This is a genomic window from Aestuariibaculum sp. M13, from assembly GCF_024723255.1.
In the GTDB taxonomy this organism is placed as follows: domain Bacteria; phylum Bacteroidota; class Bacteroidia; order Flavobacteriales; family Flavobacteriaceae; genus Aestuariibaculum; species Aestuariibaculum lutulentum.
In genome coordinates this window covers 403701-519043 of the sequence record NZ_JANIAC010000003.1, presented here as the reverse complement: position 1 = coordinate 519043, position 115343 = coordinate 403701, and the positions used below count along the sequence as shown (strand labels likewise).

Below are 115343 nucleotides of genomic sequence, written 5' to 3'. Positions count from 1 at the left end.
AAAAGTTTTGGAACAGATTTTATTTTATGGTTTTCTGAATCATGATAATACCATCCCGGTCGTATTGACACATCAGTTTCCGAAGGGAACCAACGAATTCCATTTTCATGACCTGTATTCAACTGGTATTGTACTGGCATATCTTCTACATAACTATCAGCGTAATGCATTGTACTCCAATGTGTTTTAGCAGCATAGCCTTCCTCATTACCAACCCATCTTACATCTGCAATTTTTCCTCCATGTATTATACAATTTGGTTGTAATGTTTTAACAATTTCTTCAAATTCATCCCAATTATAGTAATCTTTATCTATTGTTCTGGTATGTAACTTATCTGTACCATAAAACCCACGTCCACCGTTGGCTCCGTCAAACCATATTTCAAATACTTCTCCGTAATTAGTTAATAATTCCTTTAACTGTTTTTTAAAGTATTCATTATATTTAGGATTTCCATAATCTGGATGATTACAATCCCATGGAGATAAATATAAGCCCATTTTCATATCATATTCTTTACATGCATCTGCAAACTCTCTTATAACATCCCCTTTACCTTTTTTCCAAGGAGAATTTTTTACGCTATACTCTGTGTATTTTGAAGGCCATAAACAAAACCCATCATGATGTTTAGCAGTTAAAATAATACCTTTCATTCCAGCTTCTTTACAAATTTTAACCCACTGACGACAATCCAAATTAGTTGGATTAAAAAGTTTTGGAGATTCGTTACCATATCCCCATTCCATATCGGTAAATGTATTAATACTAAAATGCACAAAAGCAATAGTTTCCATTTTTTGCCATATTAATTGTTTTTCCGTAGGCTTTGCAAAATATTTTTTATCAGAAGTTTGACCTAAAATTGAACTACCATTTGAAACAAATAATATACAAGTGAATAACAGATGTTTGATACGATTTAATTTATTTTTTTTAATCATGAAAATTTTAATTTATTAGTTTCACATTGAAAAAGAATATCCAATAACACTACTATATCCAATAATCTATTTTACTTTATTCATTTTTTCTATGAGATATATTTATACTTATAATTTATAAATTATATCTTGGAAATATTTAAACTAAATATGTCTATAATTCATAAATTCTTTTAATAAAAATTCAACCGTGTATTTTAAAACTAATGAATTAAAAACAACAAAGTCAAAATTTATATATAAATTACTAATTAGGTTAAATACATTAACAATAACCCTAGTTATGTCAATAATTAGTTTTTGATATTAAATTGATAATCCCGAATAGTTATAATGCTATTCGAGATTATATAATTTATATTATAATTATTTAATTACGTTTAATTTAATAATCCCATCCTGGATTTTGAATAACGTTATTATTACTTAAAACTATTTGTTCTGTTGGTATAGGTGCCAAATAATCTCGACCAATATTGAATCCGAATCCATTTGGCATTGAATTCATATAAGGATCTATGTAACCTTCATCATTTACCAAAATAGTTGTATATAATTCCTCCTCAAATTCTGTTTCCATATCGCCACTACCTATAATTTTAAAACCTTCAAATCGCTTACCTACAATAAGTTCATCTGCAGCGGCCCAACGCATTAAATCATCAAAACGTTTACCTTCTAAAGCTAATTCTACGCGACGCTCTCTTCGTACCTCATTAAGTAAATCACTTAAACCAGGAAAAGCCTTATTAGGATCGGAAACTGGAGTCGTAGTTAAATATGGCATATTCACACGTTCTCTTAATACATTGATAGATTTATCTAAATCGGCTTGTGATAAGATTCCTAATTCTGCTTTAGCTTCTGCGAAATTTAAAAGAACTTCGGCATATCTAAAGATAATAGCTCCGGTCCAACTATCTACTCTTTGAGCAAGATCTGTCGTTCCTCCTTTATAAATTTGAAAACCTGTAGTACATGTAATTTCGTTATTCCCTCTAAAAACAGGATATTCAAATATTTCATTTGGGATTCCCGAGTTTACTGTTAACAAATCACCTGGTGTGCAAATCGTTTGTGCCAACCTAGGGTCTCTATCCGCAACTATATCAGTTAAACTAGTTTCCTTACTAGAATCATATAATGGACTCACTGAAATAGGTTGACCGTCACTAGCCAAATAAGAATCTACAAGAGACTTAGTAACACCTGTTCCTGAACCACTGTGTGGCAAATAATGTCCAACATGATGGGTAATACCATCAGAAAGACTATACTTTTTCCAAAATATCACCTCTGGATTCCCTGTATAATCCACTTGATTGAACAGATCCCAGTAAGTTGTTGAGGTTCCATTATTAAACAAACTGTAATTACTTTCATCAATCAAACGTTCCGATGATTCGACGGACCACTGTAAAAACTTGTTACTTTCATTAGTTTCTGCACCAAACGGCGTACCATCATGATACTTTTCCCAAGTACCTTCATAAAGACATACCGAAGATTTTAATGCTAATGCCATGCCTTGATGTACTCTAAATGATTCTGCCACCTCCTTTGTTTGCAAATTATTGATAGCACGATCTAAATCCTCCACTATTTTGGTTGCCAATTCATTTCTAGATATCCTAGGAGAGTACAACTCAGGAGAATCAGTATTCAAAGTTTTATCGATATAGGGAACTCCTCCAAAACGCTTAAGTAAATTGAAATAAAACATCGCTCTAAAAAAATAAGCCTCTCCGTTGTAATGTTTTATTAAGATTTCATCACCTTCAGCTGTGTCTTTATTCTCAAGATAAAAGTTCACAGCTCGAATATTACCGTAACTCCAAGAACCATCAGAAGTTGGTGCCATTGTTGTATTACCTTCAAGCCTTCCGTTTACAAAAATATCTGCAAGATTATCGCTATTGTTATCAAACTCAAAGATACCACCATTCCAACCATCATGAACTGAAAATGAAGTGTAAAATTGATTAAGAAAAAGTGCTAAATCATTTGGTGTTTTCCAATATTGTTCTGGTGAAATCTCATCTTCTGGCAATCTATCAAGTGTATCATTTGAACAGTTGAAAAGAGTTACGATTCCTAAAATTATGATTATAAATTTCAAATATTTCATTGTCTTAAATTATTAAAATTGAACGTTTAAACCTACTGAGTAAGATTTTTGAAGCGGGTAAATTTTACCATTACCCCAGCGCCCTCCTGTAGCCTCTGGATCAAATACTCCAGATATATCTGAAATCGTTAATAGATTTTCCCCAGAAATAAAAATCCTAAGTTTTTTTAGATATAGTTTTTCTATCAAAGACTCAGAGAAATTATATCCTATACTTAGATTTTTAAGTCTTAAATAAGCAGCATTTTGCAAATATCTAGTTTGAGGCTCTTGATTTCTCCAAGTACTTCTAAAAGTAGGACGTGGAAAAAACGCATCTGTGTTATCCTCAGACCAATAATCTGCATGCTCTTTCAACGCAGCAGACTGCCATTGGTTACCTACAGCACCAAAAGTATATGGTCCACCAGCCCAAACGTCTCTTTTTGCAACTCCTTGCCAGAACATTGAGAAATCAAAACCTTTGTAATCAAAACCTGCATTGATTGCGTATTGGTATCTAGGAGTAGAATTTCCTATTATTCTTCTGTCACCTGGATTATCTGAAGTAGAATCTCCCCAATCTATCTGACCATCTCCATTTAGGTCATTATATTTAACATCTCCAGAAAACCAAACTCCTCCGTACATAGTAGACTGATCAAATCCGTTATCAATTTCCTCTTGATTTTGATAAAGCCCCAACGTTTCGAAGCCCCAAATCTCTCCTAGTTTCTGCCCCTCACGATAAGTATTTAATAAGTTATTTGGATTACGATATTTAGTTACAGTAGTAACAGCATCTGATAATACGAACCCAAGATTATAGTTAAAATCACCAATATTGTCTTTCCATCTTACACTTAAATCAAACCCCTTGGTCTCTAATGAAGCGTTATTAGCTTGTGGCGCAGAAGTACCTAATAGTTCTGGATATCTTTCTGCTGGTCCAAACATATCATCAGTAGCTCGGACAAAATATTCAAAAGTGGTTTCAAAACGATTATTGAACGCTGCAATATCTAAACCGTAGTTATCCGTACTTACTGTTTCCCATGTAATGTCTGGACTAATTAAACTAGGTGTTTGTGTATAATTAGGTCGTCCACCACTACCTAACCACCAAAGGTTTGTTCTAACAGGCATACGAGACACATAAAGATAATTAGCAACATTTTGGTTACCAATAGCTCCGGTTGAATAACGTAACTTTAACATGTTTACTTTATCAATATTCCAGAATTCTTCTTTAGCTATATTATAACCTAGTGAAATAGAAGGAAAGAAGTCCCAACGACTATTAGGAGCAAACCTTGATGAGGCATCATAACGTCCATTAACTTCTAATAAATATTTTTCTTTATAATTATAAGTAAACCTACCAAAATACCCCTGGGTAGCAAATGCTCCAACGGAATCGTCAACATTATCTTCTCCTACCGCCGTCGATATAGATGGTACACCGTCAGTAATCAAATCATTTCGGGAAGCACTGACCGAACTAAAAGTGGTTTCCTCTTGTTGGAAACCGGCTAATGCGTAAAAGTTATGAGTATCATTAATTGATTTCTGATAAGACACAACTAAATTTGGTGATACATAGGAACTTTCCGAAGCAGAACGATAAAAACTATTATTACTTCTAATTAGTCTTTCTTGCCCATTTGGTTCAATAACTCCAACTTTAGCTGTATGGCTTGAATAGTTATTATTTGCATTTCTATAATATAAACTAGCTTTTACCTTCAAATCAGTTAAAGGTTCAAATATTAAATCTAAACCAATATTGGAATTTACGTCTTTAATTTTAGTTCGACCTCCGTCTAATATGAAAGGTATTTCTGAGCCATCACTATAACTACCATTAGGCATGATTACACCATTAGTAGGCCACCTTCGTGCTATATTATGTAAGTACAAACCCATATCATAACTTGGTCTATCTATATCCGACCTAGACATTCTTATGTTAGCATTAACCGTAAACCAATCGGTCATCTTACTAGATATTTTTGAGTTCAGCGTATACCTTTCATAACTATCGTCTCCAAAGTTCATTATACCAGGACCATCAAAGAAAGATCCAGAAATATTATAATTTAATTTCTTTTCATTTCCTGAAAAACTTAAATTGTGCTGCTGACGAACCACAACATCTTTATACATAACATCAAACCAATCCGTATTAGCGTTAGATCCAGTATATTGATTCCATCTTGTTCCAGCATCATTTGCTACTGTTACTGGGGTATTAATTGGATCTGCTAAATAAGCCTTTATTCTATCAAGAACCTCATCACTAAAAATAGGAGCTCCACCTCCGTTTGTAGCTGCTAAATTAAAATAGTTAGCAAAATCCAATGAATTCATCATATCTGGACGATTTAGTGGTGATGAATAAATAAAGTTATTTGAATATGTTATTTCGTGCCCAGGTATACCTTCTCCACTTTTTGTTTTTACAATAATAACTCCAAAAGCAGCTCGAGAACCATAAATAGCCGATGATGCAGCGTCCTTTAATACAGAAATACTTTCAATATCATCTGGATTTATATCATTAAGTCCAGAAGGATCACTTAATGGGATATCGTCAACTACCACCAATGGAGCTCCTGTACCCTGTAAATTTCCAATCCCTCGAATACTAATATTCATATTAGCTCCTGGCTCACCTCCTGTATTACCAACACTTAAGGTTAAACCTGGAGCAGCTCCTTGTAATGCTTGCATAGTGTTGGTTACTGGACGGTTTTCTAATACTTCAGCATCAATAGTACTCACGGCACCTGTCAGGTTTCCCTTTTTCTGCGTACCATAACCCACAACTACCACTTCTTCCAATGAAGAGGTATCTTCTTTCATAATAATTTTCACATCTGCACTACCACTTATTGGATAGTCTATGGATTTATAACCTAAGAAAGAAATTACTAAAATTGAATTTTCATTAGTTACATTTATTCTAAAATTTCCATCAAAATCAGTAGACGTTCCATTAAGGGTTCCCTTTTCTATAATGCTGGCTCCTATTAATGGCATTCCCGACTCATCTGTAATTACACCTGAAACACCAAATTTTTGTTGTCCTAAATCTAATTTTAATCTTTCTTTTATAGAAATTTCATTTTTATTCTTTAGATTAATTTCAAAGTCTAAATTAGACAAACTCAATTTTAATAATTCGTTTATTAAAATTGTCCCCTTTTTTAATTGTACTTTACTTTCATTATCAAACAATCCGATTTCATAAAAAAACCTGTAATCAGTCTGATTCATAATTAAATCAAAAACCTCATCGACAGTATATTTCTTTTCTTCTTCAATTTTGATTTTAAAATTTTGAGAAAAAAGGTCTTTTGGGGTAAAGGAAAATAGAACAGTACACCACATAAAAATGAATGCTCTCATAATAATCATAGTAATCCGCTTTCTAAATAGAAAACAGCCATTAGTAAATTTAATTTTCATAAATTTGTTAGTTGTTAGTTAAACATTTTAATTAATAATAATTCTATAAAGGATATTGTTTTATACTTTGACCGGTTAAACTTTATCCTTTTTTTTCAAGTTGTGTTCATATTTACATTTTAAAACTTAATATTAATTTCTTCACTAAAATTTTAATATATAATATTATTCAAGGTACACTGTTCTATCCATTATTGAGTAATCATTAATTGAAGTAGATTTCATAATGGATAAAATATTTTGAATACTTTGATTTTTATCTAAAGACCCCTTAAACATAACAGTTTCTAGTTCACTATTTACAAAAACTACATCTACATCATACCACCTTGAAATCACCCTCATAATGTCTTTTAATGAATTGTTTGTAAAACTAAATATTCCATCTTTCCAAGAAATTACACGTTTTACATCAACCTTATAAGATAAAACCTCTTTAGTTTGAATGTCTAATTTTGCTTGTTGATTTGGTTTTAAAGTATGTGTTTCCCCTTCATAATTAATTAAAACTTTACCCTCTACTAAAGTCGTGTATACATCTGATTCATCAGGATAGGCTTTTATGTTAAATTCGGTACCCAATACCTCGACTTCTTGATATTGATTTTTAACTAAGAATTTACCTATATTATTCCCCCGACTTGATATTACATCAAAGTAGGCTTCCCCATAAATTAATTCAACCTCCCTATTTTTTCCTTTATTAAAAGAAACTGGGTACTTTAATTTACTTTCAGAATTCAACCAAACCTTTGTACCGTCAGAAAGTACAAGTTGAAATTGCCCTCCTCTTGGTATAGTTAAATAATTATACTTTACTTTTTTTAAAGATTCAGATGAACTATAAACAATTTGCTTACCATCACTACTGGCATTAACTGTATTTATTGATGTTCCCTTTTCTAATACCATTTGGGTTCCATTTTCTAAAGTCAAAATTGCCTTGTTTGATCCTTGTTCAATCAAAACCTGACTATCTCTATTATTTAAAATTTGTCTGTTTGACTGACTTTCATATTTAAAAAAGAGAACTACTCCAAAAAGCAATATAATTGATGCCGCTACAAAGTATTTGAAATTATTAATTTGAAATACTTTATTTTTTTTCTTACCTATTTGTTTTAAAAATAATTCTACTGTTCTTTCTGTCTTTGGAGAGGTCATACTAGGAATAATAGCAACATGTACATCTACAATTTTTCTAAAAAGAAGCATATTTTTAGGATTTTCTAACCAATCTGACACAAGTTTCAATTCAGCTTGGGTAGCCGTTTTATTTAAAAATTTTACAACTAATTTTTCAATTTTCTCTTCCATTTTTAAGAGCTTTTATTAAATAGCAAAGTCAATTTAAAATACCCTTGCTTTTTTTTTTTTTTTGTTCAATAATTTACCTGATATTTGACTTTACAAGGTTATAGCAATATTATGTCTTTAGATTTTAGTGATCCTCTCTTTTTATTAAATCATCTTAAAAACGGAAATGAAGATGCTTTCAGCTACCTCATAAAAAAATATCACAAAAAATTACTGCACTACACAATTAGTCTAACAAGAGATTATAATCTAGCTCAAGATATTGTTCAAGAAGTATACCTTGATCTATGGAATGAAAGAAGAAAATTAAAGGACACTTCATTAATTAACAATTACATGTATAAAATAGCCTATCATAAGTTCATAAACAATTATCACAAGAACAAAGCTATATCTGCGCTTGAAAAAAAATATATGAATGAACTTGAACGAATATTTGAAGATAAAAATGACAAATTGCTTAAAGAAAAAGTTTTACTAATTGAAAAAGGCATCCACAAACTTCCAAAAAAATGCAAAGAAACATTTATACTTAGCAAAAAGGAAGGACTTACTAATCAAGAAATAGCAGAATATCTAAATATATCCCTAAAAACAGTTGAAGGACATCTTACAAAAGCCTATAACATTTTAAGAAAGTGTACTGGTGACAAAATAAAACAACTCTTATTTTTACTTTTCAAAAACAAAATAAAACTTGAAATCTAATTCTTTAAAAATATTTTAACTTATAATTGGAATAAAAAATCTAAAAATCAGAAACATGTATTTTTCTTACTCAAAAAAAGTTAGATAAATAGTTTTACAATTATGAATTGATTTTTATTAAATTCCATGATAGTTTATTTTAAGTTTCTTTCATATAAATATTATGTTTTAAGGTTAAATACGATTGTAATGAAAATGAACTAAAATTTAAACACAGCAAAAAACTTAATTTATTTTAGATATTATTAAACTAAACAAATACCCAAAACCAAAACAAGATACTACACCAACAAACGAATACATTAAAAAATTTGTGTCTGTATATGCACTAACGTACCAAGTTAATACAGCACTAACAAATAATCCTAACAACGTACCTATGGCATTAGCTTTCTTGGTAAGCATGCCTAAGAGAAACATTCCTCCTAAACCTCCGGTAAACAATCCTAAAAAGCGATAAAATTGGTCCCAAAGAGATTTGATATTAGAGTTAGCCATCCATAAAGCGAATAACACACCAAAAATCCCTGTTAAAACCGTTGCTATTCTTGCTATTTTTAGCAACTGTTTATCTGTTATAAAAGGTCTAAAATGTAAATGAAAATCATTACAATACGCTGTGGACACCGAATTTAAGCTACTACTTATACTTGACATTGCAGCTGAAAATATTCCGGCAATCAAAAGTCCTGATATTCCTAATGGTAGTTCCTTCACAATATACCATGGGAATATAGAGTCATTGTTAGAGATAGTTGGAGATAATTTGTTCGGCATTTCGGTATAAAATATAAATAATAAAGTACCTATTCCAAAGAAAATAATTGTGGCTGGTAATGTTAAAACAGCGTTGGTATAAAGGGTTTTTCTAGAATCTTTAATACTCGAACTTGTTAAATAACGTTGAACTATGGTTTGGTCTGTCCCTTGAGTCACCATAGCAGAAGCTAACCCTCCAATAAGAACTACCCAAAATGTTGAATCGGAAAAATTAAATTCTAAATTCAACATATTAAATTTATCTTCGTCTGATGCATATGATATCATTTCACCAAAAGGGGTTTCTGTATGAACCAATATCCAAATAATAGCCAAAACACTTCCTCCCATTAAAACGAATACCTGCATAACGTCTGTCCAAATAACAGCTTCTATTCCACCAAAAGTAGTGTAAAACACACATAATAATCCCATAATCAAAATACAACTTTCGACTGGAATACCTGTTACAATTGAAATTGCCAACGATGGAAGCAACAAGACTATTCCTATCCTACCCAATTGAAAAATTATAAAAGACAAACTTCCAAATGCACGTGCTACGTAATTAAATCGATCTTCGAGATACTCATAAGCAGTTTTTATTTTTAGTTTATTAAAAAAAGGAATAAAGACATAGGCTATTACTGGAGTTATAATAATTGCAGCTATGTTTAAAAAGAAAAAGGACCAATCAGTTACAAAGGCCTTAGCAGGAATAGCCATAAAAGTTATTGCACTTAATAAAGTTCCGAAAACACTTAAGCCTGAAGCCCACCAAGGTATACGACCGCCTCCCGAAAAATAATCTGTTGTAGATTTTTGTTTTCGCGAAAAATAAGCTCCAATTAATACAGATATTAAAAGGTATAAAATAAGAACACTATAATTTAAAATACCAAAACCATGTTCTTGATCATCTATTCGAAATCTTTTAACTTCGGGTGTTCTTATTCCAGGCGACACTTCCCCGGAAACAATTACAAAATCTTCATCATCTTTAAAACTTAATGCCGTAACAGGAAGTTTACTCATTGACTCATTATATACAAACCATTGCTTCGTTATTGTATTAAAAGATAAAATTTCTTTCGAAAAACCAGGATGATTATTTAAGAGTGAATCACGTCTTTCTGTAAGCGAATCTAAAATAGAATCGTTTTCTGTATTGTTTATTTCTAAGGCTATATTCTCTAATTTATCGAAGATTAATTCATCACAACCTCCATAAATTAATATATGCATAGATCCCATTGATACAGCCGACGCCCCCATTAATACCCGACTATTTCCATCTATTTCAACATCGCCTTCTTCTGTCCAAACATTATTATTCAAATCATAAGATAAATAACTACTTAAAGCCTCCGATTTTTTACCTGAAACTTCATTTCTACCTCCAAAAACAAATATTTTTTTACTATGAGATGTTTCTTGGACTGCAATAGTATGAAGTGCTCTTGGTGCTCCAGGAAAATCTTTTAATTTTTCCCATTGTTTTTTTTCATTTAGATTTAACCTGTAAAAAGCATTGGTTGTAAAATCTTTATTCTTTCCCCCTACAACATACACATAATTATCCTCAACTATCGCTGTTGAAAAAGCTAGAGGTTCTGGTAGATTTGGATAATTGGTAATCCTAACAGTTTTAGAATCGGCTTCGTATGCCATATGTAGTACCCTATTGCTAACAGATTCCTTATTATTTCCCCCGATGCATAAAACACCATCTTTTAGAGAGACTGAAGCCGAATAAGCAATTGGCTGAGGAAGACGTTCTGAAACCTTTACCCAAGTATTATTTTTAAAAATGTAAATCTCATCGCTCCAAACTTTTTCCCCTCCCTCCCAGGGTAAGCCATTCGGAAAATTTGCACCTCCAGCTGCAATAATAACATCTTCATAATTTCCACCTAACATACCAGCAAAACCGAGTGAAGTCATGTTTTGCTGGGTTGGTGGTAAATTCTGTAAATTAGACACAGTAATTTTAGATTCTTCCTGCGCACTAATTATAAAACTGTTTATAAAAACAAAAAGAAGTACGAATAAGCTATTATTTTTTCTCATTACTTAAATTAAGAATTATCTCTTAAACCATTTAAATAGCCTTTTAAGCAAATTTAACTTTATTAAGGTGATTAAACCGCTAATATAATTAATTTTACACAAAATGTATTATGTTACACATATTAAATATTTTAATCTTTAAATAAAAAGTAGCCCCTAAAATGTTAGGGGCTACTTTTTTCAATATTGTATAAAATGAATTTAATCTATTTTAAAGGCATCATCCAATATGAATAAGAATAATCTTTATACGGCAGTAAATACTAGTCCATTGGTAATGTGCGACAGCTATTTATACTTCCTAATCCTTGCTGAAACCCATCAATATTTACATAAACCTCTGGTCTCGCATTTAACTCACCAGCATGTTTTTGCCCTTTCTCATCTCCCGAATCTAAATCCTTCTGACTGTAGTTTAATACGGAAAAACTAAATGATGAAGAACTTAAAAAATCTCTAAATAAACTTCTATTTTATTAAAATCTCATCAACGAACAGCCAAGTATCTCCTCCTGATTCATTTTCTTTTAAATTCTCGGCTACAATCTTAACATATCTGCAAGGTTGCTCATTAAAACTTACCTTAAATTCTTTAAGTTCAGATTTAGGATTTTTAGCAAATGCTCTCGTAACCTTTCCAACTTCTCTATAACTTTTACCATCTTCTGACAAATAAACTATCACTGCTGTTGGAAAATAAATACCCGGACCTTGATTTTCTAAAGTCCCAACAATAACTTCATGCACATTATTAGATTCATCCAAATCTATAATAGCTTCCATATCCTCAACCAGCCATGCCTGCCAATGTCCATCGTGAAAATTCTTGGTACCTCTTAGGCTATTTACTAAACCAAACTCTCCTTCTCCAGTATAGTTTTGATGGTATGCTTTCTTAAATGTAATTGGCTTGCCGACAGCTTTATGGAATTCAATATTAGTGTCAAACATTTTACCTACAGGCGTATCGTCTTTAAATAATGATGCCTGAATTCTTTTCGTCTCTTTAAGTTTAATAGGCTTTGTATATTTTACAAATTCTTGGTCGCTATTCTCTTCGGAAAGCTTATAACGAATATCTGCATTAGTAAATTCATTATTCAAAGACACCAAAACCTCTTTTGATTGAATATCTACTTCTGCATCATGCATGACTAAATAAGAACTTTTTGAATAGTTAATCCCCAAGTAATCCAAACGTGTAAACATCGTTTCCATTCTTGATGAAAAATCTTCCCAATTACGAGTTGATTTAGGAGACCAAAGCGTTTCTGATAATGCCAATAGTCTTGGAAAAATCATATATTCAGAATGCGATTCGGTTTTAATTTGTTCAGACCACAAATTCGCCTGCCCTCCTAATACATGTTTAGCTTCATCCTCTGTCATAGTCTCTACCACAGGATCGAAAGTATAGACTTTGCTTACCGGTGTATAGCCTCCCCACGCCAACGGCTCTTCGTTTTGAGGTCCTTGATAATGATCGAAATAACAATGTGTACCCGGAGTCATAATAACATCGTGTCCTTGTTCAGCAGCTTCAACTCCTCCTTTTACACCCCTCCAACTCATTACCGTAGCTTCTGGAGCAATGCCTCCTTCTAAAATTTCATCCCAACCAATTAGCCTTTTTCCATTAGCATTTATAAATCGCTCCATACGCTTTATAAAATAACTCTGAAGTTCTTCAACACTCTTAAGACCTTCCGCATTCATTCTTTCTTTACAATGTGAACATTTTGCCCAATTGGTTTTGGTAGCCTCATCCCCTCCTACATGGATATATTTTGAAGGAAAAATAGCCATGACCTCGGTTAAAACATTCTCTAAAAACGTAAATGTATCGTCTTTTCCAGCGCAATAAATATCTGTAATTGGCCAAACACCTCCTGAAGGCACTCCTGTTTTCTGATTAAAACAGGCTAATTCGGGGTAAGAAGCTATAGCGGAAGATACATGTGCCGGCATTTCTATTTCAGGAATAATTTCCACGTTTTTTGTTTCAGCATAGGCCACCAAGTCCTGTAATTGCTCTTGCGTGTAATGCCCGCCGTAAGTTCCTTTTTCTCCATGTAAAGTAGCTCTTCTACCGTCCCAATGTTTATCTTCCTGATCTACTCTCCAGGCTCCAACATTAGTTAATTCGGGATATTTTTTTATTTCTATTCGCCACCCTTGATCATCAACCAAATGCAAGTGCAAAACATTCATTTTTAGCATGGCCAACCGATCTATGGTTTTCTTTAAATAATCTATTTCAAAAAAATGGCGAGATACATCTAACATTAAGCCCCTGTACTGAAACCTTGGTTTATCTTCTATAGTAAGACAAGGCACAATCCAGTCTATGTCTGGTTTCAAATTATCACTTTCAATACTTTCTGGTAATAATTGTCTTAAGGTTTCAATTCCATATAAAAATCCTGCATTACTACTTGCAGATATTTCAATATGATTTGAATCGATCTTCAATTGATACCCTTCTTTTTCAATACTTTCATCAATTAATAATTCTACCACATTCTTCCCATGTGACTTGTCGCTCACATTTAGATCCCATCCAGCGGCATGTTTAAATTGACTAGTTAACAACGTTGCTATTTCTTCTTGTGAAGAAGAACTTATTACAAATTGAGTATTTTCATTAAACACAAAAACACCTTCATTTATTTGTGTATGATGTGGCTTAGGTATAATTTGTACGACTGGTTGTGTATATGTTTTATCATTTACACATGAGCCTAAAACGATTGCTGCAGCAATCCATAAAACATTCGATAAGAATTTCATATTTAATTTAGTTTTTCCAAATTTATTCATAAAAATTATTTAAATCGGCATTATGGAGTTCTACAAAAAACGAAGCTATTGCTTGTGTTGTAGCTACAAAGAAACGTTCTCCTTTTTCTTTGTTTGACTCCTTAGGATTTCCTACACCAGTATCACATGTAACTGATGTCCATCTTCGTTGTGCCGTTACCCAACCGTCTTTTAATCCTTTTATTTTAAATTGTTTTGCCTCGCCATTGCCTGCTTCCTGAATAGGTAGTACCAACTCCGGTGTTAAATGCATTACAACTGAGGTTTCAAGTTCCCCTGCATGGTCACCAGGTTCATTAAAATAATCAGAGCCATTTTCAGCCTGCCACCAATTTAGGGCACAAACAAATACCCCAGGAAATTGGATGGATAACTCACGAATAATTTGTTTAAAATTATTTCCTCCATGTCCATTTACGATTACCAATTTATTCACCTTGTTAACATCTAGCACCTTTACAATATCCTGAATAACTTTTAATTGGGTACTGGGATTCATATTTATGCAAAAAGGCACATCGAACTGGCCTGTATTTACACCAAAGGGAACAGTTGGTAAAACAATCACTTTTGCATTTTTATTCCAGGCTAATCGAGCAGCTTCAATAGCTACACCCTCAGATAAAATATTATCAGTGCCATAAGGTAAATGATAATTATGTGCTTCCGTTGCTCCCCAAGGCAACACAGCAACCGTATAATCTTCGTTTTCAATTGCCATATAGTTTGTCTCTGCTAAAACATATGGTCTTGCTTTATTTTCCATAAACCTTACTTTACATATTTTTTAATGACTTGTTTCCACCTGGCATAACCTTTTTCGGTTAAATGCAAACCATCATGAGTATATTCTGTTTTTAAGTACCTTTCTTTATTTCTCATAGCTTTATGAAGATCTATATACTCAATATTTAACGTTTTTGCTAAATCTTCTAGTAGCTTGTTGGCTTCCATTATCTTTTGATGATTAGCTTTATGACCAGCAAAGCGCTCTCCAATATAAGGGTTTACTGGCAGTATACTTTGAATATAAATTTCCGTGTTTTTAGATTTTTCATTTATCGCCTCAACAATATCCTGAATCCCCTTTAAAACGTAATCTACACTTCGACCATGAGCCATGTCATTAGTTCCTGCAAGCAAAAACACTTTTGATGGTTGAGATGCCGCAACCTCATCAATTCTATTTAAAATACCATCTGTGACATCGCCACTAATACCGCGATTAATAACATTATATTTAGGAAACAAAGTTTTCCAATTGCCTCCTTCGGTTATACTGTTTCCTAAAAAGATTATTTCATGCTCTGTATCAGGTTCCTTATTAAACAATTCAAACCGCTCATAGTAATGTTTAGAATAAGATTTAACTGGCTCCAATGGAGCAAAGGTGAACATCCAATTCTGATAATCTATTTTACCTGGCACTTTAAATACAATTGTATTTACGCCTCTTTGAAGCTTTATAGAAACAGGTTCGCGAGTCCAATACAATTCTTCCTTTGCCCAGGGGATTTCTTGATCTTCTTTCGATCCCCAGCCTTCTATCTTTGACGGTTTCCATCCCGGATTTTTCCATTTTGGTGCCGTAAGTTCCTTTCCATTAACCCAAATAGTCCCTCCATTGGCATCCCATCTGCCTTGTTCTGGAATACCAGAATAGACCCTGTTTGCTCTTAAAGGGGTTTCAAAACCTATCCAAACTTTAATAGTTTGATCATGATCTACTTTAATTTGTCTCTGCGCAAAAACAGTATTTCCATTATTTGCTTCGGGATAATATCCCCCTTGCTTAAAGCGATCTTTAACAATTATGGTATTTCCTGTTGCTGGTTTCCAGTTTTCAGTATTTAACGATTTTCCTGAACTAACCTGCTCCTCTATTATAAACGCATCTTCTTTTGATAAAGGCTCAGATAATAACCAATCACTATTAGTTTGTTTTACATACTGAAAGGGTTTGTTTTTTAAATATTGGTTTTTATGATGCAATAAATAGTATTCAAAAGTCTCTAAATATTTAAAGGCTTCTGTACCTCGTTCAGGTAACATGGTAAGATATCTATCTGAAGTTTTTGTAACATCGCCTGTCCATGTTGTCCAGGCATACGTTAACAAACAAGGATATAGAGGGTTCTGGCTTATAAAATCGGTTTCATTTTCTAAATTAACATCGGGCCATAAACTTAAAATTCCACCAATAATATTGTTTTTAGATTTATATCCGATTGGTTTGAATAAAATCTTAGGTACAGACGTCATAGGCTCGCTGTTGTTTATATAGCTGTTCCATGAGTCAATTTCTTTATAGCCTTTGGCTTCTAAATTCTTAGGTTGCCAGGTTTGCCTAATAACATCTTCCTCTATTTTTAAACCTGGGTTCCAAACGATAACCTCTCTATTATTTTCCTTGCATACCCTAATCATTCTGGTCATAAATTCATCTGGATTTTCTATATGAACTTCATCTGATCCTAAATGAATAGTAGGACATAAATCTTCAGGAATTTCCATAAAAAATTCATTAAGAATGACTTCTAAAGCATCCATTCCTTGCTTCGATTCCATTTTAAAACCCATAGATGTCACAAAAGAATCGCTATGGCCTGGCATATCTATTTCTGGGATAATTGTTATGTGCCTTTCTTTGGCATAAGCTATTAATTCGCGAATTTCATCATAGGTATAATATTTTCCGGGATCTCTTGTTGGTCTGTGGTTTTCTGCCAGATTAAGTTTCGGATAAGCTTTACTTTCTATACGCCATGCAGGTCTATCGGTTAAATGCCACTGAAAAACATTTAACTTATATTTAGCCATAATATCTAGCTGTTCTTTCAAAATATCTAAGCTTATAAAATTACGGCCCACATCCAATAAAAAACCGCGCACTGAATGTTTTGGTTCATCTACAATTTCGCAAAAAGGAATTTGAATCTTCCCTTGCTTTACTATTGCAAGTTGAGCTAATGTCTGCAAGGCATAAAATCGTCCTGATTCATCTTTGAACTGTATTTCTATTTCATTTTCTGAAACCTTTAAAGTATAGCCTTCAGAATTGATTCTCTGATTTTTTACCAACTTAAAAACAGCTACTGAAGCATCGGTTACAAACGCATCATTATGTACAATACTTTCTATAATTTCTATTGAAATTTGGTCTAAATCAATATCACTTTCAATTTTAAGGTTGTTAAAACTTAAATGCCCAGTGTTCCAAGTAACTTCTTTTGGGTAAGGAATTAATTTTCTAGGGACATTTTTTAATGTCTCGGTAGAAATTAGAGATTCGAATGTATTGCTAAAATCTTGAGCGAAAACATGTGAAATTAGACACATGAATAATACAGGCACTAATTTTGTTTTACAAATTGTAAATTTCATTTTAATAAATTACTTTTATTTAAATCTTTTATTCTTGCTATTTTTATAGCATTTATAGTACTTTTTTTAACCTATAAACCACCACGTCGCGAGAAGGAATTTCAATTGTAAATTTTGATTCTGTAGTACCTATATTTTGATTATTCCATAAATCTATTACACTATATTTTCCTATGAAGTTTTTGATTGGTATACTTTCCCAGTCAATGTTATATCTTTTACGATTAAACTCTCTGTTAAAAAGGCATATGGCAATGTCTCCTTTGGAAAGTTCTTTTTGCCAGATTTCAAAATTTCCAAAATCTTCAATTTTAAAACCTTGTTTCCCTAATTTATCCTGATTTATAGAAATTAAAGCTTTATTTGTTAAAATATTTTTATCGTTTACCGACATGGATCTCAAATCATTGCCAGCCATTAAAGGCGCTGCCAACATGCACCACATTGTAAAATGAGCTCTAGCCTCATTCGTGGTCATATTCGAATTTCCAACAGCCAGCATATCAGGGTCATTCCAGTGACCTGGACCAGCGTATTTTTCAAGTCCCACTTGCTTATCAAGAATTTTTGTCCACCCCAATTGGTTTCCCCAAATATCCCCATCAAATCGACCTTTCATATCAATATCATAGGTCGTTCTGTAAAGGTGCGAAACATCCTCAGCCCATTCCCAAGGTTTGTTTTCACCCCATTCGCACATGCTAAAAACAATTGGCCTTCCTGCTTTAAAAAGTGCATCTCGCATAATAGTATAGTATTGTTTTGCATCTTGCCCTTGGGTATTACACCAGTCGTATTTTAAATAGTCAACACCCCATTTAGCATATGTTTCTGCATCTTTAACTTCAAAACCTTTACTTCCCGGACGACCAGCACAAGTAGCAGTTCCTGCATCTGAATAAATGCCGAATTTTAATCCTTTTGAATGAATATAATCTGCCAAAGCTTTCATTCCTGAGGGGAATTTTTCCTTATCAACTATAATGTATCCATTATTATCTCGGCCCACCTGCCAGCAGTCATCAATAACAATATATTGATAACCCACATCTTTTAAACCATTAAGAACCATAGCATCTGCCATTTCTTTTATTACTGTTTCATTGACACCATCGCATTCAAAACGATTCCAGGAGTTCCATCCCATAGGTGGTGTTAAAGCTAGATTTTGAAATTTTTGAGCATTTGCCAGAATCGATAAAAATAAAATCGTAAAAAAAGTGTAAAAAGCTTTCATATGTTTAGTTTGTAATATTTGAAAATGTTGATGTTGGTAATCCGGAAGCGTTAGTTAAATTTCCTTCTGAAAAAGAAGTATAGCCATATCTTACATATCTTGGGTCTTTAATCTCTGTACTCCAAAGGATTAATAAATTCTTCTCTATTTTAGATTGAGCTTTTACAAATAATTTATCTTCGCCTGCTATTTCTAAATCTTTCACCGGAAATCCATCGATAGTTTTTAGGACAGACGAATATTTAAAAGCAACCTTTAGTTTATCATCTAAAACATTTACATAATCAAACAAAGGTCCTGAAAAACTAATGCTCTTTTTATATGTTTTAGCCAAAGCTACGTTTGCTAAACGGGTCCCTACAACCCATTTTTTTTTAGGGTGCACATCGGTTTTATCACCTACATCCAATGAAACTACCATTCCTGTATTAGGAATGGATAATAACTTACGCTGTTCATCTCTAAAGTCCCCCCAATTGGGTCTATTTATACTACTTAACTGAACATAATAAAATGGCAAATCGGACTTGTTAAAATGGGTGCGCCAATCGGTTACTAACATTCTAAATAATCTGGAATGTAAGGCTATATGATTGGTATTTGATTCTCCCTGATACCAAATAACCCCTTTAAAATTATAGCTTGACAGAGGTAAAATACCTGAATCGAATAAAAACGTTGCATCGTAAGGATGTCTGGTTTTTAGAAATTTATCGCCTCGAAAATTTTGAGATTTCCGTTCGGAAACCCAAGTATCTACCAAAGGATTAAACCATGTATCATTTAACAAACTAATTGTTTCATGAGTTTGTTCCATACTTTTCCGGCTTATCCATGATTGAGTCGTCGAGCCTCCAACCGCGTTGCAAACAACCCCTACGGGAACATTTAGTTTCTTTTGTAAGTTACAGGCATAAGCATAGGCTACTGCCGAAAACTTTTTCAGTATATCTCCATCTGAATTGGTCCATCCTGAATATTCAAAATAGTTGTTAGCACGGCATAATGCTAATTCTTCTCTGGTAAACGCTGTCGATTTTAAAACCTTCGGATCCATTGAAAACACAAATACATTCGGATTTATGGAATCTTTTAATACAGTTTCGGAAAATTGCATCTGACTCACCTGAAAATCCATATTTGATTGCCCTGAAGCCAACCAAACTTCACCTATATAAACCTTACTAATTTCAATGTTATCATATAACTTCGACTCGATTTTAAGTCTGTAAGGACCTCCAGCTTCCATGGCTTGAAATATTGCTTTCCAAATTCCATTTTCATCTGGTTTTGTAACTAATTTCGTTGTATTTAAAACCACAGTAATTTCGTCGTCTGGATTCGAAACTCCCGTGACGACAACAGGTTCATTTCGTTGAAAAACCATATTTTCACCATACAAATTAGAAACCTTTAATCCTCCATAATCTTTTGCAATAGCTTGATAAACTTTCTGAGCCAATATTGTTGCCCCTTCTTTTGTGGGATGCAAATTATCTGGAAAGTATTCAGGATACCTGTATAAAGGTTCGTGTAAATCTATTAATGAAACATTTGCAATTTTGGCTACATTTTCAATTTTGGATTGAATTTCTTTAAAACTTTCACGCATACCTTCTTCAAACCAATGATGACCCGAAAAAGTTGGAGACATTCTACAAATAAACACCTTCGGGTTTGTTGGCAGATTTTGATATGTCGAAATCATATCCAGATAATCATCAATAAATTCACCTTTATGGTCTGGCCAATTGTTATTTCCCTGATCGTTTAAACCTAAATGAATAACAACAATATTTGGTAAAAATTCTTTTGACTCGGTAAATTCCTTTTTATCCCAATAAGGTTTATGTCCATTTTTAAGCAATGTAGCTCCTGAATGCCCAAAATTGCCAACTTCATATTGATGTCCTAATAGATTTTGAAGTTGACTTGGATAACAATTTTCTTCCCGATTTTCTATGTTATAGCCATAAGTTACACTATTTCCAACACAGGCAACCTTTATTTTTTGGGAATGAATAATGAAAGTTTGTAGAATGAGTATTAAGCAAATAAACTTTGAAAACATGGGCCTTGATTATGGATGTGTAAAGGCGTCTTTACCATCAGTTAACCACTCTAAAGTAAATCTGGCAAAATCGTTTTTCACATAATCATCCTTTTCAAAAAAGACTCCTATATCTCCATTTTCTAATATTGTTAAGGAGGAATAAGCTGATGATCCTGCATAAATGGTTTTTCCTTTGCTCCAGGTTTTTCCTTCATCATAACTAATCCTAACAGTTAAATTAATTCTATCCTTTTCTGATTTAGCATTTGAAAAAAGTAACCTGTTTTTATCAAATCCATCCTTTTTAGACGTATAGCGAATGATACTAGCATTACAACCCGGATCAATTAAACTTGAAGCCGTTTTGGTTTCCCAGGTTTGTCCTTCATTTTTCGAGATATGAACATAGCGCATTCCTGTTTTATTAACTCTTGCGTTAATCATTAAAGTGCCATCTACTAATTCTACAATCTTAGACTCATCCGCTGGCATAATAGGCGTATCTATAAAGTACCAGCTTTTACCATGATTGTCACTTCCAAAAACATGCAATCCTTTGTTTAAATTTACCATGGTATGCAGCAATTTACCCGAACTGGTTTGAATACCTCTTCCAGAAGTGATAAATTTAAAATCGTTATGCCATTCAGGTTTCGCGATCTGAGATGTTATATCTTCCGGTTTAGACCAGGTTTTACCATTATCGGAACTTTTTACCACATGCATATAATAGACATCCTTTTCGGTTTCCAAATCCATGTAATTGTAAAACATAAATATATCGCCAGTTTCTTTATCAACTATCATTGAGGGATCTGATGCAGAGTACCCGTCTGGAAAATCTACAACGGTTTGAATATTTGACCAGGTTTTCCCATTATCGGGACTTCTTCTTATTATAATATTTATATCTCTGCTCCATTTTAAATCTCCGCATGACGGCACTCTTTGATCTATTGCAGCAATTAAATCTCCATTAGGAGCTGTTACAATTGAAGGTATCCTGTAACATAATACACCTTCCTCCATTCCTTTCTCAAATAAGGTAACAAATTCCGGTACCTGGTTTCCTAAAGAAGTACTAACTTCCTTTACTTTCGTTCCACAGGAACTTAACAATACTAAACCTAGTATTAAAATACTTTTATTAATCATTTAATTTATTTTTTAAAATTATTGGCTTCTATCTTTTCGAAAGATTTCCAGCACTGAAACATAGCTCGAGGCACATGAAAACATCCTTTCCATTTTCCGCCCTTTAAATTTAATAATACTTCTCCTTGTCTGTTTAAATATCCAAACCACTCTCCTTTTTCAGGATCTGAAAAGTGGCTCCAAGAATAGTTATGTACTTTTTGGTACCAATTAAAAACCTCATCTTTCTGAGTATGCTCGTAGGCTTTAGCTAAAGCCACTAGGGTTTCTAAATGAACCCACCATAGTTTTTGATCCCATTCTAATTGCTGTAAAGGATACCCTTTTGCATCCATGAAGTAAAAAATACCACCATACTCTTCATCCCAACTATGTTCCAAAATCTTCAAAATAGTATCAGTTGCTTTGTTTATTAATTCAGAATCTCGTTTTCTAACCCCAATATCAATCATAAACCACATAGCCTCTATCCCGTGTCCTGGATTTAATAATCGTCCATTAAAACTATCATCGTGGCTTCCATCGGGTAGCACATTTTCAAAAATTAAACCAGTTTTCTTATCCAAAAAGATTTCCATCACCTGATTAATACTATAATCAATAGTTTTATTAACTTCTTCTGAAGATAAAACACCCTCAAGTTCTAAAACTAAATTTGATAGAATCATAGGTAAGGAAAAACCAACTAAAGGTCTCGTCAAAGTGTTCTTTTCGTAATTCCCTTTTGGATTATCGATGCGTTGTAAAATATTGAAATAAGTGGTTTTGGCAAGTTCTTTTATTTCTTCATCATTTGTTGCAATAGCATACTGACTAAAAGCCATAGCTGCAAAACAATCTGAAAAAATATTATATGGCTGTACTAATGGCTCTCCTTTCTGAGTTACTGAAAAATAAAAGTTCCCCTCTTTATCACTTCCATACTTTCGTAAAAAATCAATTCCGTTTTTTGCTATCTCAAGCCATTTGGGATTTTTCTCAACCTTATTATATAACATAGAGAATGTCCAGGCTTGTCTTCCCTGAAGCCATATAAATTTATCTGTATCGTAAACCTTACCATTTCTATCTAAACACGTAAAATAACCGCCATACTGTGTGTCAATGGAGTACCTTTCCCAAAAAGGTAAAATATCATTTAATAATGTATCTTTATAAAGTATGCTATAATTCATTTTAAAATATTTATTATATATTAATGAAAATGCTTACATTTGCTTATGTATAACATAATGCAAATTTAATAAATTAAAAATTATAATTTACATTTGCCGTAAATTAATTCCTGATGAAAAAAGATTTAAATATTACACCTTTAAACACACTTAGCTTAGTTGATAAAGTTGAAATGCGTATAAACGAGTACATAAAAAACAACAATCTTGAAGTTGGAGACTCAATACCTAAGGAACTGCAATTTGCAGAAGCGCTTGGTGTAAGTAGGACAGTCATAAGAGAGGCCCTTTCCAGACTTCGTACCATTGGTATTATTGAATCTAAAAAACATAAAGGTATGGTACTTTCTCATCCGGATTTTATTCAAAATTTCGAAAAGGTTATTGACTCTAATTTACTTGGTGATAAAACATTAAAAGATATTTTTGAACTTCGTTTAATTTTAGAGATGGGGATGGTTGACATCTTATTTGCAAGAAAAACAGAAGATGACATAAAGGAATTGGAAGAAATTGTGGACCGTATGGAATCAAACAACTCTGAATCTACAGTTTTTAAATTAGAAAATGAAGTTGCTTTTCACGGTAAACTTTATGAAATGTCAGGAAATAGCACTTTACAAAGGTTTCAAAATATACTATTGCCTGTTTTTCAATATGTACACGAACATAAATTACCAAACGCTGAACCTTATAAGTACTCTAAAAAATTCACTACCCACAGAGAATTATTAAACTTTTTAAAAGAAGATAATATTAAAGGGTTTAGAAAAGGATTAGCTAACCACTTAGAACCTCATTTAGATCGCGTTTTGGAAAAAGTTAAATCTTAACTTTTACAATTACCTTTTTTAAATCTGATACTTTTTTCATGGCAATTTCAGGTAAATGAGTGTCATCTGGAAAAAAAATAGCAAACATTCCTTTTTCCAAAGTTAATACATTGTATGATGTTTTATAGAGAGCATAATCGTCTTTTAGATTGTATTCTTTTACAGGTAACTGTTTATTTAAAATAGCAACACCTATATGCTCGCTTCCTTCAATCACATAATGTATATCTATAAATTTTTTATGAGCTTCTAACACATTTTTATGCTGAATGGCAGTTTTGGTTTTACACAATTTAATAATAGCATATACATCATCACCTTGGATGTTATATTTACCAGCCTCTATGCCTGAATAATCTGCTTTTTTCAAGTATTCTAATGCAATATCCAGGTTTTTATGAGTTCCTTGATACAAGCTTATATTTTCAATTTTGTCTAAAATCATTTTTCTTATTCTTAATAAAAAACCCAAGCAATCAATGTTAATTACTTGGGTTTTTAAATACTAACAATCAACTATTTGCCCAAAAACTCAGATAAGCCAATCTTTTCAAGCTCATTTTTAATATCATCATAAACTTCATTCGAAATATTAGAATGTGGAAATCTACTTGGTCCACAATCTATTCCATACGTTTTCATAAAACCTTTAGCAACTCCATTAAATCCTCCTTTACTATCCAAAATTTCAACAAATCGAATTGCTTTAGTTTGTAACTGAGCTGCTTCCTGCATTTGTCCTGCTTCAAACAACTCTTTTATTTTATAGTATAATGATGGAATATGATTGTAGGTACTACCTACCCATCCTTTAGCCCCCAAAGGAAGACTTGAAAGAAAGATTTCATCGAAACCAAATAATACATTATACTTTCCGTCTTCAAAGTTTTTGGAATGTAAATAATCGATTAAATTATTGTTCGTAAATTTTATTCCTGCAAAAGTTGGTATTTCCTTAGGAGCAATTTTTAGAAACTCATTCATATTTAAGTTAGCTCCACTTAAAACTGGTATATGGTAATAATAAAAAGGTAAATTTGGAGCACAAGCTGCAACTTCCTTACAGTATTGCACCAATTTATCTATACTACTCAACCTGAAATAATAAGGTGCTAATACAGCTATAGCATCGACCTTATCTGAAGCAAAAGTTGCTAATTCCTTCGAAACTTTTAAACTAGGATCTCCTACATGATCTATTAAATACAAATCCGACGACTTATTTTGAGACCAAGCTAAGGTTAACGCTTTTCGCTCTTCCGTGGATAATGAGACAAAATCACCTGTAGACCCATTCATGAACACCCCCGAAACCTTATTATTTATTAAAAATTGAGCATAATCTTTTATGACTCCTGTATTCAATGAACCATCCTGATGCATTGGGGCATATGTAGCCGCTATTAAATTCTCTATCTTCATTTTTTATACCTATTAATGCTATTCTTATAATCAAAACAGTAAATTAAAGAGGGTTCAGGCGAAACCTTTACCCTCTTCTTGGTCACTAACTCAATTACAATTAACCAAACTAAACTTAATCTATATATCCTGTTGTTTGTTCCAACAATGGATTTCTACCAATCATGTCATTTGTGATTGGCAGTACTAACTTATACTCATCACCAGAACTTAAAAAACTAATATTATCTATTACAAAACTATTCCCTGCTCTACGCAAATCCCACCAACGCTTTCCTTCGCCGATAAATTCTTTATAACGTTCATTTAAAATGGCATTAGTATTATTCACTTTAGTACTATTTGTATAGGCGTGAATTAATGGATTATAATTATCGCCATAGGCTCTTTCACGAATTTGATTTATCTCGGATGATGGATCTTCTCCCAGTAAGTTTTTGGCCTCTGCCAGAAGTAAAACTACATCGGCGTAACGATAAAGAGGGACATCATTTTCAAAAATGCGTTCTGATCCTTTAACAACACCAAGAAACTTGTTAAATATTGACCCAAAGTATTTTGATTCGTCGTAAGAAGAATACCCTAGTCCACCATTATCATCTGTATATAACCTTATAAAGGTCGCATCCTTTCTACCATCATCATTATCATCCAGGAGTAAAATTGTTTTTTCAGACTGTCCATATCTATTGGCTCCAGCAATAACAAAATCACTCATTGAGGCTCCCATATCATTATACTGAACATTAATCTCTGTACTTCTTCCTGTAAGACTGTTATAAATATTAGAAGCTTCGTCTTGCTTATACTGAATGGCAAAAATAAATTCATTATTAGCTTCGTTTTCAACACCCCATAATTCGGAAATACTTGGCACTAATTCTATGCCTAAGGTTCCTATTTCTTGTAATGCGGCTTTAGCTTCTGTAAAATCGGCATTACCACCTCCTAAAAGGTTACCTGACCAGATATACACATCGCCTTTAAGTGCTAAAGTTGCCGCCTTAGACCAATATATTCTCTCCCCTGCAAAAAAACTGTTATCCGATCCGAAAGCAGCTAATGATTCAGCTATATCCGATTTTATTTGCGCCATGACTTCACTTTGAGACGATCTTGCTCTACTTAACCCATCCAAACTAATACCTTCGGGATAAGACTCCAATAAAATAGGCACATCGCCCCAAGTTTTTAAAAGCGTATAATAATATAATGCTCTTAGTCCATAGGCTTGACCTAACAAATGGTTTTTATCGGATTCTTTTGCAAATGGGGTTATAGGTACATTTGCTAAAAAATCATTTATTCTATAAATATTTGTATATAATCCTGCCCAACCTCCAAAAGGTGCTGTTGAAATGGTTATATTCGATTCAATTAACGCTTCATTTGCAGGAGATTCATAAGTTCTGCCTCCCCAAATATCACTTCTCATCTCTCCTAATAACCACAAATCATTAAAAGAACCTCGCAAATTTGCATATAAACCAGTTTGTGCTGAACGAGCCACATCCTCTGTTCCCCAAAATTGATCCACTGGTATTTCACTTGGGCTATTTAAATCTAATTCACTTTCACATGAAGTAAAAGCTAATGCTGTCATGAATATATATATATACTTTTTCATCGTTTAAAAATTAAAATGTTACATTAAGACCTAACGTAAATGTTCTAGGCACAGGGAACTCTCCATATTGCACACCACCAACTTCAGGGGTATCTCCACTCATGCTCTTGAAATAATGCAAATTAGAACCAGTAGCGTAAATACTCAGCCTTTTTATTACATCTTTGAAATAAGTAGTTGGCACATTATAGCTTAAGGTAATTTCTCTTAAAGCTAGGTAATCTCCCTTTTCCCAGAATTTATTATTCGCTTCTGTTTGTAGGCTTCCTACACTTTCATTACCTCTCCATACATTTTTTGATCCATTAACAAATACAAAACGAGGCCAATCGGTATCTGTATTATCTGGTGTCCAAGAATTTAAAACCTCAATAGGTTGTTCTAAATTTCCTTGAGTTTGACCATAGCCTTTTGCTCTAATATGATTCCATACCAAATGGCCTGTAGCAAAATCAGTTTTTACAAATAAATTGAAATTTTTATAAGCCAAACTTGTTGTAATACCACCTACAAAATCGGGTGTGGTACGACCAATAACTTTTCTATCCAGGTTATTTATTATGCCGTCACCATTTTGGTCAACCCACTTTACATCACCAGCCCAACGTTTGTTTCTACTTGCTCCAGGCATATATTCGTCTGTAATAGCATTATCAGCATCGGCTTCGGCCTGAGTAGCATAAATTTTTTCTTGCTCAAAGGCTACTACTAAATCGCCTCCATAGCGTTGTCCTTCCTGTAGTCCTCCTACCCATTCTTCCTGTTGTGTATTTGGATTCCAAATCAATGTTCCCCCTTGTCTATTAAGTTCGTTATCGTTTTCAGGAAGTTTAATTACATAATTTCTGTTGGAAGTAAAGGTAGCACCAACATTCCAGGTTAATTTATCATTTCTAATGATATCAGCATTCAATTGTAACTCAATACCTTTGTTTCTGTAAGTACCATTATTGGTTCTTATAGACCCAAAACCTGTATAATATGGCAATGTTAAATTAGCTATTTTGTCTTTAACATCTCTAGTATACACATCTGTGATAAAATTTAATCGGCTATCAAAAAACGATATATCTAAACCAGTATTAAATGTTGTAGAACGCTCCCAAACTAAATCTAAAGTAGGTAGTCCTGAATTAGCAAATCCAGTTTGTCCATTGTATACACCTTGACCACTATATGTTCCAAAAACAGAATAATTACCAACATAATCACTTGATCCTGGAGGAGTTATAGAACTCACATTACCATTTACCCCATAACTTAATCTTGGTTTTAAACTGGAAATTACCTTGCTAATTGAAGTGTTTTGAAAAAATTCTTCGTTATGCGCATTCCAACCTAAAGACACTCCTGGAAAGAATCCAAACTTTTCATTCCCTAATCGTGAAGCTCCATCATTTCTAAACGTAAAACCTACTAAATACTTACTATCATAGTCATACACCAACCTTCCAAAAGTTGATACTATAACCTGCTCAGATTCAAAACTACTTGGCACACCATCAGCTTCTGCTCCGGCATTTAAGGTTCCAATTAAGTCTGTTGGCGAATTTCTTGTTCCTGCTGAAGAAAGGAAGATGTTATCTTTATAATACTCTGCTCCTAATAAGGCATTAATGTTATGGTTTCCAAAACTTTTGATATAGTTTAAAGTTCCAGTTAACTGGTTTCTAAGGGTTCTCTCTAAAGAAACACCAGCATTTCTTGTTGTAATAAAAGGACCTGTAGTACTACCTGTTCTGTATGCTCTATTAAAACTTTCATTATGATTATTTATAGTGAAATGACTTCCATTAACCGATAATGTTAACTCATCAATAACTTTCCAATCTATCCCCACCGATGCCGATAAACGCTGTTCTAAATTTTTTCTAACAAACTTATCTTGATAATACAACGGATTACCAAAGCCTTGATTAGTACCTACAGCATATTGATCTGACCATGTACCGTCTGGATTACTATCAAAAGTTCTTGATGTTGAAGCCTGCCCTTGAAATCTTCTAAAAACGGTATCTTCTCCTCCTAAAGGACTTCTATTCAAATTAGAATGAGAGTATAAAATATTAGAATTCACCTTTATACTTTCATTGATATTATACGATCCACTAAACTTACCTGAATATCTTTTAAATCCAGAACCTAAAATTAAACCATCGTTATCTAAAAGCCCTAAACCTAAATAATACGTTCCGTTTTCGTTACCACCATCAAAAGACAAATAATGATCCTTTGTTTCACTATTTTGATAAATACGGTCACCTACATTTTTGTTATCATAAAATAAAATGCTTCGTGAAGGATTTAATATATCTGGAATTGAACTCCATCCTGGTTGATTTAGTAAATATTCATTACTAGAAGTTAGAAACTGTGTTGTATAAGGATCGTTAGTTGTATTATTTCCTGTTGCTGCTCCATTTTTACCATCTAAAAATGCGCCAAATGCACCAGCATTGTTAGCGACTTCTCTATACCATGCAATACCTTGCCTGTTATAATTTATATGATCGGCTGCTCCAATATATTTTTGATCATCTCTTTCATGATTGGTACTATACTTGTACTTATAATTTATGGAAGACTTACCTACTTTTCCTGTTTTGGTGGTTACTAAAATTACACCATTTGCAGCCCTTGCTCCATAAATAGCTGTTGCAGCAGCATCTTTTAACACTTCAATAGACTCAATATCATCTGAGTTTAAAGCATAAAATGAACTAGGAATTCCATCCACTAAAATTAAAGGTGAATCATTACCGCTAAAATTGGTTCCTCCACGTAAAACAATAGAAGGTGTCGCACCTGGTTGTCCTGTAGTATTGGTTACACGTAAACCAGCAATAGTTCCTTGCAATGCAGTTGCAGCATTAGATCTTGTCGATGTTTCAAGTATTTCTGTATCTAATTTAGACACCGAGGTTGTTAAAGTTGTTCTGGTTTGTTGGCCATAACCAGTAATTACAACCTCGTTAAGCATTGCGACATCTGCCTTTAAGACAACATTAATTACTGCCGTAGAAGCAACAGTAATCTCGCTAGCTGTAAAACCAACATAAGTAACAACTAATACATCTCCCGCTTTAGCTTCAATAGAATAATTTCCATCAAAATCGGTAGTTGCACCTCTTTGTGTTCCCTTTACAATAACAGTCGCTCCTGGCAAAGGAATATTATCTCCCTCAGAAACAACTTGTCCTGTAATTACTTTTTCTTGTCCAAAACTTAAAATTGGAAAATTTAAAAGCAATAAAAATATCATACAAATGATATTAAAGTCTCTTTTTTTCATACTTCGTAATTTGATTAGTTAAACATACTACATTAGCATTATGTAATACTTAATACAATTTTAAAACAAAAATTCTATTAAACAATAAGGATTTCAAAAAAAATTGTTAAAAAGCTATTATTTGTAAAAAAATTAAAAATAAGAAGAGGTGAAAACCACCAAAAAAAATGTAAAAAGATATTTAGAACCTTATTAATTAGCACATTATAAAAGTTCACTTTTCATGAGATAATACATTCATATTATTAGGAAATAAAAAATATCTTTACAGCCACAGCCTAGTTATAACATTAACTATGAAACATCCATGGCGGATATCTTGATTCAGTCTAATTCTTGACATAAAGTATTATTAAATTAGGGGTTACTTAAAATTCAGCTATATTCATTTTCTTTCGCGGTCTATAGTTCTCTATTTCTGCTATTTACAATTTTAGCATAACTTTAAAAATCACACTCAATTTTACCGCCATAACAGTAGTTTATTTTATTTTGACTCTCCTTTAATTAAAACGAACATCATTTTAAATTAATTTTACCGCTATAACGGTAAATAAACAAAGTCTATCCAATAACAATTCTTTCATATATAATAATTAACTATTTTTACTGTTTAAGCGGTAAAAAATGAATGATTTAGATTTAGGTGCTTTAATAAAAGCTAATCGAAAAAAAGCGGGGCTCACACAACTAGAATTAGCTAACCTAGCAGGGATAGGTAAAACAACAGTATTTGATATTGAAAAAAATAAAAAAACTATTCGTTGGAGTAACTTATTAGCCGTGCTAGAAGTCTTAAACATCAAAATAGAATTTAAGAGTCCACTGAATAGGACGGAAACCATGAACCATCCACAACGGATATAATGAACAAGTCTAATTTTTAATTTGAAGTATTATTAAATAAGGGGTTACCCAAAATTCAGCTATGCTCAATTTTTTCCGCCACAAGTGGTTCTTTATTTCCGTTTTTTGCAGTATATTATCCAATTTATTTTGTTTTGAGCCGATTAAACAATTTACTCGGCTTAAAACAGGATTTTTAATAGTTTTTACTTAGACAAAACCTCTTTAAGTTTCCCCATATCTTCACTCACTTTTTGATCTAAAACTCTAGCATAAATTTGGGTAGTCGCAATTTTGGTATGCCCCAATAATTTAGACACTGTTTCAATAGGTACGCCATTACTTAATGTAATCGTCGTTGCAAACGTATGCCGAGCAATATGAAAAGTTAAATTCTTATTGATTTTACACAAATCAGCTATTTCCTTTAAGTAACTATTCACCTTTTGATTCGATATCTTCGGAAATACTCCTCCAGAACAGACCACTCTTGGGTGTTCTTTATATTTTTCTACCAATGCTTTCGCTTTTGGCAATAAAGGAACCCTAATAGATGTACTGGTCTTTTGACGCTCACTTATCACCCAATCATTACCATCAATGCCTAACATAATTTGCTCTGGTGTTAAATCATGAATATCAATAAACGAAATTCCGGTGTAGCAACTAAACAAGAAAAGATCTCGAACAAGATTAAGCCGATCTACTTTTGAGTTAAACTTCTCTAAGCTCATCAATTCCGTTTCTGAAAGATATTCCCTTCTCCTATTCTCAAAAGAGGTTTTAAACCTAACAAACGGATCTTTATCTATCCATTCCATATGATAGGCCATGGTAACCATTTTTCTAAGTCGCTGAAGATGTTTCATAGCTGTATTATGACTCATCTTTCTTTGATGGTCTTCTGGCTGATAGGATTTAATGAAGTATTCAAAATCTACAATAAAACCGTAACTTAATTCTCCAAGCTTCACATCTGTCGTAGCCAGTTTAATATCAAGGTACTTCTTCAAATACCCTTGAGTCACTTTATAATGCCTCAAGGTATGACTGGTTAATTGTTCTTTGGAAATTTCATTATGGCATTCAAATAATTCCAAAAGCGTTTTAAAATTCCTGTCCTCTCCTAAGAAGCGGGATTTTATCAGTTGAGCAGTAATTAATTTATCTTCACTTATTAAATCTTCATAAGATTGATAAATTTTAGCTCTTACCTGATCTAAATATTTATTCAAGGCTTTAGCTTCTTGCTTACTTCCCTTAGCCTTTCCTTTGTTAGAATCCCAATTTGAGAGTGGAATTCGTTGTTGCAAGCTAATATTAGCTCGTTTACCATCAACGGTGATTCTCGCATAAAGCGACACTTCTTTGTTTTTAATTCGTGAAGTATTAACCCAAAACAAAAGGTTAAACGTAGAGCGTGTACTCATAATAATCGTCTTTTAGTTAAACATTTTTTTAAGACGAAAATCAAATCAACATTCTAAAAATAAGCATTTTAAGTCGTAATTCGGTCAACACTTTTTGTGTTTTTTAAACTGTTGACCGCGGTGTTGACATTAAATTTATTATCATTTCAATCAAATTAGAAGGTCTTAGAAAGATAAAACCCTGTAAATCATAAGGTTTACAGGGTTTTGAAAGTTTTTGTTTTACAACAAAGTGATCGCGACAGGATTTAAACCCATGTTCTTAGCCCTCTATTTAACAGCTTTTCCAAAAAATAATAAAACTCTTGTTGACCAAATTGTTGTTTATCTTAGTAATTACAATACCTTAAAGAATAATTTACTGCATCAAAACACATCATTTCAATTCAAATATCAGGAAAAATCACAAGACAGGATTCGAACCTTTTAAAATAAAAAATCCCTTTAGGAATAACTTAAAGGGATTACACTAATAAATAAAAAGATCTATTATTTCTTAGATGCCTCTAATGACACCTTACGGAAGTCTTTCATCAATTTAGTCATTTCCAAAGTAGCTTTACGAGCTCTGGTTCCAGCAGCTTTATTTCCACTTTCTAACTGAGCACTAGCATCTTTAGCAAATGCTTCGAATTGTGCATTGATTTGTTCTACAAGTTCTTTCATAAATTCAAGGTTATTTTAATTAATCATGGTAAAATTAAAAATAAAAAGCAATCTAAGCATTTAACTAAAATTATTATTAATATTCGATATAATAAATGAGTCCGTTTACCAAAAAACACAATATAAAACAGAAACAATCAAACAAACTATGAAAGCTCCGATATTAAACAGCGGTGATGTTTTAAATAATTCTCTAGAAATAGGTATTCCTTTGACATCGTCTTTACCTTTACCATCCATGTAACTAATTATTACTATAACAAGCATGGTTAATAATGCTGTTAATCCCATTTGATGCATCCATGGCTCTAAACTTTCATTCTTTACAAATTTTAAAATCAAGGCAATAGGAATAGAAACTAAGGCACCTATTATAGCCGCATTATTTGTTGTTTTCTTCCAAAACAAACCTAATATGAATACAGCCAAAATGCCTGGGCTGACTATACCCGTCCATTCTTGAATAAACTGAAACGCCTGATCAATTCCTCCCAATAGTGGAGCCATAATCACTGCTATAAGTAATGCTACTGCAGCTGAAATACGCCCAACATTTACAGTCACTCTATCACTAGCCTCGGGATTTACATATTGTTTAAATATATCCATGGTGAAAATAGTTGAAGTTGAATTTAACATAGAAGCTAATGAAGAAACTATCGCTGCTGCTAAAGCTGCAAATGCCACACCTTTTAAACCTACTGGTAAAAACTGTAACAACCATGGGTAAGCCTTATCCGCCTGACCAGCTGAAGGCAAACTCATTTGACCTGCCTCACCTAAACCTGCCATTACTGATGGATCGCTAACAATTACATAAGCTGCAATACCTGGAACTACTACTATTATAGGAATGATTATCTTTAAAAAAGCCGCCAATAAAATTCCTTTCTGGGACTCTCTTAAGGATTTTGCCGCTAATGTTCTTTGAATGATATACTGATTGAATCCCCAATAATATAGATTGGCTACCCATAGACCACCTAACAATACCCATATCCCCGGCAAATCCAAATAATTAGTATTCTTACTGCCATCTGTATTAAACTCATCTAATATCATATGAAATTTTTCCGGAGCAGCATCTAAAACCTTATGAAATCCTACCAGTACCCCCTGTCCTTCTGACACAGTATTCAAAGCCAAATAAGTCGTTGCTAGCCCCCCTAATACCAAAAACACAACCTGAATCACATCGGTCCATGCTACAGCCGATAATCCACCATATAACGAATAGGCCGCAGCAAATAATGCCAGACATATAATGGCATACATCATATCAATACCCATAATGGTTTCAATAGCCAAACCTCCTAAATACAAGACTGAAGCAAGGTTCACAAAAACATAAAGCGCTATCCAAAATACAGCTAAAATTGTTTTTAAATTGGTCGAAAATCGCTTTTCAACAAATTCAGGAATCGTATAAAGTCCCTTTTCAATAAAAATGGGTAAAAAATACTTCCCAACGATTATTAAAGTTATCGCTGCCATCCATTCATAAGATGCTATTGCTAAACCTAAAGCAAATCCAGAACCTGACATTCCGATAAATTGTTCTGCAGAAATATTAGCTGCAATAAGCGAAGTTCCTATTGCCCACCACGGCAACGATTTACTTGCTAAAAAATAGTCCTCTGCATTCTTTTCATGTCCAGATTTATCTCTCGACATCCATAATCCTACACCTAAAATTAGTATGGCATATGCTATAAACACAGCATAATCCCAAAAGTGAAATCCATTTGTCATAATCTTATTTAGTTAATTGTTTTTTCATAAGTTAAATTTTCAAAAATAAAATTAAATGTAAAAAATACAATTAATTTTATTATAAAAAGCATAATATAAAAATGGGAAATTTAATTATTCAGAATCCTCCTTTGAGCGATTACTCTTCTCAAATTCAGAAGGCGTCATTCCAAAATTTTTCAAAAAACTTCTGCCGAAACTAGTTTGTGATTTAAACCCAACTTTATCCGCAACTTCATATAATTTGAAATTAGTAGTTTTTATAAGGTGAGCAGCTCTTTTGAGTCTACTTACATTTATTAGTTCATTTGGTGATAGATCAGACATTTCACTAATACTTCTATATAATGTTGAACGACTCATATTCATGTATTTCGACAATTTATCAACATTCAAAGATGGGTCTTCCAAGTTTTCCTCGATAATTTTATCTAGTTTATTTATGAAAGCCTTATCAATATTTGAATTATTGAGAGACTTTAAATGCGCAAGTGGAGAATTTGAATAATGTTCCAAAATAATTCTTCTATTCTTGATTAAATTCGATATTTGAACCAATAAATGCTGAATCGAAAATGGTTTTGTAATATAAGCATCGGCTCCTGAATCCAACCCTTCAATTTTTGCATTTAAAGCACTTTTGGCTGTCAATAAAATAAAAGGAATATGTCTTGTCTCCTCCGTTTGTTTCACTAACTCACAGAGTTCAATTCCATTTTTAATAGGCATCATGACATCACTAATAATCAAACTTACCTGATGCTTTTGTAGTAATCTCCAGGCTTCATTACCATTCCTAACAACTATTACATTATAATTTTCAGATAATTCATCAAATAGAAAACTAGAAACATCCCTATTATCTTCTGCCAGAAGTATTAATGGAGCATGTTTATCAATTTTAATTGTTATTTCTCCGTTGGAAGTATTTGTTGCATCTTGAAATGCATTAATTTCTTTAAATTCCTCATTTTGGTGCAACGGCAATTGGAGAGAAAATGAATTTAATAAGTTATCATTATGATCCAACCATAATTTACCATTATGTAATTCTACTAATGAGTGAGCTAAAGACAATCCTATACCCGTTCCTAAATGAGAATTATTTGAAGGCAAACGATAAAAAGGCTCAAAAATTTGATTTTTGAATTCTTTAGGAATTAATGGTCCATCATTACTAACGGTAATCTGAAAATTTTCTTCATTAGTAGTCAAAACCACCTGTACATAATGTTTAGAGTACTTTATCGCGTTATTAAATAAATTACTCAAAACTTTACTGAATGCTTCTTCATCAGCATAAGCAAAGACATCTTCACTTTGAGTTTTAAGCTCAAACTCTATTTTTTTATCTTGAATTAACTGACTAAATCTAACATACGTATCATATAAAACCTCATTAATATTTAGTTTAACAAAACTAAGCTTCACATGCTTCATCTCAGTTTTCCTAAAATCAAGTAATTCATTAATTAGTTTTAACAATCTCATGGTATTTTTCTCCATAATACCCAAATTTTTAGGTATTTCTGGAGATTTATACTTCTGCTTTAAAAGCTTTTCCAAAGGTCCCTTAATTAAGGTAAGTGGAGTTCTAATCTCATGAGCTACATTAGTAAAAAACTCAATTTTAGCCTGATAAATTTCCTTCTCTTTTCTATTTTCCAATAAACGAATCTGGCGATTATTTTTATCACGTTGATATCTATGATAATATCTCAACAACAAGTATCCCATAACCATAATGAAAAGGGTATAAACAGCATACGCTATTTTACTACTATAAAAGGGCGGAAGAATTGTTATCAATAATTTAGTATCAGACTCACTCCACACTTCATAATTATTTAAAGCCTTGACCTTAAACTCATAATCACCAGGAGGTAATTGCATAAAATTTACTTTTTGATTTTTACCTAGATCGACCCATTCTTCATTTAACCCTTCTAATTTATACCAATACTGGGTCATTTCAGGTGAAGTAAAACTTAATGAAGCAATCTCTAAAGTAAAGCTAGATTGATCATTATTTAACGTAATCTGATTTGAAAAAAGAATTGACTTTTTCAAAGGTGAATTTTTCTTTCCAACAGGGACAACCTCATTATTAATATAAATATCTGTTACAAAAATGGGGGGATGAAACTTGTTTTGAGTAAATTCGGAAGGATTAAAACTTATAAGTCCCTTTACACTTCCAAAATACATTTCTCCGCTTTCATCTCTATATGAAGAAGAATAATTAAATTGATCACTTAACAATCCATTAGATTTAGTAAAAACATTAAATGCATTATTTTCAGGACTAAATTTCATTAACCCATTTGAGGAACTAATCCATAGTTGATTTTTATCATCCTCTAATATTTCATAGGTTACATTGCTAGATAATCCTTTAGTCTTATTATATCTTTTAAAGTCATTAGTTTGCGACTGATAAAGGTTTAATCCATTTTCGGTGGTTATCCACAACCTATGGCTACTATCTTCAAAAATTCCGTTTATTACATTAGAACTTATACTATTTAAGTTATTATTTTCATATTTAAAAACCCCCTTTTGTTTAGTCTTAGGATTATAATAATACAACCCGTCCCAATAAGTTCCAGCCCAAAACACCCCATTACTATCTTCCAAAAAATAAGTGTAGTGGAACGCCTCAGGAAAACCATCCAATACTATGAAACTATCATTTTCAGGTTCATATTTATGAATACCAGAAGAGGTTAGAACTATAATTTCTTCAGCCTCAGTTTCATAAACATACAGTATAAAATCACTTCGCAAGCCTCCATTTTCCATTCCAGTTCCATAATGTTTAATTATTTCACCAGAAGGTATATCCATCACATCTAATCCATGTTCAAAGGTTCCTATCCACAATTCATTACCTTTTGAATGTAAGCCATGAATATTATAATGCGATAAGTCGCCTCCATTTCGTTTAGAGGTATAGCTGGTGAAATATCCTCTAGATAAATTAAATTTATTCAATCCCCCGTCTTCTGTACCTATCCATAAATTTCCGTAATCATCTTTTTCAATTTCTCGAACGGCATTTCCACTTATTGAATTTTCTCCAACTCGCGGGAAATACCTTTTAAATGGGGTGTACGGTTTTGGATAATAGTTTACACCTCCAAAATAACTTCCTACCCAAATCCCTTCTTCCTTATCTTTTAGCATAGTATAAATAGCGTTATCTGATAAAGCATAAGGGTTCCCATAATTCTTTTTTAAGTTGATATACTTACCTGTATTCACTTGATAAACAAATATTCCTGATTCACTCGCTATCCACAACTCTTGATCATTTACATTTAAAAAGTCTCGTACAAATAATGGATTTTCAGCTTTCGATAAAATAGTTTTAGTGAGCTGTTCATTTAAATCGTATACAAAAGCCCCATTATTTTTGGTTCCTATATAAACTTTATCAGTATTTAAAGTTTTAAGAGCTGTTATTCTAATATTATCCTGTATATTAAAATCCAAGGCTTGTTTTTGAAAGGAATTGTTATCAGGTTCATATTTATATAATTCATCTTGTGAAGTAATAAAAATTTCATCATTTAAATTTGAAGCCAAAAAGTTAGAGTAAAATTGATCGTATTTTTCGAGACTATCATTTTGCAAATTCATTTTAAAAAGACTACCGCCAGCAATAAACCATAACTCTCCTCGATTATTACATTCTATATCAAGTATTGGAATACCCTTTGTGGCTTCTATTAATGAAAACGATTCCATTCTTTCGTCATATTTGAACAAACCTGTGTCAGTACCAACCCATAAAATATCTCCAGACTCTATTAAACATCTGATAAAATTACTTCCTATACTCGTTACATCATTTGGATTATGTTGGTAAATTTTAAAGTTATAACCATCATACCGGTTTAAACCATCCTTTGTACCAAACCATAAAAAACCTCTTTTATCCTGAAGCATACATATTACTGAATTATGAGACAATCCATCTTCAACCTGCAAATGTTTAAATGAATAATCCTGTGCGTACAATACAGCTCCAAACCAGTATAACAAACAAATAAAATATCTCATTTTCATACTTCACAAATTAATGAAACATAATGATTTTCAGCCTATTCATTTTGTGTCATTATTCAACAATTTGTCTCAATAACTATTGAAATTTTATTTTTTTTCATTGTTGACATGATTTGAATAAAAAATGAAACAAAACTTTACCGATACTTTAAATTAAAATAATCTTCTTTGAAAAACGAAATAGTTGATAAATTTATATCAGTTAAAATTCAGTTTCGATAAAAATACACCACATAAACTAAGTAATTAATAAAAACTAAGTTTTCATTTTTTATTTAAAAATTGAATTAAAACCAACAAACACACAATTATTTCGTCATATTGTTTCACCAAACTATTAACTATTTAAAACATCCAATTATTAAGATGAAATTAATTAAAACTATGAGACATTTATTCAACAAACCTAAGGTCTTACTGTGTTTTATATTGTTTTGCTCACTATTCTCCTTTGCACAAAACGATATTTTAATTACAGGAACTATTACTTCTGCCGATGGGCAACCCATTTCTTTTTCCAATGTAATTGTTAAAGGAACAACTACAGGTACCGTTGCAGATATTGATGGAAAATACTCTTTAACCGCATCAGGTAATGCTACACTTGTGTTTAGCTACGTCGGTTTTAAAACACAGGAAACCTCAATTAATCAAAGAACTAATATCAACATTACACTAGAGGAAGATGTAGCCATGCTAAATGAAGTTATTGTAGTAGGTTATGGTACGCAAAAAAAGAAAGACTTAACAAGTGCTATATCTGTAGTACAGTCTGAACAAATTGCAAAAAGACAAACTACCACAGTTGCTGAAAGCTTACAAGGTTTAGCTACAGGTGTTAATGTAAGAGGTGGTGGCCGCCCAGGTCAGGAGGCTAAAATTGAAATTAGAGGTTTAAAAAACCTACAAAGCACAAATCCTTTATATGTTATTGATGGTATTATTACGACAGCTAACAGAGATTTCAACCCTAATGACATTGAATCTATTCAAATTTTAAAAGATGCTGCAGCTGCTGCTATTTACGGTTCACGTGCTGCAAATGGTGTAATTATTATTACTACTAAAAAAGGTAAAGCTGGGCCAATGAAAATTCAGGTCAGTTCTAAAATGAGTGTAACCAATATGCCACGTTATGATTTAGCAAGCAGAGACGAGTTTGTTACATTAAATAATATGGCATATGATAATGCTGGTTTAGAAAGACAAAACTTAAATCTGGATGTAAATACAGACTGGCAAGATGTTGTATATCAAACAGGTTTAATACAAGATCATAACGTAAGTTTCTCAGGTGGTGGAGAAAATGCTAGCTACTTTGTATCAGGTAATTATTTTGGAAACAAAGGAACTATTACATCAACAGATTTTAATCGTATCTCTCTTAGGGTAAATACTAGCGGAACTAAAGGTATATTTACAATAGGAGAAAACCTTGCCATCAGTAATGCTCAAACAGACGAAATGTCTGGTAACCCTATTATTGATGTTTATCGTTTATTACCAACTATACCTGTTTATGATACTGATAACCCAGGTGGATATGGGTATGGTAAATCTGGTGTCGCAAACACATTTGCCACAAATCCATTAGCAATTGCAGATTTATCTGATACTCAAAACCAAAATTTTAGAATTAGAGGTAATGTTTTTGCAGAAATAAAGCCTTTATCTTTCCTTAAATATAGACTTAATATAGGTTACGAAACAAGCTTTGACAACCACAAATATTTAAGAAAAGAAGGTAACTGGACACTTAATCAAGCATATCAACAGTCATTTGCCAATGAAAATAGAGCCCAATTTCAAAACCAACTTATTGAAAACACTTTAACTTTTGATAAAGATTTTGGTAAACATTCTGTAACGTTAGTTGCAGGTACTACATATCAAAAAGAAATATATGAACAAATTTGGGGCACTAAGTTCAACTTACTTGTAAATCCTTCTTCAGGCGATTATTTCACTGTATTAGATAGTGGAGACCAACCACAAACAGGTGGATTTAAAAACGTTGCTACTTTAATGTCATATTTAGGACGTTTAGAATATAATTATGATGACCGCTATTTATTAAATGCGGTAGTACGAAGAGATGGTTCCTCTCGCTTTAGTCAAGCTAATAAATGGGGAAGTTTCCCTTCGTTATCTGTTGGTTGGAGAATAAGTAAAGAATCCTTCTTCAATGTAGATGCCATAAGTAATTTAAAATTAAGAGCTAGCTATGGTGAATTAGGTAGTGGTAACATCGGTTATTATGAATATCAAGGGTTTATAAATACTTTTGGAGCAGCTGTATTTGGTACAGACCAAAATTTATCTCCTTCAGCTACTCAAGTTCAATTAGCCAACAATGATTTAAGATGGGAAACATTAAAACAAACCAATATTGGTTTTGACCTTGGTTTACTTGATGACAGATTACAAATAACTTCTGACTATTTTGTGGCTAAAACTGAAGATGTTTTATTTGGTTTCCCAATACTTGACACCACAGGTAATGATGGTGGTAATCCTATCTCTAATGCTGCTACAGTACAAAATAAAGGTTTTGAGTTTAATATAAGCTATAGCGAAAGTTTAAGCGACGATTTCAGCTTTAATACCTCTTTAAACTTTACTACACTTAAAAATGAATTAGTAGAATTAGGTAACGGTCAGAATGAAAGTATTCAAGGCAACACAATTACTAGTAAGGGAGAAGCTGTTGGCATGTGGTACGTCCTTAAAACTGACGGATTATTCCAAAGTCAAGAAGAAATAAATAACTATACCAATTCTACAGGACAAATAATTATGCCTAATGCTCAACCTGGAGATATTAGATATTTAGATGTTAATGATGATGGGCAAATTACCAGTGATGATAGAACTGTAGTAGGTAGTCCATGGCCTGATTTTGAAATGGGTTTTAACGCTAGCGCTAACTATAAGAACTTTGATTTTTCAATGAACTGGATTGGTTCTTTTGGAGCAACAGTTTATAACGGATTCAGAAGTACGGTTGATCGATTCGATGACGATAGTAACTATAGAGCAGGTATACAACCATGGACACCTGAAAATCCAAATACCAACTTCCCAAGAGTAGAAAGAGGTAATGGTATAAACTCAAGAGGTGATACGGACAGATGGTTAGAAGACGGTAGTTTTGTTCGCCTTAAGTACATTGGTCTAGGATATTCTATACCTAAAAATGTCTTAGATAAAATTGGATTCTCTACTGCTAGAATCAGTATTTCTGCACAAAACATTATAACATTCACTAAATATGGAGGATTAGATCCAGAATTTAATAACTCTAACATATTTCAAAGAGGTGTTGACATAGGTTCATTCCCTAATTTAAAAACCTATTCTGTTGGCCTTAATTTTGGATTCTAAAAAAAATACTCACATGAAAAAATTAAAAATAATATTCACTTGTTTAAGCTTATTTTATTTAATAAGTGCTTGTAGTAAGGATGAACTGGATCTTGCAAGTCCCAATGCCCTTACTATAGAACAATACTGGAAAACACCAGATGATGCTGAAAAGGGAGTAAACTCTATCTATGCTATGTTTTATAAAGATGGTTTATGGGCAAGATGGATTTACTTTAGATTAGACCTAACATCTGATGAAGGTTTCAGTCAAAGTCCATGGACAGAATTAGCTGACTGGGCTAGATTTAAATATGTTAATTATGCCTTCTGGGAAGGAAATAGAGTTACTTGGAGAGATACTTATAAGGCAGTATTTAGAGCCAACCAAGTTTTAGCATATGTACCTGATATCGAATTTGCAGACAATACCAGAAAACAACAAATATTGGCTGAAGCTAAATTTTTAAGAGCTTTACATTACTATTATGCAGCAATACTTTGGGAAAACATTCCAATTGTTTTAGAGCCTTCTTCACCTGAAGATTTACCGCAACAAAAATCATTAGAAGAAGTATTTGCTCAAATTGAAACAGACTTAAATGAGGCGTTTGCAGATTTACCTGCTCAATGGGATAATGCAAATGTTGGTAGACCAACAAAAGGTGCTGCTAAGGCCATGCTTGCAAAAATGTATATGCAACAACATAAATGGCAAGAAGCTAAATCTGCTTTAGAATACTTAATTTCTGGTCCTGGAGCTATCTATAGCTTGGTAGATAATTTTGAAGACAACTTTAGAGCTGAAAATGAAAACAATTCAGAATCAGTTTTCGAAATTCAATTCGGTGACCAACGTTTAGGAGGTACGGGTGAAGGTGCTAATGCAGCAGTATCATCTAACAGAGCACAATTCTTTGCTCCAAGAGGTATTGGATGGTCTGACGGACAAGCTAGATACTGGCTAGTAAATTTATTTAAGGAAGAACCTAACATGAATGGTGGCATAGATGAAAGATTAAAATATTCATTATTCTACCCTGATTCACAGGCCGACTTTGGTACTCTAACTTATGGTAGAACATGGGAATGGGGAGCTCAAGAAGCTTGGTTTAAAAAAGGCTCTAGAGATTATTATAGAACTAACGAAGATTATTATTCTCAAGTTAACTTGAGAATGGTACGCTACGCCGATATTCTTTTACGCTACGCTGAAGTTCTAAATGAACTAGATATGACAGCTGATGCATACCAATATGTAGACATGGTAAGAGCAAGATCGAATATGGATCTATTGGCTACTGCACATCCTGAAATAGGCAATGATCATGACCTATTTTTAGAGAGATTAAAAATGGAACGCGTGCTTGAACTTTGCGGTGAAAGTGTAAGATGGGAAGATTTAAAACGCTGGGGGGATCTTGACAATCAAACCTCTGTAAACAAGTTAATTGAAAGAGACCCTGATTTCGTAAACTTTGTGATAGGAAAGCACGACAAGTTACCTATACCAAACCCTGATGCTTCAAACAATCCAAATTTAGATCAAAACCCTAACTACTAATTAAAATTACCATCCTGAGACAGATTAAAAAAACCTGTCTCAGGATTTTATACTAAGTAAAAAAGCACGAAATGAAAAGAATTAGCACTACTACCTTAAACAAGATTTTAGTAGCAGTTTTATTAGCTTCAAGTCTAATATCATGTAAGAACAAGGAAAAAAACAATACTGAAGTGAAAACAGAAACAGCTGTTCTAGAAAAAAGAGAAATTTGGACTAAAGAAAAAGCAAACGAATGGTATAGCCACCAACCTTGGTATATCGGTGCAAATTTCAATCCTAGTACTTCCATTAATCAATTAGAAATGTGGCAAAAGGATACTTTTGATCCTGAAACAATTGACAAAGAATTAGGCTGGGCCGAAAATATTGGAATGAATTCTATGAGAGTTTATCTTCATGATTTACTATTTAAAGATGACCCAGAAGGTTTATTCAATCGTATGGAAAAATATCTTACTATAGCCAATAAACATAACATAAAAACATTATTTGTGTTATTTGATTCTTGCTGGGATCCTTTTCCTGAATTAGGTGTACAACGTGCACCTAACCCTCATGTACATAATTCAGGATGGGTACAAAGTCCCGGGCAAAAAGTATTGCAAGACACCACTCAATATAGCAGACTTGAAAATTATGTAAAACGAACTATTGAGCATTTCAAAGACGATAAAAGAATATTGGGATGGGATGTATGGAATGAACCTGATAATATGACTGGCCCTTCATACGAGGCCATTGAAATACCAAATAAAGTTGAATTAGTTTTTAATTTACTAGATGATGTTTTTATCTGGGCAAGATCTGTAAATCCAAGCCAACCCCTAACCTCTGGTGTTTGGATTGGAGATTGGAGTGAGCATGCTAAAATGAAACCAATTCACAAATTACAGATGGAACAGTCTGACATTATTACTTTTCATAATTATGATACACCTGAAGAGTTCGAATCACGTGTAAAGCAATTACAACGCTATGAAAAACCAATGATATGCACAGAGTACATGGCTAGACCAAACGGAAGTACTTTTCAAGGGTTTCTGCCTATTGCTAAAAAATATAATGTAGGCATGATTAACTGGGGATTAGTAGATGGTAAATCTCAAACAAAATATCCTTGGGATAGTTGGACAAAAACATACACTGCAGAGCCTCCAGTATGGTTTCATGAAGTTTTTAATACAGACGGAACACCTTATCTGCCAGAAGAGACATTATTTATAAAAAAAATAAGTTCGGAAGTGAATAATAAATAAATTCCCTATGACTTTTAAAATTCATATAGTTAGTTTAGTTTTTATTTTGTTGCTAATAACCCCTCTAGGGGTTATTGGGCAACAACCAAACCCTCCTGGTCAGGTTAAAAATGGGGAAAAAACTATAAATGAAGCCTATTTATTCGCTCATATGTATCATAATGATTATGGGAGACTATATTATTCTGTTAGTTTAGATGGTTTACACTGGAATAAATTAAATAGCGGTAAAAGAGTTTTTGAAGATTACAAAGGTCACCCCGACATAGTTAAAGGTCCTGATAACAAATATTATATTACCGGAAACACCAGCGATGCCTCTCCAGATATTAATATTTGGGTCTCTGACGACCTAATTAGTTGGAAACAGCATGCTGTTTACACCCCTAATCTTAAAGACACAAAAGGCTATACCAATGCCTTACAACGTATTGGTGCCCCTAAATTATTTTACGATAGGGATTCTGAGCATTTTGTCCTAACATGGCATACACCTCATGAAGAAGGCTCTAAAAGTGATCCAGAAAGATACTGGGCAAGTCAACGCACTTTATATGTTTTATCTAAAGATCTAAAAACCTTTAATGAATCTCCAAATCTGCTTTTCAGTTGGAATTTTGGAACCATTGATGCTTTTATTCGTAAAGTAGACGATACATACTATGCCATTTTAAAAGACGAGACTTACCCTACTCTATTTTGGCCTACTGGCAAAACAGTACGCATTGCAAGGTCTAAATCATTATTAGGTCCCTACTCATTGCCTAGTGATCCTATAAGTCCAAATTTTAGAGAAGCTCCTACCTTAATTCCTTCCCCTAATGGAAAAGTTTGGTATTTGTATTACGAACAATATCCAGGTGTTTCTTATGGACTCTCAATCGCCGATAATTTAAATGGCCCCTGGTTTCAAGCTTCGGGATATACAAAGTTTAGTGATTGGGATAAATATAGGCTACCTGAAGCTGCCAGGCATGGCTGTATGATAACCATCTCCAAAAACGAGTACGATAATCTGATTAAAAAATTTGGTATCTCTAAGGAAGAACCAAAAAAATAAGCGCGTTTATTATGCTAATTCAAAAAAAAATAATTTTATTATTATCAACATTTGTTCTGTGGAATTGTGGTAAAGACAGTGATAATCTAAACGATGAAACTTTGCAGGATCCAATAGAAAATTTAGAATCTGCCGATGCCATTTTTGGAAATAGAATCGCTTGGGATTTTACAACTAAAAAAATAATTTCAGACCCTGAAGATTCTGGGTATAACGGTTATCCTCGTTTAATTGAATTACAAGATGGATCTCTTCTGGCAACTTACGAATCTCAAGGCAACGTTATAATAAAAAAAAGTTCCGATAAGGGAGAAAACTGGGCAGCACCAATACTAGTAGCATCATTTAACGCTGGTGTTAATATGGCTACTCCAGATGTTATTCAATTACAAAACGGCACAATACTTTTAGCTTACAACCCTCGTCCAGGAGCTTCAGCTGCACCAAACGAAAAATTTTTAATTAAAACCATTTTAAGTAATGATGGTGGTCTCAATTGGCTAAACGACCAAGTTGTTTATGAAGGTGATACTGTTTTTGAAAATGGTGTTTGGGAGCCTTCAGTTATTCAACTTCCAAATGGGGAAATACAGTTATTCTTCTCCAACGAAAACGTATATAGAAATTCAAACGAACAAAATATATCTCTTATTCGCTCTCTAGATAATGGAGTAACTTGGACTACAGATCCTGAAATTGCTAGTTTTAGAGCTGGTAGCCGTGACGGCATGCCTTCTCCCCTTCTTTTAAATGATCACAATACGATTGTTTACTCAATAGAAGATAATGGAATTAACAACCAATTTAAGCCGTATATAATCAGGAATACCCTCACGGAAAATTGGAAACAAACCGTAAACGGTAATAGCACAAATAGAAATTATTCGTTGCAAGAACCTCTAGATAATTCAGAATATGCGGGTGCTCCTTATTTGGCAAAATTTTCGACAGGAGAAATATTACTTTCATACCAAGGTACAGAAAACCGTAATGGCAATGATTTAAACAATGCCGATATGAAAGTTGCGATTGGCAGTATAACAGCAACTGATTTTAACAGAACATCTGTCCCTTTTATTATTCCTGAAGGCAAATCTGCTTTATGGAACAGTATTTCTGTCTTGAGTGACGATACCGTTGTAGCACTGACTACAACTAATGCATATTCTAACAACAATGCGCCTCAAGTTTGGATGATAAAAGGCCATTTAATACCTGAAAAACCAATCAACTATGGCACTTTAAACATTGATGGAGAAACCGCAGAAAACTATTGGACAGAAAGCTTGCCTATTTTTATAGGTCAAAAAAGTAATACGCAATTACATGCCAATATTATTTCAGACAATGAAAATCTATACATTCTAACAAAAGTTAATGATGCTTTCATTTCCAAGACTTCAACAAGTATTCAAAATAATGATGGTACTGTACTCTATTTAGACCCTATGAAAAAAAATTACGTAGTACCAGGTTCTGGAGTCTTTAAAATAATAATATCAGTCTCCAATCAGATTCAGGTATTTGAAGGTTATAATTCAAACTGGCAGGAAGTTGAATTACCAGAAATAGAAACGATTGTTAATGAAAATATTGATGGTTATATTCAGGAAACAAAAATTCCATGGAACTCAATAGGTGGTAAACCTAATAAAAACTCACACATAGGTATGACCATGGAACTGATTGAGAGAGGGAACTCTTTATATACGGAAACATTGTCGGGAACTAAAAATGATAAGCCAAACACTTGGCTTAATTTAAAAATTACTCAATAAACAAATGAAACTCATAAAAAATAAATTACTCTATACATTACTTATATGTTCATTATTATCTTGTTCAAAAGATGAAAAAGCACCTGTGATCCACAGTAACCCTACAACTAATATTTTTTTAGCAGATCCCACAATATTTAAAAACAATGGAACTTATTATTTATACGGAACATCTCAGGGTTCATTAATAAACAAAGGAAATGGTTTTCTTGTGTACTCCTCTACCGACATGCAAAACTGGGAAGGTCCTATTGGCAACATGAACGGATTTGCGTTAAAAGATTCGGAAGCTTTTGGTAACACTGGTTTTTGGGCTCCTCAGGTATTTGAACACAATAACCAATTTTATATGGCCTATACAGCTAATGAGAAAATAGCAATAGCTTCTAGCATCAGTCCTTTGGGACCATTTACAAACGATGGTAACCCTATTTCTAAAACCAGCCAAATTGATCCGTTTATTTTTATGGATGATAATGGAAAAAGTTATTTATTTCATGTAAGACTCTCCAACGGGAACCGAATTTTTGTTGCCGAATTGAACACGGACTTACTTTCAATTAAAGAAGAAACATTAACAGAGATTATAACAGCAACAGATCCTTGGGAGAACACTAATAATGCTAATTGGTCTGTAGCCGAAGGGCCTACTGTAATTAAAGAAAACGATACGTATTATCTTTTTTACTCAACAAACGATTTTAGAAATCCTGATTATGCGGTAGGTTACGCTACAGCCCCTAGCCCAATGGGACCGTGGACTAAATCTACAAACAATCCCATTATTCACGGCTCAATGATTGGTGAAAATGGAGCTGGACATGGCGATATATTTTATGACGAACAAGGTAAGATGCAATATGTGCTTCATACTCATTTTTCAGAAGCAGTTGTACATCCAAGAAAAACTGGTACTATTCAATTAACAAAAAGCGATAACAATATCACTTCATTAAATGAAACATTTAAATTTTTAAATCAAACAACAAACTAATTACTTAAAAAATGAATAAAAAGTTAATAATGGCAGTATCATTAATATTGATAACCTGTTTAGGCTTTTCCCAGACCAAAACTTTTCAAAACCCAATACTTCCAAGTGGTGCAGATCCTTACAGTACCTACCATAATGGATATTACTATTATACACACACTCTTGGCAATCGCTTAATGCTTTGGAAAACAAAAAATTTGGCAGATCTTAAAAATGCTGAAAGTAAATTGATTTGGACTCCACCAACAGGCACCATGTATTCCAAGGAAATTTGGGCTCCCGAATTTCACATTATCAACAACAAATGGTATGTATATTTCGCCGCCGATGATGGTGACAATAACAACCATAGAATGTTTGTGTTAGAAAACAAATCTTCAGACCCATTTAAAGGTACTTGGGAGTTCAAAGGTAAAATAGACACACACCCAGACCGTTGGGCTATAGATGCCAATGTATACAACTACAACAACCAATTGTATATGATTTGGTCTGGTTGGGAAGGCAAAATCAACGGCCAACAAAACATTTACATAGCAAAAATGAAAAACCCTTGGACATTAGAAGGTAATAGAATTTTAATTTCTGAACCTACATACAATTGGGAAAAACAAGGAGATTTAGATGATGATATTAATCCGCCTCATGTTAGCGTTAACGAAGGCCCACAGTTTTTAGCACACAACAACAAGCTATTTATTGTGATTTCGGCAAACGGATGTTGGACAGATTTTTACAATTTAGGTTTACTAGAACTTAAAGGAGATAATCCCTTAGACCCTCAGAGCTGGGTAAAACATAGTCAGCCTATCTTCACCAAAAACGAAGAAAATGGGGTATATGCTCCTGGGCATAATTCTTTTTTTACATCTCCAGACGGAACAGAAGATTGGATTCTTTTCCACGCTAACGACAACCCAGGTGAAGGCTGCGGAACAAAACGTTCGCCACGCATGCAAAAAATAGAATGGAATGAAGATGGTACTCCAAACCTTGGTATTCCGGTATCTAACAAAACTATATTAGAAATTCCTTCAGAATAAAACCAAATACAACATACAGCATGAAAAAAATACTAACACTTATTGCGTGTATTGCTTGCATTACCGCTATAGCTCAAGGGCAAAAATGGAGTAAAGAAAAAGCAGACCAATGGTATGCAAAACACAAATGGATAACAGGTGCAAACTTTATACCTAGCAATGCCATTAACCAATTAGAAATGTGGCAAGAAGCTACTTTTGATGCCGAAACTATAGACCGTGAATTAGGCTATGCCGAAGGAATTGGTTTTAACACCATGCGTGTATACTTGCACAGTTTGGCATACAAAGCAAATAAAAAAGCCTTTAAAAAACGCATAGACGAATATTTAAAAATTGCCAACAAACACCATATACAAACCATTTTTGTAATTTTTGATGACTGTTGGAACAAAGACCCAAAAATTGGTGTGCAACCAGAACCAAAAACAGGTATCCATAATAGCGGTTGGGCTCAAGACCCTGGGTATCCTGCATCAAAAGACAGAGCGGACGATAAAGAACTTGAGGCATACGTAAAAGATGTATTAACCACTTTTGGCAAAGACGAGCGTATTTTGTTGTGGGATTTATACAACGAACCAGGTAACAACGGTAAAGGCAACGAAACATTACCATTACTTAAAAATGTATTTAAATGGGCTCGCGAAGCAAACCCACAGCAACCAATTTCTGCTGGTTTATGGAAGTGGGATTACCAAGAACTAAATACATTTCAAGCGCAAAACTCAGATATTTTAACATACCACTGTTATGATACTCCAGAGGCTCACCAAAGAATTATAAATTTTTTAAAAACGCACAACTTGCCAATGATATGTACAGAGTATATGGCAAGAACGCGTAATAATAACTTTGCCAACACCTTACCAATGTTGAAAAAAGAACACATAGGTGCAATAAACTGGGGCTTAGTAAATGGTAAAACCAACACAATTTTTGCTTGGGACACCCCAATAGATTCTGGTGAAGAACCAAATGTATGGTTTCACGATGTGTTTAGAAAAGACGGTACGCCTTACCGTAAAGACGAAACCGATTTAATTAAAAAATTAAACACAGAAAAGTAATGAAAGGAATCAAACATATAGCGGTAGCAACCATGTTACCGCTTGCTTTCTTTGCCTGTAACGATGCCAAAAAAACGGCAGAAACAGTACAAGAAGAAAGCAAAACTATGGTAGATACACATCTTAAAAAAGAAGATTTCGAAGCCACTATAAACGGTAAAAATACCAGCTTATATTTTATTGAAGACAACAACATTATGGTAGCTTTTACCAATTACGGTGCGCGTATTGTTGGACTTTGGGTACCAGATAAGGATGGTAACATGACAGATGTTGTGGTTGGTTTAAACAGTGTTAAAGGCTTTCAAAACTCAACTGAACCATATTTTGGCGGTACCATTGGTCGTGTAGGTAACAGAATAGCAAAAGGCACTTTTTCTTTAGAGGGTGAAACATACCATATACCACTAAACAACGGAGAAAACAGCTTACATGGTGGTACAAAAGGCTTTCAAGACATTGTTTGGGATGTAGCACAACCCAATAATAAAACCTTAGTTTTTACCTATCATTCTCCAGATGGTGAAGAAGGTTTCCCAGGTAACTTAGATGTAGAAGTAACCTATAGTATTACAACAAACAATACATTGCAAATGCAATACAAAGCTGTAACAGATAAGGCTACACCTGTAAACCTTACCAATCATGCATTTTTTAATTTGAATGGTGAAGGTAGTGGTACTATTTTAAACCACAACGTATTGATTAATGCTGATGCGTTTACACCGGTAGACGAAGGCTTAATACCTTTTGGTACATTAAAAGAAGTAACCAATACACCTTTCGATTTTACTACGTTTCATACTATTGGCGAACGCATTAAAACCGAAAATGACCAGCTGAAAAACGGTGTTGGGTATGACCATAACTTTGCATTAAATACAACAACAAAAGATATGATTCATGCTGCAACTGTAGTAGGAGACAAATCTGGTATTGAGATGAAAGTATACACCGAAGAACCTGGATTGCAGTTTTATAGTGGTAACTTTATGCATGGTAAAAACACCTTTAAATCTGGTGCAAAAGATGAGTTTAGAACTGCTTTTGCTATGGAAACACAACATTTTCCAGATGCAGTAAATCAACCTGCTTTTGAAACTATTATTCTACAACCAGGCGAAACTTATTTTACAACCTCAACCTATCAATTTAGCATAGCAAAATAACTTATGAAGCATTTCATTTACATCATTTTACTATCGTTTACCCTAACTGGTTTTGCACAACATACCAATTTGTTTCTGGCAGACCCTACCATTTTTGAACATGATGGTACGTACTATGCTTACGGTACCAAAGAAAACGATAAAATTAAAGGCGAAGGCTTTTTGGTATACACCTCAACAGATTTAAAACATTGGGAAGGCCCAAAAGGAGCTACAGATGGTTTTGCGTTTAAAAAAGGTGACGGATATGGTACTTGGGGGTTTTGGGCTCCTCAAATATTTGAATATAACGGTAAATTTCACATGGCTTACACAGCCAATGAACATATTGCTATTGCAACTTCAGATAGTCCTTTAGGTCCATTTAAAAATGATGGCTCTAAAATAGATTCTGAAGTAAAACAAATTGATCCCTTCATATTTTTTGATAATGGAAAAGTTTATTTATACCACGTAAGATTAGAAAATGGTAACAGAATTTTTGTTGCTGAAATGACGAAGGATTTAAAATCAATAAAACCTAATACCTTGCAGGAATGTATTCACGCTACCCAACTTTGGGAAGATACAGTTAAAGCGGAGTGGACTGTTACAGAAGGACCTACTGTTATAAAAAGAAAAAACACTTACTTTTTAATTTACTCTGCTAACGATTTTAGAAATAAAGATTATGCAGTGGGATATGCTATTTCCAACAATCCTTCTGGTCCATGGAAAAAAAAGGAGAACAGTCCTATTATTTCCAGAAAGCTATTAAACTATCCAGGAACGGGTCATGGTGACGTTTTTTATGATACAAAAGGAAAATTAAATTACGTGTTTCATACACATAATTCCGAACTTGAAGTTGGCCCTAGAAAAACAGCATCAGTCACCCTAAATCTTAGAGGAAAAAAATTAACTATTTCTAAAAATAAAACTATAAATTGGTTAGAAATATAGTTGTTTACTTTCAAAAAACAATTATTATATAATAAAACCTACTTATCCAATTTAAAATGAATTCCAAATTTATAAAAACCAATATTGCCTGTTTTATTATCTTTCTACTCTCTGGATATATTTTTTCTCAAAATGTACCTGATGAATTAACTTTAAAAGCTTCTGCCAATTACGGAAAATCTGTAGCTGTTTTTGGCGGATCTGTTTCAGTAATTCCAGAAAGCGAGAGCGCAAAACATCTTTGGAAAAAAAAATTAGGCATGTCCATTACGAATTACGGAGTTCCTGGTGCTGGGTTTTCTTCTCTACAAGGAAAGTCTCTTCAAAAACAAGTAAATGAATCAGATGTATTTGACATTTATATTCTTTGGGCTTCTACAAATGATTATACCAATAAAAGAGAAATTGGGGCATACACTGATTATACCATATTTGATAATTATGATGAGAAAAAACTAACTACTCAGGCTGGGGGCATTAACTATTGTATTAGAAAAATTTATGAAATAAACCCAAAAGCAAAAATCTACTTCTTCACGTCAAGTAAAGCTTTTAACGACAGAGGTGCATTTGATCCTTTTTATGAAAATGGGATAGCTGAATATGTAAAAATCCAAAAGATGATTTGCGAGCTCCACGGCATACCATATCTCGATCAGTTTAGCTTGGGTGGATATAACATTTATAATAAAGATTTGTATTATAACGACCCAATCCATATGAATACATTAGGGTATCAGAAATTAGGAAAATTGCAAGTATCTTTTCTTGCTTTTCATTAGCTGTCTGTTTAATTTCATTAAAAAGATAAATTTTACTAACCATAAGTTTGTTAGGCTTGAGACTAAAGTCCCTCTCTTTTTACTCTAATATAAAATTAGAATAAATAAAAATCTAGCAATTGCTCACATTTTACCGCCATAACAGTAATTTATACTATTTTTACTCGCCTTTAATTAAAACCAACATCAATCCATGTTAATTTTACCGCTTTAGCGGTAAATAAATACATTTTTTTTAATAATAATTCTTTCACATATAATAATTAATTATATTTACTGTTTAAGCGGTAAAATATGAATAATTTAGATTTAGGTGCTTTAATAAAAGACCATCGGAAAAAAGCGGGGCTTACACAACTAGAATTGGCTAACCTTGCAGGGATAGGTAAAACAACAGTATTTGATATTGAAAAAAATAAAGAAACTGTACGTTGGAGTAACCTTTTAGCGGTCCTCGAAGTATTAAACATTAAAATAGAATTTAAGAGTCCCCTAACTAAATAATACATCTATGAGAAAAGCAGTTGTAATGGTACATGGAAATAGAGCTGGATTACTAACCGAGAACTCTCCTAATAATTATCATTTTGAATATGATGATAATTATGATGGAGAGCCTGTTTCACTAACCATGCCTATCGACCACAAAAAATATAGCTATACTTCATTCCCTCCTTTTTTTGAAGGGTTATTACCCGAAGGTATCATGCTAGAAGGCTTATTAAAGATTGCCAAAATAGATAAAAAAGACTATTTCTCTCAGTTAATTACAACTGGAAATGATTTAGTAGGAGCTGTAACAGTCAAACCGATGGAGAATGAATAGATGCCCTATTACATACGAATTATGTGAAAATAATAAATACAGTGAAAAAGGACTTCGAAAGATAGCTCCTAAATTAACGTATTTGAATGATTTACCATTTACAGCAGCCGAGCTCAGGCAAGAAGCTGCTAATAGAGCTAAGAAATTATCTATTCAAGGAGTACAGCCTAAACTAAGTGCATCAATTTCAGTAGTCGACCAAAAATTTAAAATCGTAGATCAACTTGGAACATACATTATAAAACCCCAAAATGATTTATTCCCCCAGCTACCTGAAAATGAAGATTTAACTATGCGAATGGCTAAGACTTTTGGCTTAGAAGTTCCTTTTCATGGTATGGTTTACGGTAAAGATGGAAGCCTATCCTACTTTATAAAACGTTTTGATCGTTACGGTAAGGGTAAAAAATATGCAACCGAGGATTTTGCTCAATTAACGGGTAATACAAGAGACACAAAGTATCGCTTTTCAATGGAAAAGTTAATACCTGTTATTGACGAATTTTGCTCCTTTCCCGCAATAGAGAAAGCTGATTTTTTCAAGCGAACCCTTTTTTGTTTTGTTACTGGAAATGAAGATATGCACTTGAAAAATTTTTCATTAATAACAAAAAATGGCAAAACAACATTAGCGCCTATATATGACTTTTTAAATTCAAGCATAGCCATTAAAAATCCAGAGGAAGAAATTGCTTTAACACTAAAAGGCAAAAAAAGTAATTTAAAGGCCGAAGATTTTATTGATTATTACGCAAAAGAACGTTTGCTATTAAATGAAAAAACAATCGCAATAACACTCAAGGAAATGCAAAATACAGTTCCTAAATGGAAAAACTTAATTGACATTTCCTTTCTTTCCTATGAAATGAAAGAGAAGTATTTTAAAATATTGGACAATAGACTAAATTTGTTTAATCTTTAGACTCCTTTCCTCAATTGCAACATTCTAAAAGTAAGCACTTTAAGCCGTAATTCGATCAACACTTTTTGTGTTTTCAAATTGTTGATTTTAAACCTATTATCATTTCAATCAAATTAGAAGGTCTTATAAATATAATTTACTTCTTCATTATCTATTAAAATTAATTTTCTAACCTCTTTTCTTCATAATGAATCTGGTTAACTTATTATCGGTTGGATATTTTCTAAACGTAGTTATATTATTAAAAACCAAAGCAACAATAAATAATATTAATACTCCTGACAAAACAGGCGAAAACACATAATAATACCCTAAAGATTTTATTTTTTCTGTTCCAATTATTGCTATCAATGCGGTTGCCCCTCCTGGCGGGTGCAATGTTTTAGTAACTTGCATTAAAACTATTGAAAATGAAACTGCTAAAGGAGCAGTAATCCATATAATCTCTGGAAGCAATTTATAAATTGAAACTCCTATTATAGCAGAAATTAAGTGACCTCCAATTAAATTTCTGGGTTGAGATAAAGGGCTTTGAATTGCACCAAAAATCAAAACACTTGTCGCACCAAACGAACCAATTAAAAAGACATTCTCTTCCTTTGATAAATAAAAAGACTGAAAAAAAGCAATAATACCTATCCCTATAAAAGCCCCTAAAAAAGACCAAAAATTTTCAGTATAATCAACAAGCGTTTCTCTGTATAAAATATATTTAGAAACTCTAATACCTCTTTTTATTTTCTTCTTCATAAAATTTAATATCGGCTTTTCACATAATTTTTAAATCGTGCAAAAGTACAAATCTTAACTTCTTTAAAGTTTAGTTTTTTAAGAATCTTAATCAAATTTTACAAACACCATTAAATAGGATAATTTTATCCTATTTATGATAATTATCATATTTTAAAGCTTTTGTATATTATAGTTTTGAAAAACAAAAATCAATTAAAATGAAAGATCAACTAAACTATTTGCTATTATTTATTCCGTTGTTATTAATAAGTTGTTTCAATAATCAGGAAAAAAATTACGAAAACACTTCTGAAATCCCTGTAAGTAGAGAAATGACAGCAGAGTTAACATCGCCTCCTAATGTTCCCACCCCTGTTGGAAGAAGAAAAGCTAAAAAACTAATTGTAGAGATGGAAATCCTTGAAAAAGAAGGAGAAATGACCGATGGTGTAAGGTACGTGTATTGGACCTTTGGAGGCACTGTGCCAGGAAGTTTTATAAGAACACGTGTTGGAGATGAAGTCGAATTTCATTTACAAAACCACCCCGATAACAAATTACCTCATAATATCGACCTACATGCTGTGACTGGTCCTGGAGGCGGCGCTGAATCTTCATTTGTTGCTCCAGGTCATGAAAAAGTATTTTCTTTTAAAACTTTAAACCCGGGATTATATGTTTACCACTGCGCCACAGCTCCAGTTGGTATGCATATTGCCAACGGTATGTATGGGTTAATTTTAGTTGAACCAGAAGGTGGTTTACCTCTTGTTGATAAAGAATATTACATTATGCAAGGTGACTTTTACACTAAAGGTGCCAACGGTGAACGCGGATTACAACCCTTCGATATGCAAAAAGCTGTCGATGAAAAAGCCGATTATGTAGTGTTTAATGGTAAAGTTGGCTCCCTAACAGGCGACAATGCTATAACCGCGAAAGTTGGTGAAACAGTTAGACTCTTCGTTGGTAATGGAGGCCCTGGTTTAGTATCATCTTTTCATGTTATTGGTGAAATTTTTGACAAAGTTCATATTGAAGGTGGCAATAAAATAAATGAAAATGTACAAACCACTCTTATTCCGGCTGGAGGTGCAGCAATTGTTGAATTTAAAGTTGATGTTCCTGGAACTTTTATTTTGGTCGACCACTCCATTTTTAGAGCCTTTAATAAAGGTGCTTTAGGTATGCTAAAAGTGGAAGGTGAAGAAGATAAAAAAATATACTCAGGAGAAATTCGTGATGATATTTATTTACCTGAAGGTCCAGGTTTACAAGAAATGCCTACTACAGACGAAATTGTAGAATCAAAAATTCCTGCTAAAAACTTAGATGAACAAATGAAATTTGGAAAACAAGTTTATATGCAAACCTGTTTTGCTTGTCATCAGTCTGAAGGGCAAGGTGTTCCTAATGCCTTTCCTCCGCTGGCAAAATCGGATTATTTAAACGCCGATGTTAACCGTGCTATTGGTGTTGTTTTACATGGCTTAACAGGAGAAATTACTGTTAATGGCGAAAAATATAACAGTGTAATGACCCGACAAATGTTATCCTCTGAAGAAATTGCAAATGTGTTAACTTATGTTTACAATAGCTGGGGAAATTCAAAAAAAGTGGTAACAACATCTATGGTTGAAAATGTAAAAAACAAAAAATAACATAGTCATGAAAGGTCATGTTTTTAGATACTTAACATTTATAATCTTAACTCAAACAATAGTGTTTGGGCAGTCTAAAAACATGGCTTACATTCAAGGTAGTAGATATATACCTCTTTATGGTCGAGATTCAACCGTTGTAGAAGTGAAAGATTTTGAAATGGATATTTTTCCTGTTACTAATGCCCAATTTATAGAATTTGTTAAACAATATCCTAAATGGCAAAAATCTAAGGCCTTAAAATTATTTTCAGATAAAAGCTATTTATATAACTGGAAAAACGATTCAGAACTTAAGGATTCTGAAAAACTTAATAGTCCTGTAACTTATGTTTCATGGTTTGCTGCTAAAGATTATTGCGAATGCCAAGGCAAGCGATTACCTACTGTTGATGAATGGGAATATGCCGCTATGGCAGACCAAACCTCGCGTGATGCCAGACTTAAACCTGACTATAACAAACAAATTTTAGCTTGGTACGAAACTCCTAAGACCAATGAAAATCTTATAGGCAAAAATCCAAAAAACGTTTGGGGCGTATATGATTTACACGGTTTAGTTTGGGAATGGACACTTGATTTTAATTCCGTACTTATTACTGGTGAATCGAGAAAAGATGTCGATAAGGACAGTAACCTCTTCTGCGGAAGTGCTGCCATTAACGCTACCGATTTGATGAACTACGCTGCCTTTATGCGATATGCCATTCGAGGTAGTTTAAAAGCGAAGTACGCCATGAAAAACTTAGGATTTCGATGCGTTAAAGATATAAACAAATAATTATGAAATATTTAAAACCGATTATAATATTAGTAGTTTTGGCGATTTCTTTTAGTTCTTGTAATTCTAAAAAATCGAATCCCGAAACAGGTTACTACCAATGCCCTATGCAGTGCGAAGGCGATAAAACTTATACAAAACCCGAAACTTGTCCTGTTTGTAAAATGGATTTACAGCTATTAGAAACAAAAATTGAAAACACAAATAGTATTTCTGACGAATCTATTTTCAATTTAACATCTACCTGGAATACCGAAGAAAACCAACAAATTGAATTAAAAGATTTGAAAGGAAAAACCTTAGTAATGGTTATGATATATACCTCCTGTAAAGCGGCATGTCCTCGTTTGGTAGCCGATATGCGAAATATTGAGGCTAAAATTCCTGACGACAAAATAGATCAGCTCAATTTTGTGTTAATTAGTATAGATCCAAAAACAGATACACCCGAACGTTTAAAATCCTTTGCCATTGAAAATTATATGGATGACCCGCATTGGACATTTCTTCAAGGTACTGAAACCGGAGTTCGGGAATTCGCAAATGTATTAGCCGTTAAATACAAACAAATATCTCCGATAGACTTTTCGCATTCTAATATTATAAGTGTTTTTAATTCGCAAGGAGAACTCATACATCAACAGGAAGGTTTGGGCGTAGATAATAAAGAAACCGTAGACTCCATTTTAAACCAATTAAAATAACATCCCAATAATTATTTCCAAAATTCATCACTCAGATTATCTTCAAAAGCGTCTGACTGATGAATTTTTTCTATTTGTAACAACTGACTTTCGGTAGCGACTTCTTGAATTTTAGGAAACAAAACCCGTTCTTCAAATCTAATGTGGTTATCTAAAGTTTCAGCTATATCACTTAGAGTTTTACTATCTACATCGATGTTTTCAAATAGATTTCTTATTACTTCATGATCGTTTAATGCTTGCTTAATCAATTCATTTTTCTCTTCCAGAATGGTAAAAACATATAATTCTTCCATTTTAAAATGAGATATTAAGTGTGTCTTGTAAAACCAATTGGCATATTGGTAAATTCGTTTTGGCTCGATATTCTTTTTAAAGCCAATTCTTATTTTCCAAGCTAATAACAAACCATGATGATGCTCTCTGCTGAGTGGCTGTAAGGCTTTATGTCTTTTTAATGGTTTCATAGATTTATATTTTTTTGATTTACAAAACTTAATAAGATAAATAAAATACCTAAAGGAAATAACACACTAAACAAAAACAAGATTAAATAATAGTTTGAAATTAAACCTACACCAAAATAAAATCTAATGCCTTGAACTAATAAAATCACTTCTGTAAGTACAAATCCTAAAAGAAAACTATACAGACCTAATTTTAATGACACTGTGGGTTTCTGATCCCTGTATAGAAACGCAAAAAGAAAACCTGTAATCACTCCTAGCATTACTAAATGAATAAAACCGATAACTAAGTTACGATGCATAAAAACTGCTTCGGAAAATTCAGGAATTAAAGTTACACCTTGTAAAAGTATTTTCAGAATAAAACAAAAGACACTAAAATAATACAAGGTAACTATGAGTTTAAATTGTGTTTTTAAGGATTTTTTCAACTCAAATCTTATAAGTTTAAAAAACAAATACAGGGTTAGTAATTGCAGTATAACCCCTAATACATTTATATAAATTAAGATTGAATGCGGCGCAAACCATTGCACAGATAAGGCAAAAGTAAATATAGTTGATGTAATTAATAATTTGAAAAAATACCGAAACAACCTAGAATCTTCAATCTTTAAAATATGGAATAACAGAGCAAGAACAGCTATTAAAAACCACCCGTTAAATTGAAAGTGCAAAAAGAACTGTATGGCGATCTGGTAAAATGCTGAAGCCTGACCTAATAAACCTACCGCTGGCCCCAAACACCACACACCTATAGTTGATATCAGCATAAATAATAACGAGGTTTTTAACATTAAACCAACAGCTTTAGAAGTTGTTTTATGATGCTTCCATACCAAATACACAAAGTAATATGAACAAAAAATATGTAGTGTTGAAAACGTAATGGAAATAGCGGCATATCCCTGAAATGGAAAACTAAACATCATTCCTACAACTGCAATTTCGGTCACCCAAAATAATTTATTAAAAATTGGCTTTTTATCGGGGATGAAATAATGAACAATGAAGACATAAAGCATTAAATACACCCAGCCCAACATGGCCACATGAGAATGGGCGTGAGTTAAAAACCGATAATTTAATCCGATGGATTCTAAAAAAGAAAAACGAAGTGCCAACCCCATTAAGGCAGCTATTAAAAAATTTATCAGACAAACAACAATTAGTTTTTTGGGCATAAGAAAATATAAAGTTCTTAAAATTAAGAAATCCTATGTTGTTTGTCATGAAACAATATAGGATTTCTGTAGAATCCATTAGTTAAAGAACAATACTAACAAAATCTGCTTTCCAGTTTTTCGGCCTCTGGAAATAAGATGTTATTCTCTAAATGGATATGTAAATGCAAATCTTCTTCAAACTCTTGAAGCATCGCAAATGTTACTCGGTAGGTGTTGCAAGCATCGGCTGGAGGCGTGTAATTATCTGTAATTTCAGCAATTTTTCTAAATCTAACCCCTTCATTGTCGTGTTCTTGCATCATCATGGCTATTGGGTTTTTAACGGTCCCAAATCCAGGAGCTTCCACCTCGGTATTCGACAACTCTGCCTTTACCAATTTTTTAACAAAGGGAAACAATACCAACTCTTCCTTTTTCATATGCTGTGCTAATTCTCCTGCCGAAGCTGTAAACAACTCGTTTACTTCAAAAAGTTCAGGATGTCTTTCACCGTGCACTCGACATAGCTTATCTAAAAACTGTTTTAAAATGGGTATTTTTTCTTCTACGAATCGGTGATGTTTTTTTTCAATATAATCTACAAGTAAATCTAAAGGCCATGATTTATAATCGATAGTTTGATTGCCCTGTGTGTTTAAAACCTGCTCCAAACGATGCACCAATTCACTGGTTTCAATTCCATTTTTTTTACATACATCTTCCAGTGTTCTATGTCCTCTACAGCAAAAATCGATGCCGTATTGCGTAAAAACTGCTGCTGTTCTAAAATCTTCTGCAACAAATTCTCCTACTTGTTTTTGTGTTATCGTACTCATAATAATTATTCTTAATTGTTCTTTGTTATTTTATTTTTTAAAGTTAAATCGAATACAAACCAACAGGTTGTAACGATACCCACTGCGAAAATGACATCGCCAATGGTTCTTAACCATTTTAATTTAATCATGGTCGGGTCTTGCATTAATTCTGATGAACGTGCATACCACATACCGTGTTCGATACTTTCAACAGCCTGCCAAATGCCCATAGGTAGTAAGCTTAATAAAGCCATTCCTAATAGTCCTAAGTTTAATGACCAAAATGTGATTTTTAATAACTTGTTATTCCAGTTTACATTCCTGTACAAACTTCGTAATACAAAAAGCATTAAACCGATGCCAAGCATACCGTAAACTCCAAATAAAGCTGTATGGCCATGCAAAGGTGTTGTGTTTAAACCTTGAACATAATACAGTGCAATTGGCGGATTAATGATAAATCCGAAAATACCAGCTCCTAAAAAGTTCCAGAAGGCAACGGCAATCATGAAATAAATTGGCCATTTGTAATCTTCCAGCCATTTTGTAGCTTTTGATAATTTATAATTATGGTAAGCTTCATAGCCAATTAAGGTTAACGGAACCACTTCTAAAGCACTAAATGTAGCGCCTAAAGCCATGACAGCTTTTGGAGTTCCGGTGAAATACAAATGGTGAAACGTTCCTAAAATACCGCCAGACATAAAAATAATGGTAGCCAACAATACATTTAATGTTGCTGTCTTGGTTTTTAGTAATCCTAAGCGAACAAACAAAAAGGCGATAACAACGGTTGCAAATACTTCGAAGAAGCCTTCAACCCATAGGTGTACAACCCACCATCTCCAGTATTCGGCCATTGCTAAATTAGTGTGTCTTCCCCACATTAAGCCCGAAGCATAAAAAAGAGCAATAGCACTACAAGACACTAAGAACATGATGATAAGGTTCTTTTCTTCGGTTTTACGCTTTAAAACAGGTAATAACGGTCTTACCATTAATGCCAGCCATAAGAACAAGCCTATTAATAGGAAAATTTGCCAGAACCTTCCAAGATCTACATATTCATAACCTTGATGACCAAACCAGAAATTGTTTACCAGATTCAACTTCTGCATTACCCCAAACCATTGTCCGGCCATAGACCCTAAAACAATAATTAAAAGCGCAATAAATAAGAAGTTAACTCCAAATTTTTGAAACTTTGGATCTTTACCTGAAACCGCCGGAGCAATATACAATCCTGTAGCTAACCAAGCCGTAGCAATCCAGAAAATAGCCAGTTGTGTGTGCCAGGTTCGGGTAACGGAATACGGTAATATTTTGTCTAAGGCAAAACCATAAAAGCCATCGCCTTCTACTCCATAATGCGCCGTAACAATACCTAAAAGCATTTGTAACACCATTAATAGAGTCACTACCCAGAAATATTTTTTAACCAGATGCATACTTGGGGTCATGCCTTGTTTCAATAACGGATCTTCGGCTGGTGGTGGCAATGATTCATCTTCACCTGATTTTACATGATAAAACACCAGTATTCCAATACATAATATCAATAAAATAATACTAACACCTGACCAAACCATCAAATCCATAGTTGGTTCATTCCCTACCAAATCGTCGGCAGGCCAATTGTGCGTATAACTAACGTTACTGTTTGGACGCTCAGTTACCGTTGCCCATGTTGCCCAAAAGAAAAAGGCATTCATTTTATGCATTTTAGCTTCATCCTTAATGGTGTTTACAGGAATAGCATAATCAGCACGAAGTTTATCAAATTTAGGATCGTTAGTGAATAATCCTTTATAATAACCGCTTAAATAATTTATTGCTTCTACCCTGTTCTCTGAGATGGTAATGGTGTTAGCCGATTTATTATATGTATTTGTTCTTAAATCGTTTTGCAATCTTACTTTTAAAGCAGCCTGTTGCTCTTCGGTTACAGCATCATAATTTTTTCCGAAATCATCTTGAGCATAAATATTTAAAATATAAGACGCTTCTCTGTGTAACCAGTCGGCAGTCCAGTCTGGAGCGACATAGGCACCATGCCCCCAAACAGACCCCAGTTCCTGCCCTCCTATACTCTGCCAGATATTCTGACCTTCTTTTATTTCTGATTCTGTAAAAATAATATCCCCTTTTGTAGATATAATAGATTCTGGGATTGGTGGTGATTGCTGATAAATTTCAAAGCCGTAATACCCTAATACGCTAAACGAACTTATCATAACTGCAGCAAATAGTAACCAGAGCTTTTTTTCTTTCTTCATAGTAATTGTTTTGGTTTTAAATTTAATTAAGGACAATTTTATCTTATTTATGATTAAAAAATATATTTATAAATTATTCTCCTATTGTTTAAATCGGATAATTTTATCCTATTTTAGGACAAATTTTTTTATCGACGTAAAAAGGTATCTCCTTCTTTAATATCTAATGCTAAATCTTCAAGGTTAGTAGATTCTAACATCATTTTAAGCTCTTCTCTAACTACTTTAAACTTATCGTGCATCGGGCAGGGACGATCTTCATCACAAGCTTTTAAACCAAGTCCGCAACCTTTATAAATATTATCACCATCAATCGCATCTACAATATCTGACAGTTTAATGGTATTAATTTTGTTCTTATCGATTTCAAAACCTCCATAGGCCCCCTTTACACTATTAACTATTTTATTTCTAACTAATGCTTGTAAAATTTTAGCCGTAAATGCGGCTGGCGAATCTATTTCTACTGCAATTTCTTTAGGGGTCACCCTCCTACCTTCAAAAGAATTAAGTGCTATAAAAATAGAAGCTCTAATACCGTATTCGCAAGCTTTTGAAAACATATATATATAATTTATGAAGCAAATATAAACAGATATTTTAAATTAGGACAAAAAAGTCTTAATTAATTTTTGTTTTGTTTTACAACACTATCCAACCTATTCTTTTACATCAAAGTGAATTCCTTTCAATACGCTCCTCAAAACGTCACAGGAGTGTATTGAAAGGAAATTATATTTCAAATAAAACTAATGTGCATCTAATACTTTTTCATCTCTGTACTTACAGCAAGCATGTAGTTTATTGTAAGCTTCATCAGGAGCTTTTTCATCTTTTAAATCATGACCAGCATTTAAGACAGATTGCTTAATAGTTTTTACGTCTGTTTTATTTTCATTGTAAACTAAACTTAACTCATGTGTGTCTACATTCCAATTTGCAGATTTAACACCTTTGGTTTTAATACAAGCTTTTTCTATTCGTGCTTTACACATTTCACATACCCCATTCACTTGAAGAGTAGTCTTCGCATTTTTATTTTGAGCAAAAGACATTGTGCTTACAAAAAGGGTTATTAACACTAATAAATTTTTCATGTTTTATGGTTTATAATTAATTTAATCTATATCTCAAACCTAAGTAATAAGAGCTTCCAAAAATGGGACCATATACTAAAGTGGTGTCAAAATAATCACCAAAAGGGTCATCGGCTCCTAAAATAGGATTTTGTATTCTTGTATTGGTTATATTTTCTGCTCCTGCATATACCTCAAAAACTTTGGAAAACACCTTAGTTATTTGCGCATTTACAGTTGCAACAGTTGGAGTATAATAAGGTAGTTGATAAAGCTCAGGGTTAGCTGTTGTTGATGGTAATCGTTGTTCACCAAGCCAATTATAAGTCGCATCAAATTTCCATTGAGCTCCATTAGATTTAGCTTTAGTTTCATAAGCTGCATTGGCAAATAAACGATGTTTAGGCGTTAATGGTTTTTCAAGTTTACCTGATTTATACGTCGTTTTTACATCGTAATATTTGTAAGCCATTCTTAAATCTACACCCTGTAATACATTATAATTAAACTCCGTTTGAAAACTGTTAGCATAACTAGTTCCGTTTAAATTATAAAAACTAAACTGATTAGGGTTTTCCCAATCCACTACCACTTGATTTTTAAAATCTGTTTTATAGAAATCAAATATGACATCTGCTGTTCTTCCAAATAGATTAAATCCCTGCATAAAAGACAGTCCGTAATTCCAAGCGATTTCAGGATCTAACCCATAAATGTTTCCATTGCTATTTGCAATATTGATACTTCTTGAACTAGCAAACATATTTTGATTTTCTGCAAAGATATTAGCACTGCGTTTGCCACGACCAAGAGAAGCTTTTAGAGAACTGCGACTCCATGGCGTATAACGAACATTAAGACGAGGCGTTACAAAAACTCCTAAAAGATTACTGTTATCAACACGAATACCTGCTGTTACATTAATCGCATCTAGATTATCATAGTGGTATTCAAAAAATGCTCCGATACTATTTTCTTCGCGTTCGAAGTTTGATGTGTTGGAGTAAATCCCTGTGATTTCATCGTAATGATCTAACGAGAAATTAATCCCCGTTTTAAACTTATGCATTGTATTACTTAAAATTGAACTGTAAATAGCTCTTGAATACAAACTATTATGATTTATATTATAAATGTTCTGACCAAAATAAGATTGTTGGTTGTGGGTGCTGAAGTTAACCTGAGCGTCAAAATTTCGGTGTGTAATGTTTTGATTTGCATAGCTGAATTTTCCGGAAACATCTAAACGTTTAGTATCAATTTCACTTCCCCAATAAGTGGATGAAAACTTGTCGTTATCAGGGTTGAAGTTAACTTGCCCAGTTTGCTTTTCATCATTTAAAATACGCACATTCAAAAAGCTTACAATACCTTTGTCTAAATCGACATACTGCCACCTGTTCATGATATTAATTTGCTCTGCTAAAGGCACATCTAAGAAACTATCGTTATTTTTATCAAACTTTTGATTTCTTAAATTACCATGCAAATAAAGTCCCGTATATAATTTATCGGAAATTTTAGTATTCAGGTGGGTATTTAACTCCATGCGCCCATTTGCAGCACCATAGAGATTAAGAAATAATTTACTGTCCTCTACCGGTTTTTGAAGTTTAGCATTAATTTGTCCAGCGATACTTTCAAATCCATTTATAACTGTTCCGGTACCTTTAGTTACTTGGATGCTTTCTACCCAAGTGCCTGGTACAAAACTCAATCCGTAAATTTGAGCAGCCCCTCTTACGGTAGGTACACTTTCAATAGCAGTTAAAATATACGGACTGTTTAATCCGAGCATTTTTATTTGACGTGTACCTGTTATGGCATCAGCAAAATTAACATCTATTGAAGGATTCGTTTCAAAGCTTTCACATAAATTACAGCAGGCCGATTTTAGCAATTCATCACTACTCATGGTCATTACATTCTCAGCTTTAAGATAAGAGGCAAAGGTTGATTTATTTCGAGCTGTAATCGCAACTTCATCCAAACTGGAAGTTGGTTGCAGCCAATGCTTTAAATCCTTCGAGGATTTTATGTTTAAAGTGTCCGTTTTAAACCCAACATAACTAATGATTAAATTTTTGTAACTAGATTGGTAAGGAATTGAGAAACTCCCATCTAAATCGGTAACAGCTCCAATCTTAGTATTCATCCAATAGACATTGGCTCCGGCTAACGGGTAATTTTTGTTTGTTTGGTTTGCTTCATAAATATGGCCTTTTAAAACCTGTTGCGACCAGGCCATAAAAGGAAGACACACCAATATATAAATATATTTTTTCATTATAACTTTTCATAAAAATTCACAAATAACATTAACATAACACCTCTACAGCGTTAATATTAAAACGGTAAATTTTTAAGAATCAAATTATAAATACTTGATCTAGAACTTGTCTGTTAAAGCTTAGTTTTGGAGGAGAGTAGTCGTTAATGAAAGATTCACGAGCTTCAAAAGAATCGAATAAACTTAAATAAGTTAGGGTAAAAGATGTAAAGAAAATTTTTGGAGTAAGATTAAAATCTTCTAAAGAGGAGTTTTTTATAGACTCTTTCCCTTTTATTACATCTACATCATCTGTGCAGCAATTTTTACTATTAATATTAGATTGTGTTACAATCAATTCCTTTTTGTCACAAGCCTTCATTTTTGAAAAATAAGAAACACCTACTAAATCATCGTGACAATAACGCTTTTGTACTGTAAACGATGTAGTAGAAATAAGCATTAAGACAATCAGACCTAAGGCAAATATCTTATGTAACAGAAGTTTTGGCATGCTTCAAAGTTATAAAAAATATATGGATTTAGTTTTTAGCTACTTCAAGACTTCATTAACCAACGCTATTTTAAAAGGGAAGAGAATGTATTGAAAGAAATTGTTTTTTAGTAAAACAACACCATGGATATTATTCTGTTATTCTATTTTTTAAATCCATTTGTCCGTGTAAAGTCCTAGTAATTTCAATCGGTTGGTCACTTCGTTTTCGATAAAAAATGATATGACGATTAGTTTTTAGTCCGAATAAATCATTTGTTATTCCTTTATAATTTTTCCCAATTCCGGATTATTGGCAATTTCTTGACAACTTTCCAACAATAAACTATAATATCTATCAGCTTGCTGTTCAGACCACTTTTCGATTGTGTATTCCCAAATTTTAGTCAAATCTTCAACAGCTTTGTTGGTCAGTTCATATTTAGCCATTCTTATTTGGTCTAGCTTTTAATTCTTGAAGATGTTTCTCTGGATCAAAATCGTGCGCAATTCCACTGTCAACGCCTTCTTGAATTGCGTTTCTTAAAGCAATAGTTTTGCTTTCTTCGTTTTCCAATAGTCGAAGTCCAGCTCTAATTACTTCGCTCACGTTTTTATATCTGCCAGCAGAAACTTGGCTGCTCACAAATTGGTCAAAATAATTTCCTAGAGATATAGATGTGTTCTTACTCATGATTTCTAATATTTACTCAAAAAAACCAAAAATTGGTAACATCTACAAATTACACCCAATAGTTTCTTTACTTTATCCCTAAGTGTGTATAGGACGAAAGCGGTGAACCAACTACAGCGGATATAATTAACCAACCTAATTACAAATAGTAAATAAGGGATATCCAAAATTCAGCTATACTCAATTTTTTCCTATGCAAGTAGTTATGTATTTCGGTTTTGCATAAATGCTCATTACATATAGCAATTTCATTATTTTATTGCTTTTTACAAAGAGCAGTTAATTTGCTTTCATTGAATAGGACTGAAAACGTGAACCATCCACAACTGATATAATGAATCAGTCTAATTTTTAATATGAAGTATTATTAAATAAGGGGTTACCCAAAATTCAGCTATGCTCAATTTTTTCCGCCGCAAATGGTTCTCTATTTCCGTTTTTGCAATTGGCAAGGGAATAGCATTTCTAAGGAAGAAATTATTGAGCTCTTGAATCATAAAATCGAATCGGTATCTTTTAACAACATTAAAGAAGACGTTGTTAGATTTATTAAGAATGATGAAACTTTAAATATTTGGAGTCCGGAATATTTCAAGGATTTAATTAGCAAAATGAAATTTGAAAATATCTAACTAAAGTATAATATCTAATTTATTTTGTTTTGAGCCGATTAAACAATTTAATCGGCTTAAAACAGGATTTTTAATAATTTTTACCTAGACAAAACCTCTTTAAGTTTCCCCATATCTTCACTCACTTTTTGATCTAAAACTCTAGCATAAATTTGGGTAGTCGCAATTTTGGTATGACCTAATAGCTTAGAAACTGTTTCTATTGGGACCCCATTACTTAATGTAATAGTCGTAGCAAACGTATGTCGAGCAATATGAAAAGTAAGATTCTTATTGATTTTGCACAAATCTGCAATTTCCTTTAAATAACTATTGACTTTCTGATTGGATATCTTCGGAAATACTCCTTCTGAATATATTACTCTTGGATGTTCTTTATATTTTTCAACTAATGCCTTCGCTTTTGGCAATAACGGAACCCTAATAGATGTACTGGTCTTTTGACGCTCACTTATAACCCAATCATTACCATCAATTCCTAACGTAATTTGTTCTGGAGTCAAATCATGAATATCGATAAACGAGATTCCAGTATAGCAACTAAACAAGAAAAGGTCTCTAACTAAGATAAGTCGATCTACTTTTGAATTAAACTTCTCTAAGCTCCTTAACTCCATTTCGGAAAGATACTCCCTTCTTTTATTCTCAAAGGAAGTTTTAAACCTAACAAAGGGATCTTTCTCTATCCATTCCATATGATAAGCCATGGTCACCATCTTTCTGAGTCTTTGAAGATGTTTCATAGCTGTATTATGACTCATCTTTCTTTGATGATCTTCTGGCTGATAGGATTTAAGGAAGTATTCAAAATCTACGATAAGACCATAACTTAATTCTCCAAGCTTCACATCTGTCGTAGCCAGTTTAATATCAAGGTACTTCTTCAAATAACCCTGAGTCACTTTATAATGCCTCAAAGTATGACTGGTTAATTGTTCTTTGGAAATTTCATTATGATATTCAAATAATTCCAAAAGGGTCTTAAAATTTCTATCTTCTCCTAAAAAGCGGGATTTTATCAGTTGAGCAGTAATTAATTTATCTTCACTTATTAAATCTTCATAAGATTGATAAATTTTAGCTCTTACCTGATCTAAATATTTATTCAAGGATTTAGCTTCTTGCTTACTTCCCTTAGCCTTTCCTTTGTTAGAATCCCAATTTGAGAGTGGAATTCGTCGTTGCAAGCTAATATTAGCTCGTTTACCATCTACAGTAATTCTCGCATAAAGCGAAACTTCTTTGTTTTTAATTCGTGAAGTATTAACCCAAAACAAAAGGTTAAACGTAGAGCGTGTACTCATAATAATCGTCTTTTAGTTAAACATTTTTTTAAGACGAAAATCAAATCAACATTCTAAAAATAAGCATTTTAAGTCGTAATTCGGTCAACACTTTTTGTGTTTTTTAAACTGTTGACCGCGGTGTTGACATTAAATTTCTTATCATTTCAATCAAATTAGAAGGTCTTAGAAACATAAAACCCTGTAAATCATACGATTTACAGGGTTTTGGAAGTTTTTGTTTTACAACAAAGTGATCGCGACAGGATTCGAACCTGTGACCGTCTGCTTAGAAGGCAGATGCTCTATCCAACTGAGCTACGCGACCTAAACCAATAAGGAAAACATTTTTCGTTTTCGGTGTGCAAATATAGAACTAACTACATTTCTAACAAAGATAATTTCACATTTTTTTTAATTATTTTTATCCACCTATACTCACCTTATCACAACCCTTTAAAAACAAGCTTATTACAACTTTAATGTAGGCTATTTAATATTTAGTCAATATCTTTATACTGAAAATTGGAGCTTTAATGATTACCGAACTAAAAGAAAACTATGGCTATCTCTTTGAAGATGCGCTATTAAACGAAATAAATAACGTTGGAACTTACAAAGAAGTACCCGAAGGATTTCAGCTTATCGATATTGGTGAATACATAAAATCGATGCCTTTATTGGTTAGTGGCGCTGTAAAAATATTAAGGGAAGACGATAAAGGAGACGAACTCCTTCTCTATTTTATAGAAAGAGGCGACACCTGTGCCATGACCTTATCTTGTTGTATGGGACAAAAAAAGAGCGAAATTCGTGCCGTTGCAGAAACCCCTACCAAACTTATTATGATTCCGGTTGAAAAAATGAGCGAATGGATGGGAAAATACAAAAGCTGGCTAAACTTCATTCTTCAAAGTTACCACGACAGAATGACCGAGCTTTTAGAAGCCATCGACTCTATTGCCTTTTTAAAGATGGATGAAAGGCTTTTAAAATATCTAAAAGATAAAGCCATGGTAAATCATAATGACGAAATTATTGTAACCCATCAAAACATCGCTTTCGATTTACATACCTCAAGAGTTGTTATTTCAAGATTATTAAAATCCCTTGAAAACGAAGGAAAAATAAAGTTAAACCGAAATAACATTAAAATTTTAGATCTTTAGAGTATGTAACCAATGTTACAATGTGCCCCCGACAAGTAGTATAGTTTTGTGGCTTAAAATAAAATTATGACTGTTGTAGAAATTATAGGCTTTGTTGGCGCATTATTAATAGGACTTGTCCTGGGATTAATTGGTGGTGGTGGTTCCATTTTAACCGTCCCACTATTGGTTTACCTTTTAGGGTTCAATCCTATTGTTGCTACTGCCTATTCTTTATTTGTTGTGGGGTCTTCTTCCTTGGTTGGTGTTATCCAAAAAGCGAAGAAAAATTTAGTCGATTTTAAAACCGGATTATCTTTTTCATTCCCATCGTTCTTAGCAGTATACATTTCCAGACGATTTTTAGTTCCTGCCATTCCTCAAGACATTTTCACACTTAACGGCTATACTTTAACTAAGGAAATGGCAATTATGGTATTTTTCGCAATCATTATGTTTATGGCAGCAACATCTATGATTAAAACCAAAAAAGAAGTTGTTGAAAACCATACCAAACAACCATATTACAAAACCTTTATCCAAGGAACGACTATTGGGGTTATTACAGGTTTAATTGGTGCCGGAGGCGGATTCTTATATGTTCCTGCATTGGTACTTTGGGCAGGGTTACCTATGAAACGCGCCGTTGGTACATCATTAGTCATAGTATCCCTTAACTCCATTATAGGATTTACTGGTGATTTACACACCTTAGATATAGACTGGACATTCCTGTTATCATTCTCTTTTATTACCATACTAGGGATTTTAATTGGAGGGTATCTGTCGAAGTACGTTTCAAACAAAAAACTAAAAACAAGCTTTGGTTGGTTTGTATTGGTAATGGCTGTTTACATCATCATTAAGGAGTTTTCACAACACTAATATTGTAACTTATGTTACGCCTTAATTTTTTAAAATAAACTAATTTTACACCAAATATCGATTTGATTATGAAGATAGAACAAATATATACCGGATGTTTAGCACAAGGTGCCTACTACATTGAAAGTAATGGTGAAGTCGCTATTATAGACCCTTTAAGAGAGGTTTCTCCTTACATTAAAAAAGCTGAAGACAATAACGCTACCATTAAGTACATTTTTGAAACACACTTCCACGCCGATTTCGTAAGTGGACACGTAACGCTTTCAAAACAAACAGGTGCTCCTATTGTTTATGGTCCAAACGCAAACCCTAACTTCGATGCGATTATCGCTACCGATGGTCAGGAGTTTAAATTAGGTAACATTACCATTGTGGCTTTACACACTCCAGGACATACCATGGAAAGTACCACATACCTTTTAAAAGATGAAAACGGAAACAACCACGCTATTTTTAGTGGTGACACCTTATTCTTAGGAGATGTTGGACGTCCAGATTTAGCTCAAAAAGCTGCCGATATGACTCAGGAGCAATTAGCTGGTTTACTATTCGATAGTTTACGTTCTAAAATTATGCCGTTGGCAGACGATGTTATAGTATACCCTGCACACGGTGCCGGTTCTGCCTGTGGTAAAAACCTTAGTAAACAAACCGTAGGTACTATTGGTGAGCAAAAAGCAACCAACTACGCCCTACGTGCTAATATGACTAAAGAAGAATTTATTCAGGAAGTTACCGATGGTTTATTACCTCCACCGCAATACTTCCCGTTAAACGTAAAAATGAATAAAGAAGGTTACGACGATATTGATGATGTTTTAGAACGTGGAACCCGACCTTTAGAGCCAAAAGAATTTGAAGCCATTGCAAACGAAACCGGAGCCATCATTTTAGATGTACGTCACCAAAACGATTTCGTTAAAGGTCATATTCCAAGATCAATTTCTATAGGTATTGATGGTGGTTTTGCCCCTTGGGTAGGAGCACTTATCGCAGATGTTAAACAACCTATTCTTTTAGTAGCTCCTGAAGGACGCGAAGAAGAAACCATCATCCGTTTATCGCGTGTTGGATTCGACAATACTTTAGGATACTTAAAAGGTGGATTTGAAGCATGGAAGCACAACGGTTTCGAGTACGATACCATTTCATCGATTTCTGCTGAAGAATTCAAAGCTATTTTAGACAAAGAAGACGTTCCTGTGTTTGATGTTAGAAAAGATGGTGAATTTAAATCAGAACACATGGTAAATGCACACCACGCCTCTCTTGATTATTTAAATGATCATTTAGCTGAATTCCCTGAAGACAAACCTTTCTACATTCACTGTGCTGGTGGATACCGCTCAGTAATCGCTGCTTCAATTTTAAAAAGCAGAGGTATTCATAATTTAGTTGATGTCGCAGGTGGTTATGCTGCTATTAAAAATGCAGGAATCCCAACAACAAACTACGTTTGTCCTTCTACTTTAAAATAATTTTCAAGATTATTATAGATAAAAAAAAGAGCGGTTAGTACCGCTCTTTTTTTTGTAACAAAGGTTACGCCCTACATAGGTTTTGTGTCGTAAATTTATAGCATAATATTTAACACAAAATTCAATATAATATGTCTATATTATCATTCCTTTTCGGAACAAAAGACGAAAAAATCACCGTACTATCTGCTTCCGATTTTAAAGAACACATTCAAAAGAAAAACGTTCAATTAATAGATGTTAGAACACCTAACGAATTTAAATCCGGATCTATTAAAAACGCGAAAAACATCGATATTTTCAATAGTGCCTTTACATCAAAATGCGAAGCTTTAAAGAAAGATCAGCCGGTTTATGTGTATTGCCAAAGTGGTGGCAGAAGTCGCAGTGCTTCAAAAAAGTTATCAAGTATGGGATTCACCGAAATTTACGATTTACAGGGTGGTATTTCTAACTATCGTTAAAAACAAAAACATGCAAACAACAATAATTATTCAAAATCTTAAATGCGGAGGTTGCGCTAAAACCATCTCCAATAATTTAAGTGCTATTGAGACTATTTCTAATATTCATGTCCATATAGAAAAAAGCAGTGTAAATTTCGATTGTGACAGTGAAATTGATGTTATAAAAGTAAAAACAAAACTAAAAGCTTTAGGGTATCCTTCAATTGAAGACGATAATAGCTTTTCGTCTAAAGCCAAGTCGTTTGTAAGTTGTGCCACAGGAAAACTTTCAAAATAACAGATTATGAAAACAAAATTCTTTGCTTTACTTGTATTAGCAGCCATGATTTCTAGTTGTAAGAACAACAATAAACCGGAAACAAAAACCATTGATATTGAAACGTCTAACGATGTTGCAGATCATCCTGGTAAAAAATTAATGGAAACCTATTGCTATGCTTGTCATGATGCTACAACAAGTCACGACAATAGAATAGCTCCTCCTATGATTGCAATAAAAACACATTATATATCAGATAATACAACTAAAGAAGAATTTACAAACGATATGTTGGTATGGATGAAAAAACCTTCTGAAGACATTTCAAAAATGCCTGGCGCCATAGAACGTTTTGGAGTTATGCCTGTCATGGTTTTTCCAGACCGTGTCATCAAACAAATTTCGGAGTATATGTACGACAATGATATTGCACAACCCGAATGGTTTGAGGAGCATTTAAGACAACAACAAGGACGACGCAAAGGTATGGGTATGAATAAAAATCTATAGATTCTAAAAACAGCGTCTACTGTTAGGTTCTTTATATCCCAACGACAAAAGCTTGGTTACAATATAAATCAGATAAGAAGATTTAGGAGATTAACTTTAGTAAACAATAATATGAGTAATTTTTCAGAAATAATAAATCAGGACAAACCTGTTTTAGTCGATTTCTTCGCCGAATGGTGTGGCCCATGTAAAATGATGAGCCCCATACTTAAAGACGTAAAGGAAACGATGCAGGATCAGGTATCCATTATAAAAATAGATGTCGATAAAAATCAGTCGATAGCAGCTAAATTTCAGGTACGTGGCGTACCAACTTTAATGATTTTTAAAAACGGAAAGCAATTATGGCGCCAGTCTGGCGTGCTTCAAAAGAATGATTTAATTTTGCTTTTACAATCATACAAATAGCCTATGGATTTATCGGAATCGTATTGGGATGACCGCTATAAAACAAATAATACGGGTTGGGATATTGGTCATATTTCAACCCCTATAAAAACCTATATCGATCAACTTACCAATAAAGATTTAAAAATTTTAATTCCCGGTGCCGGAAATGCTTACGAAGCGGAGTACTTATTCCATTCGGGGTTTAAAAATGTTTATGTTATTGACCTTTCAAAAACAGCTTTAGATAATATTAAGGCTCGTGTTCCTGAGTTTCCTGAAAGCCAGATGCTACATGGTAATTTTTTCGATTTAAATGACCATTTCGATTTAGTTATAGAACAAACATTTTTCTGTGCCATCAATCCGGAATTACGTTTTAAGTATGCCGAAAAAATTCATCAGCTTTTAAAACCTAACGGAAAACTGGTCGGGCTTTTATTTGATATGCCTTTAAACCAAACCGAACCGCCGTTTGGTGGTTGCGAGGCTGATTACATTAATTATTTCAGCCCATATTTCAATATCGAATTAGCTCCTTGTTATAATTCCATTACGCCCAGACATGGTAAGGAATTATTCATTAAAATGACGCATAAAAAAGTTGATTAAAAAGGACTTGTGTAACATTTATCACAAAGCTTTTCACTTAAAAACAATAACTTGCAACAGATTAATAATGTATAAAACTATACTCCCATATTAATTGATTAATAGGCCAAAAAGCTTTCTTGAAAAAGGAAGCTTTTTTTTATGTGTTTCAAGGAGATTTAAATTTCTGTACCGTATTTTTGTTAGAAATCAAACCCTCCCTTATGGAAGACATGCTTTTCTATGATAGAATGCAATTCGCATTCACGATTACCTTTCATTACTTGTTTCCGCAATTAACCATGGGATTGTCTTTAATGATTGTCTGGTTTAAGTGGAAATTTTTAAGAACACAAATCGAAAACTATAATGAAGCCGCAAAGTTCTGGATGAAAATATTCGCCATTAACTTTGCTATGGGAGTGGTTACTGGCATCCCCATGGAATTTCAATTCGGAACCAATTGGGCGAAGTTCTCCGAACTCACTGGAGGCATTATTGGTCAGATTTTAGCTATGGAAGGCATGTTCTCCTTTTTTCTGGAATCCTCGTTTTTGGGACTCTTTCTGTTTGGTGAAAAACTTCTCGGGCATAAATTGCATTTCATAACCGGATTTTTAGTCTTTTTAGGGTCCTGGGCTAGTGGATACTTAATTATCGCCACACATTCGTGGATGCAACACCCTGTAGGTTATGAGATTTTAGAAAACGGAAAGTTTGTTTTAAATAATTTTAGCGCCTTGTTTTCAAATCCGTGGTTATTGCCATCTTATTTACATAATCAGTTAGCATCTATCATCACTGCGGCATTTGTCGTTTCGGCTGTTGGTGCTTTTTATCTGCTGAATAATAAACATAGTGATTTTGGAAAGCTATTCCTTAAAACCGGGGTTATTTTCGGTTTATTTTCAAGTGTTTTAGTGGCTTTCCCTACGGGCGATTTAGTGGCTAAAAACGTTGTGAAACATCAGCCGGTAACTTTCGCAGCCATGGAAGGGATTTTTGAAACTGAAGAAGGTGGCAGCGAAATTGTTTTAATTGGTCAGCCCAACATCCTTGAAAAGAAATTAGACAATAAAATAGCGGTTCCAAACATTTTAAGTTTTTTAACCTATCAGGATTGGGATGCCGAAATAAAAGGCTTAAACGAATTTGAACCCAACACCTACCCAACCAATATTCCCGGGTTGTATTATGCGTATCATATTATGGTTGGACTGGGAACCATTTTTATCGGACTCATGTTTTTAGCGGCTATTCAGTTGTTCAGAAAAAAACTGTTCACAACCAAATGGATTTTATGGGCATTACTGTTTATGGTTCCATTTCCTTATATCGCAAATACAACGGGTTGGTACACCGCCGAACTAGGTCGTCAGCCTTGGTTGGTTTATAATTTACTACGAACCTCCGAAGGCATATCGCCTACCGTATCCTCTGGAAACACCTTATTCACGTTACTCGGATTTATTGGATTATATCTTTTATTAGGACTACTCTTTTTAATCCTTGTCGGAAAAATTATTTATAAAGGCCCACAAACTATAAAACACTAACTATGGAATTATTCTGGTATATCGTTTTAATGTGCATGCTAACCGTTTATGTTATTTTAGATGGTTACGATTTTGGCGCAGGCATTGTGCATTTATTCTTTGCTAAAACTGAAAAAGACAAAAAAGCCATTACCAATGCCATTGGGCCGTTTTGGGATGCCAACGAAGTCTGGCTTATTGCTGCTGGTGGCGTTTTATTTTTTGCTTTCCCTACCCTTTACGCAGCATCATTTAGCGGATTTTATCTGCCGTTAATTATGATTTTATGGTTGCTTATTTTCAGAGCTATTGGATTGGAATTACGCGGACAAATACACAACAAAATTTGGGAAACCATCTGGGATAAAGCCTTCGGAATAGCGAGCTTACTTCTAGCGTTATTCTTCGGAATTGCCTTAGGAAACGTGGTGCGTGGCGTTAATTTAGGCATGGTGACTGATGGTGTTTCGGCACACGAACCGCATTATTTCTTTTTACCGCTTTGGAATCCCACATTTAGCCCTAAAGCCGAGCATTTAGGGATTATTGACTGGTTTACAATTTTATTAGGCGTTATAGGCGTTATTGCTTTAACCATTCACGGGGCGAACTGGATTATTTACAAAACCAATTCCGAATTAAATTTGAAATTAAAAAGCATCATATTTAAACTGAATTTTGCTTTACTGGCTTTGGTTGTTCTATCCATTTTTATCTGGCACATTATCGAACCACAACCGTTCCATAACTTTTTAAAAACACCGTGGTTATGGATTTTTCCGATTTTTACTTTTACAGGATTGTTCGGCTTGTTTAAAGTAAGAACTTTCAAAAAAGATGGCATGGGATTTTTATTTTCGTCGCTGTTTTTATTCGGAGGAATCACCTCAACAGTGGCATCTATTTTTCCGAAGCTATTGCCTTCAACTAATACCACAAACCCAGATTTAACCATTTACAACATGGCCGCCGACAGTTACGGGCTTTCGGTTGGTGTGAACTGGTTTATTATAGCGGTAATTTTAGTGGCTGTTTACTTTACCATTCAGTATAAAGTATTTAAAGGAAAAATGGACAATGTAGGCTACGGAGAGCACTAACATTACCCATTTTAAAGTAGTTTTAGTTTAATTATATGCTGTTTTGTTATTTAATAACGTTTAAAGCTTTACCCACTTTAGTGAAGGCTTCAACAGCTTTATCGACATGATGCGTTTCATGAGCTGCTGAAAGCTGCACACGAATTCTTGCTTTTTCTTTTGGTACTACCGGATAGAAAAAGGCAATCACGTAAATACCTTCGTCAAGTAATCTGGCTGCAAATTCCTGAGCTAGCTTCGCGTCGTATAACATGACAGGAACTATTGGGTGTTCACCAGGAATGATATCGAAACCAGCTTCAGTCATTTTTATTCTGAAACGGTTGGCATTATTCTGAACCTTTTCGATTAAATCGGTTGATGTTTTTAACTTGTCTAAAACCGCTATCGAAGCTCCGGCAATCGCAGGTGCTAAGGTATTCGAGAATAAATACGGACGTGATTTTTGTCTTAACATCTCAACGATTTCTTTTTTCGCAGCTGTAAATCCACCTGAAGCACCACCTAAAGCTTTTCCGTAAGTTCCGGTAATGATATCAATTCGTCCCATCACGTTTCTGTACTCGTGTGTTCCACGGCCTGTTTTACCCACGAATCCGGTAGCATGACATTCATCAACCATAACCATAGCCTCATATTTATCGGCTAAATCACAGATTTTATCTAATTGTGCGATGGTTCCATCCATAGAGAATACACCATCAGTCACGATTAATTTTCTTCTTGCTCCTGAAGCGGCTTTTAACTGCTCTTCCAAAGACTCCATGTTATTGTGAGAATAACGATAACGTCCTGCTTTACATAAGCGAATACCATCAATGATTGATGCATGATTTAATTCATCTGAAATAATCGCATCTTCAGGGCCTAAAATAGGTTCGAAAACACCCCCATTAGCATCGAAAGCTGCTGCATAAAGAATACAGTCTTCCATACCCAAGAATTCGGCTGTTTTCTGTTCCAATTCTTTGTGAATATCCTGCGTACCGCAAATAAAACGCACAGAAGACAATCCAAATCCGTGCGTTCTCATAGCTTCAATCCCAGCCTCTACAACATCGGGATGCGAAGACAATCCTAAATAATTGTTTGCACAAAAATTTAAAACTTCATTACCTGCGGTCGTATTTATTTCTGCACCTTGAGGCGTTGTTATAATACGCTCCTTTTTGTAAAGTCCAGATTCTTTTATTTCGTTTAACTCGTTTTCAAGCTGTTGCTTAACTGCTCCGTACATAGTTTTTATTTTTTATTGAGTTACTAGAATGTATTGTTCTTTTAAGTGTTTAAGCATGTCTTGAGTCATGGCATCCAGATCGTATTTAGGTTCCCATCCCCAATCTTGTCTTGCTTGTTCATCATTAATCGATGACGGCCAGTTTTCAGCAATGTTTTGTCTGAAATCCGGATTATAAGTCACCTTAAAATTAGGATAATATTTTTGAATAGACGCGGTAATTTCTTCTGGAGTAAAGCTCATACCGTGTAAATTATACGATGTTCTTACCGAAATGGACTCTTTCGGTGCATCCATCAGTTCTAAAGTAGCTCGAATGGTATCATCCATATAAATCATTGGCAACATGGCATCAGCTTTTAAATAGCATTCAAAGTCTTCTTCCTTAATGGCTTTATGATAAATCTCCACAGCATAATCGGTAGTTCCACCACCTGGTAGCGATTGATAACCAATAACCCCCGGATAACGTAATGAACGCACATCTAAACCGTATCTTAAGAAATAGTACTGTGCCCAGTTCTCTCCAGCCGCTTTACTGATTCCATATACGGTTGACGGATTTAAAAAATCACTCTGTGCTGTTTCCATTTTAGGAGCCATATCGCCATACACCGCAATCGAACTTGGATAAAATACTTTACTAATCTTTTCTGCAACAGAAACCTCCAGAACGTTAAATAAGGTTTTCATATTAATATCCCAGGTTTGCAGTGGATTTTGTTCTCCCTTTGCCGATAAAATAGCCGCTAAGTGATAAATCTGAGTAACCTTATATTTTTTAACAATATATTCCAGACAGTTTTTATTGGTAACATCCAGCTGCTCGTAAATACCTTTATAATTTTTTATTGGGTTTAAATCGGAAGCTATAACAGCCTCTTCTCCAAACTTATTTTTAAGAGCCTCAACCAACACCGAACCTAATTGGCCACCGGCACCCGTAACTAATATTTTTTCGTTTTGCATACCTTATTTTGTAAAGTATAAAATTACGAATAAAGCCGTTTCAAAAAATAAATTCACTTTCACAAACCATATATTAAGTAAAAAAACTTTTTTAATACTAATTATAAAGAAAATTTTACTTTTACAATATTTATTTATCTTTATTTGAAGAAAAATTAACTTGAATCTTATGGTAGAAAAACTGGATAATGTCGATTTAACGATTCTAAAAATCTTACAAAACGACTCTAAAAAAACCACTAAAGAGATTGCCTCGGCTTTAAACATGACCATTTCGCCGGTTTACGAGCGTATTAAACGGCTGGAAAATGATGGTTATATTAAAAAATATGTGGCAATACTAGATAAGAAGTTACTAAACTACCCTGTTACCGTTATTTGTATGGTATCGCTGCGATACCATAACGAAGGTTTTATTGATAAATTTGAAGAGCAAATTCAGGAACTACCCGAAGTTCAGGAATGCTTTCATATGGCAGGAAAAGTAGATTTCTTTTTAAAAATAAATATGACCAGCTTAGATGACTATCATGATTTTGTGCGCGTAAAACTGTCTAACATATCCAATATTGGGGTTTTAGAAAGCTATTTTGTTTTGAAAGAAATTAAACAATCTACAGAATTTGTTATATAGAAGAAGCCTTTGGCATAATACCAAAGGCTCTCAACTAACTTCTACAAAAAAGTTAAACCAAACAATATACAATGCACTTGGCAATGTTTCTTTTATATTAAATTACAGGCGCCTCCCATAACTTAAATGAAAAGAGCCCTCTCTTAAAAATAAAGGCTCTATTTTTTAATCTCTTGTAAATGGTATAATCTCTGCCATTGCAGCATAAATACTACCATCGTGACTTGAATTTGCAATAAACTTAAGATATCTAAACGTTTGTGGTGTTTCAAAATCCACATCTTGAGCATCTGCAGATTTTGCCAATACAAAATCCCCCATAGATGTCCATGTTACGTTATCTGTACTAATTTGAATTTCTAAATTTTCAATTGAACGTGAAGTCGTTTGTCTTTGATAAAATCTAACTCCATTTACTAATTTATCAGATCCCATATCAATAGTAATATGATGAGGATGTTGACCAGCAGGGTCACAGCTCCAACAAGAATGCCAATACGAATCTAAATTCCCATCAAGCACATCGGCTGCACGCCCTGTATCACCTTCCCCTCCACTAGCTTCTTCTGAACTAAAGTCAACAACTGTCCATCCTGTCCTGTCTAATTCGGTAGCAGGACCAAGAACCACAATTTGAGGTAAAGCATTTAAATCTACATCAGGTTGAGTTCCTGCACTTCTTGATAATGCAGAACCTGCATCTGTATAATCGTTAAAGAAACCACAGTTTTTCATAATAAAAGAACTTCCTTCTGATCCTCCATAGAAATCCATACGATCACCATTTGCCGCAGTAGCGTCAACTCCAAAAGTCGCCTCTGTGACTTCATTCCAAACGCCATCTGTAGTATATACCCATTGGTTACCGTAACTACCTTTTCTGGTTTGGTTACCGGTTGCAGGATTAAAGTTTTCTAAAAACGAGTGAGCCCCAGTTAAGTATGTAGATGTTTGAGGTCTTCTAAGACTTGCAATCATCACCCACTCTCCAACTTCAGGATCGTAGAAATATCCTGTATAGTCTGTAGAACCTTCCACTTCTGCTGGCTCTCCTTTCAATAAAAACTTATAGGTTACACCTGTTTTCCAACCTATATTTTTAAAACTCTGAAGACCTGAACCTTCATTACCAAAATCCTGAACAGTTACACCGTCTCCCGCTCCTAGTTTTGTCACTTTATAATCGTCTGGAATCTGGTTTGGATCATCGGTATTGTAGGCACTCCAGATAGAGAAGAGAATACGTCTTTCTGAACTTGAATTTACCTGTAGACCAAAATATCCTTGTGAATGTCCATTAGCCATAAAGAATGATCCTAAAACATCTTCTCCATCAGCTACGGTAAGCTCATTATAAAAATATTGAACATCTTTACCTGATGGCGTTTTATAACCAATATTAACAGATGGTCCTCTTCTTCCAAAATAAAAATTATCTACCGGATTGTAAATTACTCCATCTGCAACTGCAGAACCTCCAAGAAGCAAACTATTTATATCTCCAACAAAAGTTCCATTCTTTGAAAGTGCCTGAATTTCTATAGTATTATAACCAGCTTCAACCGGGAATACTCCAATACCATAATCTACATACTCTTCTGTAGTAATGATAAGTTCTTTACTCAAACCGTTAACGGTTACTTTAAACTTAGAACCTCCTTCAGATGTTTTAATATTCAATCCTACATTTAAATCACCAGCACCTGTTCTAACGTACGAACGGATAACATGATCTGTTGATGTCCAATTATGAATACCTTCAGCAGATATTAATGTTCCATCTTGCGAAGTATTATTCTTTACCCAGCTATTAGGTCCTATAGGTACCGTTTGGGTAAACTCCAGATTGGCGGCATCGGCACCAATTAAATCTTCAAAATATACAATTTTCTCTGCATCACAGGATAGAAAACTCAATGCTATCGTAAAAAACAGTATTAACACTTTATTTATTTTATTATTCATGATTTTAAATTTTTAATTCAATATTTCCTTTCTAAACAGCCATACATACATGGCTTCATTAAAAAATTATATTGATAACGATTATTCGTAAACGTAACCTCCAACCTGAGCTAATGCCGCAAAAATACTTCCGTCGTGAGATGAATTAATAATTATTTTCACATACATTGCTGTCTTGTTTTCCCCAAAATCAACTGGTTGAAGTTCGGCCACTCGAGATAAAGTAAAACTTCCCATTGACGTCCAAGAAGACCCATCGGTACTTATTTCTACTTCTATATCTTTAATAGCTCTAGATAAAGATTGTCTTTGCGCTATTTGAAGCCCTCCAATACTTATTTCTGAACCAAAATTTATAACCAGTTCATGTGGATGTTGAGCTCCTGGGTCGCAAGTCCAACATGAATGCCAAAATGTTTCTAAATCGGCATCAAGAATATCGGCTGCACGACCAGTATCTCCTTCTCCCGAGGTTTCTTCTGAACTAAAGCTCTCCATAGTCCAAGCCGATGGCTTAAGGTTTACCTTAATTCTTGTATCGTTGAAAATCTGATTGGTTTTATATAAAACCTGGTCTGGCTCACAAGCCAAAACCACTACAGCAACAAGAAAAAATAAAATATGCTTTATAGTTTTTGTGTTTTTCATAATTGTTAATTTTTAATAGCGTTTAAATAAACCAAGTGAATGTTTTACACTCACCTGGTTTTTTTTTACTAACTCATTACTCTTAAGGGTTTTGTTCTAAAGACGGCTGGATTAATATTTGCTGCTCTGGAATTAGCTCGATAATAACCTTATCTGTAGCCGGAATTTGAGGATACGGATTTGAATTATTTAAATGCGTTCCAGGATAACGTCTATCCATGGTTAATCCGTTCCTGTAAACATCGAACTTTCTGTGTCCTTCGAAAGCCAACTCTAACTGACGCTCCTCCATAACAACATCAAATACCGTTTTACCTTCCGGAAGATTAGTTAAGGTATATTCATCTGCTTTCGCTCTTGCTCTTAATATATTAATATTATCTAAAGCTAACTGGTCTGCTCCCTGCTTAGCTAAAGCTTCAGCCTTATTCAAGTACATTTCGGCTAAACGCGATACTGTTGGCGACCATAAATGTAAATCGTTTTCTTGCTGAGACGCTTTAAGGATAAAGAATTTAGGATAACCATTACGTTTATCCATATCGTAATCGAATGTTACATCTTGACGGCCGCTAGGTCCGTTAAAATAATACTGCGTTCTGCCATTAACCTCCTCAGACATTAGCGTATAGGTAGTTCCTTCATCCTCAAAAGTAATAGTAGAACCATTATCTGTAGTATGTCTAAACTTATAGGCGTTATCCTCAACCCAGTAAACTGCTGGTATCTTATCTCCATTTTCATCTACCAAATATTGAGGATCTATAAAACTACCTCTTAAATCATTTTCACTCTGATTTAAAAGCTCCAAATATGGCTGAGATGGATACATTTCCCCCCAACCTACACCATCAATAGTCGCATAAAACGACCCGATAGTCCACCAGTCTTCGTTACCAGGAATATCAATATCTTTAGTTAAGGTTACAGAGAAAATAGCCTCTTCATTCTCTGCCGGAGGTAAAGTATTCATTACAGCAAAACGCTCTGGAGACAATAAAACATACGGTCCTTCATTTATGACTTTATCGGCGTACTCAATGGCTTTTGTATTGTCTTCCATATAAAGATATACTCGTGACAATAACGCTTGAGCAGCTCCTTTAGATGCAAATGAGGCTCCTTTATTTTCATTCATTAAGGCTTCAGCTTTTAATAAATCTGAAATAACCTGATTGTAAACTTCACCTACGGTATTTCGATCTGGTAATTCATTAATATCTGAGGTTAACTTTAAAGGCACCGATAGATTAGACGTCCCTTGATTATAAGGTCTACCAAAAATGTTCCCCATTTGAAAATACACTAAAGCTCGAATGTAATAATTCTCTCCTATAACCTGATCTTCTGCATCAGAATTACCCTCTGTTAAACTTTCGATAACACGGTTTGCTCCTACTACAGCCTTATACGAGTTACTCCAGAATCTCTCAGCTCTATAATTATTTGGGTTTCTTTGATAGTTATAAAAGAAGTACAAATCATCAGTAGTACCTCCACTAATCATCACATTATCACTAGAATACTCAGACATTCTGTGTAAATCGTCTATCCAGCCATCGTAACCCTTATCGCCTTTTAAAAACAAGTAGTTACCAAGTGTAGCTGACTGCGCAGCTCCTGGATCATTAAATAAATCATCGGCTGAAATTTCAGTAAATGGACTTCTATCTAAATCGCACGATGTAAACACCATTGGCATAGAGAATAGAATTGTATAAATTATTTTTTTCATCTTCTAATTTTTTTTAATTAAAACCCAAGATTTAATCCTAATGAAAAGCGTCTTGGTACTGGATAACCAATACTTGTATACCCTAAATCGGATCCTCCAATACCATTACTTATGGTTGGATCTACCCCTGTAAACTTTGTAAATGTTACTAAATTATCACCAGACAAAGTAATGTTTGCACTACTTAATCCTACCTTATCCATTATGGATTTTGGTAAATCGTAAGATAAAGTAACGTTAGTTAGTCTTAAATAACTGCCATCTTCTAAATAACGTGTAGAAGTCTGATTACTGCCGGCATATCCCCCTGGTTGTGGTTTAGGATGTGTTGCTACATCTCCTGGTCTTTCCCAACGACTCCAGCCATCAGGCAATACCATTTGGTTGTATTGTAAATAATATCCGTCTGAATCGAATAAGTTACGAGACGCATTATATAATTCAGCCCCATAAGAAAAGGCCCAATTAGAAGTTAACGCAAAATTCTTATACCAAATAAGCGTACCAAAACCTCCTGTATAATCAGGATTTGCTGATCCTGCAGTTTGTAATGTTGCACTATTATAATTCGACGTTGTTGAGCTCTCTCCTGTATCTGGATTAATAACTTCGTAAACTGGTGCTCCATCTGCAGGATTTACACCTAACCACTTTCTCATGTAAAAAGTTCCAAACTCTTCTCCTTCTCTAATGATAAAAGACCCACCAATAATATCAGTTCCATCTGGTAATTCCTTGACATTATTTTTATTAAAACTAATGTTTGCAGCAGCGGCTATTCCAAAATCTTGTGTCTTTACAATATCTGCAGCAATAGCAACCTCAATACCCTTATTGGTTACAGAACCAATATTTTGATAACGACCACTAAATCCTGTTTGATCTGATAAACGTCTGTAGAATAACAAACCTGAATTTTCTTTATTGTAATAATCTACTGTTAAATCGATCGCATCAAAAAAGGTTGCATCTATACCAAAGTTACTTTCAACACCCTTTTCCCAGGTTAGATCTTCTGTCCCTAAACGATTAGGCTTCGCTGCAATAATACCTGCGTATTGAAATTTAACATCATAAGTAGATAAATACCCAAAACCTCCAGGTTGATTACCTACAGCACCATAACTCGCCCTAAGTTTAAGAACGTTTATATCATCTATGTTAAAGAAATTTTCTTTGTGAATATTCCATCCGGCTGCTACCGAATAAAACTCTCCATATCTGTAATCTGGCGCAAATGCCGAAGCGCCGTCAATTCTTAAGGATGCCTTTGCAAAATATTTTGATTTGTAATCGTAATCTGCAGCTACTAAAAAGGATTGCTGCGCTGTTTCTCCGGCATTACCTTCAGCTTGAGCAGCCTTTAACCCCACACTTTGTACCTGACCGTTAACTACCACATTTTCAGATCGAGTTGATACATTTCTGGTACTAGTATCATTATACTCATAAGCTGCTAAAGCATTTACTGTATGATCTTCATTAAAGGTCTTGGAGTACTTTAACATCTGGTTGGTAAATCTATATAAACCACGAAATGTATTATCCTGAATAGATCCATTTACAGATTTTCCACTATTCGATCTTGGATCTGTATAATTATAAGACTCTCCATTTCCCCAACGAAAGTTATTTGTCGAAATAAAGGTTAAGTCTTTTAATAATTTATATTCTACATCAAAACTCGCAAATAAATCGAATGAGCGCGAATCTGAATAATTCCACTGTCTGTCATAGAAATAATTACTTTTATCACGTCCTAACCAATCATCTCCTAGTGATTCACGCGCATTAACAACCGAACCATCTTCATTAAACGGGTTATCCCAAGGCATATTTGTATAAGCTGAATATAAATCTCCTCCTCTTGAGTTTTCTCTTCTATCGAAAACAAAATATAACTTTGGTTTGATGGTTAATTTCTCTGATATATTGTAATCTAAGTTAGTACGATATGTATAGCGATCCAATCTGCTACCTATTACTGTTCCTTGTTCACTGTAATATCCTCCAGAAATTAACATATTATGTGTTTCTGTAGCAGAGGTAAATGATACTGTTGCATCTTTAACAAAGCCATCCTGAGTTGTCGCATCAAGCCAATCAAAATCTCGTTCTAGTAAGCTTTCATTAAACCACTCATTTGTATTTCCTAAACTTTCATGATAATCATATAACTGCTTCGAGTTCATAATTTCAAAGTTGCCTGGATTAAACTGATTTACTGCGCTTTTTAAGTAAACAGTCATTTGTGGTTTTTTCCCAATTTCACCACGTCTTGTTGTAATAAGAATTACACCATTAGCACCACGATTTCCATACAATGCCGTAGCTGACGCATCTTTAAGAATAGACATACCTTCTATATCTCGAGGATTAATTTTAGGATCTGAATTACCAATAATAACTCCATCTACAACCCATAATGGCGAGTTTGTTGAATTAATGGAAGAACGTCCTCTAATTATTATATTTGGAGATGATCCTGGAGACCCACCGCTAGGCAATACCTGAACCCCAGAAACCTTACCCTGTAACATGGTTACAACATCTGGAACGGTAACATCGGTTAGTTTATCAGCCTTCACTTCTACTACAGAAGAAGTGATGGTTTCTTTCTTTTGTGTACCATATGCTACAACTACAACTTCTTCTAATGCATCTTGATCTGATTGTAATTGAATATTAAAAGTTTGTTTTCCTGAAACAGAAATTTCCTGACTTACATACCCGACATAACTAATAACGAGTATATCATTTTCTCCTACCGAAACGGTAAATTTTCCATCAAAATCTGCAGACACACCTTTCGATGTCCCTTTTACGCTGACGCTAGCTCCTGGCAACGGAACACCATCGTTAGCGTCCGTTATTGTACCTGAAACCTGCTTTTCCTGAGCATACATCGTATATGTAAACCCTATCAGCAAAACAAATAGCATTGTTTTAATCCTATTTTTCATAAGTTTTAGTTTGAGTTAATAATTAAAATTTGTTGAGTTAATTGTTGCGTTTGTTATTTCTAGAATGATTTAAAATTCCCTAAGTTGATGTTAAAAGAGAGCGCTTAACAGATGGCGCCCTCTCTTAAACCATCTCAAGTGACTAATAAACCAAACATTTTAATATGTATCTTTTATCCAATTATAAGGCTTACGCTTTATCCAGGTTCCGCGAGTAAAATCTGGAAAATCCTGTGGCTCGCCATTATTCTCGATTGATAATTCTGAAAGTGGTGTAATAGCACTCCAAGCTGCGGCATCGTAAGCATCCATTGGTGGTGCTATATTTTCTTTAGCCGATTCTACAAAGGCATTTAACACAAAGAAGTCCATACCGCCATGTCCTGCACCTGTAGCTAATTCGCCATACTTTTGCCATAATGGATGATCATATTTCTTTAACCACTCATCGGCTGCATCCCATTGGTGAGGTTTCGATTTACCTTCCACGTAAATCCTGTTGCCATCGACTTCCCATAATCCTTCTACTCCCTGAACTCTGAATCCTAACGAGTAAGGTCTTGGCGAACTACAATCATGAGTTACTATAATTGTTTCTCCGTTTGAGGTTTCAATAGTACTGGTAATTACATCACCAATCTTAAAATTTAACTTAGCGTTCGGATGATTCTCTCCGCCGTTATCGACAATATATTTGTGAAGTCCTCTACTTTTTGTGGCGTGAGATGTTAAGGATAAGAATCGATTTCCACGATTGATATCACACATAGCTGCAATGGGTCCAATACCATGTGTTGGGTATACATCTGCATTTCTTAACAAATTATGATTTGTTCTCCATTTAGATTCTGAAATACCTTCATCACCAAACTCTACACCTTTACCATAAGCTGTCTTTCCGTCATTAAATAAAACGCCACGTAAATCATGCTGATAACCGCATCTAAAATGGATGGTCTCACCAAACACATTTTGCTTTACCATATTAAGGACAGCCAATATATCGCGACGGTAGTTTACATTTTCCAAAATCATTAAATGGCTTCCTGTTTCTTCGTGTGTATTTACCAAATCCCAACACTCTTCTAAAGTATTTGCGGCAGATACTTCTACACCGGTATACTTTCCGGCTTTCATTGAATCTACCGCCATTCTAGTATGCCATAACCAAGGGGTTGCTATAATTACAGCATCAACTTCTTTTAATTCTAAAAGATTTCTATAGTCATAATCCGAATTTCCAAATACTTTAGGTTTTGCATACCCGGCATCATCAATCATTTTTAAAGCGATTTTAATTCTTTCCGGATCAATATCGCAAATTGCTGTTACTTCTATATCTTTTCTATGCAGTGCATTATTTAAATGGTTACATCCTCTTAAACCTACACCCAGAAACGCTAATTTCAATTTATCTTTAGAGTCTCCTAAAACTGAGCCAAAAGACATATTGGGCAAAAAAGATAATCCCGCCCCCGCTATTACAGTTTTCTTTACAAAATTCCTACGTGAGTTCATATTTTTCAAATAAATAGTTTGTTCATTAAATTATTCGTTAACAAATATTGATTTTACTATTTATATATAAGTTGATTTTTTATGCATTAAAGAGTAAAAATCTGTTAATTCAATAAGCGTGACAAATCTATATACCATTTTGACGAATTTGTACCCATTTCGTGCAACATTAGTAATAATGGGCGTTTAGAGAAAATAAATTTTATTAATACCTTTACCATAGGTCGAATTCAGGAAAATTTTCAGAGTACTAAAAACAATTATATGCTTTCTATAAAAAAAAATATACTTCTTGGAATTATTGTTTGGATATCAACTTTTTCTTTTGGTCAAAATCACATTAATTTTAAACCATTAACGCCAACTGTAAATAATAAATCTGTTTCTGTTACTAGAACTATTCAAGATGATTTAGGAAATATTTGGATGCTGTGTTCAAATGGCATCCTTATATACGATGGCTACAATTACAAAACAATCACGAATAACACCATATTTAAAGGTTCATCAGACCGTGTGGTAAACGTTATTAAAGACCACAAAAATAATCTTTGGTTAACTTCAACCGAAGGAACCTTAGTTAAATTCGAGGCCGATACTGGCCAATTTAAAAAGGTCAATAATCTCATTAATAATAAAAAAGTTAAAGCCTTATACTCAAAAGGACAAAGCTTATGGTTTGCTACAAAAGAAGGAATCTTGTATCGACACAAAGATTCTAAAACTGACAGCATCACACAAATAACACATAATAATCTACCCGTTAACAATATAATAGGTATTGCAACTATAAACTCTTCTCACATTTACCTTAGTACAGACAATGGAAAAATTTTCAACTTCGATATTAACAAAAAAATATTAAGCGAGTTAATTGGAGAATTTACCGATTATCCCGGAATTATCGTATTGACTACAGACACAAATGATAGGCTTTGGATTGGCACCGAAACCTATGGCATCTTTGTTTACGATACCATAAAAAAGCAGTTTATTCAGAATGAATTGTTTGAAAGTGAAAAATACAACGTAAATAAAGAAATGTTCTTAACCCTTTATAACGATAGTGATGGTTATATCTGGGGCGGAACTGATGGTGGCGGTTTGTATAAAATCAACCCCTACACAGGTGATATCAATTTATTTTTTAAACAGGATGCTAACGAATTCTCTCTTGGCAGCAATACCATTTTAGATATTAACGAAGATAACCATAAAAACTTATGGATTTGTACCAACTACGGAAAACTCTCTGTGTTACCAAATGTTGATAACAATATTAATTATCATGAAGGATCGGCCAATCATACTCCTCAACGAATTTTAAGCATATACAAAAGCAGTAAAAATGATTTATGGATTGGCACTGATGGTTCCGGATTGACCAAGGTTACTTTTGATGCTTCAGGAAGAAGTAGAGAAAAACAATACTTTAACAACCTAGCGCTTAGTCGTGGATTTTATATTCAATCTATCACCGAAGACCAAAATCAAAACATCTGGTTTGGTACTTATCGTAACGGATTGTGGTTTCATGACACAAAACAAGACACATTCAAGAAAATAGACATCCTAAACAGTAAAAATCAAGAAGCTACAGATGTAAGAACGGTTTATACAGACTTAAAAGGCCGCATTTGGGCAGGTTCTAACATTTCTGTCAACATTTATAGCTCAAACAAAGAACTACTAGCTTCATTTGAAAACAATACCAATGGATTACAAGGAAGCATTACCGAAAGCATTATTGAAGACAACAGCGGAACCATATGGTTAGGGCTTTACGATGGTGGTTTGTTTAAATTCAATGAAAACCTTAAGAACCTGAAAGCTTCATCGTTCACCAACATTTCAAACATAAAAAAAACGAATTCAGAGGCTATCTCTTCTATAAAATCGATGACGATTGGAGCACCAGGAACACTTTGGCTTGTGAATCACCAAAGTAAGCTTGTTAAATTTAACATTAAAACCAATACATTTTCAACCATAGAAGATATTAATATCCCAAAAGATGTTAATCTGGCTGCCATTGTTAAAGAGGATAACGATAATTTATGGCTAAGTTCCAGTAATGGTATTTTTCATCTAAATACTATAACTTCAAATGTAAAATCGTATTATAGTTCTGATGGACTACAAGATAATATATTTCTATCTCGAAGCGCATTTAGAGACTCAAAAGGCATGCTTTATTTTGGTGGTAATAATGGACTAAATTATTTCTATCCGAATAAAATAAGTAAAAAAGAAAGCACTCCTCAACTCTATATCAATACTATAGAAATTCTGAATCAACCCATTGAACAACTACTACCAGAATTCGGAAATCTGGAAGCCTACAACACTCAGCCTTTAAGATTAAAATCTGATCAATCTTCATTTTCATTTAAATTCTCGGCAATTGACAATGTTCTGGATCCCAAATACCACTATGCTTACCGTTTAAAAGGTTTTAACGATAACTGGATTATCAGTGGTCAGGAACGTTTAGCAACATATACGAATATTCCATATGGCAATTATGTCTTTGAAGTCAAGGCTGGTACAAAAAAGGACAATTGGAATATTCCTCCAAAACAAATAGCTGTTAGTATTGCTCCTCCTCTGTGGCAAAGTTCAGCAGCATATATTATTTACTTCATTATTCTGTGTTTAGTTATTTACGCCTCAAGAAAATGGTATTTATTAAAGAATAAATTGCTGTTTGAAAAACTTAACCACAAGAAAGAAAATGAGCTTTACGACTTAAAAATGAACTTTTTCGCCAAGATGTCCCATGAAATTCAAACACCAATTACTCTAATTTTAGGGCCTTTAGACGACATGCTAAAACGCTCAGAAGAAAATGGAAACATGCTGCTTAATCAACGTCTAAAAATCATTGAAAACAACAGTAAACGCCTCTCTAAAATAGCCCGAGAACTGACCTTAATTCGTAACAAGGAATTAAATGAACTTAAGCTTTTAGCCACTAAAAACAACTTACATAACCATATTGATGAAATTGCGGTTTCATTTAAAGAACTTGCCAGAAAGAAACGCATCGATTTTGCCATAAACTGCCCTAAGAATTTGCATTCAGCATGGTATGATAAAGAAAAAATAGAACACGTTATCTACAACTTGCTATCAAATGCATTTAAATTCACCCCTAAAGAAGGTAACGTGCTGCTAAATGTAATCCCCTTTGATTCAAAAAAACAAATTAAAGTATCGGTATCCGACACCGGATCGGGAATTCCTAAAAATGAACTTGAACTTATTTTCAATTTATTTTACCAATCCAACACCAGCAAGAAAAATAAAGGTTCCGGTATTGGTCTGGCCCTAACAAAGGAATTGATCGATTTACACAAAGGTCACATAGAAGTTGAATCTTCAGAAGTTGAAGGCACTATTTTTACCTTCACTATTCCTATTGTTAAAGACGCTTACAGAGAATCTGAACTTATTGTTACCGACGATTCAAATGATGTTATTTACGAAGAATCTGAAGAAGAAACTGCAAAAACAACTGAAAAGACAGAAAAAGACCTCTCTAAAAAGACCATCTTAATTGTTGAAGACAATTACGATCTTCAATCCTTTTTAAAAGAACTACTGGTTAACGATTACAATATTCTTCTGGCTGAAAATGGCGCTGAAGGTTACCACTACGCTAAAAGCAATTTTCCAGACTTAATTTTATCAGATATCATGATGCCTAAAATGGATGGTATCGAAATGTGTGTGCTGCTACAGGAAGACTCACTTACAAAACACATTCCTGTAATTATGCTTACCGCAAAAAATTCAACAAATTCTAAAATATCAGGACTTAAATCCGGCGCTATCGAGTACATCAACAAACCATTCAATACCAACGAATTATTATTAAAGGTTAAGAATATTATTTCATCGAAAGAACATATCATTTCTAAATATAGAAAAGAGGTTATTAGCAGCCCTGAAATTGAAGTTGAAAAAACTCAGGATGAAATTTTCCTTGAAAATATGACTTCAATAATAAATGCGAAATTAAATGATGATGGCTTTAAAATTGAAGATTTAGCCGAATCTTTAAACATGAGTTACTCTAGTTTATACCGAAAATGTCAGGCATTAACCGGAAAAAACCTTGTCGATTACATTAGGCTTATTCGACTAAAACGCGCTGCCGTACTTATTACAAAATTTGGATATACGATTTCTGAAGCTGCTTTTGCAGTTGGCTTTAACGACCCCAAATACTTTTCAAAGTGTTTTAAAAAACAATATGACAGAAGTCCGAAAGAATTTGGAAAAGAAGCTTCTAAAATTGGTATAGATAATTACCTCAAAGCACATAACCTGGAACAATTTAGCAACAGTGTTAATTAAATGGCAAAAAAAAGGCTTGAGATCATCTCAAGCCTTTTTTAAATATATAGTATTCAAAACTATTTAATTTCAATCAATTCCAGATCAAAAGTTAAATCCTGACCTGCTAAGGGGTGGTTACCATCAACAATAATATGATCATCATTTACCTGTGCTACTCTAAATTGGTGCTCTCTACCATCTTCACCTCTAGACACTAAGCCCATACCTACTTCTGGTTTAACCTCTTCCGGTAACTGAGCGTTATCTACTTTATGAAATAATTCTTCTTGAATATCGCCATAAGCCTCTTCTTTAGGAATGGTTACTGTTTTCTTCTCGTTTACTTTCATGTCAATGATAGCCTTTTCGAATCCAGGAATTAAAAGCCCTTGCCCTAAGGTAGCCTCTAAAGGTTCTCTTTCAGCCGATGTATCAAAAATTTGACCATCGCTTAATTTTCCTGTGTAATGTACTCTTACGGTATCATTTTCTTTTACTTGACTCATAAATTTTGTTTTCTTGTTTAAAAATCATCACAAAACTACCATTTATAAATTGAACACCAATAAGATATCATCAAAACCTCTGGCTTTTAAGATAATCTTAACCCTATTACACGACATCCAACATTAAACGTTCACATCATTTTAAATTATTTAAAATATCAGGAAAATATATCAGGTAATAAGAGATAAAATTTTACATAAAATTACATTTTATCGATTTTTTTTGCATTTCATAGATGTTTTTATGTTTTTTTGTTATATATTCGTCGAGGTAAATTGCTTATACACACAATAATAACCAAAATTAATTGTGCGCTGCCTTTTACTAAAGCTAAATCAATACCAAAAAGAAGTGACATTATTAACCTACACACAAAAGAAGAAACAGGCATTTCAACGAGTATTTTTGACATGCCCCCGTGGTAGCACTAATTTTACGCATTCCCTAATTGGATTGGTTAATAGCATATTAAGACTAAGAACAACTTGTTTTTTGAAACACCATCAAAAGACAGGCTTTTTTTGTTAATGCAACGCCCTAAACGTTAACTGATTATGAAACATAATTACTTTAAACACATTCTTACTCTCATAGGCTTGTTTTATATAAGCTTAAACATTCATGCCATAACGACTTATGTTAACAGAGTAACAGAAACATACAATACAACTACGAGTCCATTATATTATGGCGCACTTTCTGATTATGTGCGTTTTGTGGAAACTGAGTTGAATAGATCGACTGATTATCGACAAAACATTTCTAAAAATTATGAAACAAACTTAGCCTTGACTGATGTTGCTGGAGATTATCGATCGAAAGCTGGAGGAACATCTGAGTGGAGCTTATCAACATCTTGGGAAGTTTTTGATGGTACAAATTGGGTAAATACTTCTAACTCTCCTGGTGTAGCTTCAGAATCAGGTACTGTTACAATACAAACAGGAACTACTATTAGTATATCTTCTAACTATGTTGTTCCTTTTCAATTTGATTCTTTAATAATTTATGGCACACTGGTTATAGGGGATGGCACTAGCAATAATACTAATATATCCTTAACAACAACACAAGTAAATATTGAATCAACAGGAGAATTAGAATTTTCAGGAAACAAAGTATCTTTAACTCTAACAGAGTCAAACACGACGTTAATAATAGAATCCAGTGGGAATATTACTGGTAACATTACTGGAGATTGCACGAATAATAATGAAATTCATATAGGAACAATAAAATATGCAGTATGTAATGGTGGTAGTGCTACTTACACTTTTGACCAACTAGTTGCTGCTGGAGGAAGTTTAAATGCAATAATTGACGCACCATCAACATCTATTTCCTGCCCCAACCAAACCATTAATTTATCTGGATATTATGAAGGTACCGCGACTACACCTATTAGTTACATTTGGGAAGTTTTAGATCCTTCAAATAATCCTGTTTCCGTAACTAATAATACATCTGCAACAACAGCATCTTTTACACCAACGATAGATGGAGATTATAGCATTACATTTATTGTTACAGAAAGTAATGGTTTTTCTAATTTAAAATCTATTACGGTAACAGTGACCGATAATGAAAATCCAACGGTAAACGCTACAAGCAACGTTGTTACAACAACTAGTGCAGATACCTCTGGAGACTGTACCGTGGACGTGGCCATCACCGATGCAACTTTCAACGATAATTGTTCCGTAAGCTCAATTGCATGGGTAATGACCGGTGCTGTAAACGATACCGGTTCTGGACAGGTCGGAACATATACATTCCCGATAGGGACAACTACAATTACATATACCGTATCCGACAATGCTACCCCAGCCAATACAGCTACTGATGTCATGACGGTAACAGTGACCGATAATGAAAATCCAACGGTAAACGCTACAAGCAACGTTGTTACAACAACTAGTGCAGATACCTCTGGAGACTGTACCGTGGACGTGGCCATCACCGATGCAACTTTCAACGATAATTGTTCCGTAAGCTCAATTGCATGGGTAATGACCGGTGCTGTAAACGATACCGGTTCTGGACAGGTCGGAACATATACATTCCCGATAGGGACAACTACAATTACATATACCGTATCCGATAATGCTACCCCAGCCAATACAGCTACTGATGTCATGACGGTAACAGTGACCGATAATGAAAATCCAACGGTAAACGCTACAAGCAACGTTGTTACAACAACTAGTGCAGATACCTCTGGAGACTGTACCGTGGACGTGGCCATCACCGATGCAACTTTCAACGATAATTGTTCCGTAAGCTCAATTGCATGGGTAATGACCGGTGCTGTAAACGATACCGGTTCTGGACAGGTCGGAACATATACATTCCCGATAGGGACAACTACAATTACATATACCGTATCCGACAATGCTACCCCAGCCAATACAGCTACTGATGTCATGACGGTAACAGTGACCGATAATGAAAATCCAGTCCCTAATACTGCCAACTTAACATCAATAACCGAACAATGCTCCGCAACTGTAAATTCTACTCCAAAAGCTACCGACAATTGTTCAGGAGAAATTACAGGAGTTGCTTATGTTAATAATATTCCAACCTCGTTACCAATAACTTTCAACACTCAGGGTGCTCATGTTATTACATGGAAATACAATGATGGAAATGGTAATGAATCTTCCCAAAACCAAACCGTATTAATTGATGACTCAATAGATCCTGTTGCACTTTGTCAAGACATAACTATTCAATTAAGTGATGATAATGGTACCGTAGCTATTACGCCTGAAGATATTGATGGTGGTTCTAGCGACAACTGTAGCTTTACTCTTTCTGCTTCGCAAACAGAATTTACTTGTGCTAATATTGGTCCAAATATTATCACCCTTACAGTTACAGACATAGGAGGAAATACTAAAGCATGTTCTGCTACAGTTACTGTTACTAGTCCTAATATAACAGGAGGAACTCTTGTGGGTTACTTAACAAACAATGAAACGGATGCTGATGCTGACAATGTTGTGGAAGTTACAGCCTGTCCTGAAGAAGAAGAGAAAAATGCTTTATTAACCTTATCTGGTTATTCTGGAAGTATTGATCATTGGGAATATTCTATAAATAGTGGTCAAACTTGGACTGAAATTGCCAACTCATCTAATACTTACAACTATAACAATATTGTAACAACAACATTGGTTAGAGCTATCATAAAAATAGGTAGTTGCGAAGCATCTTCTAATATTGTATACCTATCTGTTATACCTCCAGATATTCCTCCAACTATTGTAGGTCCAAGTGAATTTAATAATTGTTTAGGAACGGGGGTTACTGTGGAAGCGCAAAGTGAATATGGAATAAACGACGAATTTAATGAAGGGGGACTGTTTGATGAAGCTAACCCAGCAGGCTGGCGAGTAAATGGCGTTGAGACCCAAAATATACCTGCTGGAAACAGTAACCAAACCAGTAGTTTATGGGCTGAAACCACTAATAAAAAAGAGGGTAGAAACTTTGCTGGAACTCTATACAATTCACCTAATGGGACAAAGTATGCCATTGTTAGTGGAGATATTAAAAATGAAACAAATTATGGAGGAGGAAACCAAATTTGGGGAAAAACTTGGTCTTCACTAGAAACACCTATTTTTAACACATTAGGCTTAGATTCTGCTACTTTAGAATTTGACCAAGCTTATTTTCTTGGAGATGGAGCCTCATTGCAGATTTTAATTTCAAGAGATGGAGGCAATACATACAATGAAATTTTAGACCCAGGGATTAATCCATATGACCCAGGTATATACCCCCACGTTTATGATGCTGATGATTTACCTCATGATTACACAGGTCCATCTACTTCTGGTGATGGCACACATCTCGGACAGTTTGTCCCTACTAGTATAGATTTACAAAACTATATTGGCGAAACTAACCTAAGAATTAAATTTTTGTTTGAAGCCGGTCCTTCAACAAACAGTTCTTGGGCATTAGACAATATAAGAATTCCTCAAGAACCTATAAACGAAACCATTGAGTGGACAAATGAAAACGGCGTTGTTGTGGAAACCGGATCTACTACAACCATTACTCCAGAATTTCCAGGAACACAAATATATGGGGTTACCTCTATTATCAATGACTGTAGAGCTGATGGAACTGAAGGTACTGAATTTATAACCATCCATGCCAGTTTAGCCTATGCCGGAACCGATATTACTCCTATAGAAGGTAAATGTGGAGAATCTACTGTACAACTAGGTGCATATGACAATACTAAAACGGCTTTACAAAACATAGCAAATAACGTTTGGGATAATACATATGCAGTGCCTACAACAGCAACCAATTATCCTCCAACTAATGAAACTGGATATTGGGAAATTATAACTTCTAATAACATCTGTGGAGTTGCACCAAATATAAATGATGCCTTTACATCTGCCAATGGTATTTCTCCCGCATACAACGACCCTAATGCTAAATTTACAGCAGAATCTGGAACTTATATTTTAAGATGGAATGTTGCAGGATGCTCAAGCGATGTAAATGTTGAAATTAAAAACTGTGAAAACATAGATTTTGATGGTACTGATGATTATGTAACCTTTAAAAACAACTATAATTTAAATAGTAGTTTTAGTATTGAAGCTTGGGTAAAACCTAACGATTTAACAGGTACAAAAACTATTTTTTCTAGAAAAGATTACACTGTTAATAACGCTGGATACGACTTAAGTATTGTTAATGGAGGAACGGTTAAATTTAGCTGGTATGGATCTAATGGAAGTGTATCTTCCTCTCATCCTATCACCACTCAAAGATGGTATCATATTGCTGTTACTTTCAATGGTAGTGATTATATATTATATGTAGATGGATTGCAAGTTGGTTCTACTTCAGGTAGTTCCCCAACACAAACGCCTAGTAATATTGAAGCCATTTTAGGCGCTATGGACCAATCACCGTCTGAAGATCCTACTAATTACTTTAATGGTTGGATAGATGAAGTTCGTATTTGGAATAAAGCCTTAACTCCTGAACATATTAGACAAATGATGAATCAGGAAATAGATCCTTTAGTTAATGATGTACAAGGATTTGTTACTAAACAACAAATTTACGGTCCAGGAACTCAAGATGCTACTACTGGTGTTTATACTGAAGACGATATTTTAACCTGGGCTAATCTTCTTGCTTATTACCGAATGAATGTTGGCTGTGGATACTTAACAGATTATAAAGGTAATATTGATGGCCGTTTACGCAATATTGAAACTCAAGAACAACAAACCGCTCCACTTCCTTATGAGTCTATTAATAATGGCGATTGGGATGATAATACCACCTGGAAAGAACCAGTAGTTTGGGATGTACCGAATAGCAATGGTATTAATGGAAATCCTATCGACTGGAATATTGTAAGAACATCTAACGATATTGTAGTAGGTCATAAAAATATAAACTTACTTGGCTTACTTGTAGATTCTGGGAAATTAACAGTTACAAACAGCAATGAAACTCAGGATGAAAACAATAGTGGTCGAGGTTTATTTGTTTCTCATTACCTAAAATTAGATGGTTCAATAAAACTTATTGGCAAATCTCAATTGATACAAAGACGTTATGGTCAATATATATTTCCTGACGGTGATACTAAAGAATGGAAAGTTTTTGAAACCAACCAATTTAGTGAAAGTATTCTGGAACCTTTAAGCACCGGATATATTGAACGTGACCAACAAGGCTCAGGTAATAAGTTTAACTACAATTATTGGTCTTCTCCGGTAGGTACACAAAATGGAAGTTCAAATAATATGCCTTTTAAATTAAACACTAATATGCTTGATGGTACTTACGCTTCGTTAGGTATAGATCCGCTTACAATTAACTGGATTAGTGGCTATGACGGAAAACCTTCTACAAGTACAACAACACCAATATCTGTTGCAAAATACTGGTTATGGACATACAACAACTTAAAGTCTAACACCTATTCACAATGGACTAGAATATATCCTACAACAAATATAAATCCAGGTATTGGGTATTCAATGAAAGGAACAGGACGACCTGATAACGAGCGTCAAAATTATACATTCAAAGGTAAACCTAATAATAGTAGAATAACTGCTATGGTCACCGAAAATAACAGTACGTTAGTTGGTAATCCTTATCCTTCTGCTATTTATGCTCCTGAATTTATTAGAGACAATATTCCATCTACAAATCCCGATGGTAAAATTAATAACTCTGCAAATCCCGGAACTACTGGCAGTATTGACGGTACCTTAGAATTCTGGATCCATTTTGACTCGAACAACACACATATTCTACGAGACTACCAAGGTGGTTATGCAACGTTCACACTTGCCGGAGGTATAAAACCGGCAATATCAACCTACATGACTACTGATGGTTTTGAAATAAGTGGACTAGGGTTTTCTACACTTGTTCCTTTAGCACACATACCTGTTGCTCAAGGATTTTATGTACATTCTGCCTTTCCTATTAATAAAGAATCAGATATAATCCAATTTAAAAACAGCCAAAGAGACAGAAGAGAATTTGCCTCAACAGATACTGGTAATTTAGTTTTAAAAACTTCAACTACCAAAGGTTCTAAGAATGACAATCAAAAAAATGATGAAAATGAAGATGGAATTCAAAGAATTAGATTTGCGTTTAAAAATGATAAAGGTCAGCGATCTCTACTTTTAGCTTTCACACCAGACAATGAGGCATCTGATGGTTATAATTATGGTTATGATGCTCGTTTAGATACGCCACTTACAGATGATATGCTCTTTAAAGTAGATAATTATAACCTAACCATTCAGGCAGTAGGCCAGTTTGATGAAAACAAACAATACCCTTTCACAATATTTACCAATAAAGGAGGTTCTTTTGAAATCGCTGTTACTGAATTCGAAAATTTACCAGCAAGTACAAAAGTATTTATCTATGATAGTTTATTGGGAACTTATACTAAAATAGATGATAAAAACTCAACCTTTAATATTACTTTAGACCCAGGTAATTATACAGATAGATTTTACATTACATTTATACATAAAGATCAAAAAGCACTTTCTGTAATCGATGAAGAATTAAATAAAATTCAGGTTAACTATTTACATAACAGTCGAGAAATTTATATTAATTCGCCTGTAACTAATGAAATTAAACAGGTTCAACTAATCAATATTTTGGGACAAATCATAAATGTTTGGGATAAATCTACTATAACTTTCAATTCCAATGAAATTAGATTACCTGTTAGCGGTGATATAGCTCAAGGTAGTTATATTGTGAACATCGTTACTTCAAATAGTAATATCTCTAAAAAAATAATAATTAAGTAGATACTATTTTAATTAAAATAGCAAAAAGCTATCTCCGTAAGAGATAGCTTTTTTTATACATAAAAACCATAAAGAAAGTATAAACCTACACAAATATTACACTTTATCGATTATTTAATACTTTTTATAGATTTTTTATTCAAAAATAGGTATATTAGCGATAGTAATAACCAACCCCAAACCCTATGAACCGAAAATTACACTTATGCTATACCCTATTGGTGCTATTCATAACTCTTAGTTCATCAAACCTAACTTATGGTCAAACAAACACCATGGAAAGAGTAAGAATAGATTTTACAGTTCCTGGAAAATTTGTTAGACATCTATTAATCAGCTTTACATCAAACGATGCTGCCGGTGATGGATATGATTATGGCTACGAAGCTCTGAACAGAGATTCTTATCCTTACGATCTTAGCTGGGTTGTAAGCGGTCTTAAATGTACAATTCAAGGTGTAGGAGCGTTTGATGACACAAAAAAATATCCATTATGGTTATTCATGTCTAAAGAAGATGATTTTGAAATTTCACTTGATACAACAGAAAATTTTGAAAATCCAATTGATGTCTATATTTACGATACCATTGAAAACACCTATACTAAAATAAATGAATCCAGCTTTAAATCTCATGTAGGGAAAGGAGAATATACCGATAGATTCTATTTAGCCTTCAAGAGTGAAAACACTACTTCATCCTCTTCGGTAGCGAAAACATTATCTACAGAAGATGAAATATTAAAAAATACTAAAATTCAATATTTAAAGAATTCTAAAGAATTATACATTAACACTAATGGATTGGCTACTATAAAAGAAATTGCGTTAACCAATGTAAGTGGACAAAGATTATTTACATCGAAAAGTATAAATAATCGTTCTTTAAAAATGCCAATAAATCAAATGACAAATCAATTGGTTTTTGTTAACGTTGTTACAGATATCGGGCAAACTACAAAACAACTAATCATTCACTAATCAAAAAAATAAAGACTCTGCTAAGAAGTTTAATTATTTGAGTTAGTCACTTTTCATAATTAACTAAAAAAGCTCTAAATTTCTTTAGAGCTTTTTTTTATTTTAATTTCGATATTAATTCATCAACAGTCAATTTTTGCTGATCTCCTGTACTCATAGTTTTCAGCATAAAAGTATTAGACATCATTTCCTCTTCCCCTACTATAATAACATATGGAATCAATCGTTTATTGGCGTGATTCATTTGTTTTTTCATTTTGGCAGCATCAGGATACAGCTCTGCATTAATACCATTTATTCTTAACGCTTTTATTGCTTTTAAACTGAATAAAGCTTCTTTATCACCAAAGTTTATGAAGAGTACTTCTACATTTTTAGTTACCGTTTCCGGGAATAAATTCAGTTCCTCTAATACCAAATAAATGCGATCTAAACCAAAACTGATTCCAACTCCACTTACATTTTTAAGTCCGAAGATACCGGTTAAGTCATCGTAGCGACCTCCGCCCCCTATCGATCCCATTTGTACCGATTTTGGTGCAGAAACTTCAAAAATAGCACCCGTGTAATAATTTAAACCACGCGCTAAAGTTACATCTAACTGTAGTGTTGCCGTATTTAAACCTAATTCTGAAATGGCTTCATTAATAAAGCTTAATTCTTCAATACCTTTTGTACCTTCTTCTGATGATGATAAAATAGATTTTAAAGATTCTATTTGAGTTTCGAAAGAACCAGTTAAAGTAAATAATGGCTGTAATTTAGAAATACCTTCTTCCGATATACCTTTTGAACGCATTTCTTCTTTTACCTTCTCCTTGCCTATCTTATCAAGTTTATCTAAGGCTACCGTAAAATCGATAAGTTTATCGTGGGCGCCAATAACTTCGGCAATACCCGATAAAATTTTACGGTTGTTAATTTTAATAGTAACGCCTTCAAGTTTTAAAGCTGTAAAAACAGTATCGTATAGCTGAATAAACTCCACTTCTTGCCATAAAGAATCGCTACCGACCACATCGGCATCGCATTGGTAAAATTCTCTGAAACGTCCTTTTTGAGGCCTGTCTGCTCTCCAAACCGGCTGAATCTGGTAGCGCTTAAAAGGAAATTCTATTTCGTTTTGATGTTGCACAACGTAACGTGCAAAAGGTACAGTTAGATCATAACGTAAAGCCTTTTCAGAAATACTTGAAGTTAATTTTTGTGAGTCTTTTGCGTCGTAAGCTTGACTATCAGCTTTCGATAAATAATCTCCTGAATTTAAAATCTTAAAAATCAAACGATCACCTTCATCGCCATACTTCCCCATTAAAGTTTCAGAGTTTTCAAAACTTGGTGTTTCAATTGGTTGAAATCCGAAAGTTTCGAATGCACCGCGAATGGTATTAAAAATATAATTACGTTTTGCGACCTGTTCCGGATTAAAATCTCTGGTTCCTTTTGGAATGCTTGGTTTTTGAGCCATTTAAAATTCTGTTGAAATTATTTAATAATGTTGGGTTGTCTTTAAAAACAACGCTCACAAAAATAATGGATTTTAGTTGATAAGCTTATCAAAATATTTAAACAAATCACCTTTTGTGATTACGGCGCCCTGTTCAATCATTTTAAACTTATCTAAATTTTTATCGTCGGTATAATCCTTATCGGCTTGTAAAAACTCAACATTCTCATCCATTAAATTTTCACGAAGCCAGGCGTAACCTTCCTCTGTGGTTATATCGACATCGTTTTTAATGTTTAACACAATAGCATGCATTTGATCTTCATCTAAATGAAATAAATACATGTGTTGCGACGATATGTGCTCTAAATATTCAGCTTTGTTTAATACACCTTCCCAAATTAAATCACTAAAAACGTCTAACTCTGCTTCAGCTAATTCAGGTTTATTAGCTTTAAGGTTTGTCCATTCATCCGATGTGATGGATTGTGTGGCTAAAAAGTTAATAAACTCCTGATGTAATTCTTCAAATTGCTCTTTTGTAAGTCTTGAATATTTCATTTGTTCTTTATTAATTGCTAATATATAGCTTTATAATCACCTAAATACTGCATAAAAAAAGCCTCAACAATGTTGAGGCTTTCATAATTTTATATTTGATCTTAGTTTGCTTGCGCAACAACCTCAAATTCTAAATCTACATTAACTGTTCTGTGTAAACGAACGGCAGCGTTATACTTACCAGTACGTTTTACTGTTGCAACAGTAATGAATTTTTTCTCGATAGCGTGACCTGCTTGTTCTAAAGCTTCAGCTACGTCGATGTTGTTTACAGAACCAAATAATTTATCTCCTGCTCCTACTTTTGCTGCTATTTTAATTTCTAAAGCTCTTAATGCTTCAGCTAATTTGTTAGCATCATCAACTAATTTTTGTTCTTTAAAAGCTCTTTGCTTTAAGTTCTCTGCTAAAACTTTTTTTGCAGATACTGTAGCTAAAATAGCTTTTCCTTGAGGAATTAAAAAGTTTCTACCATAACCGTTCTTAACTGTTACAACATCGTCTTTAAATCCTAAATTTTCAACGTCTTGTTTTAATATAAGTTCCATTGTTATCGGTATTTTATTTTAATAAATCTGCTACGTATGGCATTAAAGCTAAGTGACGAGCTCTTTTTACAGCTACAGATACTTTTCTTTGATACTTTAATGAAGTTCCAGTTAAACGACGTGGTAAGATTTTACCTTGCTCGTTTACAAACTTTAATAAGAAATCTGGATCTTTGTAGTCTACGTATTTAATACCAGACTTTTTAAAACGACAGTATTTTTTCGTTTTATTAGTGTCAATATTAAGCGGAGTTAAATATCTGATTTCTCCGTCTTTTTTCCCTTTAGATTGTTGCTCTATAGATGACATAATTACGCTTTTTGTTTTAGTTTTTCTCTTCTTCTCTCAGCCCAAGCCACAGCGTGCTTGTCTAAACTTACAGTTAAGTAACGCATAAAACGCTCATCACGTCTAAACTCTAATTCTAAAGCGTTGATTACTTCTCCTTCTACAGTGTACTCAAATAAGTGATAGAATCCACTTTTTTTGTGTTGAATTGGGTAAGCTAATTTTTTTAGTCCCCAATCTTCTTTTGATACCATCTTTGCACCGTTAGAAACAAGAAAATCTTCGTATTTCTTTACTGTTTCCTTTATCTGGTCTTCAGACAAAACGGGATTCAAGATGAAAACAGTTTCATAATGATTCATAAAAATCGTTTTTAATTGTTTAAAAAATTGGGTGCAAAAATAACTATTAATTCCATATAAAACAACTATATTTAAAATGATTTTTTACTTTATATTTGTCGCAGAAAACAGCTGTTAAAAATTTGTTAAAAAATACATTTTAACGATGTTTTTTGGTTTTTAGCGGATTTTTTCGTACTATTGTCGATATCTTAACCGAAATAATTGAAATGTTATGACTTTAAACTGTGTAGTAGTAGACGATTCAGCAATACAACGTCTTTCTATTGTTAAGTTAGTAGAGAACCACCCAAATCTTAACTTAATAGCAGAGTACAGTAGTGCTTTAGAAACCAAAAATGGTTTAAACACACATCAGGTAGATTTAATTTTCTTAGATATTGAAATGCCTGTACTTAATGGTTTTGAGCTTTTAGATGTATTAAACAACAAGCCTCAAATTATTTTTGTAACCGGTAAAACCGAGTATGCTTTTAAAGCATTCAATTACGATGCTACCGATTACTTACATAAACCAATTACCCGAGAGCGTTTTAATGTATCTGTCGAAAAAGCTTTAGAACAACATAAGTTGATTCAGGATTTTAACGAAGAAGAAGGTGAACACATCTTTGTTAAAAGTAATCTTAAAAAACGTAAAGTTTATATTAAAGACATTAAGTGGATAGAAGCTTTAGGTGACTACGTAAAATTAGTTACCGAAGAAACCAGTTTAGTGGTACTATCTACAATGAAATCTTTTGAAAAAGAATTACCTGAGAATAAATTCTTAAGAATTCACAAATCTTATATTGTTAATCTGGATAAAATAGACAGATATAACAGTAAAAATGTTGAAGTTGGTGCCTACGAAATTCCTTTAAGTAGAAATAAGAAGACACTTTTGGTAGACGCCTTAAACAATATTTAAGTCCCAAACTTAGTTAAGTCGTCTCTCAATTAAAAGTTATCAACATTTAACACCACCTTAACTGATCGAAAATCTTTTATACTCAAGAAGCTGTTATTAATTTTAATAATAGCTTCTTTTGTTTTAGCCAACGACTGCTTCTTCGGAATTTTCACTAGTATATTTTTATGGAATTGATTTCGAATCCTGGCTACAGGCGGTGATTCTGGTCCCAATACATAATCTCCAAATGCGTTACGTAGAGATTTTGCATACCAGATAGAAGCATTCTCAACGTTTAAATAATCTTTATGTTTTAAAGTAATTTTAATCTGTTTGTATACTGGTGGATATTTAAAATTATAACGTTCATCCATTTGTTCATTGTACATCGATACATAATCGTTGGTCGATACCTGTTGCAAAATATTATGATGCGGATTATACGTTTGAATCAATACTTTTCCACGTACATCGGTTCTCCCGGCTCTTCCCGCCACCTGAAGCATTAATTGAAAACTACGCTCGTGCGCTCTAAAATCAGGAAAGTTGAGCATATTATCGGCATTCATAACACCCACAAGTTTTACGTTTCTAAAATCCAGACCTTTGGTTAGCATTTGAGTCCCAACCAGAATATCGATTTCCTGCTGCTCTAAAGCGGTAATTATTTTTTCGTAACCATACTTACCACGTGTGGTATCTAAATCCATTCGAGCCACTTTATAGTCTGGAAACAATGCTTTCACTTCGGTTTCGATCTGTTCCGTTCCAAAACCTTTACTATCAATTTCAGGACTTCCGCAGGCCATACAATTATCCTGCATCGCCATCACATAACCACAATAATGACAACGCAATTGATTTTTATATCGATGATACGTTAAACTCACATCACAATTCGGGCATTGCGGTGAATGACCACAGGTATTACACTCTACTATTGGCGAAAACCCACGACGGTTTTGAAACAAAATAACCTGAAAACCTTCACTAAGCGCTTCGGTCATTTCTTCAATCAACCGATCGCTAAAATGCCCTTTCATTTTTTTACGCTTATGCTTATCTTGTATATCCACCAACTCCATATCTGGCATTAGCACATTATTATAACGCGTGGTAATTTCAACAAAACCATATTTGTTCTGTTTCGCATTAAAATAACTTTCTAAACTTGGTGTCGCCGAACCCAATAAGGTTTTGGCCTGATAAAAATGCGCCAAAACTACAGCCGTATCTCTGGCATGATATCGTGGTGCCGGATCGAATTGCTTAAAAGATTGCTCGTGTTCTTCGTCGACAATTATTAATCCAAGATTATTAAATGGTAAAAATACAGAGGAACGCGCCCCTAAAACCACCTGCGCTTTGTGACTATTATTTAAAACATTATTCCAAACCTCAACGCGTTCATGAGTTGAATACTTAGAGTGAAACACAGATACCTGTTCTCCAAAATAGTTTTGCAATCGGGTAATTAACTGGGTTGTTAAAGCTATTTCTGGCAATAAATAGAGGACTTGCTCGCCTCGGCTTAAAGCTTCTTCAATCAATTTTACGTAAACCTCTGTTTTTCCCGATGATGTTACACCGTGTAATAAAACAACAGACTGTGTATTAAACGATTCTTTTATCTGGCTTAATGCCGTTTCCTGATATTCGTTTAACCGTTTTGTCGCTGCGTTATCACCTTCGCCTTCGTATTCAACTCTATCGGTTTGTATAAAATATTCTTCAAGAATACCTTTATCTATTAAAGCCTTAACAATTGATGAAGATGCGCCACTAGCCTTACTTAAATCGACCACCTTAACCGGCTTTTTTGTAGAAGCTGAAAGCGAAAACAGCGTCATAATTACCTTGTGCTGTTTTGGAGCGCGACTTAAATCGTCTAATAATTGATGCAAATCGACTTCAGAAGTATAACTATTATGAAGTCTCACATAGCGAACCAATTTAGGCTTATACTTCTCATACACCTCTTCTTCAACAATAATAACTTCCTTTTCTATAAGGCGTTTTATTATGGGCAAAGCATTCTTAATTCCTAAAATATTAGAAACATCATGAATCTTTAATGACGACTGAAACTGCAATGCATCGAAAACCAAAAACTCATCATCCTTTAAAATGGATTCATCAATTTCCTTTTCACTGTTTTTTGTAATAATGGTTTCACTTTCTAATATAAAAGCACTTGGCAACGCCGCTCGCATGACATCACCTAAAGTGCACATATAATAACTGGACATCCATTGCCAAAGCTGTAATTGCTTTTCGTTTACAATTGGCGTTTCATCTAAAATCTGATGAATATCTTTTGCTTCATAAACTTCCGGGGCCTCATGATGTATTTTATAAACAATACCTGTGTAGATTTTCGATTTTCCAAAAGGCACCGATACCCGCATACCAACTTTTAAAAAATCGGCTTCGGCTGCCGTTATACTATAGGTGAATAGTTTTTGTAACGGTACAGGAATAATAACATCTACAAAATGCTGCATGAATATTTAGCGTTTTCGAAGTTTATTTAAGGAGGCATTTAATTCGTAGCCCAAAAGTAAAATATTTGCGTTAAGCCACAGATAAAACAATAAAATTAATAGTGCCCCAATAGATCCGTAGAGTTTATTATACTGACTGAAATTTTCTATATAAATACCAAAAAGATAAGAAGACACTAAAACTAATATGGTTGTAAATAAGGCGCCTACTGAAAAGAAACTTGAATGTCGTCCCTCTTTTGTTCCAAAATAATATAAGGTAGCTGTAGCTATATATACCATAAATATAAAAAACACATACTTTACCGCATTAAACCAAAATACGCTTTGCGCCGCTACCTGATAACCTTTATTCTCTAAAGTATCAAACAATCGCTGAACTACGTAAATCTGAAAATATCCTAAAAATGCTATGGTCAATATTAATAAGAACGTTAATATTAAAGCCACACTCAAAGCATACAGATACTGACGAAATACACTTCTGGTGAGTTGTTCGTGATAAGAATTCTCAAAACCTGAAAAGACTGCACTAACCCCATTGGCCATTAATAATAATGATAATACGAATACTGAGGATAGTAATCCTCCGCGTTGTGACTGATCTATGTTTTCAAAAATATTCTGAAAGAAAAAATCGGACGTTGTTGGAGGTAAAAACGATTCGAGAAACTTTAAAAATTCAATTTTAAAATCGTCTATCGGTACATATGGTATAATAAATAATACAAACAGTAAAAAAGGAAAAAGCGCCGTAAAGAAACTGAAAGCAATAGCACTCGCCCTTGTAGTCAACGCCCCTTTTACAATACCTGTAATGTAAAGCTCTAATAAATCGTAAAATGACAACCCTTCTAAACCAGGTAATTTAATTTTCTTAAAAAACCGAACAAAGACATTTACAACTGGAATAGCATCGAGTTTGTCTTCAATAGGTTTGGTCATTAATAACTTGTTTTATCGTTTATAACAAAGTTATTAAAATAAAAACATCAATACTTAAAAAAGTATTGATGTTTAAAAAAGTCTTTAAATATCTATTGTTTAAACGTTTAAACTACTTGATAGCTTTTAAACTTAAATCCATGTTATGTACAGAATGCGTTAAAGCTCCACATGAAATAAAATTCACCCCGCACTCGGCATAAAAACGAATAGTAGACTCGTTAATATTACCTGAAGATTCCGTTAAACATTTATCTCCAATCATTTTTACAGCCTTTCTGGTATCTTCATAATCGAAGTTATCTAAAAGAATTCGGTAAACGCCATCCAGTTGTAAGATTTCCTTAACCTCAACTAAATCTCTGGCTTCAACCATAATTTTTAAATCTCTACCAGTATCTTTTAAATACTGTTTTGTCATTTCAACAGCATTGGTAATTCCACCTGCAAAATCAATATGGTTATCTTTTAGCATAATCATATCGTATAAGGCAAAACGGTGATTTTCTCCTCCTCCAAGTTTTACTGCCCATTTCTCTAAAACGCGGATACCTGGTGTTGTTTTTCTCGTATCTAAAATAGTGGTGTTAGTACCTTTAACTAAATCGACATACATACGTGTTTTTGTAGCAATAGCACTCATACGTTGCATGGCGTTTAAAACGGTACGCTCTGCCTTTAGGATTGATCGCGACGGTCCTTCAACGTACATAACAACATCTCCGTAAGTTACTTCCGATCCGTCTTCAATTAGAACATCAAGCTTTAAGCTTTTATCTACATATGCAAAAACCTTTTTCGCGAAGTTAACACCTCCAATAATACCTTTATCTTTAACTAATAATTTGGCTTTACCTCTGGCGTTTTCCGGAATGCACGCTAATGAACTATGATCTCCGTCTCCTACATCTTCTCTAATGGCATTGGCGATTATCGATTTGACTTCTTGATCAAACTGCTCTTGTGTTATCATAATTTATTGTTGGTTTGCAACAAAAATAAGAAATTGATTTACTTTTCTAAATTTTACATTTACGAATTTTTATTTTTTTACCATTTAAATCCATTATTCATAAATAGGAAATATTAATTTTGCGTTTATGACCATAAAATTGATTGCCATAGGAAAAACAGATAGCAAAAATCTGCAGGCACTTATAGACGATTACCAGAAACGATTAGGCTTTTACATTAAATTTTCGATGGATATAATTCCAGATATAAAAAATGTAAAAAACTTAAGCGAGGCTCAGCAAAAAGTAAAAGAAGGTGACCTTATTCTTAGTAAAGTTAATAATACCGATGCCTTAATTCTTCTTGACGAAAATGGAAAACAATTTGATTCGGTTGCATTTTCAGACTATTTACAGAAACATATGAACTCGGGCGTCAAACAATTGGTGTTTGTTATTGGTGGCCCTTACGGATTTTCAGACGAGGTGTATCAAAAAGCAAATGGGAAAATATCACTTTCAAAAATGACATTTTCCCATCAAATGATTCGCTTATTTTTTATTGAGCAATTGTACCGTGGTTTTACGATTTTAAAAAACGAACCGTATCACCACCGATAAAACTAATGTGCTTTCATAACCTCTTTACGTTTTTCCAACTGTCGTTCTAAATCGCTAATTGTTGCACGAACAGCAACCTCGAAGTTTTTTTCCATAGACGTCGCATACAGTCGTGGTCCAGGAGCACTTAGCTCTATATTACATATTTTACCCGTTTCGTGCTCATTATCGTCCATTTTAAAATAAACCGTAGCACTGATTAAGAACTCGTAACGATTAAAAATTTTACTTAACTTTTCTTCTGTAAAAGCCGAAAGGGTTTCACTTACATCTACACCAACATATTGAAAATTTACAGTCATAATATCTTGTTTTTATTAATACTCAAATTTAAGAGTATGGTTATTGAATTATAATGATTTTTGTCATGTAATATAACTAATTAATTGTAATACTCTTATTTTTGAACCTAAAATTTAAACTATGAAACTGGTTTTCGCCACCAACAACCTTAATAAAGTAAAGGAAGTACAAGCCTTGATTCCTGAACACATTACTCTTTTAAGCTTAAAAGAAATTGATTGTCAAGAAGATATTCCTGAAACCCAAAATACCATTGAAGGCAATGCCATTCAAAAAGCAGAATATATAAAACAAAATTATGGTTATGATTGTTTTGCCGATGATACAGGTTTGGAAGTTGATGCCCTAAATGGCGAACCAGGTGTTTATTCGGCACGTTATGCAGGAGAACAAAAAAATGCTGACGATAATATGGATAAACTGCTTTCCAATTTAGAAAACAAATCAAATAGAGAGGCACAATTTAAAACAGTTATCGCACTTCATATAAATGGAAACCTTCACACGTTTACCGGAATTTGCAAAGGTGAAATTACCAAGGAAAAGCATGGTGAAAAAGGTTTTGGCTACGACCCTATTTTTAAACCCGAAGGTTACACCGAAACGTTTGCTGAACTTGATTTGAGTGTTAAAAACAGTATTAGTCACCGCGGAAATGCTGTGTCGCAGCTTGTTAAATTTTTAAATTCGTAATCCCAGCTATCAACCTAAAAAAAGCATTTCTGCTATTGGTTGTTAATATTCTTTATGTTACTTTTAAGATATGACAGAGGAAGATATAGAAAAAGAAAATGCAGCCATAACCAAGGCTTACAAAGAGTTACTTAAAGTTAGTTACACAACACTTACAGACGACGATAAAAAATTAATTCGTAAAGCTTTTGAAGTTGCCTTAGACGGACACAAAAATCAGCGACGCAAATCTGGCGAAGCCTACATTTTTCATCCCATTGCCGTAGCTAAAATTGTTGCTCAGGAAATAGGTTTAGACGCTACGTCTATTGCCTCGGCCTTGTTGCATGATGTGGTTGAAGATAGTCCCGATTATGAAATCGAGGACATCGAGCGTTTATTTGGTAAAACCGTAGCAACCATTGTTGCAGGTTTAACTAAAATATCGTCTTTAAGTAAAGAACAGGATATGGATGTTTCGCTACAAGCAGAAAACTTCCGTAAAATGTTACTAACGCTTAACGACGACGTTCGAGTTATCATTATTAAAATTGCCGATCGTTTGCACAACATGCAAACCATGGATTCGATGCGAACCGATAAACAGGAAAAAATCGCATCAGAAACCCTATACATCTACGCGCCTTTGGCGCACCGTATTGGTCTCTATAACATCAAAACGCAATTAGAGGATTTAGGTCTGAAATACACCGAACCTGATGTATACTACGATATTCTTCATAAAATAAAAGAAAGTAAAGAAGAACAGGATTTGTATATCGCACAGTTTAGTGATGTGATTAAAAGAACACTGGATCGAGAAGAATTAAACTATACCATTAAAGGACGTCCAAAATCGATTTTTTCTATAAGAAGAAAAATGATTAAGCAAGGTGTTACCTTTGATGAAGTTTACGACAAATTCGCCATTCGTATTATATATAAGAGTGATGCTGCTAACGAAAAATTCTTAGCTTGGAAGATCTATTCCATCGTTACCGATCACTTCCGCCCTAACCCAATTCGTCTTCGTGACTGGATTTCGTCGCCTAAAACCACAGGTTACGAAGC

87 protein-coding genes, 1 tRNA gene and 2 pseudogenes (2 of these 90 cut by a window edge) are annotated in these 115343 nt (G+C 33.7%); 39 read left to right on the top strand and 51 right to left on the bottom strand.

The genetic code is table 11. The features are described 5' to 3' along the window. The 4 genes from NO995_RS13555 to NO995_RS13540 form a co-directional block, all read right to left on the bottom strand. Positions 1 to 800: the 5' portion of an alpha-L-fucosidase gene (locus tag NO995_RS13555; protein ID WP_258227976.1), read on the bottom strand. Its footprint begins 1132 nt before the window's first position; only the first 800 of its 1932 coding nucleotides appear in the window; its start codon is at positions 798 to 800; its stop codon lies off the left edge, out of view. A gap of 532 nt (positions 801 to 1332) precedes the next feature. Further along, positions 1333 to 3075: a RagB/SusD family nutrient uptake outer membrane protein gene (locus NO995_RS13550; RefSeq protein WP_258227975.1), complete on the bottom strand. Its 1743-nt coding sequence runs from the start codon at positions 3073 to 3075 to the stop codon at positions 1333 to 1335. 12 nt (positions 3076 to 3087) lie between these two features. Next, positions 3088 to 6465: a TonB-dependent receptor gene (locus tag NO995_RS13545; RefSeq protein ID WP_258227974.1), complete on the bottom strand. Its 3378-nt coding sequence runs from the start codon at positions 6463 to 6465 to the stop codon at positions 3088 to 3090. Between the two features lie 225 nt (positions 6466 to 6690). Further along, positions 6691 to 7842, bottom strand: a complete 1152-nt coding sequence (locus tag NO995_RS13540) for a FecR family protein (protein WP_258227973.1) — start codon at positions 7840 to 7842, stop codon at positions 6691 to 6693. Positions 7843 to 7953: 111 nt separating this feature from the next. On the opposite strand from NO995_RS13540, the gene NO995_RS13535 reads away from it, so the two are divergent. Next, positions 7954 to 8550, top strand: coding sequence for an RNA polymerase sigma factor (locus tag NO995_RS13535; protein ID WP_258227972.1), 597 nt, complete (start codon positions 7954 to 7956; stop codon positions 8548 to 8550). A 225-nt stretch (positions 8551 to 8775) separates the two neighbouring features. Here NO995_RS13535 and NO995_RS13530 read toward each other — a convergent pair whose 3' ends face one another. From NO995_RS13530 to NO995_RS13495, 9 genes and pseudogenes are all read right to left on the bottom strand, one after another. Further along, entirely contained in the window at positions 8776 to 11379 is a 2604-nt protein-coding gene (locus NO995_RS13530) for a sodium/solute symporter (protein ID WP_258227971.1), read from the bottom strand. A gap of 263 nt (positions 11380 to 11642) precedes the next feature. Then, positions 11643 to 11807, bottom strand: a pseudogene (locus NO995_RS17835) (hypothetical protein); the annotation flags it as partial. A 40-nt stretch (positions 11808 to 11847) separates the two neighbouring features. After that, positions 11848 to 14169 carry a beta-N-acetylhexosaminidase gene (locus NO995_RS13525; protein WP_258227970.1) on the bottom strand — a complete coding sequence of 774 codons (2322 nt, stop codon included), beginning with the start codon at positions 14167 to 14169 and terminating at the stop codon, positions 11848 to 11850. Positions 14170 to 14191: 22 nt separating this feature from the next. Next, positions 14192 to 14965, bottom strand: a complete 774-nt coding sequence (locus NO995_RS13520) for a creatininase family protein (RefSeq protein WP_258227969.1) — start codon at positions 14963 to 14965, stop codon at positions 14192 to 14194. Positions 14966 to 14970: 5 nt separating this feature from the next. Further along, on the bottom strand, positions 14971 to 17583 hold the full coding sequence (locus NO995_RS13515) for a family 20 glycosylhydrolase (RefSeq protein ID WP_258227968.1): 2613 nt from the start codon (positions 17581 to 17583) through the stop codon (positions 14971 to 14973). Between the two features lie 52 nt (positions 17584 to 17635). Then, positions 17636 to 18820, bottom strand: a complete 1185-nt coding sequence (locus tag NO995_RS13510; RefSeq protein ID WP_258227967.1) for a glycoside hydrolase family 27 protein — start codon at positions 18818 to 18820, stop codon at positions 17636 to 17638. Between the two features lie 4 nt (positions 18821 to 18824). Beyond that, entirely contained in the window at positions 18825 to 20891 is a 2067-nt protein-coding gene (locus tag NO995_RS13505) for a GDSL-type esterase/lipase family protein (protein WP_258227966.1), read from the bottom strand. 9 nt (positions 20892 to 20900) lie between these two features. Further along, a complete protein-coding gene (locus NO995_RS13500; protein ID WP_258227965.1) occupies positions 20901 to 22028 on the bottom strand; it encodes an exo-alpha-sialidase in 1128 nt (375 codons plus the stop codon). 5 nt (positions 22029 to 22033) lie between these two features. Next, positions 22034 to 23203: an AGE family epimerase/isomerase gene (locus tag NO995_RS13495; protein ID WP_258227964.1), complete on the bottom strand. Its 1170-nt coding sequence runs from the start codon at positions 23201 to 23203 to the stop codon at positions 22034 to 22036. 113 nt (positions 23204 to 23316) lie between these two features. Between NO995_RS13495 and NO995_RS13490 the strand changes: the two genes are divergently transcribed. Next, entirely contained in the window at positions 23317 to 24036 is a 720-nt protein-coding gene (locus NO995_RS13490; RefSeq protein WP_258227963.1) for a FadR/GntR family transcriptional regulator, read from the top strand. On the opposite strand, the gene NO995_RS13485 is transcribed toward NO995_RS13490, so the two are convergent. From NO995_RS13485 to NO995_RS13470, 4 genes are all read right to left on the bottom strand, one after another. Next, the gene (locus tag NO995_RS13485; protein WP_258227962.1) at positions 24026 to 24481 is read right to left on the bottom strand and encodes a YhcH/YjgK/YiaL family protein; all 456 of its coding nucleotides are present in this window, start codon (positions 24479 to 24481) and stop codon (positions 24026 to 24028) included. The genes NO995_RS13490 and NO995_RS13485 overlap by 11 nt on opposite strands. A 71-nt stretch (positions 24482 to 24552) precedes the next feature. Continuing rightward, complete coding sequence (locus tag NO995_RS13480) at positions 24553 to 25458, bottom strand: dihydrodipicolinate synthase family protein (protein ID WP_258227961.1); 906 nt, start codon at positions 25456 to 25458, stop codon at positions 24553 to 24555. A gap of 115 nt (positions 25459 to 25573) precedes the next feature. Next, entirely contained in the window at positions 25574 to 27085 is a 1512-nt protein-coding gene (locus NO995_RS13475) for a RagB/SusD family nutrient uptake outer membrane protein (RefSeq protein WP_258227960.1), read from the bottom strand. A gap of 10 nt (positions 27086 to 27095) precedes the next feature. Then, positions 27096 to 30377, bottom strand: a complete 3282-nt coding sequence (locus NO995_RS13470; RefSeq protein WP_258227959.1) for a SusC/RagA family TonB-linked outer membrane protein — start codon at positions 30375 to 30377, stop codon at positions 27096 to 27098. A gap of 627 nt (positions 30378 to 31004) precedes the next feature. Between NO995_RS13470 and NO995_RS13465 the strand changes: the two genes are divergently transcribed. Further along, the gene (locus NO995_RS13465; protein ID WP_258227958.1) at positions 31005 to 31244 is read left to right on the top strand and encodes a helix-turn-helix domain-containing protein; all 240 of its coding nucleotides are present in this window, start codon (positions 31005 to 31007) and stop codon (positions 31242 to 31244) included. 185 nt (positions 31245 to 31429) lie between these two features. On the opposite strand, the gene NO995_RS13460 is transcribed toward NO995_RS13465, so the two are convergent. The 4 genes from NO995_RS13460 to NO995_RS13445 form a co-directional block, all read right to left on the bottom strand. Further along, positions 31430 to 32653: a site-specific integrase gene (locus NO995_RS13460; protein WP_258227957.1), complete on the bottom strand. Its 1224-nt coding sequence runs from the start codon at positions 32651 to 32653 to the stop codon at positions 31430 to 31432. 489 nt (positions 32654 to 33142) lie between these two features. Further along, on the bottom strand, positions 33143 to 33319 hold the full coding sequence (locus tag NO995_RS13455; protein ID WP_258227956.1) for a histone H1: 177 nt from the start codon (positions 33317 to 33319) through the stop codon (positions 33143 to 33145). A 105-nt stretch (positions 33320 to 33424) separates the two neighbouring features. Continuing rightward, positions 33425 to 35071, bottom strand: coding sequence for a sodium/sugar symporter (locus NO995_RS13450; protein WP_258227955.1), 1647 nt, complete (start codon positions 35069 to 35071; stop codon positions 33425 to 33427). 114 nt (positions 35072 to 35185) lie between these two features. Beyond that, positions 35186 to 39136, bottom strand: coding sequence for a two-component regulator propeller domain-containing protein (locus NO995_RS13445; RefSeq protein ID WP_258227954.1), 3951 nt, complete (start codon positions 39134 to 39136; stop codon positions 35186 to 35188). A 372-nt stretch (positions 39137 to 39508) separates the two neighbouring features. Between NO995_RS13445 and NO995_RS13440 the strand changes: the two genes are divergently transcribed. The 14 genes from NO995_RS13440 (at position 39509) to NO995_RS13375 (ending at position 55914) form a co-directional block, all read left to right on the top strand. After that, positions 39509 to 42526 carry a TonB-dependent receptor gene (locus NO995_RS13440; RefSeq protein WP_258227953.1) on the top strand — a complete coding sequence of 1006 codons (3018 nt, stop codon included), beginning with the start codon at positions 39509 to 39511 and terminating at the stop codon, positions 42524 to 42526. 13 nt (positions 42527 to 42539) lie between these two features. After that, on the top strand, positions 42540 to 44069 hold the full coding sequence (locus NO995_RS13435) for a RagB/SusD family nutrient uptake outer membrane protein (protein WP_258227952.1): 1530 nt from the start codon (positions 42540 to 42542) through the stop codon (positions 44067 to 44069). A gap of 71 nt (positions 44070 to 44140) precedes the next feature. After that, entirely contained in the window at positions 44141 to 45328 is a 1188-nt protein-coding gene (locus tag NO995_RS13430; protein ID WP_258227951.1) for a cellulase family glycosylhydrolase, read from the top strand. Positions 45329 to 45335: 7 nt separating this feature from the next. Next, positions 45336 to 46388, top strand: a complete 1053-nt coding sequence (locus NO995_RS13425; RefSeq protein ID WP_258227950.1) for a glycoside hydrolase family 43 protein — start codon at positions 45336 to 45338, stop codon at positions 46386 to 46388. 11 nt (positions 46389 to 46399) lie between these two features. Then, on the top strand, positions 46400 to 48166 hold the full coding sequence (locus NO995_RS13420) for a sugar-binding protein (protein WP_258227949.1): 1767 nt from the start codon (positions 46400 to 46402) through the stop codon (positions 48164 to 48166). A gap of 4 nt (positions 48167 to 48170) precedes the next feature. After that, the gene (locus NO995_RS13415; protein WP_258227948.1) at positions 48171 to 49160 is read left to right on the top strand and encodes a glycoside hydrolase family 43 protein; all 990 of its coding nucleotides are present in this window, start codon (positions 48171 to 48173) and stop codon (positions 49158 to 49160) included. 29 nt (positions 49161 to 49189) lie between these two features. Then, the gene (locus tag NO995_RS13410) at positions 49190 to 50203 is read left to right on the top strand and encodes a glycoside hydrolase family 43 protein (RefSeq protein WP_258227947.1); all 1014 of its coding nucleotides are present in this window, start codon (positions 49190 to 49192) and stop codon (positions 50201 to 50203) included. A gap of 20 nt (positions 50204 to 50223) precedes the next feature. Continuing rightward, positions 50224 to 51273 (top strand): cellulase family glycosylhydrolase, encoded by a 1050-nt coding sequence (locus NO995_RS13405; protein WP_258227946.1) that lies wholly within the window; start codon positions 50224 to 50226, stop codon positions 51271 to 51273. Continuing rightward, positions 51273 to 52442, top strand: coding sequence for an aldose epimerase family protein (locus tag NO995_RS13400; RefSeq protein WP_258227945.1), 1170 nt, complete (start codon positions 51273 to 51275; stop codon positions 52440 to 52442). Before NO995_RS13405 ends, NO995_RS13400 begins: the two co-directional genes overlap by 1 nt. A 3-nt stretch (positions 52443 to 52445) precedes the next feature. Then, positions 52446 to 53384: a glycoside hydrolase family 43 protein gene (locus NO995_RS13395; RefSeq protein ID WP_258227944.1), complete on the top strand. Its 939-nt coding sequence runs from the start codon at positions 52446 to 52448 to the stop codon at positions 53382 to 53384. Positions 53385 to 53440: 56 nt separating this feature from the next. Further along, a complete protein-coding gene (locus NO995_RS13390) occupies positions 53441 to 54166 on the top strand; it encodes an SGNH/GDSL hydrolase family protein (protein ID WP_258227943.1) in 726 nt (241 codons plus the stop codon). Between the two features lie 294 nt (positions 54167 to 54460). Then, entirely contained in the window at positions 54461 to 54670 is a 210-nt protein-coding gene (locus NO995_RS13385) for a helix-turn-helix domain-containing protein (protein WP_258227942.1), read from the top strand. Positions 54671 to 54695: 25 nt separating this feature from the next. Next, positions 54696 to 54992: a HipA N-terminal domain-containing protein gene (locus NO995_RS13380; protein ID WP_258227941.1), complete on the top strand. Its 297-nt coding sequence runs from the start codon at positions 54696 to 54698 to the stop codon at positions 54990 to 54992. Next, on the top strand, positions 54985 to 55914 hold the full coding sequence (locus NO995_RS13375) for a HipA domain-containing protein (RefSeq protein WP_258227940.1): 930 nt from the start codon (positions 54985 to 54987) through the stop codon (positions 55912 to 55914). The genes NO995_RS13380 and NO995_RS13375 overlap by 8 nt, the downstream gene beginning before the upstream one ends. 168 nt (positions 55915 to 56082) lie before the next feature. On the opposite strand, the gene NO995_RS13370 is transcribed toward NO995_RS13375, so the two are convergent. Then, positions 56083 to 56664, bottom strand: a complete 582-nt coding sequence (locus NO995_RS13370; protein ID WP_258227939.1) for an HPP family protein — start codon at positions 56662 to 56664, stop codon at positions 56083 to 56085. A 200-nt stretch (positions 56665 to 56864) separates the two neighbouring features. Between NO995_RS13370 and nirK the strand changes: the two genes are divergently transcribed. Genes nirK through NO995_RS13355 form a run of 3 tightly spaced genes read left to right on the top strand, consistent with a single transcriptional unit; the run spans position 56865 to position 59792 of the window. Next, positions 56865 to 58307: a copper-containing nitrite reductase gene (nirK, locus tag NO995_RS13365; protein WP_258227938.1), complete on the top strand. Its 1443-nt coding sequence runs from the start codon at positions 56865 to 56867 to the stop codon at positions 58305 to 58307. Positions 58308 to 58314: 7 nt separating this feature from the next. Then, complete coding sequence (locus NO995_RS13360; protein ID WP_258227937.1) at positions 58315 to 59088, top strand: formylglycine-generating enzyme family protein; 774 nt, start codon at positions 58315 to 58317, stop codon at positions 59086 to 59088. A gap of 2 nt (positions 59089 to 59090) precedes the next feature. Then, entirely contained in the window at positions 59091 to 59792 is a 702-nt protein-coding gene (locus tag NO995_RS13355; protein WP_258227936.1) for an SCO family protein, read from the top strand. Positions 59793 to 59803: 11 nt separating this feature from the next. On the opposite strand, the gene NO995_RS13350 is transcribed toward NO995_RS13355, so the two are convergent. From NO995_RS13350 to NO995_RS13305, 10 genes and pseudogenes are all read right to left on the bottom strand, one after another. Continuing rightward, the gene (locus tag NO995_RS13350) at positions 59804 to 60259 is read right to left on the bottom strand and encodes a hemerythrin domain-containing protein (RefSeq protein ID WP_258227935.1); all 456 of its coding nucleotides are present in this window, start codon (positions 60257 to 60259) and stop codon (positions 59804 to 59806) included. Continuing rightward, positions 60256 to 61443 (bottom strand): hypothetical protein, encoded by a 1188-nt coding sequence (locus NO995_RS13345; protein ID WP_258227934.1) that lies wholly within the window; start codon positions 61441 to 61443, stop codon positions 60256 to 60258. Before NO995_RS13345 ends, NO995_RS13350 begins: the two co-directional genes overlap by 4 nt. A 95-nt stretch (positions 61444 to 61538) precedes the next feature. Then, complete coding sequence (ric, locus tag NO995_RS13340; RefSeq protein WP_258227933.1) at positions 61539 to 62261, bottom strand: iron-sulfur cluster repair di-iron protein; 723 nt, start codon at positions 62259 to 62261, stop codon at positions 61539 to 61541. A gap of 11 nt (positions 62262 to 62272) precedes the next feature. Further along, positions 62273 to 64519, bottom strand: coding sequence for a nitric-oxide reductase large subunit (locus NO995_RS13335; protein ID WP_258227932.1), 2247 nt, complete (start codon positions 64517 to 64519; stop codon positions 62273 to 62275). A 128-nt stretch (positions 64520 to 64647) separates the two neighbouring features. Then, a complete protein-coding gene (locus NO995_RS13330) occupies positions 64648 to 65082 on the bottom strand; it encodes an Rrf2 family transcriptional regulator (RefSeq protein WP_258227931.1) in 435 nt (144 codons plus the stop codon). Positions 65083 to 65268: 186 nt separating this feature from the next. After that, positions 65269 to 65616 (bottom strand): heavy-metal-associated domain-containing protein, encoded by a 348-nt coding sequence (locus NO995_RS13325; protein ID WP_258227930.1) that lies wholly within the window; start codon positions 65614 to 65616, stop codon positions 65269 to 65271. 16 nt (positions 65617 to 65632) lie between these two features. After that, positions 65633 to 67882 carry a TonB-dependent receptor gene (locus NO995_RS13320; protein WP_258227929.1) on the bottom strand — a complete coding sequence of 750 codons (2250 nt, stop codon included), beginning with the start codon at positions 67880 to 67882 and terminating at the stop codon, positions 65633 to 65635. Between the two features lie 82 nt (positions 67883 to 67964). Next, positions 67965 to 68378 carry a hypothetical protein gene (locus NO995_RS13315; protein ID WP_258227928.1) on the bottom strand — a complete coding sequence of 138 codons (414 nt, stop codon included), beginning with the start codon at positions 68376 to 68378 and terminating at the stop codon, positions 67965 to 67967. Between the two features lie 130 nt (positions 68379 to 68508). Next, positions 68509 to 68807 (bottom strand): annotated as a pseudogene (locus NO995_RS13310) (type II toxin-antitoxin system RelE/ParE family toxin). Continuing rightward, positions 68800 to 69051: a type II toxin-antitoxin system ParD family antitoxin gene (locus NO995_RS13305; protein WP_258227927.1), complete on the bottom strand. Its 252-nt coding sequence runs from the start codon at positions 69049 to 69051 to the stop codon at positions 68800 to 68802. The pseudogene NO995_RS13310 and the gene NO995_RS13305 overlap by 8 nt, the downstream one beginning before the upstream one ends. Before the next feature lie 488 nt (positions 69052 to 69539). Here NO995_RS13305 and NO995_RS13300 point away from each other — a divergent pair, with 488 nt between their 5' ends. After that, positions 69540 to 69683, top strand: a complete 144-nt coding sequence (locus NO995_RS13300; RefSeq protein ID WP_258227926.1) for a hypothetical protein — start codon at positions 69540 to 69542, stop codon at positions 69681 to 69683. Between the two features lie 80 nt (positions 69684 to 69763). Here the strand turns inward: NO995_RS13300 and NO995_RS13295 are convergent, their stop codons facing one another. Both NO995_RS13295 and NO995_RS13290 read right to left on the bottom strand, forming a co-directional pair. Continuing rightward, positions 69764 to 70987, bottom strand: a complete 1224-nt coding sequence (locus tag NO995_RS13295; RefSeq protein WP_258227925.1) for a site-specific integrase — start codon at positions 70985 to 70987, stop codon at positions 69764 to 69766. 233 nt (positions 70988 to 71220) lie between these two features. Then, positions 71221 to 71294: transfer RNA gene (locus tag NO995_RS13290), tRNA-Arg, on the bottom strand. 208 nt (positions 71295 to 71502) lie between these two features. On the opposite strand from NO995_RS13290, the gene NO995_RS13285 reads away from it, so the two are divergent. The 10 genes from NO995_RS13285 (at position 71503) to cydB (ending at position 79329) form a co-directional block, all read left to right on the top strand. Then, positions 71503 to 72135 carry a Crp/Fnr family transcriptional regulator gene (locus tag NO995_RS13285; RefSeq protein WP_240572878.1) on the top strand — a complete coding sequence of 211 codons (633 nt, stop codon included), beginning with the start codon at positions 71503 to 71505 and terminating at the stop codon, positions 72133 to 72135. Between the two features lie 66 nt (positions 72136 to 72201). Next, positions 72202 to 72999 carry a sulfite exporter TauE/SafE family protein gene (locus tag NO995_RS13280; protein WP_258227924.1) on the top strand — a complete coding sequence of 266 codons (798 nt, stop codon included), beginning with the start codon at positions 72202 to 72204 and terminating at the stop codon, positions 72997 to 72999. Positions 73000 to 73067: 68 nt separating this feature from the next. After that, complete coding sequence (locus NO995_RS13275; protein WP_258227923.1) at positions 73068 to 74480, top strand: rhodanese-like domain-containing protein; 1413 nt, start codon at positions 73068 to 73070, stop codon at positions 74478 to 74480. Positions 74481 to 74611: 131 nt separating this feature from the next. Beyond that, positions 74612 to 74944 carry a rhodanese-like domain-containing protein gene (locus NO995_RS13270; protein WP_258227922.1) on the top strand — a complete coding sequence of 111 codons (333 nt, stop codon included), beginning with the start codon at positions 74612 to 74614 and terminating at the stop codon, positions 74942 to 74944. A 10-nt stretch (positions 74945 to 74954) separates the two neighbouring features. Next, entirely contained in the window at positions 74955 to 75224 is a 270-nt protein-coding gene (locus tag NO995_RS13265; protein WP_258227921.1) for a heavy-metal-associated domain-containing protein, read from the top strand. Positions 75225 to 75230: 6 nt separating this feature from the next. Beyond that, entirely contained in the window at positions 75231 to 75716 is a 486-nt protein-coding gene (locus NO995_RS13260; protein WP_258227920.1) for a hypothetical protein, read from the top strand. 111 nt (positions 75717 to 75827) lie between these two features. Beyond that, on the top strand, positions 75828 to 76124 hold the full coding sequence (trxA, locus tag NO995_RS13255) for a thioredoxin (protein ID WP_258227919.1): 297 nt from the start codon (positions 75828 to 75830) through the stop codon (positions 76122 to 76124). A 3-nt stretch (positions 76125 to 76127) separates the two neighbouring features. Further along, on the top strand, positions 76128 to 76715 hold the full coding sequence (locus tag NO995_RS13250) for a TPMT family class I SAM-dependent methyltransferase (RefSeq protein WP_258227918.1): 588 nt from the start codon (positions 76128 to 76130) through the stop codon (positions 76713 to 76715). A gap of 203 nt (positions 76716 to 76918) precedes the next feature. Continuing rightward, positions 76919 to 78250, top strand: a complete 1332-nt coding sequence (locus tag NO995_RS13245) for a cytochrome ubiquinol oxidase subunit I (protein ID WP_258227917.1) — start codon at positions 76919 to 76921, stop codon at positions 78248 to 78250. 2 nt (positions 78251 to 78252) lie between these two features. Continuing rightward, positions 78253 to 79329 carry a cytochrome d ubiquinol oxidase subunit II gene (gene cydB / locus NO995_RS13240; protein ID WP_258227916.1) on the top strand — a complete coding sequence of 359 codons (1077 nt, stop codon included), beginning with the start codon at positions 78253 to 78255 and terminating at the stop codon, positions 79327 to 79329. Positions 79330 to 79375: 46 nt separating this feature from the next. Here the strand turns inward: cydB and kbl are convergent, their stop codons facing one another. Next, a complete protein-coding gene (kbl, locus tag NO995_RS13235; protein WP_258227915.1) occupies positions 79376 to 80566 on the bottom strand; it encodes a glycine C-acetyltransferase in 1191 nt (396 codons plus the stop codon). A 12-nt stretch (positions 80567 to 80578) separates the two neighbouring features. Next, positions 80579 to 81535: an NAD-dependent epimerase/dehydratase family protein gene (locus NO995_RS13230; protein ID WP_258227914.1), complete on the bottom strand. Its 957-nt coding sequence runs from the start codon at positions 81533 to 81535 to the stop codon at positions 80579 to 80581. A 169-nt stretch (positions 81536 to 81704) separates the two neighbouring features. Here NO995_RS13230 and NO995_RS13225 point away from each other — a divergent pair, with 169 nt between their 5' ends. Continuing rightward, positions 81705 to 82169, top strand: a complete 465-nt coding sequence (locus NO995_RS13225; RefSeq protein ID WP_258227913.1) for an Lrp/AsnC family transcriptional regulator — start codon at positions 81705 to 81707, stop codon at positions 82167 to 82169. A 165-nt stretch (positions 82170 to 82334) separates the two neighbouring features. Here the strand turns inward: NO995_RS13225 and NO995_RS13220 are convergent, their stop codons facing one another. From NO995_RS13220 to NO995_RS13200, 5 genes are all read right to left on the bottom strand, one after another. Further along, positions 82335 to 84134 (bottom strand): DUF3472 domain-containing protein, encoded by a 1800-nt coding sequence (locus NO995_RS13220; RefSeq protein WP_258227912.1) that lies wholly within the window; start codon positions 84132 to 84134, stop codon positions 82335 to 82337. An 81-nt stretch (positions 84135 to 84215) separates the two neighbouring features. Then, positions 84216 to 84782, bottom strand: coding sequence for a discoidin domain-containing protein (locus NO995_RS13215; protein ID WP_258227911.1), 567 nt, complete (start codon positions 84780 to 84782; stop codon positions 84216 to 84218). 82 nt (positions 84783 to 84864) lie between these two features. Beyond that, positions 84865 to 86517 carry a RagB/SusD family nutrient uptake outer membrane protein gene (locus NO995_RS13210; RefSeq protein WP_258227910.1) on the bottom strand — a complete coding sequence of 551 codons (1653 nt, stop codon included), beginning with the start codon at positions 86515 to 86517 and terminating at the stop codon, positions 84865 to 84867. 17 nt (positions 86518 to 86534) lie between these two features. Continuing rightward, a complete protein-coding gene (locus NO995_RS13205; protein ID WP_258227909.1) occupies positions 86535 to 89480 on the bottom strand; it encodes a SusC/RagA family TonB-linked outer membrane protein in 2946 nt (981 codons plus the stop codon). 159 nt (positions 89481 to 89639) lie between these two features. Beyond that, positions 89640 to 90998: a Gfo/Idh/MocA family protein gene (locus NO995_RS13200; RefSeq protein ID WP_258227908.1), complete on the bottom strand. Its 1359-nt coding sequence runs from the start codon at positions 90996 to 90998 to the stop codon at positions 89640 to 89642. A gap of 264 nt (positions 90999 to 91262) precedes the next feature. Here NO995_RS13200 and NO995_RS13195 point away from each other — a divergent pair, with 264 nt between their 5' ends. After that, positions 91263 to 95360 carry an ATP-binding protein gene (locus NO995_RS13195; protein WP_258227907.1) on the top strand — a complete coding sequence of 1366 codons (4098 nt, stop codon included), beginning with the start codon at positions 91263 to 91265 and terminating at the stop codon, positions 95358 to 95360. Positions 95361 to 95419: 59 nt separating this feature from the next. Here NO995_RS13195 and NO995_RS13190 read toward each other — a convergent pair whose 3' ends face one another. After that, positions 95420 to 95848 (bottom strand): peptidylprolyl isomerase, encoded by a 429-nt coding sequence (locus tag NO995_RS13190; RefSeq protein WP_258227906.1) that lies wholly within the window; start codon positions 95846 to 95848, stop codon positions 95420 to 95422. A 555-nt stretch (positions 95849 to 96403) separates the two neighbouring features. Here NO995_RS13190 and NO995_RS13185 point away from each other — a divergent pair. Next, entirely contained in the window at positions 96404 to 103195 is a 6792-nt protein-coding gene (locus NO995_RS13185; protein WP_258227905.1) for a LamG-like jellyroll fold domain-containing protein, read from the top strand. Positions 103196 to 103470: 275 nt separating this feature from the next. Then, complete coding sequence (locus NO995_RS13180; RefSeq protein WP_258227904.1) at positions 103471 to 104175, top strand: hypothetical protein; 705 nt, start codon at positions 103471 to 103473, stop codon at positions 104173 to 104175. 97 nt (positions 104176 to 104272) lie between these two features. Here NO995_RS13180 and hisS read toward each other — a convergent pair whose 3' ends face one another. From hisS to rpsF, 5 genes are all read right to left on the bottom strand, one after another. Then, positions 104273 to 105643, bottom strand: a complete 1371-nt coding sequence (gene hisS, locus NO995_RS13175) for a histidine--tRNA ligase (protein WP_258227903.1) — start codon at positions 105641 to 105643, stop codon at positions 104273 to 104275. Positions 105644 to 105715: 72 nt separating this feature from the next. Beyond that, positions 105716 to 106183, bottom strand: coding sequence for a DUF6495 family protein (locus NO995_RS13170; RefSeq protein ID WP_240572855.1), 468 nt, complete (start codon positions 106181 to 106183; stop codon positions 105716 to 105718). A 101-nt stretch (positions 106184 to 106284) separates the two neighbouring features. After that, a complete protein-coding gene (gene rplI, locus NO995_RS13165; protein ID WP_240572854.1) occupies positions 106285 to 106731 on the bottom strand; it encodes a 50S ribosomal protein L9 in 447 nt (148 codons plus the stop codon). A 13-nt stretch (positions 106732 to 106744) separates the two neighbouring features. Beyond that, positions 106745 to 107041 carry a 30S ribosomal protein S18 gene (gene rpsR / locus NO995_RS13160; RefSeq protein WP_188217414.1) on the bottom strand — a complete coding sequence of 99 codons (297 nt, stop codon included), beginning with the start codon at positions 107039 to 107041 and terminating at the stop codon, positions 106745 to 106747. A 2-nt stretch (positions 107042 to 107043) separates the two neighbouring features. After that, positions 107044 to 107382, bottom strand: coding sequence for a 30S ribosomal protein S6 (gene rpsF / locus NO995_RS13155; RefSeq protein ID WP_188217413.1), 339 nt, complete (start codon positions 107380 to 107382; stop codon positions 107044 to 107046). 214 nt (positions 107383 to 107596) lie between these two features. Between rpsF and NO995_RS13150 the strand changes: the two genes are divergently transcribed. Next, positions 107597 to 108292 (top strand): LytTR family DNA-binding domain-containing protein, encoded by a 696-nt coding sequence (locus tag NO995_RS13150; protein ID WP_188223269.1) that lies wholly within the window; start codon positions 107597 to 107599, stop codon positions 108290 to 108292. 29 nt (positions 108293 to 108321) lie between these two features. On the opposite strand, the gene priA is transcribed toward NO995_RS13150, so the two are convergent. From priA to nadC, 3 genes are all read right to left on the bottom strand, one after another. Continuing rightward, on the bottom strand, positions 108322 to 110778 hold the full coding sequence (gene priA, locus NO995_RS13145) for a primosomal protein N' (protein WP_258227902.1): 2457 nt from the start codon (positions 110776 to 110778) through the stop codon (positions 108322 to 108324). Between the two features lie 6 nt (positions 110779 to 110784). Then, positions 110785 to 111723 carry a YihY/virulence factor BrkB family protein gene (locus NO995_RS13140; RefSeq protein WP_258227901.1) on the bottom strand — a complete coding sequence of 313 codons (939 nt, stop codon included), beginning with the start codon at positions 111721 to 111723 and terminating at the stop codon, positions 110785 to 110787. Positions 111724 to 111835: 112 nt separating this feature from the next. After that, entirely contained in the window at positions 111836 to 112696 is an 861-nt protein-coding gene (gene nadC / locus NO995_RS13135; protein ID WP_240572851.1) for a carboxylating nicotinate-nucleotide diphosphorylase, read from the bottom strand. Between the two features lie 127 nt (positions 112697 to 112823). Here nadC and rlmH point away from each other — a divergent pair, with 127 nt between their 5' ends. Beyond that, positions 112824 to 113297 carry a 23S rRNA (pseudouridine(1915)-N(3))-methyltransferase RlmH gene (gene rlmH / locus NO995_RS13130; protein ID WP_258227900.1) on the top strand — a complete coding sequence of 158 codons (474 nt, stop codon included), beginning with the start codon at positions 112824 to 112826 and terminating at the stop codon, positions 113295 to 113297. A 2-nt stretch (positions 113298 to 113299) separates the two neighbouring features. Here rlmH and hpf read toward each other — a convergent pair whose 3' ends face one another. Continuing rightward, on the bottom strand, positions 113300 to 113599 hold the full coding sequence (gene hpf, locus NO995_RS13125; protein ID WP_240572849.1) for a ribosome hibernation-promoting factor, HPF/YfiA family: 300 nt from the start codon (positions 113597 to 113599) through the stop codon (positions 113300 to 113302). A 121-nt stretch (positions 113600 to 113720) separates the two neighbouring features. On the opposite strand from hpf, the gene NO995_RS13120 reads away from it, so the two are divergent. Beyond that, on the top strand, positions 113721 to 114293 hold the full coding sequence (locus tag NO995_RS13120) for a non-canonical purine NTP diphosphatase (RefSeq protein WP_258227899.1): 573 nt from the start codon (positions 113721 to 113723) through the stop codon (positions 114291 to 114293). A gap of 70 nt (positions 114294 to 114363) precedes the next feature. Beyond that, on the top strand, positions 114364 to 115343 hold the 5' end (the start) of the coding sequence (locus tag NO995_RS13115; protein WP_258227898.1) for a bifunctional (p)ppGpp synthetase/guanosine-3',5'-bis(diphosphate) 3'-pyrophosphohydrolase. It continues 1246 nt past the right edge of the window; the window shows 980 of its 2226 coding nt (coding positions 1-980); the start codon lies at positions 114364 to 114366; the stop codon falls past the right edge of the window.

Excerpts from the sequence above, each read along its gene's own strand:
- NO995_RS13550 (WP_258227975.1), bottom strand. The coding sequence starts at position 3,075 with ATGAAATATTTGAAATTTATAATCATAATTTTAGGAATCGTAACTCTT.
- NO995_RS13545 (WP_258227974.1), bottom strand. The coding sequence starts at position 6,465 with ATGAGAGCATTCATTTTTATGTGGTGTACTGTTCTATTTTCCTTTACC.
- NO995_RS13540 (WP_258227973.1), bottom strand. The coding sequence starts at position 7,842 with ATGGAAGAGAAAATTGAAAAATTAGTTGTAAAATTTTTAAATAAAACG.
- NO995_RS13535 (WP_258227972.1), top strand. The coding sequence starts at position 7,954 with ATGTCTTTAGATTTTAGTGATCCTCTCTTTTTATTAAATCATCTTAAA.
- NO995_RS13530 (WP_258227971.1), bottom strand. The coding sequence starts at position 11,379 with ATGAGAAAAAATAATAGCTTATTCGTACTTCTTTTTGTTTTTATAAAC.
- NO995_RS13525 (WP_258227970.1), bottom strand. The coding sequence starts at position 14,169 with ATGAAATTCTTATCGAATGTTTTATGGATTGCTGCAGCAATCGTTTTA.
- NO995_RS13520 (WP_258227969.1), bottom strand. The coding sequence starts at position 14,965 with ATGGAAAATAAAGCAAGACCATATGTTTTAGCAGAGACAAACTATATG.
- NO995_RS13515 (WP_258227968.1), bottom strand. The coding sequence starts at position 17,583 with ATGAAATTTACAATTTGTAAAACAAAATTAGTGCCTGTATTATTCATG.
- NO995_RS13510 (WP_258227967.1), bottom strand. The coding sequence starts at position 18,820 with ATGAAAGCTTTTTACACTTTTTTTACGATTTTATTTTTATCGATTCTG.
- NO995_RS13505 (WP_258227966.1), bottom strand. The coding sequence starts at position 20,891 with ATGTTTTCAAAGTTTATTTGCTTAATACTCATTCTACAAACTTTCATT.
- NO995_RS13500 (WP_258227965.1), bottom strand. The coding sequence starts at position 22,028 with ATGATTAATAAAAGTATTTTAATACTAGGTTTAGTATTGTTAAGTTCC.
- NO995_RS13495 (WP_258227964.1), bottom strand. The coding sequence starts at position 23,203 with ATGAATTATAGCATACTTTATAAAGATACATTATTAAATGATATTTTA.
- NO995_RS13490 (WP_258227963.1), top strand. The coding sequence starts at position 23,317 with ATGAAAAAAGATTTAAATATTACACCTTTAAACACACTTAGCTTAGTT.
- NO995_RS13485 (WP_258227962.1), bottom strand. The coding sequence starts at position 24,481 with ATGATTTTAGACAAAATTGAAAATATAAGCTTGTATCAAGGAACTCAT.
- NO995_RS13480 (WP_258227961.1), bottom strand. The coding sequence starts at position 25,458 with ATGAAGATAGAGAATTTAATAGCGGCTACATATGCCCCAATGCATCAG.
- NO995_RS13475 (WP_258227960.1), bottom strand. The coding sequence starts at position 27,085 with ATGAAAAAGTATATATATATATTCATGACAGCATTAGCTTTTACTTCA.
- NO995_RS13470 (WP_258227959.1), bottom strand. The coding sequence starts at position 30,377 with ATGAAAAAAAGAGACTTTAATATCATTTGTATGATATTTTTATTGCTT.
- NO995_RS13465 (WP_258227958.1), top strand. The coding sequence starts at position 31,005 with ATGAATGATTTAGATTTAGGTGCTTTAATAAAAGCTAATCGAAAAAAA.
- NO995_RS13460 (WP_258227957.1), bottom strand. The coding sequence starts at position 32,653 with ATGAGTACACGCTCTACGTTTAACCTTTTGTTTTGGGTTAATACTTCA.
- NO995_RS13455 (WP_258227956.1), bottom strand. The coding sequence starts at position 33,319 with ATGAAAGAACTTGTAGAACAAATCAATGCACAATTCGAAGCATTTGCT.
- NO995_RS13450 (WP_258227955.1), bottom strand. The coding sequence starts at position 35,071 with ATGACAAATGGATTTCACTTTTGGGATTATGCTGTGTTTATAGCATAT.
- NO995_RS13445 (WP_258227954.1), bottom strand. The coding sequence starts at position 39,136 with ATGAGATATTTTATTTGTTTGTTATACTGGTTTGGAGCTGTATTGTAC.
- NO995_RS13440 (WP_258227953.1), top strand. The coding sequence starts at position 39,509 with ATGAAATTAATTAAAACTATGAGACATTTATTCAACAAACCTAAGGTC.
- NO995_RS13435 (WP_258227952.1), top strand. The coding sequence starts at position 42,540 with ATGAAAAAATTAAAAATAATATTCACTTGTTTAAGCTTATTTTATTTA.
- NO995_RS13430 (WP_258227951.1), top strand. The coding sequence starts at position 44,141 with ATGAAAAGAATTAGCACTACTACCTTAAACAAGATTTTAGTAGCAGTT.
- NO995_RS13425 (WP_258227950.1), top strand. The coding sequence starts at position 45,336 with ATGACTTTTAAAATTCATATAGTTAGTTTAGTTTTTATTTTGTTGCTA.
- NO995_RS13420 (WP_258227949.1), top strand. The coding sequence starts at position 46,400 with ATGCTAATTCAAAAAAAAATAATTTTATTATTATCAACATTTGTTCTG.
- NO995_RS13415 (WP_258227948.1), top strand. The coding sequence starts at position 48,171 with ATGAAACTCATAAAAAATAAATTACTCTATACATTACTTATATGTTCA.
- NO995_RS13410 (WP_258227947.1), top strand. The coding sequence starts at position 49,190 with ATGGCAGTATCATTAATATTGATAACCTGTTTAGGCTTTTCCCAGACC.
- NO995_RS13405 (WP_258227946.1), top strand. The coding sequence starts at position 50,224 with ATGAAAAAAATACTAACACTTATTGCGTGTATTGCTTGCATTACCGCT.
- NO995_RS13400 (WP_258227945.1), top strand. The coding sequence starts at position 51,273 with ATGAAAGGAATCAAACATATAGCGGTAGCAACCATGTTACCGCTTGCT.
- NO995_RS13395 (WP_258227944.1), top strand. The coding sequence starts at position 52,446 with ATGAAGCATTTCATTTACATCATTTTACTATCGTTTACCCTAACTGGT.
- NO995_RS13390 (WP_258227943.1), top strand. The coding sequence starts at position 53,441 with ATGAATTCCAAATTTATAAAAACCAATATTGCCTGTTTTATTATCTTT.
- NO995_RS13385 (WP_258227942.1), top strand. The coding sequence starts at position 54,461 with ATGAATAATTTAGATTTAGGTGCTTTAATAAAAGACCATCGGAAAAAA.
- NO995_RS13380 (WP_258227941.1), top strand. The coding sequence starts at position 54,696 with ATGGTACATGGAAATAGAGCTGGATTACTAACCGAGAACTCTCCTAAT.
- NO995_RS13375 (WP_258227940.1), top strand. The coding sequence starts at position 54,985 with ATGAATAGATGCCCTATTACATACGAATTATGTGAAAATAATAAATAC.
- NO995_RS13370 (WP_258227939.1), bottom strand. The coding sequence starts at position 56,664 with ATGAAGAAGAAAATAAAAAGAGGTATTAGAGTTTCTAAATATATTTTA.
- nirK (WP_258227938.1), top strand. The coding sequence starts at position 56,865 with ATGAAAGATCAACTAAACTATTTGCTATTATTTATTCCGTTGTTATTA.
- NO995_RS13360 (WP_258227937.1), top strand. The coding sequence starts at position 58,315 with ATGAAAGGTCATGTTTTTAGATACTTAACATTTATAATCTTAACTCAA.
- NO995_RS13355 (WP_258227936.1), top strand. The coding sequence starts at position 59,091 with ATGAAATATTTAAAACCGATTATAATATTAGTAGTTTTGGCGATTTCT.
- NO995_RS13350 (WP_258227935.1), bottom strand. The coding sequence starts at position 60,259 with ATGAAACCATTAAAAAGACATAAAGCCTTACAGCCACTCAGCAGAGAG.
- NO995_RS13345 (WP_258227934.1), bottom strand. The coding sequence starts at position 61,443 with ATGCCCAAAAAACTAATTGTTGTTTGTCTGATAAATTTTTTAATAGCT.
- ric (WP_258227933.1), bottom strand. The coding sequence starts at position 62,261 with ATGAGTACGATAACACAAAAACAAGTAGGAGAATTTGTTGCAGAAGAT.
- NO995_RS13335 (WP_258227932.1), bottom strand. The coding sequence starts at position 64,519 with ATGAAGAAAGAAAAAAAGCTCTGGTTACTATTTGCTGCAGTTATGATA.
- NO995_RS13330 (WP_258227931.1), bottom strand. The coding sequence starts at position 65,082 with ATGTTTTCAAAAGCTTGCGAATACGGTATTAGAGCTTCTATTTTTATA.
- NO995_RS13325 (WP_258227930.1), bottom strand. The coding sequence starts at position 65,616 with ATGAAAAATTTATTAGTGTTAATAACCCTTTTTGTAAGCACAATGTCT.
- NO995_RS13320 (WP_258227929.1), bottom strand. The coding sequence starts at position 67,882 with ATGAAAAAATATATTTATATATTGGTGTGTCTTCCTTTTATGGCCTGG.
- NO995_RS13315 (WP_258227928.1), bottom strand. The coding sequence starts at position 68,378 with ATGCCAAAACTTCTGTTACATAAGATATTTGCCTTAGGTCTGATTGTC.
- NO995_RS13305 (WP_258227927.1), bottom strand. The coding sequence starts at position 69,051 with ATGAGTAAGAACACATCTATATCTCTAGGAAATTATTTTGACCAATTT.
- NO995_RS13295 (WP_258227925.1), bottom strand. The coding sequence starts at position 70,987 with ATGAGTACACGCTCTACGTTTAACCTTTTGTTTTGGGTTAATACTTCA.
- NO995_RS13285 (WP_240572878.1), top strand. The coding sequence starts at position 71,503 with ATGATTACCGAACTAAAAGAAAACTATGGCTATCTCTTTGAAGATGCG.
- NO995_RS13280 (WP_258227924.1), top strand. The coding sequence starts at position 72,202 with ATGACTGTTGTAGAAATTATAGGCTTTGTTGGCGCATTATTAATAGGA.
- NO995_RS13275 (WP_258227923.1), top strand. The coding sequence starts at position 73,068 with ATGAAGATAGAACAAATATATACCGGATGTTTAGCACAAGGTGCCTAC.
- NO995_RS13270 (WP_258227922.1), top strand. The coding sequence starts at position 74,612 with ATGTCTATATTATCATTCCTTTTCGGAACAAAAGACGAAAAAATCACC.
- NO995_RS13265 (WP_258227921.1), top strand. The coding sequence starts at position 74,955 with ATGCAAACAACAATAATTATTCAAAATCTTAAATGCGGAGGTTGCGCT.
- NO995_RS13260 (WP_258227920.1), top strand. The coding sequence starts at position 75,231 with ATGAAAACAAAATTCTTTGCTTTACTTGTATTAGCAGCCATGATTTCT.
- trxA (WP_258227919.1), top strand. The coding sequence starts at position 75,828 with ATGAGTAATTTTTCAGAAATAATAAATCAGGACAAACCTGTTTTAGTC.
- NO995_RS13250 (WP_258227918.1), top strand. The coding sequence starts at position 76,128 with ATGGATTTATCGGAATCGTATTGGGATGACCGCTATAAAACAAATAAT.
- NO995_RS13245 (WP_258227917.1), top strand. The coding sequence starts at position 76,919 with ATGGAAGACATGCTTTTCTATGATAGAATGCAATTCGCATTCACGATT.
- cydB (WP_258227916.1), top strand. The coding sequence starts at position 78,253 with ATGGAATTATTCTGGTATATCGTTTTAATGTGCATGCTAACCGTTTAT.
- kbl (WP_258227915.1), bottom strand. The coding sequence starts at position 80,566 with ATGTACGGAGCAGTTAAGCAACAGCTTGAAAACGAGTTAAACGAAATA.
- NO995_RS13230 (WP_258227914.1), bottom strand. The coding sequence starts at position 81,535 with ATGCAAAACGAAAAAATATTAGTTACGGGTGCCGGTGGCCAATTAGGT.
- NO995_RS13225 (WP_258227913.1), top strand. The coding sequence starts at position 81,705 with ATGGTAGAAAAACTGGATAATGTCGATTTAACGATTCTAAAAATCTTA.
- NO995_RS13220 (WP_258227912.1), bottom strand. The coding sequence starts at position 84,134 with ATGAATAATAAAATAAATAAAGTGTTAATACTGTTTTTTACGATAGCA.
- NO995_RS13215 (WP_258227911.1), bottom strand. The coding sequence starts at position 84,782 with ATGAAAAACACAAAAACTATAAAGCATATTTTATTTTTTCTTGTTGCT.
- NO995_RS13210 (WP_258227910.1), bottom strand. The coding sequence starts at position 86,517 with ATGAAAAAAATAATTTATACAATTCTATTCTCTATGCCAATGGTGTTT.
- NO995_RS13205 (WP_258227909.1), bottom strand. The coding sequence starts at position 89,480 with ATGAAAAATAGGATTAAAACAATGCTATTTGTTTTGCTGATAGGGTTT.
- NO995_RS13200 (WP_258227908.1), bottom strand. The coding sequence starts at position 90,998 with ATGAACTCACGTAGGAATTTTGTAAAGAAAACTGTAATAGCGGGGGCG.
- NO995_RS13195 (WP_258227907.1), top strand. The coding sequence starts at position 91,263 with ATGCTTTCTATAAAAAAAAATATACTTCTTGGAATTATTGTTTGGATA.
- NO995_RS13190 (WP_258227906.1), bottom strand. The coding sequence starts at position 95,848 with ATGAGTCAAGTAAAAGAAAATGATACCGTAAGAGTACATTACACAGGA.
- NO995_RS13185 (WP_258227905.1), top strand. The coding sequence starts at position 96,404 with ATGAAACATAATTACTTTAAACACATTCTTACTCTCATAGGCTTGTTT.
- NO995_RS13180 (WP_258227904.1), top strand. The coding sequence starts at position 103,471 with ATGGAAAGAGTAAGAATAGATTTTACAGTTCCTGGAAAATTTGTTAGA.
- hisS (WP_258227903.1), bottom strand. The coding sequence starts at position 105,643 with ATGGCTCAAAAACCAAGCATTCCAAAAGGAACCAGAGATTTTAATCCG.
- NO995_RS13170 (WP_240572855.1), bottom strand. The coding sequence starts at position 106,183 with ATGAAATATTCAAGACTTACAAAAGAGCAATTTGAAGAATTACATCAG.
- rplI (WP_240572854.1), bottom strand. The coding sequence starts at position 106,731 with ATGGAACTTATATTAAAACAAGACGTTGAAAATTTAGGATTTAAAGAC.
- rpsR (WP_188217414.1), bottom strand. The coding sequence starts at position 107,041 with ATGTCATCTATAGAGCAACAATCTAAAGGGAAAAAAGACGGAGAAATC.
- rpsF (WP_188217413.1), bottom strand. The coding sequence starts at position 107,382 with ATGAATCATTATGAAACTGTTTTCATCTTGAATCCCGTTTTGTCTGAA.
- NO995_RS13150 (WP_188223269.1), top strand. The coding sequence starts at position 107,597 with ATGACTTTAAACTGTGTAGTAGTAGACGATTCAGCAATACAACGTCTT.
- priA (WP_258227902.1), bottom strand. The coding sequence starts at position 110,778 with ATGCAGCATTTTGTAGATGTTATTATTCCTGTACCGTTACAAAAACTA.
- NO995_RS13140 (WP_258227901.1), bottom strand. The coding sequence starts at position 111,723 with ATGACCAAACCTATTGAAGACAAACTCGATGCTATTCCAGTTGTAAAT.
- nadC (WP_240572851.1), bottom strand. The coding sequence starts at position 112,696 with ATGATAACACAAGAGCAGTTTGATCAAGAAGTCAAATCGATAATCGCC.
- rlmH (WP_258227900.1), top strand. The coding sequence starts at position 112,824 with ATGACCATAAAATTGATTGCCATAGGAAAAACAGATAGCAAAAATCTG.
- hpf (WP_240572849.1), bottom strand. The coding sequence starts at position 113,599 with ATGACTGTAAATTTTCAATATGTTGGTGTAGATGTAAGTGAAACCCTT.
- NO995_RS13120 (WP_258227899.1), top strand. The coding sequence starts at position 113,721 with ATGAAACTGGTTTTCGCCACCAACAACCTTAATAAAGTAAAGGAAGTA.